67 protein-coding genes and 1 tRNA gene are annotated in these 86,147 nt (G+C 66.7%); 37 read left to right on the top strand and 31 right to left on the bottom strand.

All coding sequences use genetic code 11. The features are described 5' to 3' along the window. Window positions 1–167: 167 nt before the first annotated feature. A complete protein-coding gene (locus RV045_RS10400) occupies window positions 168–392 on the top strand; it encodes an addiction module protein (RefSeq protein WP_423235717.1) in 225 nt (74 codons plus the stop codon). Between the two features lie 36 nt (window positions 393–428). On the opposite strand, the gene RV045_RS10395 is transcribed toward RV045_RS10400, so the two are convergent. Continuing rightward, window positions 429–824, bottom strand: coding sequence for a Cd(II)/Pb(II)-responsive transcriptional regulator (locus RV045_RS10395; RefSeq protein WP_423235716.1), 396 nt, complete (start codon window positions 822–824; stop codon window positions 429–431). 102 nt (window positions 825–926) lie between these two features. Between RV045_RS10395 and RV045_RS10390 the strand changes: the two genes are divergently transcribed. Beyond that, entirely contained in the window at window positions 927–1,619 is a 693-nt protein-coding gene (locus tag RV045_RS10390; RefSeq protein ID WP_423235715.1) for a cation efflux transmembrane domain-containing protein, read from the top strand. 33 nt (window positions 1,620–1,652) lie between these two features. After that, on the top strand, window positions 1,653–2,087 hold the full coding sequence (locus tag RV045_RS10385; protein ID WP_423235714.1) for a DUF29 domain-containing protein: 435 nt from the start codon (window positions 1,653–1,655) through the stop codon (window positions 2,085–2,087). Between the two features lie 16 nt (window positions 2,088–2,103). Here RV045_RS10385 and RV045_RS10380 read toward each other — a convergent pair whose 3' ends face one another. Further along, window positions 2,104–3,474: a TrkH family potassium uptake protein gene (locus tag RV045_RS10380; RefSeq protein WP_423235713.1), complete on the bottom strand. Its 1,371-nt coding sequence runs from the start codon at window positions 3,472–3,474 to the stop codon at window positions 2,104–2,106. A 3-nt stretch (window positions 3,475–3,477) separates the two neighbouring features. Next, complete coding sequence (locus RV045_RS10375) at window positions 3,478–4,128, bottom strand: potassium channel family protein (RefSeq protein WP_423235712.1); 651 nt, start codon at window positions 4,126–4,128, stop codon at window positions 3,478–3,480. 163 nt (window positions 4,129–4,291) lie between these two features. On the opposite strand from RV045_RS10375, the gene dusB reads away from it, so the two are divergent. From dusB to ruvC, 6 genes are all read left to right on the top strand, one after another. After that, window positions 4,292–5,356, top strand: coding sequence for a tRNA dihydrouridine synthase DusB (gene dusB, locus RV045_RS10370; protein WP_423235711.1), 1,065 nt, complete (start codon window positions 4,292–4,294; stop codon window positions 5,354–5,356). 122 nt (window positions 5,357–5,478) lie between these two features. Beyond that, window positions 5,479–5,751 (top strand): helix-turn-helix domain-containing protein, encoded by a 273-nt coding sequence (locus RV045_RS10365; protein ID WP_423235720.1) that lies wholly within the window; start codon window positions 5,479–5,481, stop codon window positions 5,749–5,751. Window positions 5,752–5,809: 58 nt separating this feature from the next. Then, complete coding sequence (purH, locus tag RV045_RS10360) at window positions 5,810–7,402, top strand: bifunctional phosphoribosylaminoimidazolecarboxamide formyltransferase/IMP cyclohydrolase (protein ID WP_423235710.1); 1,593 nt, start codon at window positions 5,810–5,812, stop codon at window positions 7,400–7,402. A gap of 52 nt (window positions 7,403–7,454) precedes the next feature. Then, entirely contained in the window at window positions 7,455–8,099 is a 645-nt protein-coding gene (locus RV045_RS10355) for a lysophospholipid acyltransferase family protein (protein ID WP_423235719.1), read from the top strand. Next, window positions 8,096–9,088 (top strand): phosphatidate cytidylyltransferase, encoded by a 993-nt coding sequence (locus tag RV045_RS10350; RefSeq protein WP_423235709.1) that lies wholly within the window; start codon window positions 8,096–8,098, stop codon window positions 9,086–9,088. Before RV045_RS10355 ends, RV045_RS10350 begins: the two co-directional genes overlap by 4 nt. Then, the gene (gene ruvC / locus RV045_RS10345) at window positions 9,069–9,644 is read left to right on the top strand and encodes a crossover junction endodeoxyribonuclease RuvC (RefSeq protein WP_423235708.1); all 576 of its coding nucleotides are present in this window, start codon (window positions 9,069–9,071) and stop codon (window positions 9,642–9,644) included. The genes RV045_RS10350 and ruvC overlap by 20 nt, the downstream gene beginning before the upstream one ends. 70 nt (window positions 9,645–9,714) lie before the next feature. Here ruvC and RV045_RS10340 read toward each other — a convergent pair whose 3' ends face one another. From RV045_RS10340 to RV045_RS10330, 3 genes are all read right to left on the bottom strand, one after another. Then, on the bottom strand, window positions 9,715–10,101 hold the full coding sequence (locus RV045_RS10340) for a hypothetical protein (protein ID WP_423235707.1): 387 nt from the start codon (window positions 10,099–10,101) through the stop codon (window positions 9,715–9,717). Window positions 10,102–10,172: 71 nt separating this feature from the next. Further along, a complete protein-coding gene (locus RV045_RS10335; protein WP_423235706.1) occupies window positions 10,173–10,586 on the bottom strand; it encodes a VOC family protein in 414 nt (137 codons plus the stop codon). A gap of 43 nt (window positions 10,587–10,629) precedes the next feature. Then, on the bottom strand, window positions 10,630–11,523 hold the full coding sequence (locus RV045_RS10330; protein WP_423235705.1) for a LysR substrate-binding domain-containing protein: 894 nt from the start codon (window positions 11,521–11,523) through the stop codon (window positions 10,630–10,632). Window positions 11,524–11,641: 118 nt separating this feature from the next. Between RV045_RS10330 and RV045_RS10325 the strand changes: the two genes are divergently transcribed. The 4 genes from RV045_RS10325 to RV045_RS10310 are packed head-to-tail and all read left to right on the top strand — an operon-like array spanning window position 11,642 to window position 17,283. Next, the gene (locus RV045_RS10325) at window positions 11,642–12,784 is read left to right on the top strand and encodes a branched-chain amino acid ABC transporter substrate-binding protein (protein ID WP_423235704.1); all 1,143 of its coding nucleotides are present in this window, start codon (window positions 11,642–11,644) and stop codon (window positions 12,782–12,784) included. Window positions 12,785–12,820: 36 nt separating this feature from the next. After that, window positions 12,821–14,353, top strand: coding sequence for an L-piperidine-6-carboxylate dehydrogenase (gene amaB / locus RV045_RS10320; protein WP_423235703.1), 1,533 nt, complete (start codon window positions 12,821–12,823; stop codon window positions 14,351–14,353). Beyond that, window positions 14,346–15,530: an NAD(P)/FAD-dependent oxidoreductase gene (locus RV045_RS10315; protein ID WP_423235702.1), complete on the top strand. Its 1,185-nt coding sequence runs from the start codon at window positions 14,346–14,348 to the stop codon at window positions 15,528–15,530. The genes amaB and RV045_RS10315 overlap by 8 nt, the downstream gene beginning before the upstream one ends. A gap of 25 nt (window positions 15,531–15,555) precedes the next feature. Continuing rightward, the gene (locus tag RV045_RS10310; RefSeq protein ID WP_423235701.1) at window positions 15,556–17,283 is read left to right on the top strand and encodes a thiamine pyrophosphate-binding protein; all 1,728 of its coding nucleotides are present in this window, start codon (window positions 15,556–15,558) and stop codon (window positions 17,281–17,283) included. Here the strand turns inward: RV045_RS10310 and RV045_RS10305 are convergent. Beyond that, window positions 17,280–17,492: a DUF3565 domain-containing protein gene (locus RV045_RS10305; RefSeq protein ID WP_423235700.1), complete on the bottom strand. Its 213-nt coding sequence runs from the start codon at window positions 17,490–17,492 to the stop codon at window positions 17,280–17,282. The two genes, RV045_RS10310 and RV045_RS10305, sit on opposite strands and share 4 nt — an antisense overlap. A 36-nt stretch (window positions 17,493–17,528) precedes the next feature. Continuing rightward, window positions 17,529–23,441 (bottom strand): excinuclease ABC subunit UvrA, encoded by a 5,913-nt coding sequence (gene uvrA, locus RV045_RS10300; RefSeq protein WP_423235699.1) that lies wholly within the window; start codon window positions 23,439–23,441, stop codon window positions 17,529–17,531. A gap of 89 nt (window positions 23,442–23,530) precedes the next feature. On the opposite strand from uvrA, the gene RV045_RS10295 reads away from it, so the two are divergent. The 3 genes from RV045_RS10295 (at window position 23,531) to RV045_RS10285 (ending at window position 24,430) form a co-directional block, all read left to right on the top strand. Further along, the gene (locus RV045_RS10295) at window positions 23,531–23,764 is read left to right on the top strand and encodes a hypothetical protein (protein WP_423235698.1); all 234 of its coding nucleotides are present in this window, start codon (window positions 23,531–23,533) and stop codon (window positions 23,762–23,764) included. A gap of 86 nt (window positions 23,765–23,850) precedes the next feature. Beyond that, entirely contained in the window at window positions 23,851–24,156 is a 306-nt protein-coding gene (locus RV045_RS10290; RefSeq protein ID WP_423235697.1) for a type II toxin-antitoxin system Phd/YefM family antitoxin, read from the top strand. Then, complete coding sequence (locus RV045_RS10285; protein ID WP_423235696.1) at window positions 24,149–24,430, top strand: Txe/YoeB family addiction module toxin; 282 nt, start codon at window positions 24,149–24,151, stop codon at window positions 24,428–24,430. Before RV045_RS10290 ends, RV045_RS10285 begins: the two co-directional genes overlap by 8 nt. Before the next feature lie 43 nt (window positions 24,431–24,473). Here RV045_RS10285 and RV045_RS10280 read toward each other — a convergent pair whose 3' ends face one another. The 12 genes from RV045_RS10280 to RV045_RS10225 form a co-directional block, all read right to left on the bottom strand. Beyond that, a complete protein-coding gene (locus RV045_RS10280) occupies window positions 24,474–25,124 on the bottom strand; it encodes a PDZ domain-containing protein (protein WP_423235695.1) in 651 nt (216 codons plus the stop codon). A gap of 23 nt (window positions 25,125–25,147) precedes the next feature. Next, complete coding sequence (locus RV045_RS10275) at window positions 25,148–26,974, bottom strand: aminopeptidase P family protein (RefSeq protein ID WP_423235694.1); 1,827 nt, start codon at window positions 26,972–26,974, stop codon at window positions 25,148–25,150. Further along, window positions 26,971–28,938 carry a 1-deoxy-D-xylulose-5-phosphate synthase gene (gene dxs, locus RV045_RS10270; RefSeq protein ID WP_423235693.1) on the bottom strand — a complete coding sequence of 656 codons (1,968 nt, stop codon included), beginning with the start codon at window positions 28,936–28,938 and terminating at the stop codon, window positions 26,971–26,973. The genes RV045_RS10275 and dxs overlap by 4 nt, the downstream gene beginning before the upstream one ends. Before the next feature lie 27 nt (window positions 28,939–28,965). Then, window positions 28,966–29,919 carry a polyprenyl synthetase family protein gene (locus tag RV045_RS10265; protein WP_423235692.1) on the bottom strand — a complete coding sequence of 318 codons (954 nt, stop codon included), beginning with the start codon at window positions 29,917–29,919 and terminating at the stop codon, window positions 28,966–28,968. Between the two features lie 154 nt (window positions 29,920–30,073). Beyond that, window positions 30,074–30,364 carry a NadS family protein gene (nadS, locus tag RV045_RS10260; protein WP_423235691.1) on the bottom strand — a complete coding sequence of 97 codons (291 nt, stop codon included), beginning with the start codon at window positions 30,362–30,364 and terminating at the stop codon, window positions 30,074–30,076. Between the two features lie 3 nt (window positions 30,365–30,367). Continuing rightward, window positions 30,368–30,679, bottom strand: a complete 312-nt coding sequence (locus RV045_RS10255; RefSeq protein ID WP_423235690.1) for a type II toxin-antitoxin system RelE/ParE family toxin — start codon at window positions 30,677–30,679, stop codon at window positions 30,368–30,370. A 66-nt stretch (window positions 30,680–30,745) separates the two neighbouring features. Next, window positions 30,746–31,951 (bottom strand): DUF1501 domain-containing protein, encoded by a 1,206-nt coding sequence (locus tag RV045_RS10250; RefSeq protein WP_423235689.1) that lies wholly within the window; start codon window positions 31,949–31,951, stop codon window positions 30,746–30,748. 36 nt (window positions 31,952–31,987) lie between these two features. Continuing rightward, entirely contained in the window at window positions 31,988–33,553 is a 1,566-nt protein-coding gene (locus tag RV045_RS10245; RefSeq protein ID WP_423235688.1) for a DUF1800 domain-containing protein, read from the bottom strand. 37 nt (window positions 33,554–33,590) lie between these two features. Beyond that, the gene (locus RV045_RS10240; RefSeq protein ID WP_423235687.1) at window positions 33,591–34,115 is read right to left on the bottom strand and encodes a hypothetical protein; all 525 of its coding nucleotides are present in this window, start codon (window positions 34,113–34,115) and stop codon (window positions 33,591–33,593) included. A gap of 87 nt (window positions 34,116–34,202) precedes the next feature. After that, window positions 34,203–35,456, bottom strand: coding sequence for an aspartate aminotransferase family protein (locus RV045_RS10235; protein ID WP_423235686.1), 1,254 nt, complete (start codon window positions 35,454–35,456; stop codon window positions 34,203–34,205). A gap of 69 nt (window positions 35,457–35,525) precedes the next feature. Further along, window positions 35,526–36,287, bottom strand: a complete 762-nt coding sequence (locus tag RV045_RS10230) for an HpcH/HpaI aldolase family protein (RefSeq protein ID WP_423235685.1) — start codon at window positions 36,285–36,287, stop codon at window positions 35,526–35,528. 104 nt (window positions 36,288–36,391) lie between these two features. Then, window positions 36,392–37,294, bottom strand: a complete 903-nt coding sequence (locus RV045_RS10225; protein ID WP_423235684.1) for a LysR substrate-binding domain-containing protein — start codon at window positions 37,292–37,294, stop codon at window positions 36,392–36,394. 130 nt (window positions 37,295–37,424) lie between these two features. On the opposite strand from RV045_RS10225, the gene RV045_RS10220 reads away from it, so the two are divergent. The 10 genes from RV045_RS10220 (at window position 37,425) to RV045_RS10175 (ending at window position 45,746) form a co-directional block, all read left to right on the top strand. Continuing rightward, entirely contained in the window at window positions 37,425–38,753 is a 1,329-nt protein-coding gene (locus tag RV045_RS10220) for an ABC transporter substrate-binding protein (RefSeq protein ID WP_423235683.1), read from the top strand. A 113-nt stretch (window positions 38,754–38,866) separates the two neighbouring features. Further along, window positions 38,867–39,775, top strand: coding sequence for a carbohydrate ABC transporter permease (locus tag RV045_RS10215; RefSeq protein ID WP_423235682.1), 909 nt, complete (start codon window positions 38,867–38,869; stop codon window positions 39,773–39,775). Continuing rightward, complete coding sequence (locus tag RV045_RS10210; protein WP_423235681.1) at window positions 39,772–40,584, top strand: carbohydrate ABC transporter permease; 813 nt, start codon at window positions 39,772–39,774, stop codon at window positions 40,582–40,584. The genes RV045_RS10215 and RV045_RS10210 overlap by 4 nt, the downstream gene beginning before the upstream one ends. A gap of 40 nt (window positions 40,585–40,624) precedes the next feature. After that, a complete protein-coding gene (locus RV045_RS10205) occupies window positions 40,625–41,686 on the top strand; it encodes an ABC transporter ATP-binding protein (protein ID WP_423235680.1) in 1,062 nt (353 codons plus the stop codon). A gap of 90 nt (window positions 41,687–41,776) precedes the next feature. Next, entirely contained in the window at window positions 41,777–42,916 is a 1,140-nt protein-coding gene (locus tag RV045_RS10200) for a cupin domain-containing protein (protein WP_423235679.1), read from the top strand. Window positions 42,917–42,921: 5 nt separating this feature from the next. Next, entirely contained in the window at window positions 42,922–43,635 is a 714-nt protein-coding gene (locus RV045_RS10195) for an alpha/beta fold hydrolase (protein ID WP_423235678.1), read from the top strand. A 54-nt stretch (window positions 43,636–43,689) separates the two neighbouring features. Further along, window positions 43,690–43,944, top strand: coding sequence for a type II toxin-antitoxin system HicA family toxin (locus RV045_RS10190; RefSeq protein ID WP_423235677.1), 255 nt, complete (start codon window positions 43,690–43,692; stop codon window positions 43,942–43,944). Further along, complete coding sequence (locus tag RV045_RS10185) at window positions 43,941–44,273, top strand: type II toxin-antitoxin system HicB family antitoxin (RefSeq protein ID WP_423235676.1); 333 nt, start codon at window positions 43,941–43,943, stop codon at window positions 44,271–44,273. The genes RV045_RS10190 and RV045_RS10185 overlap by 4 nt, the downstream gene beginning before the upstream one ends. Window positions 44,274–44,642: 369 nt before the next feature. After that, window positions 44,643–45,065, top strand: coding sequence for a VOC family protein (locus tag RV045_RS10180; protein ID WP_423235675.1), 423 nt, complete (start codon window positions 44,643–44,645; stop codon window positions 45,063–45,065). A 216-nt stretch (window positions 45,066–45,281) separates the two neighbouring features. Next, window positions 45,282–45,746, top strand: a complete 465-nt coding sequence (locus RV045_RS10175) for a hypothetical protein (protein ID WP_423235674.1) — start codon at window positions 45,282–45,284, stop codon at window positions 45,744–45,746. A 152-nt stretch (window positions 45,747–45,898) separates the two neighbouring features. On the opposite strand, the gene RV045_RS10170 is transcribed toward RV045_RS10175, so the two are convergent. After that, a complete protein-coding gene (locus RV045_RS10170; RefSeq protein WP_423235673.1) occupies window positions 45,899–46,717 on the bottom strand; it encodes a tRNA(His) guanylyltransferase Thg1 family protein in 819 nt (272 codons plus the stop codon). 190 nt (window positions 46,718–46,907) lie between these two features. Here RV045_RS10170 and RV045_RS10165 point away from each other — a divergent pair, with 190 nt between their 5' ends. The 7 genes from RV045_RS10165 (at window position 46,908) to RV045_RS10135 (ending at window position 54,207) form a co-directional block, all read left to right on the top strand. Continuing rightward, window positions 46,908–48,851 carry a PhoX family protein gene (locus tag RV045_RS10165; protein WP_423235672.1) on the top strand — a complete coding sequence of 648 codons (1,944 nt, stop codon included), beginning with the start codon at window positions 46,908–46,910 and terminating at the stop codon, window positions 48,849–48,851. Between the two features lie 193 nt (window positions 48,852–49,044). Further along, window positions 49,045–49,248 (top strand): 50S ribosomal protein L35, encoded by a 204-nt coding sequence (rpmI, locus tag RV045_RS10160; protein WP_423235671.1) that lies wholly within the window; start codon window positions 49,045–49,047, stop codon window positions 49,246–49,248. Window positions 49,249–49,274: 26 nt separating this feature from the next. Then, on the top strand, window positions 49,275–49,631 hold the full coding sequence (rplT, locus tag RV045_RS10155) for a 50S ribosomal protein L20 (protein ID WP_423235670.1): 357 nt from the start codon (window positions 49,275–49,277) through the stop codon (window positions 49,629–49,631). Window positions 49,632–49,719: 88 nt separating this feature from the next. Next, window positions 49,720–50,796, top strand: coding sequence for a phenylalanine--tRNA ligase subunit alpha (pheS, locus tag RV045_RS10150; RefSeq protein WP_423235669.1), 1,077 nt, complete (start codon window positions 49,720–49,722; stop codon window positions 50,794–50,796). Between the two features lie 33 nt (window positions 50,797–50,829). Continuing rightward, complete coding sequence (locus tag RV045_RS10145) at window positions 50,830–51,213, top strand: polyhydroxyalkanoate granule-associated phasin (protein ID WP_423235668.1); 384 nt, start codon at window positions 50,830–50,832, stop codon at window positions 51,211–51,213. A 45-nt stretch (window positions 51,214–51,258) separates the two neighbouring features. Beyond that, entirely contained in the window at window positions 51,259–53,808 is a 2,550-nt protein-coding gene (gene pheT, locus RV045_RS10140; protein WP_423235667.1) for a phenylalanine--tRNA ligase subunit beta, read from the top strand. A 57-nt stretch (window positions 53,809–53,865) separates the two neighbouring features. Beyond that, a complete protein-coding gene (locus RV045_RS10135) occupies window positions 53,866–54,207 on the top strand; it encodes an integration host factor subunit alpha (protein WP_423235666.1) in 342 nt (113 codons plus the stop codon). A 66-nt stretch (window positions 54,208–54,273) separates the two neighbouring features. Here RV045_RS10135 and RV045_RS10130 read toward each other — a convergent pair whose 3' ends face one another. The 4 genes from RV045_RS10130 to RV045_RS10115 form a co-directional block, all read right to left on the bottom strand. Then, window positions 54,274–54,942 (bottom strand): rhomboid family intramembrane serine protease, encoded by a 669-nt coding sequence (locus tag RV045_RS10130; protein WP_423235665.1) that lies wholly within the window; start codon window positions 54,940–54,942, stop codon window positions 54,274–54,276. A 39-nt stretch (window positions 54,943–54,981) separates the two neighbouring features. Continuing rightward, window positions 54,982–55,371, bottom strand: coding sequence for a type II toxin-antitoxin system VapC family toxin (locus RV045_RS10125; protein ID WP_423235664.1), 390 nt, complete (start codon window positions 55,369–55,371; stop codon window positions 54,982–54,984). Continuing rightward, window positions 55,371–55,583 (bottom strand): AbrB/MazE/SpoVT family DNA-binding domain-containing protein, encoded by a 213-nt coding sequence (locus tag RV045_RS10120; protein ID WP_423235663.1) that lies wholly within the window; start codon window positions 55,581–55,583, stop codon window positions 55,371–55,373. The genes RV045_RS10125 and RV045_RS10120 overlap by 1 nt, the downstream gene beginning before the upstream one ends. 97 nt (window positions 55,584–55,680) lie before the next feature. After that, window positions 55,681–55,995: a DUF2917 domain-containing protein gene (locus RV045_RS10115; protein ID WP_423235662.1), complete on the bottom strand. Its 315-nt coding sequence runs from the start codon at window positions 55,993–55,995 to the stop codon at window positions 55,681–55,683. A gap of 225 nt (window positions 55,996–56,220) precedes the next feature. Between RV045_RS10115 and RV045_RS10110 the strand changes: the two genes are divergently transcribed. After that, window positions 56,221–57,741, top strand: coding sequence for an aminotransferase-like domain-containing protein (locus RV045_RS10110; RefSeq protein WP_423235661.1), 1,521 nt, complete (start codon window positions 56,221–56,223; stop codon window positions 57,739–57,741). On the opposite strand, the gene RV045_RS10105 is transcribed toward RV045_RS10110, so the two are convergent. From RV045_RS10105 to RV045_RS10095, 3 genes are all read right to left on the bottom strand, one after another. Next, the gene (locus RV045_RS10105; RefSeq protein WP_423235660.1) at window positions 57,729–58,250 is read right to left on the bottom strand and encodes a DUF1993 domain-containing protein; all 522 of its coding nucleotides are present in this window, start codon (window positions 58,248–58,250) and stop codon (window positions 57,729–57,731) included. The genes RV045_RS10110 and RV045_RS10105 overlap by 13 nt on opposite strands. Before the next feature lie 37 nt (window positions 58,251–58,287). Further along, the gene (gene alaS / locus RV045_RS10100) at window positions 58,288–60,936 is read right to left on the bottom strand and encodes an alanine--tRNA ligase (RefSeq protein WP_423235659.1); all 2,649 of its coding nucleotides are present in this window, start codon (window positions 60,934–60,936) and stop codon (window positions 58,288–58,290) included. Between the two features lie 67 nt (window positions 60,937–61,003). Next, on the bottom strand, window positions 61,004–61,558 hold the full coding sequence (locus RV045_RS10095) for an adenine phosphoribosyltransferase (RefSeq protein ID WP_423235718.1): 555 nt from the start codon (window positions 61,556–61,558) through the stop codon (window positions 61,004–61,006). 93 nt (window positions 61,559–61,651) lie between these two features. Here RV045_RS10095 and RV045_RS10090 point away from each other — a divergent pair, with 93 nt between their 5' ends. The 3 genes from RV045_RS10090 (at window position 61,652) to RV045_RS10080 (ending at window position 65,557) form a co-directional block, all read left to right on the top strand. After that, window positions 61,652–63,835 (top strand): FUSC family protein, encoded by a 2,184-nt coding sequence (locus RV045_RS10090; protein WP_423235658.1) that lies wholly within the window; start codon window positions 61,652–61,654, stop codon window positions 63,833–63,835. Window positions 63,836–63,956: 121 nt separating this feature from the next. Then, window positions 63,957–64,032, top strand: a tRNA-Lys gene (locus RV045_RS10085). Window positions 64,033–64,165: 133 nt separating this feature from the next. Continuing rightward, window positions 64,166–65,557, top strand: a complete 1,392-nt coding sequence (locus tag RV045_RS10080) for an L-serine ammonia-lyase (protein ID WP_423235657.1) — start codon at window positions 64,166–64,168, stop codon at window positions 65,555–65,557. Window positions 65,558–65,567: 10 nt separating this feature from the next. On the opposite strand, the gene RV045_RS10075 is transcribed toward RV045_RS10080, so the two are convergent. From RV045_RS10075 to RV045_RS10065, 3 genes are all read right to left on the bottom strand, one after another. Continuing rightward, window positions 65,568–73,559, bottom strand: a complete 7,992-nt coding sequence (locus RV045_RS10075) for a Calx-beta domain-containing protein (protein WP_423235656.1) — start codon at window positions 73,557–73,559, stop codon at window positions 65,568–65,570. A 447-nt stretch (window positions 73,560–74,006) separates the two neighbouring features. Beyond that, window positions 74,007–78,332, bottom strand: coding sequence for a VCBS domain-containing protein (locus RV045_RS10070; RefSeq protein ID WP_423235655.1), 4,326 nt, complete (start codon window positions 78,330–78,332; stop codon window positions 74,007–74,009). Window positions 78,333–78,716: 384 nt separating this feature from the next. Next, window positions 78,717–86,147 (bottom strand): VCBS domain-containing protein (locus RV045_RS10065; protein WP_423235654.1); only part of this gene is annotated, 7,431 nt, incomplete at its 5' end.

Raw genomic sequence — 86,147 nt, 5'->3', positions numbered from 1 at the left:
GGAAGGGCCCCGAGCAGCTTAAAATGGTCCAGCATGCAGTGATTTTTTGCAATTCGACAAAAAAAATAAATTCGCGCTCGGAAGTCAGCTCAGCTGGTTCGTGCGCAAGTTTTGGGGTGTTTCCCTAATAATTTTTCAAGTTATGCCCATTCCCCCGGAGACGCCCTATGCCTGCTCCCCTTGAAGTCCTTGCGCAACAGGTTCTCCAGCTCCCGCAGCCCGACCGCGCCCGTCTGCTTGAGCAGATTATCGGAAGCCTTGACGCTGACCGTGAGCGGGATGCGCGCTGGAACGCCCTCGCCGCCCTGCGCGACGCTGAAGCGGATTCGGACCCATCTGTTCTTGTCTCAGGGCGAGAAGCACTTGCACGCATCCGCACCGCACTCGGGTGAGCACAAGGTTCCGCACGTCGTGATGCGAAGCCTCCCCTACTCCCCCACCCCCTGAACCAGCTCCTCCAGAATCCCGCATGTCTTGGATTCGCCGCTGCAGTGGCTGCGCAGCGCTTCGAGCTGGCCCAGCAGCTGGCCGAGTTCGGCCAGGCGTGTCTGGACGCGCACGATCTGCTCATCGACCAGGGAATTGACCTCGGCGCAGGGCGCGCGGGTGGCGTCGGCCAGGTCCAGCAGGCGGGCGATGTCCTTGAGCGACATGTCCAGGTCGCGGCAGCGGCGCACAAAGACCAGGCGCTGCAGGTGCTCGGATCGGTAGTCGCGGTAGCCGTTGTCGCGGCGCGCAGGCGGGGGCAGCAGGCCTTCGCGCTCGTAGTGGCGCAGGCTCTCGACCGTGCAGCCCGCGCGGCGGGCCAGTTCTCCGATGTTCATGCTTCTCCCTTTCAGCCGTGTGTGAACGCTTGCTGGGCGCTTGACCCTGGTCCTGCTTCAGGGTGTGGAATGCGTCCTGAACCATTTCTGAAGGAGTGAAGTATGAGCAGAAACTGCGCACACGGCTGCAGCCACGGGATCGCCCCGGCCACCGGCCCGGCTTACCGGCACGCACTGTGGATCGCACTGGCCGTCAACGCGGTCATGGCGATGGTGGAAATCGTCTTCGGACACCGGGGCGATTCGGTCGCGCTGCTGGCCGACGCCATCGATTTTCTGGGCGACGCCGTCAATTACGGCCTGGCGCTCTGGGTGCTGGGCGGCGCGCTGGCCTGGCGCTCGCGTCTGGCGTTGGGCAAAGGCGCGGTCATGGCGGCTTACGGCGTTTTCATCATTGGCAAGGCGCTGTGGGGCGCGTGGCTGGGCACGGCGCCGCAGCCGCTGACCATGGGCGCGATCGGCCTGCTGGCGCTGGCGGCCAACCTGGGCGTGGCGGTGCTGCTCTACGCCTGGCGCGAGGGCGATGCCAATATGCGCGCCGTCTGGCTGTGCACGCGCAACGACGCGCTGGGCAACGCCGCCATCGTCCTGGCCGCGCTGGGCGTGCTGGGCAGCGGCACGATGTGGCCCGACCTCATCGTTGCCGCCATCATGGGCGCGCTGGCCCTGAGCGCCGGGCTGCAGGTGATGCGCCAGGCGCGCTCAGAAATGGCGGGCGGTGCGCAGGCAGAAGAGGCCCAAGGGCACACGCATGGGCACAGCCACAGCCCTGCAGCGCAGGGGCATAATCATTAAAACGGCCTCCCCAAGGCGGTTCAAGGAGTTCTGATGCCTAGCACCTATGACGCGGATGTGGTCGCCTGGTCGACCGAACAGGCCGCCTTCCTGAAATCGGGTCAGTTCGACAAGCTGGACCTGGACAACCTCGCCGAGGAGATTCTGGACGTGGGCAAAAGCGAAAAGCGCGAACTGGCCAGCCGCATGGCCGTCCTGCTGGGCCACCTGCTGAAATGGCAGGTGCAACCGCAGCGCCGTTCCAGCAGCTGGGAGGTGACCATCCGCATCCAGCGCCGCGCTATCCGCAGCCATGTCGCGTCAGTACCCAGCCTGCGCCCGGTGCTGGCTGATGCGAGCTGGATCGACCGCTTCTGGCTGGACGCTCTCGACCTGGTCGTCCGCGAAACCGGCATCGGCGATCTGCCCGAGCATTGCCCCTGGGCGATGGCCGATGTGCTCACCGAGGGCTGGCTGCCGGCCGACTGAAAGCCGCCCCACGGCATCACCCCACCTGAATCTCGCACTCCGGATGGCGCACGCGGCGGGTCTGCGGGGTGGCCAGAATGTAGCCCAGCGTCAGCGGGCCCAGGCGGCCGATGATCATCAGCACGATCAGCACCGATTGGCCCACGGTGCTCAGCTGCCCGGTCAGGCCCCGCGACAGGCCGACGGTGCACAGGGCGGACACCACCTCGAACATCACATCGACCAGCGGCAGGCCGGGCTCGAGGGCGGCCAGCACAAAAACGCCGCAGAAAATCAGGAAAAGCGTGATCAGCGCCAGCGACAGCGCCTTCATCACCAGGCGCTGCGGCACCGAACGGCCGAACAGCGTCACCTCGTCGCGGCGGCGCAAATAGGCGTAGGTGGCCACGACCAGGATGACGAAAGTCCCCAGCTTGATCCCGCCCGACGTGCCCATGGAGCCGCCGCCAATGAACATCAGCGCCGTCATCAGCACCGTGCTGGCGTCGGTCATGCTGGCGATATCCAGACTGTTGAAACCCGCCGAGCGCGGCGTCACCGCCTGAAACCAGGCCAGCACCGCCTGCTGCGGCCAGGCCAGCGGGGCGAGGGTTTTGGGGTTGCGCGCCTCCAGCAGCCAGATCAGCACGAAGGCGCCCAGCGAGAGCACCGCCGTGGCCGTCAGCACCACCCGCGTATTGGTCGACAGCCGCGACCAGCGGCGCTGGTGCCGGATGTCCAGCAGCACGACAAAGCCCAGGCCCCCGGCCAGGAAAAGCAGCGAGATCACCGTCTGCACCGCCGCATCGCCGCCAAAGGGCATCAGGCTGGTGGCGTGCAGCGAAAACCCGGCGTTGTTGAAGGCGGACACCGAGAAAAACAGGCCGTGGTACATCGCCTGGCGCACCCCCAGCTCGTCGCGCCACAGCAGAGTCAGCAGCACAAACCCGACCGCCTCGAAAAACAGGCTGTACAGCAGCACCGCACGCGCCGTGGTGGCGGCCTGCGCCAGGTGGGTCTGGTTGTAGGCCTCCTGCGCCAGCATCTGCTGACCGATACCAATGCGCGCACCCAGGGACATGGCGGCCAGCACGGCGAAGGTGACAAAGCCCAGACCCCCGAGCTGCACCAGCAGAATCAGCGTCATCTGCCCGGCCACCGTCAGCTGGCTGCCGGGGTCGATGACGGCCAGGCCCGTGATGGTCACCGCCGAGGTCGCCATGAAGGCGGCCTGCACCCACTCCAGCGGCTGGTGCGCCGCCCAGGGCATTTTCAGCGCCAGGGTGCCCAGAAACGCCAGCAGCACCGTGCCCAGCGCCAGCACCAGCGGCGGGCTGAGCTGCAGCGTGCCGCGACGCTGGTCGGGCACGTCGTAATAGATGCGGCTGTGCGGGTCCCAGAGGCGCACGGTTCAGACCAGTCGCGGAGCGATGCGCTGCAGCAGCTTCAGCGGCCCGGCCAGCACCAGAGTATCGCTGGCCTGCAGGACGAAATCGGGCGGCACGGGCGAGTGGATGGCCTCGCGCCGCTTGACCAGAAATCCCTTGATCTGCTCGCAACCGGTCAGCAGATCGGCCAGGCGCGTGCCGTCCAGGCGGTCGATCAGCTCGATCTCGACCAGATACTGCCCGTGGCCCAGCGCCATGTACTGGTTGACCATGGGGTAGTTCAGCGCCTGCGCCACGCGGATGCCCATCTCCTCTTCCGGGTGGATGATGCGCGACACGCCCAGCCGCGACAGGATGGCGTGGTGCGGCCGGGACGCGGCCTTGACCCAGATTTCGGCAACACCGAGGTTTTTCAGGTGCAGCACCGACAGGATGCTGGCCTCCAGGTTCTCGCCGATGGCGACCAGCACCGCATCGCAGCTGGTGACGTTGATCTCGCGCAGCGCCTGCTCGTCGGTGGCGTCGGCGATGACGGCATAGCTCAGCTTGCTGGCCAGCGGGTTGACGCGCTTGGCCGCGCCATCCAGACCGATGACGTCATGCCCCAGCCGCAGCAGCTCCAGGGCGGCGGCCGTACCAAAACGGCCCAGACCAATGACGGCAAACTGCGACATACGCTCTCCAGCGCGGGACATGACTGGGCGGGATTCTAGCAAGCGCCCGCGCGCCGCTTTCGCCACTTCAGACCGGCTTTGGCCCCCTTTATAATCAATCTTTTGCCGGTTCCGCCCCGGCCCTTCCCCCAGCCCCGCGCCCTTTGTGCGCCCTGAAGCCGCCATGCAGCTTGGTCCCCACCTGCTTCCCAACCGCCTGTTTGTCGCCCCCATGGCCGGGGTGACGGACCGGCCGTTCCGCCAGCTCTGCCGCCGTCTGGGCGCGGGCTACGCGGTCAGCGAAATGGTGACCAGCCGCCGCGATCTGTGGGACAGCCTGAAAACCTCCCGCCGCGCTGATCACCAGGGCGAGCCCGCGCCCATCGCCGTGCAGATCGCCGGGGTCGATCCCGTCGAGATGGCCGACGCCGCACGCCACAACATCCAGCACGGCGCGCAGATCATCGACATCAATATGGGCTGCCCCGCCAAGAAAGTGTGCAAGGTCTGGGCCGGATCGGCGCTGATGCAGAACGAGGCGCTGGCGCTGTCCATCATCGACGCCGTGGTCGCCGCCTGCCAGCCGCACGGCGTGCCCGTCACCCTGAAAATGCGCACCGGCTGGGCCGCGCAGCAGCGCAACGCGCCGCGCCTGGCCCATCTGGCGCAGGAAGCTGGCGTGGCCATGCTGACCGTGCACGGCCGCACGCGCGAACAGAAGTACACCGGCCACGCCGAACATGACACCGTGCGCCGCATCAAGGCCGCAGTGCGCATCCCGGTGGTGGCCAATGGCGACATCAATTCGCCCCGCCGCGCCCTGCGCGTGCTGAGCGAAACAGGCTGCGACGCCGTGATGATCGGCCGCGCCGCCCAGCGCCAGCCCTGGATTTTTGCCGACACCGCCCACCTGGGGGCGCACGGCCACGACGCCCCCGCGCCCGCCACCGCGCAGGTCGCCACCTGGCTGCTGGATCACCTGCAGGACCATTACGGCCTCTATGGCGAACTGGCCGGGGTGCGCACGGCGCGCAAGCACATCGCCTGGGTGGTGCAGGACGCGCCCGGCGGCGAGGCTTTCCGCCGCCACATGAACACCCTGCAGGACACGGCCAGCCAGTGGCAGGCGCTGCGCGACTGGCTGGACGAGCTCGCGCAAAATCACCCGCTGTGGCCGGTGGCTTATCCGGACGATGTTCTGGCGGGCACGATGGCCGACGACGATGTCACCGTGAGGGCCGCCGCATGAGCGCACTGCCCAGAGACGCGGACGCCGACATGACGGCCAACATGAGCCCCGACGTGGACACGAACCCGCCGCACGAGCCGCATGAACCAGACGTTACGGACGATACGGACCAGCGCCCCACCCTGGCGCAGAGCGTGGCGCAGGCGGTCGAGCAGTATTTCGAGGATCTGGACGGCGAACCGCCCAAAGACCTCTACGCCCTGTTTGTCGACATTCTGGAAAAGCCGCTGCTGGAGACCGTGCTGGTCAAGGCGCGTGGCAACCAGTGCCGCGCCGCCGACTGGCTGGGCCTGAACCGCAACACCCTGGCGCGCAAGCTGCAGCAGCACGGCATGGACGCCCGAGCGCTGTGGTTTGAGGCCAGGCTGGCGCAGCGCCGTCAGGGCAAAAGCTGATCCCTTTTGGCCCGTCTGACCCTTTTTTAATCGACTTCTGACCACAACGATGCCCACCATGACCCGTCAACGCACCGCCCTGATTTCCGTATCCGACAAGACCGGCGTGGTCGAACTGGCGCAGGGGCTGCACGCCGCTGGTTTCGCCCTGCTGTCCACGGGTGGCACGGCGAAACTGCTGCAGGACGCCGGGCTGGCCGTCACTGAAGTGGCCGACCACACCGGCTTTCCCGAAATGCTGGACGGACGCGTCAAGACGCTGCACCCGAAAATCCACGGCGGCCTGCTGGCCCGGCGCGATCTGGCCACGCACCGCGAGGCGCTGGCCACGCACGGCATCGCCACCATCGATGTGCTGGTGGTCAATCTCTACCCCTTCGAGGCCACGGTGGCCCAGGCCGGATGCACGCTGGAAGACGCCATCGAGAACATCGACATCGGCGGCCCGGCCATGGTGCGCAGCGCCGCCAAGAACTGGCAGGACGTGGCCGTGCTGACCGACGCCAGCCAGTACGCCGCCGTGCTGGACGAGCTGAAAAGCACCGGCGACACCACCCGCGCCACGCGCTTTGCGCTGGCTGTGTCCGCCTTCAACCGCATCAGCAACTACGACGGCGCGATCAGCGATTACCTCTCCAGCCTGCAGGCCGATAGCACGCGCTGCGCCTTCCCGGGCCAGGCCAACGGGCGCTTCGTCAAGCTGCAGGACCTGCGCTATGGCGAAAACCCGCACCAGTCGGCCGCCTTCTACCGCGACCTCTACCCGGCGCCGGGCTCGCTGGTCACGGCACGCCAGCTGCAGGGCAAAGAGCTGTCCTTCAACAACATCGCCGATGCCGACGCCGCCTGGGAATGCGTGAAAAGCTTCGCAGCGCCCGCCTGCGTCATCGTCAAACACGCCAACCCCTGCGGCGTGGCCGTGGCCGAAGACGCGCTGCAGGCCTACCGCAAGGCCTTCCAGACTGATCCCACCAGCGCATTTGGCGGCATCATCGCCTTCAACCGCACGGTCGATCTGGCCGCCGCGCAGGCCGTCAGCGGCCAGTTTGTCGAGGTGCTGATGGCGCCGGGCTACAGCCCCGAGGCGCTGGAGCTGTTCAAGGCCAAGGCCAATGTGCGGGTGCTGGAAATCGCCCTGCCCGAGGGCGGCCTGACCGGCGACACCGACTGGCAGCGCGGGCGCAACGCCGTGGACATCAAGCGCGTGGGCTCAGGCTTGCTGATGCAGACGGCCGACAACCATGTGCTCTCAAAATCCGACCTGAAAGTGGTGACCCGGCTGCAGCCCACCGCGCAGCAGCTGGACGACCTGATGTTCGCCTGGACGGTGGCGCAGTACGTCAAATCCAACGCCATCGTGTTCTGCAAGGACGGCATGACGATGGGCGTGGGCGCGGGCCAGATGAGCCGCCTGGATTCGGCGCGCATCGCCTCGATCAAGGCCGGGCACGCCAGCCTGAGCCTGGCCGGAACGGCGGTGGCGTCCGATGCCTTCTTCCCCTTCCGCGACGGGCTGGACGTGGTCGTCGATGCGGGCGCCAGCTGCATCATCCAGCCCGGGGGCTCGATGCGTGACGCCGAAGTGATCGCCGCCGCCGACGAGCGCGGCGTGGCCATGGTGTTCAGCGGGGTGCGTCATTTCCGCCACTGAGCCCACCGGCAGCGAGCCCGCCAGCAGGGCGGCGCCGGGTCTGCTCAACCGCCTGCTGGTGAGCGCGGCGTCCACGCTGCTGGGCGCCATCCTGCGCCTGGTGACCAGCGCGCAGGGCCACTGGCAGGGCTGCCCGCCCTCGGCTGAGCAGCGCATCTACTTCGCCAACCACCAGAGCCACGTGGACTGGGTGCTGATCTGGGCGACGCTGCCGGCCGACCTGCGCCAGCGCACGCGGCCCATCGCGGCCCGCGATTACTGGCAGGCCAGCCGCCTGCGCCACTGGCTGACGCGCGAGGTGTTCAACGCCGTCTACGTCAACCGCCAGCGCACCGACGACCAGGACCCGCTGGAGCCGCTGGTCGAAGCCCTGCACGGCGGCGATTCCATCGTCATCTTCCCCGAGGGAACACGCGGCCACGCCGTGGTGCCGCAGGCCTTCAAGAGCGGCCTTTTCCATCTGGCGCAGGCCTTTCCGCAGGTGCCGCTGGTGCCGGTGTGGATGTCCAATGTGCAGAAAGTGCTGCCCAAAAACGAGGTCGTGCCCGTGCCCATGCTGTGCGTGGCCACCTACGGCACGCCGCTGCAGCTGGAACCGGACGAAGAAAAAGCGGCGTTTCTGGCCCGGACCCGCCAGGCGCTGCTCGATCTGGGCCAGGCGCGTGGCGATCTGGACGCCAGCGGAGGCCCGGCATGAGGCTGATCGGATCCTTAAGCCCGGGGGAAACCATCGGCGTGCTTTTTGTCGCCCTGTTTGGCGGGCTGGCGGTGCTGACGCTGATCGTCTCGCTGCTGGGGGCACGCGCCCAGCGCCGCCTGACGCCCGCGCACCGGCGTCGCCAGGACGCCACGCAGCGCGATCTGGTGGCGCTGTGGACCAGCGCCATCGTCTTCTGGCTGGGCTGGGTCGCGGGCCCGGTGGGCACCACCCTGCTCTTCCTGGCGCTGTCTTTCCTGACGCTGCGCCAGCTCATCACCCTGATCGGCACGCAGCGCAGCGACCACCGCAGCCTGGTGATGGTGTTCTACGGGCTGCTGCCCGTTCAGTACCTGCTGGTGGCTTTCGGGCAGGAGACGCTGCTGACCGTCTTCATCCCCGTCTATGGCGCGCTGGCGCTGCCCGTGCTCAGCGCACTCGCGGGCGACCCGAGCAACTACCTGGCGCGCAACGCCAAAATCCAGTGGGGCGTGATGACGACGGTCTACGGCCTGAGCCACGTCCCCGCGCTGATGAACCTGGAAACGCCCAGCGCGCCGCAGCTGGGACCGGGCCTGGTCTTCTTCATGGTGGTGGTGCTGGCCGTGGCGCAGTGGGTGCAGACGCAGGCCGAGCGGCGCCTGATGCTGCCCCCGCTATCGCGGCGCATCAGCCGCTATTTCACGCTGCGCGGCTGGCTGCTGGGCGCGCTGGCCGGGGCGCTGACTGGCGCCTCGCTGGCCTGGATCACGCCCTTTGGCGTGCTGGCCGCCGCCGTGCTGGCGCTGGGCGTGGCCGCCGCCGGGCTGCTGGGCAGCTTTGTGCTGCAGGCCATTGCCCGCGACACCGGCCCGCGCCGCTGGAACACGCACCGCACCGTCACCGGTGCGGTCGGCCTGCTGGATCGCCTGGCGCCGCTGTGTTTTGCCGCGCCGGTGTTCTTCCACAGCCTGAGCTGGTATTTCCAGCATGTCCCGCTCCAGCCCTGAACCCGGCGCCGTGCAGCGCATCCTCGGCATAGACCCCGGCCTGCGCCGCACCGGCTTTGGCGTGATCGACGCCAGCGGCCCGCGCCTGAGCTACGTCGCCAGCGGCTGCATCAGCACGCTGGAAGCGCCCACGGGCGATCTTCCCGCCCGCCTGGGCCTGATTTTTGAAGGCGTCAGCGAGGTCGTTCAGCGCTTTGCGCCCACGCAGGCCTGTGTGGAAATCGTCTTCGTCAACGTCAACCCGCAAAGCACCCTGCTGCTGGGCCAGGCGCGCGGCGCCGCGCTGGCCGCCCTGTGCGCGGCGCGGCTGGCCATCAGCGAAGTCACCGCCCTGCAGATGAAAAAAGCCGTGGTCGGCCACGGCCACGCCACCAAGGAACAGATTCAGGCCATGGTCATGCGCCTGCTGAATCTGCCCAAAGCGCCCGGGCCCGACGCGGCCGACGCGCTGGGCCTGGCCATCGCGCACAGCCACAGCCAGACCACGCTGGCGACTTTGGGCCAGCACAGCCAGCGCCGCACGCACGCGCAGACGCGGGGCGGCCGGGTTTATTGAACGGCGGGCGGTCAACTGCCCGAAGGGGTCATTTCGGAGGGTCACGGAAGGCATCGGACTGAGTGATCAGCTACTGCGCCGGTACCGGCATCGCCTTTTCATGGCTCAAATTGATCATTCCGCGAATTCCGCGATACACATACCAGAGTGAGAAAAAGACAAACAGAATAACACCCACCCCAATACCGATCAGCGTGACCAGGCCACTTGGCCCTGACTCGGCTCCCATGCCATACAGGATCAGACCTGTCGCCACGATCATTGCCGCAACAAATATCAAATTTGATCGCATGATCCATCTGCAGTGGGAAACGCTGGTTGTAACGGTTGCATTGCGCCCAAGGGACCAGGCGATAACAACAGAGACGATCCAGGTCAGACCCAGAATAAAAGTTAAGGCCATACAGCCATAGGCGAGCCACAAAAGTGTTCGATGAGGCGATTGGGCATTCATCATAGGAATTTCACAGTTTATTTATAAACAGCAGCTTGATCAATAAAATCCTGATTCCAAGCGAACATCAAGCCTCATTCCGGCAAATGACACACCGCCTCAATATTATTACCTTCAGGATCGATGACAAAAGCGCCATAATAATTCGCATGGTATTCAGGACGCAGACCGGGGGCGCCGTTGTCTTTTCCTCCGGCCGCGATAGCCGCTTTGTAAAAAGCATCAACCTGAGCCCGATTCGCTGCACGCCACGCAAGATGGCAGCCCGAAGTGGCTGTGGGCCCGCCATAAGGCGAAGGACCATCAATAAACCAGACATCGGCTTTTTTGCCATCAGGCTCGGTGGTGTCCGGGTAGGCAAAGCCCAGAATATTTGATCCGAAATTGCCTTCAAAGCACATGCTGTAACCCAGCGGAGCCAGAGCGGCGCTGTAAAACGCTTTGGTGCGGGCCATATCGGTTACACGAAATGTCATGTGATCCAGCATGAGGGGTCTCCTTGGGTTTCTGGTGCATCCATAATACCAGGCCTCAGCCTCCACTTTCCCCGACCACCCAGTCCTCGAACGCCAGCAGCGCCTCGCTGGGGATGCGCTGGGCGCTGCGGGCCAGCCAGTAGCTCTGGGTGCCGGGCAGCGTGCGGTCGCTGGCGCGCACAAGCTGGCCTTGATCCAGGGCGTTCTGCGCCAGAGTCTGCGGCAGCAGGCCCACGCCCAGGCCCGCCGTGACGGCGGCGATGACCATGGAGAACAGCTCGTAGCGCGGCCCGCGCTGCACAGGCAGCGGGCAGTTCCAGCCCTGCAGTGCGTACCAGTCGGCCCAGGCGCTGGGGCGGCTGTGCAGGTGAATGTGGGTCAGGCCGTGCCAGGCGGCTTCGGTCGACAGATCATGCTGGCGGGCCAGATCGGGGGCGCACAGGGCCAGGCAGTCGCCGTCGCTGGCGATGCGTTGGCCGGTGGTGCCGGGCCACAGCGCGGTTCCGGCGCAGATGACGGCGTCGAAATCGCTGCCATCCAGGTCAAAAGGGTCGGAGCGCACCGACAGATGCACCTGGATGTCCGGCCGCCGCGCTGCCAGCGCAGGCAGGCGCGGGATCAGCCACTGCGTGGCAAAGCTGGGCACCACGGCCAGGCTCAGCGCATAGCCGCCCTGGCGGTCGTTGGCGATGGCGCGGGTGTCGTGCGCCAGGCCGCTCAGGTGCAGGCGCACGCGCTGGGCGTAGTGGTGGCCGGTATCGGTCAGCGTCACGCGGCGGCGGTGACGCACGAAGAGCGCCGTGCCCAGGCGGTCTTCCAGCGCGGCCACGTGGCGGCTGATGGCGCTGGCCGTCAGCGCCAGTTCGTCGCCCGCGCGCGAGAAATTCCCCAGCCGCGCCGCCGCCTCAAAAGCCTGCAGCAGGCCCAGGGCTGGAATGCCGTTGCGCATATTGGGCTCCCGTTTTTATTGTTCAGAAAACTCAACAACTCTTCAAAGATTGGCATTTTGCCGCAAAGCGCATCGGCCCTAGCATGGCTGAACAACACATCCAACAGGAGACTCCACCATGACCCCTTCCCGCACCGCGCGCCTGGCGCTTCTTCCCGGCCTGATCGCCCTGCTTGTGCCCGTCGCCGCGCAGGCGCAAGACGTGCAGGTGGTGAAAATCGGTCACGCTGCGCCCCTGTCGGGCGGCATGGCGCACTGGGGGCGCGACAACGAAAACGGCGTGCGTCTGGCCATTGAAGAGCTCAACGCCGAAAAACCCGTCATCGGCGGCAAAGCCGTGCGCTTCGAGCTGCTCTCCGAGGACGACCAGGGCGATCCGCGCCAGGCCGTCACCGTGGCGCACCAGCTGGTGGACGCGGGCATCAAGGCCATGCTGGGGCACTTCAACTCGGGCGCGGCCATTCCGGCCTCGCTGATTTACGCCAAAGCCGGCATCCCTGACCTGTCCAGCGCCACCAACCCCGGCTTCACCGACCAGGGGCTGAACAATGTGTTCCGCATCGTCGCCAGCGACGCCGATGTCGGCGCCGTGCTGGCGCGCATGACGGTGCAGCAGCTCAAGGCCAAACGCATCGCCATCATCGACGACCGCACCGCCTACGGCAAAGGCTCGGCCGATGGCTTCGCGGCGCGGGTCAAGGCGCTGGGCGCCGAAGTGGTCGCGCACGAGTACGGCAGCGACAAGAGCGTCGATTACTCCGCCATCCTGACCAGCATCCGCGCCAAAAAACCCGACGTGATCTTCTACGGCGGCGTGGACGCGCAAGGCGGCCTGCTGGCCAACCAGATGAAGCGCCTGGGGGTGGATGCGAAGCTGGTGGGCTCCGACGGCCTGTGCACCGCCGAAATCGTGCGCATCAGCCAGAACGCGGTCAACGACATGCTGTACTGCAGCCGGGGTGGCGAAGACCTGCTCAAGCGGCCCAAAGGCGCCGATTTCGCACAGCGCTACAAAGCGCGCTTCAAATCTGACGTGCTGACCTACGGCCCCTTCCTCTATGACGGCATGAAAGTCATCGCCGCCGCCATGAAAGCCGCCGACTCGACCGACCCGGCCAAGGTGCTGCCCGCCCTGCGCGGCCTGACTTACGATGGCGTCACCAACACCTTCAGCTTTGACGACAAAGGCAACCTGAAGAACCCGGTCGTCACCACCTACCGCTACCAGGGCGGCCAGCCGGTGCAGATTCAGGTGCCCTGATCCTCCTTCCAGAAATACACGCGACCCAGGAGCCCCATGATTGCCTCCCCCCAACGACTGCAGCAGGTTCTGAAGAGCCTTGATCTTGATCTGACCCCCTGGAGCGGCAGCGGCTGCACCAGCCGTGCGCCGCGCGATGGTGCAAACCTGGCCGAGCTGCGCACCCACAGCCTGCAGGAAGCCGACGCGATGCTGGATGCCGCGCACGCCGCCTGGCTGCGCTGGCGCAGCACACCCGCGCCGGTGCGCGGCGAACTGGTGCGCCGCCTGGGCCAGACCCTGCGCCAGCACAAGGCCGCGCTGGGCGAGCTGGTTTCGCTGGAGGCGGGCAAGATCACCTCTGAGGGCCTGGGCGAAGTCCAGGAAATGATAGACATCTGCGACTTCGCCGTCGGCCTGTCGCGCCAGCTGCACGGCCTGACCATCGCCAGCGAGCGCCCCGGCCACCGCATGATGGAAACCTGGCACCCGGTGGGCGTGGTGGGCATTATTTCGGCCTTCAACTTCCCCGTGGCGGTCTGGTCGTGGAACAGCGCGCTGGCGCTGGTCTGCGGCAATGCCGTGCTGTGGAAACCGTCCGAGAAAACGCCGCTGACCGCCATCGCCTGCCAGCACCTGCTGCAGCGCACCCTCGCCGATTTCGAGGCCGAACAACCCGGCACCGTGCCGCCGGGCCTGAGCCAGCTGCTGATCGGCGGGCGCGAACTGGGCGAGTGGCTGGCCGCGCAGCCGCGCGTGCCGGTGGTGAGCGCCACGGGCTCGACGCGCATGGGCCGCGACGTGGCCGTGCGCGTGGCGCAGCGCCTGGGACGATCCATTCTAGAACTGGGCGGCAACAACGCCATGATCGTCACACCAAGCGCCGACCTGGAGCTGGCGGCGCGCGCCATCACCTTCTCGGCGGTGGGTACGGCGGGGCAGCGCTGCACCTCGCTGCGCCGCCTGATCGTCCACGAATCGGTGATCGAGCCTCTGACGCGCCGCCTGGAAGCCATCTACAGCAGCATCGCCGTGGGTGACCCGCTGGCCGATGGCACGCTGGTCGGCCCGCTGATCGACCGCGCCGCCTTTGACGCCATGCAGGCCAGCCTGGACCAGGCCCGTGCCGAGGGCGGCACCGTCACGGGCGGCGAGCGCGCCTGCAGGGGCCTGGGCGACGACGCCTGGTATGTGCGCCCGGCGCTGGTGCGCATGAGCGCCCAGTCCGGGGTCATGCGCCACGAAACCTTCGCGCCCATCCTCTACGTGCTGCCGTATTCGGGCGACGTGGACGCAGCGATTGCGCTGCAGAACGACGTGCCCCAGGGCCTGTCGTCGGCGATTTTCACCGGCGGCCTGCGCGAGGCGGAGGTCTTCCTGTCGCCTTCGGGCAGCGATTGCGGCATCGCCAACGTCAACATCGGCACCTCGGGCGCCGAAATCGGCGGCGCTTTTGGCGGCGAAAAAGACACCGGCGGCGGCCGCGAATCGGGCTCGGACGCGTGGAAGGGCTATATGCGCCGCGCCACCAACACCATCAACTACAGCGGCGCGCTGCCGCTGGCCCAGGGCGTGAGATTCGATGTCTGATCTGCCGCTGGTCATCGTCGGCGGGGGCGTGATCGGCAGCGCCATCGCCTACTTCCTGAAGCGCCAGGCGCCGCAGCAGGACGTGGTGGTGGTCGAGCGCGATCCGGTCTACACGCGGGCCTCGTCGGCGCTGTCGGCCAGCTCGATCCGCCAGCAGTTCTCCACGCCCATCAACATCGCCATTTCGCAGTTCGGGGTGGGTTTTCTGCGCCAGATGGGCGATCTGCTGGCGGTGCCGGGGCAGCCCGCGCCCGACGCCGGTCTGGTCGAAGGCGGCTATCTGTATCTGGCCACCCCGGCGGGCGAGCCCGTGCTGCGCGCCAACCACGCTGTGCAGCGTTCGCAGGGGGTGGATGTGGCGCTGCTGTCGCGCGATCAGCTCGCGCAGCGTTTTCCATGGCTGGACACCAACGGCCTGGTGCTGGGCTCGCTGGGCCTGAGCGCCGAGGGCTGGTTTGACGGCTATCTGCTGCTGCAGGCGCTGCGCGCCAAAGCCATCGCGCTGGGCGCCCGCTTTGTGCGCGCCGAAGCCACGGGCGCGCAGCTGGAAACGGCGGACGGCGTACACCATGTACGCGCCCTGCGCCTGGCGGATGGCAGCACCCTGGCCTGCAGCGGCCTGGTCAACGCGGCAGGGCCGTGGGCACGCCAGGTCGCGGCCTGGCTGGACATCGATCTGCCCGTGTCGGCACGCCGCCGCACGGTCTTTCACCTGAGCAGCCCGGCGCACCTGCAAGGCTGTCCGCTGCTGATCGACCCCAGCGGCATCTGGCTGCGCCCCGAGGGCAAAGGCTATCTGTGCGGCTTCTGCCCGGTGGGCGACGACCCGGACGACCTTCCGCTGGAGCCCGATCACGCGGCGTTTGAAGATCACGTCTGGCCGACGCTGGCGGCGCGCATCCCCGGCTTCGAGGCGCTGCGCGTGCAAAGCGCCTGGGCCGGTTACTACGAGATGAACACTTTCGACCAGAACGCCCTGGTCGGGCCGCACCCCGCCTGCGACAACGCCTGGCTGGCCAACGGCTTTTCGGGCCACGGCCTGCAGCAGGCGCCCGCTGTCGGGCGCGGCCTGGCCGAGCTGATCCTGACCGGCCGCTACCAGAGCCTGGACCTGAGCGATCTGGGTTTCGAGCGCGTGCAGCGCGGCCAGCCCCTGCGCGAGCACTGCATCATCTGAACGGATCTGTGAACGGACTTTGCCCATGACTTCCGCCCTCCCCGCCACGCGTCCCGCCCCACGGGCGGGCGGCCAGATCGTCGTGGACCAGCTCGTGCTGCACGGCGCCCGCCAGGTCTTCACCGTGCCGGGCGAGAGCTTCCTGGCCGTGCTCGACGCCCTGCACGACGCGCCCATAGACCTCACCGTCTGCCGTCAGGAAGGCGGCGCCTGCATGATGGCCGAAGCCCAGGGCAAGCTGACCGGCCGCCCCGGCATCTGCATGGTCACGCGCGGCCCCGGCGCCACCAACGCGGCTGCGGGACTGCACATCGCCATGCAGGATTCAACGCCGCTCATCCTGTTCGTCGGCCAGATCGAGCGCAGCGCACGCGGCCGCGAGGCCTTCCAGGAGCTGGATTACCGCGCCGTCTTCGGCCCCATGGTCAAGTGGGCGGACGAGATCGACGACATCCGCCGCATCCCCGAGCTGATCGCCCGCGCCTGGGCCGTGGCCTGCAGCGGCCGCCCCGGCCCCGTCGTGCTGGCCCTGCCCGAGGATATGCTGGTCGAGACCGCCCCCGTCGCCGACGCCCGGCCCTGGACGGCCCCACCCGAGCAGGCGCCCGGCGCCGCCGAACTGGCCGGGCTCATGGATCGCGTCAGCGCCGCACAACGCCCCATGCTTGTCGTGGGCGGATCGCGCTGGAGCGCGCAGACCAGCGCTCATCTGGCGCGCATCGCCGCGCACCACGCGCTGCCGGTGGTGTGCTCCTTCCGGCGCCAGACGGTTTTCCCGGCCGATCACCCCTGCCACGCAGGCGACCTGGGTTTTGGCCCCGACCCCGCGCTGCTGCAGCGCCTGCGCGACGCCGATCTCGTCGTCCTGCTGGGCGGGCGGCTGTCGGAAGTGCCCTCGCAGGGCTACACCCTGCTCGATATTCCGGCACCGCAGCAGGCGCTCGTCCACATCCACCCCGATCCGGACGAACTGGGCCGCGTCTACCAGGCCGATCTGGCCATCGCCGCCGCGCCGGACGCACTGTGCGCCGCCTGGGCACAGGCCATCAGCCGGGATTTTTCACAGCCCCCACCCGCCTCGCCCGGGCTTCTCGCCCGCGTGCAGGCCGCACACGCGCAAGCGCTGGCCTGGAGCGACGCCCGCGCCATCCGCATCCCCGGCCGTCTGCAGATGGGCCAGGTCATGCAGCACCTGCGCAGCACCCTGCCCGGCGACACCATCGTGTGTAACGGCGCGGGCAATTTTGCGCTGTGGGTGCACCGCTTCTGGCGCTTCACCACGCCGGGCAGCCAGCTCGCGCCCACCAGCGGCAGCATGGGCTACGGCCTGCCCGCCGCCGTGGGCGCGCAGCGCCTGTGGCCCGAACGCACCGTGCTGTGCGTGGCCGGCGACGGCGATCTGCTGATGCACGGCCAGGAGCTGGCCACCGCCGTGCAGTACAGCCTGCCGATCATCGTCATCGTCATCGACAACGGCATGCTGGGCACCATACGCATGCACCAGGAGCGCGAATACCCCGGCCGCGTCACCGCCACCGCGCTGCACAACCCGGATTTCGCCACCTGGGCACAGTCCTTTGGCGCGCAGGCCGAACGGGTCGAAGACACAGCCAGCTTCGCCCCCGCCCTGGCCCGCCTGCGCCACTGGGCCGCCCAGCACCGTCGCCCCGTGCTACTGCACTGCCTGATCGACCCGCAGGCCATTTCGCCGACCCGAACGCTGGATGAGGTGCGGGGCACGCGGGCGACTTAAACCGGCAGCCCGTCGCGCGGCGCCCCAGCGTCGCATTTGCGGCAATCGAGCCGCGCGCCGATCTGCGCAGCACGGCCCTCGGGCGTCACCACCCAGGGCCGGTTGATCCAGGGCGGATCGTGGCGCACGTGCTGATTGTGGCCGCAGGCCAGCCGGGCGACCCAGTGCTGCTCGTCATCCTGGTGGTAGGCGATGATGGGCTGTTTCATGGCCGGAGGGCTGCAGATGACGCAGAAAGCGGCATCTTACAGCTCCCCCGCCAGCGCCCGCCCTGTGTGCGTGGGCATCCGGGCCAGATCGGCCGGAGCGGCCTGCGCGATGATCTGGCCGCCACCGCTGCCGCCCTCAGGGCCCAGGTCGATGACCCAGTCGGCGGCAGCGACCAGCTCCAGATCGTGCTCGATCACCACCACGCTGTGCCCGGCAGCGACCAGGCGGTGCAGCACGCCGATCAGGCGGCGCACGTCGGCCATGTGCAGGCCCACCGTGGGTTCGTCCAGCACATAGAGCGTCGGGATGGCTTTCTGGCGAGCCGTGGGATCGTCGCGCACCTTGACCAGCTCGCTGACCAGCTTGATGCGCTGCGCCTCGCCGCCCGACAGCGTCGGGCTGGGCTGGCCCAGCGTCAGATAGCCCAGACCCACGTCCTGCAGCAGCTTGAGCGGGTGGCGGATGGCGGGCATGGCCTCAAAGAAATCCAGCGCGTCGTCCACCGTCATCTCCAGCACTTCGCCGATGGATTTGCCGCGCCAGGTCACCGCCAGCGTCTGGGCGTTAAACCGCTGGCCGCGACAGACGTCGCACAGCACTTTCACGTCGGGCAGAAAGCTCATCGCCAGCGTCTGCCAGCCCTGGCCTTCGCAGGCCGGACAGCGGCCCGGGCCGGTGTTGAAGGAGAAGCGCGCCGCCGTGTAACCGCGCGCGCGCGCGTCCAGCGTCTGCGCGAACTGGGCGCGGATCGGCGACCAGAAATCCACGTACGTCGCCGGGCAGGACCGGGGCGTCTTGCCGATCGGCGTCTGATCGACCTCCAGCACCCGCGCCACGGCGTGCAGGCCCTGCAGGCGCAAGCCGGGCACATCGGCCAGGACCGGATCGAACCAGACCTTACTCTTGGCGGCCAGCGCCTGCACCTCGGCGCGGGTCGGCGTGGGGTGCAGGCGCAGCGCTTCCTGCACGCCGCGCAGCAGCACGTCGCGCGCCAGGCTGGATTTGCCGCTGCCGCTCACCCCGGTGATGGCCACCAGGCGCTGCAGCGGCAGGCTCACAGCCACATCGTTCAGGTTGTGCAGCGTGGCGCCCTTCAGGTTCAGCACCGGGTGGCTGCCGTCGCCGACCGGTCGTCGCGGCGCATCCAGCGCCTCACCGCTGTCGCGCAGGCACTGGCCGGTCAGTGATCCGGGCGTGGCCATGATGTCGGCCAGCGTGCCTTGCGCGACGACCTGGCCGCCGCGCTGTCCGGCGCCGGGCCCGATGTCGATGATGTGATCGGCCTGGCGTATGGTGGCGGCGTCGTGCTCGACCACCACCAGGGTGTTGCCCTGATCCTTCAGGCGGCGCAGCGCGCCCAGCAGCAGGCCGTTGTCGCGCGGGTGCAGGCCGATGGTGGGCTCGTCCAGCACGTAGCACACGCCCTGCAGGCGGCTGCCCAGCTGCGCGGCCAGACGGATGCGCTGCGCCTCGCCGCCCGACAGCGTAGGCGCGCCCCGGTCCAGCGTCAGGTAGGACAGCCCGACCTGCTGCAGGAAGCGCAGGCGGTGACCGATTTCGGGCAGCACGTCGCGGGCGATGCCGCGCTCGCGCAGCGACAGCGCTGCGCCGTCGTCTTTTTCCAGCCCTTCCAGCCAGACCAGCGCCTGATCCACCGTCAGCCGCGCCAGCTCGGGCAGCGACAGGCCGGCAAAGCGCACCGCGCGCGCCTGTGCGTTCAGGCGGCTGCCCTGGCAGTCGGGACAGGCGCTGCCGCGATCCAGATCAACATCGGCTTCGGCCAGCTGCTGCTCGCGGCCTTTTTCGCGGTCGGGCTGGCTGTCGTCCAGCGCCTCGCGCTGGTCGCGCGACAGGCGCAGGCCCGTGCCCACGCAGGTCGGGCACCAGCCCTGGCGGCTGTTGAACGAAAACTGGCGCGGATCCAGCGGTGCGTAGCCCGTGCCGCACTGCGGGCAGGCGTGCACGCTGGACAGCACATGGATGCGGCCCACGCCCGCGCCGCCATCCAGCGCCATGGCCGATTCCAGGCCATCCAGCGGCGCCAGCACATGCGCCACGCCCCGGCCCTTGTCCAGCGTCCGCTGCAGCAGATCGCGCAGCAGGGCTTCGGTGTCCGGCCCGACGCGCAGATCGCCCATGGGCAGCTCCAGCGTGTGCAGGGCGTAGCGGTCCAGTTTGGGCCAGGGCGCGACCGGAACAAAAGCGCCATCGACACGCAGGTGCGTGGCCCCACCGGCCTTGGCCTGGCGGGCCAGATCGGTGTAGAGGCCCTTGCGCTGCACCACCAGCGGCGCCAGCAGGCCGATGTGCTGCCCCGCGTGATCGCGCTGGATCTGCGCCAGCATGGCCTCCTGGCTCTGCGCGCGCACCGCCGTGCCGTCGTGAACGCAGTGCTGAACGCCCAGCCGCACCCACAGCAGGCGCAGGAAGTGCCACAGCTCGGTCACCGTCGCCACCGTGCTTTTGTGGCCGCCCCGGCTCAGGCGCTGCTCGATGGCCACCGAAGGCGCCACGCCCAGAACGGCGTCCACCTCGGGACGCGGCGGCGGCTGCACCAGGCTGCGCGCGTAGGCACTCTGCGAATCCAGGTAGCGGCGCTGGCCTTCGCCGAAGATGATGTCAAAGGCCAGCGTCGATTTGCCGCTGCCGCTGACCCCGGTGATGACATTGAGCTGCCCATGCGGCAGGCTGACGCTGAGATCTTTCAGATTGTGTTCGCGCGCGTGCAGCACGCGGATGGCGTCCTGCAGCCGTCCGCCCCAGGGCGCAGCGGGCTCGGTCACCTGCAGCGCTGCGCCTGAATCGCCCCCGGGGTTGGCCCCAATCTCGGCCTGATGGCGGCGCACGTCGGCAGCAAAACCTGCGCCGTGCTGGCGCAGGGCCGCGCCGGTGTGCGAGCGCTCGTCGGCCATCACCGTGGCGATATCGCCCGCGACAACGACCTGGCCGCCCGCATCGCCGCCGTCAGGTCCGAGATCAATCAGCCAGTCGGCGTTGCGCATCACGTCCAGGTTGTGCTCGATGACCAGGACGCTGTGCCCGGCGGCGACCAGCTGGCGCATGGCCTTGAGCAGACGGGCGATGTCGTCAAAGTGCAGGCCGGTGGTCGGCTCGTCGAAAAGGTAGAGCACGCCTTTGCGCGCCAGCTTCTGCGCGCTGTTGGACGTGCGCGCCGCCGTTTCGGCCAGGAATCCGGCCAGCTTGAGCCGCTGCGCCTCGCCGCCCGACAGCATGGGCACGGGCTGGCCCAGGCGCACATAGCCCAGGCCCACATCGGCCAGCGGCCGCAGCTTGCGCAGCAGATCGCGCTCGGTGGCGAACAGCTCCAGCGCTTCGTCCACCGTCAGCGCCAGGATATCGGCGACGTTCAGCCCGCGCCCCGCCCGCTCCACCGTCACCTGCAGGATCTCCGGCCGGAAACGCGCCCCGTCGCAGTCCGGACAGCGCAGGTAGACGTCGGACATGAACTGCATCTCGACGTGCTCGAAGCCCGATCCACCGCAGGCCGGGCAGCGCCCGGTGCCGCTGTTGAAGCTGAAATGGCTGGCCGTGTAGCCGCGCTCGCGGGCCAGCGGTGCGGCGGCCAGCAGCTTGCGCAGCTCGTCAAACGCGCCGACAAAGCTGGCTGGGTTGGATCGCGCCGTCTTGCCGATCGGGCTCTGATCCACAAAAGCCACGCCGGAGAGCTGCTCCGCGCCCAGCAGTGCGCCGTGCGCGCCGGGCGTGTCGCTGGTCTGGCCGAAGTGACGCATCAGCGCGGGCGCCAGAATGTCCTGCACCAGCGTCGATTTGCCGCTTCCGCTGACGCCGGTCAGTACCACCAGACGATTCAGCGGCAGGCTGATGTCGATGTGCTTCAGATTGTGCTGGTGCGCGTCCTGCAGGATCAGGCGCGGCGTGTTGTCGGGCACCGGCTTGCGCGGCCCGGCCTCGACACGCAGGCGCTCGCCCAGGTAGGCGCCGGTCAGCGTGTCGGCCTTCGCGGCCTCCAGCGGCGTGCCGTCGAAGACGATCTGCCCACCGCGCTCGCCCGGGCCGGGTCCGATGTCGATCAGGCGGTCGGCGGCGGCCATGACGGCCGGGTCGTGCTCGACCACCACCAGGGTGTTGCCCGCATCGCGCAGGCGCTGCATGGCGCGCACCACGCGGTCCATGTCGCGCGGGTGCAGGCCGATGCTGGGCTCGTCCAGCACAAAGAGCGTGTTGACCAGCGACGACCCCAGCGCCGCCGTCAGGTGGATGCGCTGCACCTCGCCGCCCGACAGCGTGCGGCTCTGACGATCCAGCGTCAGGTAGCCCAGGCCGATGTCGCACAGATAGCCCACCCGCGTGCGCGTTTCTTCCAGCACAAAGCGCTGCGCCCGGCGCTGCGCGGCACCCGCGCTATCAGGGTCTTCGCGGCGTTCGCGGTCGGCGGCGGCGGCGTGCATGGCGTCCAGCAGACGGCGCAGGCGATCCTGCGGCAGCGTCATCACATCGGCGATGTTCAGGCCCGGCAGGGTCTGCAGCTGCTGCGCCGTCCAGTCCACCCCGGGCGGACGCTGGCGCTGCGCGGGCGGGCACAGCTCTTCCAGCACAGGCGCAGGCACTTCGGTGGCAATGCGCCACAGCAGCGCCTCGGGCTTGAGCCGCGCGCCCAGGCACTGCGGACAGGTCGTGTAGCTGCGGTATTTGGACAGCAGCACGCGGATGTGCATCTTGTAGCTTTTGCTCTCCAGATAGGTGAAGAAACGGCGCACGCCGTACCACTGTCGGTTCCAGTTGCCTTTCCAGCCCGGATCGCCCTCGATGACCCAATCGCGGTCGGCGGGCGGCAGGTCGCGCCAGGCGATGTCGGTGGCCACACCGCGCAGGGCGGCGTAGCGCATGAGATCATCCTGACATTCCTTCCAGGCGGGCGTGGACAGCGTCTTGACCGCGCCGTCCTGCAGGCTTTTGCGCCCGTCGGGTACGACCAGATCCCAGTCCACGCCGATGACGCGGCCAAATCCCCGGCAGTGGCTGCAGGCGCCGTAGGGCGAGTTGAAGGAGAACATCGCGGGCACCGCCGCCGCGTAGGAGCGCCCACTGTCGGCGCAGTGCAGGCCCTGGCTGAAGCGCCAGACGCGCCCCTCCCCTGCAGCCAGATCACCGGCATCGCCATCCGCCTGTCCGTACACCGTGCAGCGTCCGCCGATGGCAGCGTCGGCGCCCTCGGCCTCCCCGCCCTGCTGCGCCAGCGCCGAGACGTGGCCGTATTTCAGCGCCACTTCCAGCGCTTCGACCAGACGCTGCTGCGGCACGCTGCCGATGCGGAAACGGTCGGCAACAACTTCCAGCAGCACGCCCCCGTCTTTCCCGTCCACTTTGCCAGCCTGTTCGTGGCGGGCGTGGATGCGCGTGAAACCGCTGGTGGACAGCCACTGCTGCGCCTGTTCCTCGCTGGTGCCCGCCGGCATCAGCACGGCGAAGGTGACAATCAGGCGCTGCTGCGGGCTGTCCGCGCAGTCGCGGCGCAGCGTCGCGGCCATGCGCGCGGCATCGTCGCTGCGCACGCGCTGCGCGGTCTGGGCGTCGAACAGGTCGGCGCTGCGGGCGAAGAGCAGCTTGAAGTAATCGTTCAGCTCGGTCATCGTCCCGACCGTGGACCGCGACGTACGCACCGGATTGTTCTGCGCAATGGCAATCGCCGGGGGAATGCCTTGCACGCTGTCCACCTGCGGCTTGTCCATGCGGTCCAGAAACTGGCGCGCATAAGCCGAAAAAGTCTCGACATAACGCCGCTGGCCTTCGGCATACAGCGTATCGAACACCAGGCTGGATTTGCCGGAACCGCTGACGCCCGTCACCACCGTCCAGGTGCCGGGCACGATGTCCAGATCGAGATTCTTGAGATTGTTCTGGCGCACCCCGCGCAGGCGCAGGAGCGCAGGCGCACCGGACGATTTGGGGGGCTGGGGAGCATTCATGGGGATTTCCGGCAGGCAGCAAAAGGCAGGTTTATCATTCTAGGCTGCCCTCAAAACCGGCGCCTTGAGCCGGACTCGCCCTGATCCCCATGAATCAAGCCCCGCCCCCCGACAGAATCCGCTGGCTCAAACCCAGCGGTGCGCCCGTGTCCTGCACCGAAAAAGTGAAGGTTCTGGACGAAAACTACGCCGACCTGCGCCAGCAGCTTCAGGACATGCTGGACGACGCCCTGCTCATGGGCTGCGACGAAGCGCAGGTGCGCCAAGCCTTCGCCCACCTGGCGCTGGGCCTGCCCGCCACGGTGGCGCCGTCGGGGGAGTGAGGCCGTTGCTTGCCATCCACAGCATTTGCAGCCAAACTGCCTGACAGAATTTCTGTGCGGTATCCAGACATGACAAGGACGGCATCATGCCCATCGAAACGACCTACAGTCAGGCCCAAAGCCAGCTAAAAAGGCTGATGGACCGGACCGTGGAGGACCGCGAAATCGTGGTGGTGCGCCGACCTTCTGGTGGCGATGTGGCCTTGATCGCTGCCGACGAGCTCCAGAGCCTCATCGAAACCGCCCACCTGCTGCGTTCGCCAGCCAATGCCAGACGCCTGCTGACCGCCCTGGCCCGTTCCGGGAACGAGACGCTGCCCGCGCTGTCGCTGGATGAACTGTCTCACCGGCTGGATGTTCCCCCCGCCGGGCAGCTTCGTGGGAATGCCTGAAACATCCGCCCGAAGTGAACGGCTGGCGGTCTGCCACCCAGAGTTTCTGGAAGATCTCCAGCACTGGGTGGAAACTGACCGCCGCACCGCCAAACGGCTGCTCGATCTGGTTCGGGCTATTTTGTGCGATCCGTTGGACGGTATCGGCAAACCAGAGCCGCTGAAGTATCTAGGCGCAGACGTCTGGTCTCGCCGGATCACGCAAGAGCATCGCGTTGTTTACCTGATCAGAAACAACCGCGTCGAGTTTTTGCAGGGGCGCTACCACTACTGACCACGGGCCTGTGATCCGCAGCAACCCCGCGATAAGAACCCGCTTACTGCGCTGCCCCTTCCGTCGCCACCCGCGTCACGATGCGGCACAGGTTGGCGGCCAGGGCGGGGGTGATGGGCTGGTTGATCGGGGCCAGATCGGCCTCGTTGGGCACCCAGGGCGGTGGCAGGAAGGACACGCTGGTGCTGGCCCCGGCGCGCACGAAAGAGAGCTGCACGGGCGAGAGCGGACGCACGGCCGCAATCAGATTGGTCAGCGAAGCGCTGTTGGTGATGTCCACGCCCTGCAGGCGGGTGATGCGGTCGCCGATTTCGACCGACCCGGCCAGCGGCGAGCCCGGCAGCAGCTTGTAGACATAGACGCCCCGGCTGCCATCGGGCAGCGGGCAATCGACGGTGCGCAGGCCAAAGCGTGCGCGCGGCACGCCCGACTGGGCGGCGGGCGGCAGCGCAGGCACCGCGGCCGGCGATGCCGGAACGGGCACAGGCGTCGCCGGGGTGGCGTGTGACATCAACCCCTCGGGCCAGGAACTGGAACCCGGGTAAACGCGGCCGTCGGCCGGAGCCGATCCGGCTGACACGCCGGGCAGCTGGGGCAGCGGAACGGGCGGCAGCACAAAGGGGGTGGAAGCACAGCCGCCCAGCAGCAGGGCGGTCAGAGCTGAAAGGGTCAGCGTGGCGTAACGCAGGCGCATGGGGAATCTCCGAACAGAAAAAATCAGCTCATCCAGGGTCGGGTGCGGGCCTGCAGCCAGTCGCGGGCAGCGCCCTGGACGTGCGGCGAGACGCGGCGCCAGACTTCGGCGTGGTAGGCGTTCAGCCAGTCGATCTCGTCGGGGCGCATCAGTGCGGCCTCCAGGCAGCGGGTGTCGATGGGGCACAGGGTCAGGGTTTCGAAGGCCAGCATCTCGCCGAAAGTCCCGCGCTCGTGCGTGGCAAAAGGCACGCTGGCGACCAGATTCTCGAAGCGCACGCCCCAATGGCCCTCGCGGTAAACGCCGGGCTCGATGGACGTGATCATGCCCTCGCGCAATGCCGTTTCCGGGCGCGGCAGGGCTTTGGAAATGCGCTGCGGCGGTTCGTGCACGTTCAGGCAGTAGCCCACGCCGTGGCCGGTGCCGTGGCCGAAATCCAGGCCCTCGGCCCAGAGCGGCGCCCGCGCGATCGCGTCCAGCATGGGGCCGGGCGTGCCGACGGGGTAGACCGTGCGCGACAGCGCGATCATGCCCTGCAGCACGCGGGTGCAGTCGCGCTTGTGTTCGCTGCTGGGCATGCCAATGGCCCAGACGCGGGTGATGTCGGTGGTGCCGCCCAGGTACTGGCCGCCCGAATCGATGAGCAGCAGGCCGTTGCCGCTGATCGTGGCGTGCGCCTCGGGCAGCGCGCGGTAATGCGGCAGCGCGCCGTTGGCGTTCCAGCCGGCGATGGTCGAAAAGCTCAGGCTGACAAAGCCCGGCTGCCTGGCGCGCTCGGCGCTCAGCCACTCGTCCACCGTCAGTTCGGTCACGGTCTGCCCAGCGGCCAGCGCGGCCTCGAAGCGGGCGTAAAAGGCCGCCATGGCAGCGCCGTCGTGCTCCATCGCCTGGCGCACGTGCGCCAGCTCCTGCGGCGTCTTGCAGGCCTTGGCCATCATCACCGGACAGAGCTGCTCGCGCACCTTGACGTGCGCGGGCACCTGCTGGCGCAGGCCGTGAGTGACACGCGCCGGATCGAGCATCAGCACCGCATCGTGCGGCAGGCCGGCCAGCGCGGGCGCGATCTGCGGGTAATCGTGCAGCCAGATGGCGCTTTCGGCCAGCGCCGCCGCCAGGGCGGGTTCCACCTTGCCGGGTTCGATGAAGAGCCGCACCTCGCGCGCATCAACCAGCGCGTGCGCGACAAAAACCGGGTTGTAATCGACGTCGCTGCCGCGCAGGTTGAGCAGCCAGGCGATATCGTCCAGCGTCGCCAACCACAGGTGCGTCGCCCCCTCCGCCGCCATCTGGGCGCGAAGGGTGGCCAGGCGATCTTCGACACTCACGGTGGCGTACGGCGGGCTGTGGCGCCACACCGGGGCCTGCGGCAGGCCAGGCCGGTCGGCCCACAGGCTGTCAAAAGCATCGATGTCGCCGCGCAGGGCGATGCCGTGGGTTGTGAGCTCGAACTGCAGCGTCTGCCAGGCGCTCAGCGACAGCACCTGGCCATCGACGATCACCGTGGCGCCCTGCGCCAGATGGCTGTTGAGCCAGCGTGCCACGTCCAGCGTGCTGCCCTGCTCGGCACGCACCAGCTCGAAACCGCTGCCCGCGAGCTGCGCGGCGGCCTGCGTCCAGTAGCGGCTGTCGGTCAGCACCCCGGCGGCGTCCGCCGTGATGACGGCGACCCCGGCCGATCCGGTGAAACCGCTGATCCAGGCGCGGGTGTTCCAGCGCTCGGGCAGGTATTCGGACAGGTGCGGATCGCTGCTGGGCACGACAAGCGCCTGCGCGCCCAGCGCCTGAAGCAGCTTGCGGGCATGCGCCAGGCGCTGCGCGGGAGAGCTGGCGTGGTCCAGGGCAAGGCTCATGCGGAGGTCTCCCGGGAGGTTTTGGACGCCGCAGCCAGCGTGGCGCGGCGGATGAAATCGGAGATGGCCGACTGGATGCCTGCCGCGTCCAGGCCGCAGGCCGAGAGCAGCGCGCCGCGCTCGCCATGTTCGATGAACTGGTCGGGCAGGCCCAGATGCAGCAGCGGGCGCGTCAGGCCCAGCTGGCTGAGCGCCTCGGCCACCGCGCTGCCCGCGCCGCCCGCGACGGCGCCCTCTTCGACCGTGACGATGAGATCGTGCTCCAGCGCGGCCTGGCGCACGGCTTCGACGTCCAGCGGCTTGGCGAAGCGCATGTTCCAGACCGAAGCGTCCACGCCCTCGGCGGCCTCCAGCGCGGCGTAGAGCAGCGGGCCAAAAGCGAGCACCGCGACCGACAGGCCCAAGGCTTCGTCAGCCCGGCTACTGTGTGTGCTGGTGCTGGTGCTGGTGCTGGTGCTGGTGCGTTTGCGGCGGCGCTCGGCGCGTCCCCAGGGCAGGGTCGCCAGCCCAGGCAGCACCGCCACGCCCGCGCCACTGCCGCGCGGGTAGCGCACCGCCGCCGGGCCGTTGTGGGCGAAGGCGGTGGACAGCAGCTGGCGGCATTCGTTCTCGTCGGCGGGCACCAGCACCGCCAGGTTGGGCACGCAGCGCAGGTAAGCGATGTCGTAGTTGCCCGCGTGCGTGGCGCCGTCGGCGCCAACCAGGCCCGCGCGGTCCAGGGCAAACATCACCGGCAGATTCTGGATGGCCACATCGTGGATCACCTGGTCGTAGCCGCGCTGCAAAAACGTGCTGTAAATGGCCAGGACGGGTTTGAGCCCCTCGCAGGCCAGACCGGCGGCGTAGGTGACGGCGTGCTGCTCGGCGATGCCGACGTCGGCGTAGCGCTGCGGGAAGCGGCGCTCGAACTCGACCATGCCCGAACCTTCGCGCATCGCCGGGGTGATGCCGACCAGGCGCTCGTCCGCCGCTGCCATGTCGCACAGCCACTGCCCGAAGACCTGCGTGAAGGTCTGCGCGCCCGCCTTAGCGGGTTGCAGGCCAACAGCCGGGTCGAACTTGCCCGGGCCGTGGTAGGCGATGGGGTCGGCCTCGGCCAGGTCGTAGCCCTTGCCCTTGCGCGTGATGATGTGCAGGAACTGCGGCCCGCTGCGCTCGCGCAGGTTCTGCAGCGTGGGAATCAGGGCATCCAGGTCGTGGCCGTCGATGGGACCGACGTAGTTGAACCCGAACTCTTCAAAAATCGTGCCGGGCACGACCATGCCCTTGGCGTGTTCCTCGAAGCGGCGCGCCAGCTCGTACAGCGGCGTGTGCTTGAGCACCGATTTGGCGCCTTCGCGGGCGGCGCTGTAAAAGCCGCCGCTCATCAGGCGGGCCAGGTATTTGTTCAGCGCGCCCACCGGCGGGCTGATCGACATGTCGTTGTCGTTGAGGATGACCAGCAGGTTGGCGTGCGTGTCGCCCGCGTGGTTCAGGGCCTCGAAAGCCATGCCGCCGGTCAGCGCCCCGTCGCCGATGATGGCCACGGCGCGGCGCGATTCGCCCTTGATGCGCGCGGCCATGGCCATGCCCAGCGCGGCCGAAATCGAGGTGGACGAGTGCGCGGTGCCAAAGGCGTCGAACTCGCTCTCGTCGCGGCGCGGAAAGCCCGACAGGCCGCCCAGCTGGCGCAGCGTGGGCATGCGGCTGCGTCGCCCGGTGAGCATCTTGTGGGGATAAGTCTGGTGGCCCACGTCCCACACCAGGCGGTCCTGCGGGGTGTTGTAGACGTAGTGCAGCGCGATGCTCAGTTCGACCGTGCCCAGGTTGGACGACAGATGTCCGCCGGTGCGGCTGACCTGGCCCAGCAGATCCTGGCGCAGTTCGCGGGCGACCTGCTCAAGCTGGTCGGGCCGCAGCTGGCGCAGGTCGGCTGGGCTGGAAATCGTGTCCAGCAGCGGGGTGGATGTCACGGTCAGGGTCATGGCGTTCCTTGCGGTCCTTCGGGGCCGTCAGTGGCTGCGCGACACGACCTGGTGGGCCAGATCGCGCAGCGGGCGGGCGCCCGGGAGCGGCAGATGGCAGGCGTCCAGCGCCGCCAGCGCGCGTGCGTGGATGTCCAGCGCGTAGGCCTGCGCCGCCGCCAGCCCCATCAGCGAGACAAACGTCGGCTTGTTGCTGGCCTCGTCCTTGCCCGCGGTTTTACCCAGGGTGGAGCTGTCCTGGGTCACGTCCAGAATGTCGTCGACCACCTGGAAGGCCAGGCCCAGCCAGCGGCCGTAGTCCATCAGGTGCGGCCAGACAGGCTGATCGACACAGGACGCGAGCTGGTGCTGGCCGCTGCTGTCGGCATCCCCGGCCATGGCGCCCATCGCCACGCTGGCCTGCAGCAGGCAGCCGGTTTTCAGGGCGTGCATGTGCTCCAGCCCCGCCAGATCCAGGCTTTTGCCGACGTGCATGAGATCAATCGCCTGCCCGCCCGCCATGCCCGCGTGTCCCGCCGCGCGGGCCAGGCAAGCCACCCAGCGCGCCTGCAGTGCAGGGGCAATGCCGGTTTCGGGCGTGAGCACCTCGAAAGCCAGCGCCTGCATGGCGTCGCCCGCCAGCATGGCCATGGCTTCGCCGTGAACCACATGCGTGGTGGGCTGGCCCCGGCGCAGGACATCGTCGTCCATGCAGGGCAGATCGTCGTGGACCAGCGAATAAGCGTGGATCAGCTCCACCGCCACAGCCGCCCGCAGCGCGGCCGGACGGCTGCCGCCCAGCGCCTCGCAGGCGGCCAAAACCAAGAGCGGTCGCAGGCGTTTGCCGCCCTGCAAGCTGGCGTAGGCCATAACTTCGGTCAGGCCCCCAGCGCCCCGGGGCGGAATCGCCGCCGCCAGCGCCTCATCCACGCGCGCCACCGCCTCGTCCACCCAACGGGTGTGGGCGGGATCAGGCAGCGGTGCAGCAGAAATAGCGCTCATCGGTGGCGTGGGCCGGGTGGCCGTGGGTCGTGCTGAAGAAATGAAACAGCCGCACGGCAGGCCTCTCAGTGGCCCAACCCTGCAGTCGGGCATTGTAAACCGGTGCTACCGGATGCTCATCAAAGCGGGCCGGGCCGCACACCTGAACACCCCATCACGCGTGCAGGGTTCTGAGTGCCACTTCCGGTGCCATCGACACGATTCTGAGCAGTGCTGCCGCTGGCCCGGTTGGCTGGCGACGCCGCTGCTCCCAGTTCTGCAGCGTTTTGACGCTGACTTGCATCAGACGGGCGAACTCGCTCTGCGAGAGCCCCATCTGATCGCGAACCGCTTTGACGTCCGGCGCAGCCACCGTAAAGCGCCGCGACGCAGGAGCTTCGCCGCGAGCAATTTCCCTGGCTTCTTTCAGGCTTTGCATCAGGTCATTAAACAGCGCTTGTTCCATGGCTCAAAGGTCTTTCACAAAATCACGCAGCAGGACGGTTTCGCGGTCAGTCAGGGTATCTTTCTTCGATTTCGGGTAAATCAGCAGCATATAAATCTGACCATCAGCCCGAACCCAGTAGTAAATCACCCTCAAACCGCCACTCTTACCTTGCCCAGGAAGCGCGTGACGCAGCTTGCGGATGCCTCCACCGCCAGAGAGAAGATCTCCGCGTTCCGGGTTATTAACCAGAACAGTCTGAAGGGCAGCGTATTCATCATCCGTCATCAACCCGGCAAGCAGGCGGGTGAAGGTCGGGGTTTCGATGAATTCCATGGGCTTGCACTATATCCGCCATTGGCGGATAGCACAATGTGAGAATGTCATGAGCAACCGTCGCCATCAGCTCCAGTCCACCCCCAGACGCTCGCGGGCGATCTGGCGCAGCAGGACGCGGTAGTCGGTCCTGATGGGCAGATCGCGGTGGTCGTTGAGGGTGTCAGCGGTCAGCACGGTTCCGGACGCGCCCTCGCCAAAAACCGCCGGGCGGTTCAGCCCGCCACCCATGACCCAGTAGGCGGTGCCGTAGCCGTGGTCGGTGCCCCGGCTGCCGTTTTCGCGGAAGGTGCGCCCGAACTCGGACACCACCACCACCGTGGTGCGCGCCCAGGCGTCGCCCATGGCGCTGGCGTAGGTGGCCAGGCCCTCGCCCAGCTCGGCCAGGCGGTTGGCGAGCTGGCCGGTCTCGCCGCCCTGCCCCACGTGCGTGTCCCAGCCGCCGATATCGACAAAGCCGACGTTGAAATGCCGCCGCATCTGACGCGCCACGGTTGAAGCGTCCTGCGCAAAACCGCGCGCCGTGACCGCCTTGCGGTCGGCCGGCTGGGCGTGCGCCATGGCCTGGTCCTGCTGGCGGTCCAGCCTGTCCTGCTCCTGCAGATCCAGCCCGGATTCCAGCGCCTGACCCAGCGCGGCCACGGACCGGTCGGCATACAGTTCGCGCAGCGCGCCGCGCAGCTGGGGGTCCAGCGGCTGGCGCGCGCCGCCCTGCAGCGGAAAATTGGGCAGCACGCCCGGCCCGCGCAGCGCCAGCGGGCGTATCTGCGTGAAAGCCAGCGGGCTGACCGGCGCGGGCAGCGACTGCGCCAGACGGTAGAGCAGGCCCTGCGCGGGTGGGCGCAGCGGCTCGCGGCCATCGAGGCCGTATTCCAGCCTGTCCTGGCTGTCAAAGTGGCTGCGCGTCGTGCCCGGAATGCCGACAAAAGGCACAAAACCCAGCTCGCGATTGTCCAGATAAGCACCCAGCGGCCCGGCCAGCGCCGGGTGCAGTCCCCAGCCGTCGTTCAGCGATCGCAGCGCACCACGCGGCACCGCGATGGTCGGCCTGGCCTCGAAGTAAAAATCGCTGAAAGCGGGCACGAGCACGTTGCAGGCGTCGTAGGCGCCGCGCAGGAAAACCATCAGAAAGCGCGGGCTGTCCGGCCCGGGCTCGCCGCCCAGTGCGGTCGTGGGCAGCGCCAGCAGGCGGCTGCTGGCCGTGGCGGCCACCAGACCCGCACTGGCCTGCAGCCAGCGGCGGCGCGAAAGGCGATGGGAGGCAGAGGACACGGCAGACTCCTTCAGGATGGCGCCCGGATCATCCGATCACTGGCGCATGAATTCGGGCGATGACAGCAGCAGCGCAGTCGCCGTCACAGGCTTGTCCTGGGCCGCCAGGGTGGCGCGGGTGGCCGGGCTCAGGAGAGGCGACACAGCCAGCTGCGCCAGCGGCGTTGGCACCGCCCCCGCCGCTTTGGCGATGGCGGCCGCGCGAGCGGCCAGGCGCTGGGCGATGCGCACGCGCATCGCCATCTGCACGGGGGTCAGCCACTCGCGGCTGTCCAGCGGATAGCCTTCGGGCGTGCGGTGGCCAAAAAGCTCTTCATTCAGTTCGGCCGGGACGCGCCAGGCCTCGTCGACCCAGGCGCTGCGTCGGTCGACGGGCAAGGTCTGCGCCAGCGTACGCACCAGCGCCACGCTGTACTGCCAGGGGCTGCGCAGACGCTGGCCCAGCGCGGCGTCCAGCTCGGGCGCAGTCAGCAGCACGCGCAGCACGCTCGCGATATCGCCCTGGCTCTCCAGATAAGTGCGAGAGAGACGCTCGATGAGCGCTTTGGGCGCGCGTGCGGCGTCGTCGGCGACAAAGTAGCTGTAAAGCTGGCGGCTGAGGTGGGTGGCCGTGGCCGGGCTGCTGGCCAGGCGGGTGATGATGGTCTCGAACTCCGGCCAGCCTTCGCCCGGCAGTGTGATGCCCAGCAGCGTCTTGCTGCCGTAGTCGTGCCGCGCCGGGTTGTAGGCCAGCGCGTTGGTCACAAAAACCTCGGCGCCCCGCTGGGTGGCCAGCTTGCCCTTGAGCTGCGGCCCCTGCCCGCCCGGCGCCAGCTCCAGCCCGGTCAGCACGCGGGCCATTTCCTGCACGTCCTGCTGGGTGTAGCCCTGGTTGAGGCCCAGGGTGTGCAGCTCCATGAGCTCGCGGGCGTAGTTCTCGTTGATCTTGCCCGCGCGGTTGCTGGTGTTGTCCAGATAGGCCTGCATGGCCGGGTGCAGCACGGTGGCGCGCAGCAGATCGCGGAACGACCCCAGTGCCAGCGGCCGCAGCGTGCGCGCGTAATCGCCCGCCATGGCGCCGATGTCATCCTTGCCCGCGAACACCGAGAAATGATTCAGCCAGAACCACAGCATCTGCTCGCGCAGCACCTGCGGCGAGAGCACGGCCTCGCGGAATATCGTGGTGCGCGCCTGCACGAGACGGTCGCGCACCTCGTCGCGGTCGGCCTTCTGCAGGGCGGCGGCGCGGGCCGTGGCCTCGGCATCGCCCGGCTGGGCGGCGCGGGTGGCGGCGCGCGCCTCCTGACGGCGCTGCATCCAGTCGGCGATGGAGGCTTCGTCAGAGACCGTGTCCGCATCATCTTTGGGCGGGGCCAGCTGGGCCGCCAGCCAGGCGCTGCGACCAAGGCGGGCCAGATCGGCCACGCTGTCTTCGGTGACGCCGCCGCTGACGCGGTTGAGCCAGCGCAGGTCGGCCAAAGACAGTGGCGCAGACTCAGAAGCGCTCTGGGCCCGGGCCAGCACCGGCAGGCCCTGCAGGCCCACAAAGCCCAAGGCGCCCACCCCGCCCAGCAGGCTCAGGGTGCGGCGTTTCAGCGTCAGACTGGAATCGGGCGCAGTCATCATCATCCCCAAGATGGACGTTCAGAACGCGCGGCCCTCAATGGTCGCGGCCATTTCCGTGACCATGCCCGCGGCCGTGTTCCCAGCCTCGGCCCTTGTCATCATCATGGCCGTGCTCGCGTTTTCTGTCGTAGCCGCGCGAACCCGGCGAGACCTCGTGGCGACTGCCCAGGCCCACATAACGCAGCTCACCGCGCTTGAGCGCCTGAAACTGCGCCGAGCCGGGCTTGATGCCCAGGTTCTGCGCCAGACGACCCCAGCCGCGCTCGCGGCGGTAGTGGTCGTAAACCTCCAGCGGCGGACGGCCCGACCACTGCGACAGCTGGTAAATCATGAAGACATCGCCGGGCTGACGCACCTGCCGTGTGATGACGCTGACCTGGGTCACCGGCACCCCGAACTGCGCCGAAATGGCCGCCGGAAAGCCGCCCAGGTTGGCCTGCGCCTGCACGTTGACGCTGCGCAGGAAAGTATCCAGACCATCAGCGCGGGCGGGCACCGCGGCCACGCTCAGGGCCAGAACGGCGGCGGTGGCCAGCAGGGGTTTTTTCCAGGGGGTCATGCGTGTCTCCATCTGTGCTTGCGCGATGCCGGTTGGATCGCCCGAAGGCGCAGCAAGTTCCGGTAAAGCTGTGCAAAGACAGAAGGCTCAGGCGCGGGCGCGGGCCTGCGCCACCTGACGCAGCAGCGCCAGCGCCTCGTCGACCTGCGCCGCCGTGCAGACCAGCGCCGGGGCCAGGCGGACCACATCCGGCCCCGCCGCCAGCACCAGCAGCCCGGCGTCCTGCGCCTGCTTGACCCAGGCCGCCGACTTTCCAGCCTGCGCACCGCCCAGCACCAGACCGCGCAGCAGGCCCATGCCGCGTGTGGAGGCCAGCAGCGCCGGGTGATCGGCCACCAGCGCCTCAAGCCCCTGGGCGAGCTGGTCGGCGCGCTCGCGCACCTGCTCCAGGAAGCCCGGGTGCGTGACTTCGCGCAGCACCTGCAGCGCCACCGCCCCGGCCAGCGGGTTGCCGCCGTAGGTGGTGCCGTGCGTGCCCACCGTCAGGCCCGCCGCAGCGGCCTCGGTGGCCAGCACTGCGCCCATGGGGAAGCCATTGCCCAGCGCCTTGGCCGTGGTCATCACGTCCGGGCTGACGCCGTAGGCCTGGTGGGCATAGAGATGGCCGGTGCGGCCCACGCCGGTCTGGACCTCGTCAAAAATCAGCAGCGCGCCGTGCTGGTCGCACAGGGCGCGCAGGCCTTCCAAGTAGGATTTGTGGGCGGGCGTGACGCCGCCCTCGCCCTGCACCGGCTCGACGATGAAGGCCGCGACGTGCGGGCCCATGGCCGCTGCGGCCGCGTCCAGATCGTTGAAGGGCACGTGCACGATGGCCTGCGGCGTGGGGCCGAAGCCTTCCATGTATTTGGGCTGGCCGCCCACCGACACCGTGAACACGGTGCGGCCGTGGAAAGACTGCGTGCATGAGACGATGGTCTGGCGCTGCGTATCGCCCCGGTTGTAGGCCAGACGGCGGGCCAGCTTGAGCGCGCCCTCGTTGGCTTCGGCGCCGGAGTTGCAGAAGAAAACGCGATCCGCGAAGGTCAGCCCGGTCAGCACCCGCGCCAGGCGCAGCACCGGCTCGTTGGTGTAGACGTTGGACAGATGCCCGATCTGCCCCGCCTGCTGCGCCAGCGCCTGCGTGACGGCCGGATGGCAGTGGCCCAGCGAGGTGACCGCGATGCCCGCCGAGAAATCCAGGTAGCGGCGCCCATCCTGATCCCAGACGTCGAGCCCGCTGGCGCGCACCGGCACAAAGGCGGCGGGCGCGTAAGTGGCCATCAGGTGACGGTCAAAATCGGCGCGCGACACGGGCGCATCGAACAGCCCGGCCAGGGTCTCAAGGGGGGCGGCAGCGGTCATGGCAGTCTCCTGATCAGCGGGCTGCCATTGTAGCGGGGGCGCTTTGGCGTCTCCCGCTGGGGGCAGGTTTCACCGCGCCCCACGCACCTCTTTCAGGCGCTGCGCCGCGCCCAGGCGCAGCTGCGCGGCGTCGTTGCCGGGCGTGACCAGGTGGTAGCCCATGCGCGTCACCTCGGCGGTCATTTCGGGGCCGCCCGCGAAGATGCCCGCGTACTTGCCCGCGCGCTGCGTGGCTTCCAGCGCGTGGCGCACGGCCTGCTGCATGGCGGGCTGGTTCCAGGCGTTGGGGCCCAGGCCCATGGCCAGTCCCAGGTCGCTGGGGCCGAAGTAGATGCCGTCCAGCTCTTCGACGGCCAGGATGCGCTCGATGTCGTCCAGCGCGGGCACGGTTTCGATCATGGCCAGCGACATCACGGTGTCGTCGGCGTGATCGACGTAATCGGCGCCGCCATAAGTCAGCCCGCGCGAAGGCCCGAAACTGCGCAGGCCGCGCGGCGGGTAACGGCAGGCGCGGGCCAGGGTGGCGGCCTGATCGACGGTTTCGATCAGCGGCGAGATGATGCCGTAAGCGCCCGCGTCCAGCAGCTTGTTGATCTGCGCCAGATCGTTGCTGGCCGGGCGCGCCAGCGGAATCGCCGGGGTGGACGAAATCGCCTGCAGCAGCTGCACCGCCGCATCGAAGCCGAACATGCCGTGCTGCAGATCGACCGTGACGGCGTCGTAGCCGCTGTGGCCCAGGATCTCGGCGGCATAAGGGCTGCCCAGCGAAATCCAGGCGTTGGCGGCCGTCTGGCCCTGGTTTTTGAGGGTTTTGAGGGTGTTCTGGCGCATGGCAGTGGGTGGGCAGCGTGGAAGTGGGGTCAGACTATCAGCCTGCTTTGCGGCGGTCCAATATATTTATGGCGCCAGATTGATATCATGCGGCTATCAAACTTTCACAGCGCCAGACGCAGCGCGGCTTCCCGGGCCGCCTCCAGAAAGTGGCCCAGCAGCGGCGACGTGCTGCTGCGCCGCCAGCACAGCAGCAGCTCGGGACGGGGCAAGCCCTCGCCTTGCAGCGGGCGGAAGACCACGCGATCCATCTGCACCCGCGCCGAGGCGTCGGGCACCAGCGCTAGCCCCAGGCCCGCGCTGACCAGGGCGACCACGGCGTGCAGCTGCGTCGCGCGCTGCACCAGGCGCGGCTGCACGGCAGATTCAGCCAGCAGGGTTTCGATCATGTCGTGAAAGTAGCGCGCGGTCTGCGGCGAAAAGCCGATGAAGGGCACGTCGTGCAGATCGCCCACCGTCAGCCCCGGACGCGCCGCCAGCGGGTGGTCGGCCGGAACGGCGACGACCAGGCGCTCGCGCATCAGCAGCTCGCTGGCCAGGCCCGGCGCCTCGACGCGGGGCCGTACCAGGCCCACGTCCAGGCGCGCATCGGCCAGCTCCTGCAGCTGCACGCTGGTGACGCGCTCGTGCAGCGCCACCTCGACCTGCGGGTAGCGCAGCTTGTAGGCGTGGATCAGCGCCGGAATCGCCGCGTAAGCGCTGGCGGCGGTGTAGCCCACGCGCAGCAGACCGGCCTGGCCGCGCGCAGCGGCGCGGGCGCTGTCCACGGCCTCGTCCAGACGCGCCAGGCCCTCGCGCACCTGCGCCAGAAAGACCTCGCCCGCGTAGGTCAGCGAGACGGTGCGCTGCGTGCGGTGCAGCAGGCGCACGCCCAGCGATTCCTCCAGCTGGCGGATCTGGATGGAGAGCGGCGGCTGCGACATGTGCAGGCGCTGGGCGGCGCGGCCAAAGTGCAGCTCTTCGGCCACGGCCACAAAATAGCGCAGGGCGCGGGTATCAGGGGTCATTGATAGCTTTTCAAAATCAATGAGAGATTATAAATATATTGGACGAGGCGCATCCTGGCCCTTTACAGTCGGGACAAGGACAGCATCACCGCCTTCAAGAGCATCCCACCATCGTCCACAGGAGACCGACATGACCTTCCGATTCAAAGCCCTGATCGTGGCCACCGCCGCCCTCACCGCCAGCGTGGGCGCCTGGGCGCAGGCCCTGCCCTACAACCTCAAGCCCGGCAAGCCCTACAACGGCCAGACCGTGACGGTGCTGGCGGTGGAAACCCCGCAGTTCCAGGGCCTGCAGCTGCGCGACGCCGAGTTCACCAAAATGACCGGCATCAAGGTGCAGTGGAATTTCACGCCTTTCAAGGCGCTGCAGGAAAAAATCACCTCGGTCGGCGCCGCCAAGAGCGACGAGTTCGACGTGATCAACTTCATGGACGTCTGGGCGCCCGCCAACAGTTACTGGTTCACGCCGCTGGAGGCCATGGCCAAGCGCGACGGCATTGATCTCAAGCGCTACCCGCAGGGCTTCATCGACGGCTCCAGCTACAAGGGCCACCTGCTGGGCCTGCCCATGCGCGGCCACGCGCAGCTGTTCTTCTACCGCAAGGACATCTTCGAGAAACTGGGCATCAAGCCGCCCACCACCTGGGACGACGTGGCCGCTGCCGGTCGCAAGATCGCCGACGCCAAACTGGGCGTGGCCCCGCTGGCCTGCTACTACGGCGCCGACGGCAACCGCCAGAACCTGTTCATCTGGGCCAACTTCCTGTGGGGCGCGGGCGGCGAGATCCTCGATCCGGCGTCTGGCAAACCGGCCTGGAACTCGCCCCAGGGCATCAAGGCCACCGAAGACTACGTCGGCCTGATGACGAAACAGAAGCTGTGCGGCGACGGCGCGGTCTCCAACACCGAACAGGATGCGCGCGTGTCCTTCGCGCAGGGCAAGACGGCGATGATTCCGGTGTGGTGGTGGTTCTACTCGGCGGCCATCAACCCCAAGGATTCGGTGCTCAAGCCCGACCAGGTTGGTTTCGTGCCCATGCCGGCCTACAACAACCGCCCGGCCGTGACGCTGGTCAATGTGCACTCGTGGGCGCTGTCGTCCTACTCGCAGCACAAGGACGCGGCGTGGGAATTCCTGAAGTGGGCCTCCAACCCCGATCTGGAAAAGAAGAACGCCATCGAGCGTGAAGTCGGTGGCAAGACCATTGTCAACAACGTGGTCGTCCAGTTCCCCAACATGGAAGACGCCGAGGTCAACAAGGCCAACGCCAACGTGCCCGCCATGGGCGCCAAGAGCCTGCGCATCTCGCGCGAACTGCCCATGAACACGGCCTGGCCGGAAGTGGGTGATGCGCTGTCCAAAGCCGTCAACAACGCGGCGGGTGGCGGCGATGTCAAGCAGCTGCTGGACCGTGCGGCCAAGGATTCGGAGCGCGCCCTGCGCCGTGCCGCCCGCTGAAGCGGCGGTTTTCCTGGCCCTGACCTGATCGTGGCGGCCGCCCTGGCCGCCCCCTCGAGCACCCTCTCCGCCCTGTCTGGCCCCGCGCCTGACAGCGCGGCGAAAGGATGACCATGCGCGACCGTGCAATGAAATACTGGCTGGTGCTGCCCGCCGTGGTGGCGGTGCTGCTCAGCGCCGTCTGGCCGCTGCTGCAGGCCTTTTACCTGTCCTTCCGCGACTGGCGGCTCAACCAGTCGGCCGATTCGGCGCCCCTGTGGACGCCGGCTGACGGCTGGGGCGACATCGCCTACCTCTTCGACAACTACACCCGCGCCTTCGAGGACAGCAACTTCTGGCACTCGGTCTGGGTGACGGCGGTGTTCAGCGTGTCCACCGTGGTCATCACGCTGGGCCTGTCGCTGGCCTGCGCGCTGCTGCTCTTCCCGCAGGGCCGGGTGCGCAGCGTGCTGCGCTCGCTGCTGATTCTGCCCTTCGCGATGAGCCCGGCGCTGATCGGCATCAACTGGCGCTTCATGTTCAATGCCGAATACGGCTTTGTCGCCAGCCTGTCCAAGGCGCTGGGCATGACCGGCCCGGTGCCCAACTGGCTGGGCACGCCCGGCGGCGCCATGGCCATCGTGGCCAGTTCGGACATCTGGCACTGGACGCCCTACATCACCATGATGTTCATCGGCGCACTGGCCGCTGTCCCCAAGGACGCGCAGGAGGCCGCGCGCATCGACGGCGCCAGCAGCTGGCAGGTGTTCCGCGACGTGACGCTGCCGCTGATCATGCCGGTCATCGGGCTGGCGGCCATCCTGAAGACGATTTTCGCGCTCAAGGTGTTTGACCAGATCTACCTGATCACCAACGGCGGCCCGGGCAACAGCACGTCCACGCTGGCCTATTACATCTACACGCAGGGCATGAAGTACTCCGACATGGGCTACGCCAGCGCCCTGTCCTACCTGCTGGTGATTCCGCTGGCAGTGCTCGTCATCATCCACACCCGCACGGTGTTTGCGAAAGGCCAGCGATGAACAAGCGACTCGCACAGTTCGGCCAGGGTCTGGCCATGGTGGCTCTGGCCCTGATCATCCTCGTGCCCATCTACTGGGTGCTGTCGGCGGCGTTCAAGAACTACGTCGATGTCTACGGCGGGCGCTGGCTGTTCACGCCCACGCTGGACAACTTCCGCAAGATCATGGAGCCGCCCTACCTGATCCACCTGAAGTTCCTCAACTCGCTGGCGGTGGCGGTGGGCACGGTGGTCATCACCATGCCGCTGGCGGTGCTGGCGGCGTACAGCTTCTCGCGCTTCCAGCTGCGTGGCGAGAAAACCATGATGGTCATCATCCTGGCGACGCAGTTCCTGCCCGGCATCGTCATCGTGCTGCCCTACTTCCTGCTGTTCCGCGACATCGGCCTGTACGACAACCTGTTTGGCCTGATCCTGGTCAACATCTCGGTGGTGATGCCGTTTGCGGTCTGGATGATGAAGGGCTTCATCGACAACATTCCGCTGGACATCGAGGAATCGGCGCTGGTCGATGGCGCCACGCGCTGGCAGGTGATCTGGCACCACGTGCTGCCCATCGCCCGTCCGGGCCTGATCACGGCGGCGGTGTTTGGCTTCATCCTGACCTGGAACGACTTCAACTTCTCGGTGATCCTGACCTCGAAAGATGCGGTGACCCTGCCCGTGGGCATGGCGCTGTTCTCGGCCGAGGAAGGCGATCTGTGGCACCTCATCTCCGCCACGGGCGTGCTGGTGATGATTCCCATGTTCCTGTTCGCCAGCATCATCCAGAAACACCTCTCGACCGGTACAGCCGGCGCCGTGCGCTGACCCGCACCGGCAGAACCCCCAAGAATCAAGGAGCATCCGCATGGCCGGTATCGAACTCAAGAACATCACCAAGCGCTGGGGCGACGTGGTGGTTATCCCCAAGCTGGACCTGACGGTCCACGATGGCGAATTCCTCGTGCTGCTGGGCTCGTCGGGCTGCGGCAAGACGACCACCATGCGCATGATCGCGGGCCTGGACGAGCCGACCAGCGGCGACATCCTCTTTGACGGCCAGCGCATGAACGATCTGCCACCCAAGGACCGCAACGTGGCCATGGTGTTCCAGAACTACGGCCTCTACCCCCACCTGTCGGTGCGCGAGAACATCCGCTACCCGCTCAAGGTGCGCAAGGTGCCGACCGCGCAGCAGAACGCGCTGATCCAGCAGGCCGCACGCCGCGTCGAGATCGAAAGCTACCTGGACCGCAAGCCCAAGGAGCTGTCGGGCGGGCAGCGCCAGCGCGTCGCCCTGGCCCGCGCCATCGTGCGCCAGCCGCGTGTCTTCCTGATGGACGAACCGCTGTCCAACCTGGACGCCAAGCTGCGCGTGACCATGCGCTCCGAGCTCAAGCACCTGCACGGTGAACTGGGCACCACCGTGGTCTACGTCACCCACGACCAGATCGAGGCCATGACCCTGGCCACGCGCGTCGCCATCATGAGCCACGGCGTGATCCAGCAGCTGGACACGCCGCGCGTGATCTACAACGACCCGGCCAACCTCTTCGTCGCCGGATTCATCGGCTCGCCCGCCATGAACTTCATCGAAGGCCAGCTGGAAGGCGGCGCCTTTGTCGCACCCGACGTGCGTCTGGAGGGCGTGCCGCTGAGCTGCCCCAACCCGGTCAAGATGGGTTTCCGCTGGGAAGACGCCGACCTGGTCGCCCCGGGCGAAGGCCAGGCGCGCGGCACCATTTTTGCCGTCGAACTGATCGGCGAGGCCACCCAGGTCACCGTGCAGCTGGCCGGACAGCGCGTGGCGCTGCGCGGCCACAAGGATTTCGCCGCCGCCGAGGGCTCGCCCATCGGTCTGAAGATCCACACCCACCAGTGCTTCTTCTTCGACAGCAAGACCGAGCAGCGCCTGCGCCCGGCCGCCTGATGACTTTATGGCCTTGTGACCTTATCACCTGATTCCAGCCGGGTTTGGCCCGGTATTCCCGATTTTTTCCGCGACCCAGAAAGACTTCCCATGCAAGACGTGATCGTTTCCGCCGCCGAATTCCAGCAGCGCACCATCCTGTTCAAGGACGTCAAGTCCGATTCCGAGGCTTTTGTGGACACCCGCCTGCCCGGCTCGACGCCCAAGTACAACTACACCATGATCGGTTCGGGCGTGTCAGCCAACCCGCACACGCCGATCAACCTGCGCCTGCCGCACGGCTTCAACATCGGCGGCGCCTCGATGCCCAACGGCATCACCAACAACCTGCACATCCACTTCACCGCCGAAGTCTTCATCACCTTCGCGGGCCACTGGCGCTTCCGCTGGGGCCCCAAGGGCGAGCAGGGCGAATACGTCAGCGAGGAAGGCGACATCCTCACCGTGCCGACCTGGATTTTCCGCGGCTTTACCAACGCCGGGCCCGATGATGGCTTCCTGTTCACCACCCTGGGCCAGGACGTCACAGGCGGCGTGATCTGGAACCCGCACGTCATGCGCGCCGCGCGCGAAACGGGGCTGGCGATGGATCTCAACTCCAAGCTGGTCGATCTGAAGGTCAACCCGCTGCCCGACGACCAGCTGCTGCCGCTGATGAGCGAGGAAGAAATCACCCGCCTGCGCCCCTACACGCTGGAGCAGATGCGCCGCCGCGTGGTCAAGCAGAGCGATCTGGTCTGGTCGGATTTCCCCTTCCTGGACTGCGCCCTGCCCGGCGGCACCAAACAGCTGGCGCCGGTGATCGGCTACGGCCTGTCGGAAGACCGCAACACCGAGCCGCCGGTGACCAACCCGCACGGCTTCAAGCACGAATGGCTGCGCGCCGCCCCCGGCAACGGCCTGCACGCGCACCGTCACGATGATTCGCAGGTTTTCATCGTCCAGCACGGCGTGTGGGAGGTGTCGGTCAACCAGGGTTCGGCGCGCATGAGCACGCGCCTGGGCCCGCGCGACATTTTCTCGGTGCCCAAAGGCGCCTGGCGCAGCCTGAGCTGCGTCGAAGCCGGCCCGCAAGGCCAGGGCCAGGTGTTGATGGTGACGGGCGGCGACAACCGCACGCGCATCGAATGGGCCCCTGAAGTGGTCGAGGCCGCCGCCCGCGCAGGCTGGCGCTGCGACGCCAACGGCTTTGCCGCCCCCAGCGCCGTCGTGGCCCTGGCCGCCTGCTGACGCCTATGGCCGCAGCCCTGCCGCTGGTCCTGCTGCCCGGGACCCTGTGCAACGCCAGCCTGTGGCAGCGCCTGAGCCTGCCCCCCGGCGTCGAAGCGCTGACGCCCGACTGCCGCTACGCCACCAGCGCCGCCGACGCGGCCCGCCTGGTGCTGGCGCGGGCGCCGCAGCGCTTTGCTCTGGCGGGCATGTCCATGGGCGGCGCCACCGCGCTGGAAATCGTGGCCCAGGCGCCCCAGCGCGTGCTGGGCCTGGCGCTGATCAGCAGCCACGCCGGGGCTGACCTGCCCGGCCGCGCCGCGGGCCGCACCGAACTGCTGGAGCAGGCCCGCGAGCACGGCCTGGTCTGGCTGATCCGCGACAAACTGTGGTCCAGCTACGTCCACCCCAGCCGCCTGCGCGACCGCGCCCTGCAGGATCTGGTCGTCGCCATGGCGCTGGAACAGGGCCTGGACGCCTACGCCGCCCAGCTCCAGCTGCTGGGCCGCCGCACCGACCACCACGCCACGCTCTCCGCCTACAAAGGCCCGGTGCTGATCGCCGCCGGGCGCGACGACGCCCTCTGCCCTCCCCCGCTGCAAACCGCCATGCTGGCCGCCTGCCCCCAGGCCGAACATCTGGTGCTGGCCCAATGCGGCCACCTCTCGCCCCTGGAAGCGCCTATCGCGCTGGGCCAGGCGTTGGGGGAGGGGCTGGGAGGGTTGGTGGGGCGGGGGTAGTGACAGGACACCTGGGCGGTTGCGCGCGGTACCGTGAACCGGTACCATCCGCAGATGAAACGGACCTCCCGGAAAACGCTGGAACTCCTTTACGGACGGCCAACAAGCGGCAACGTCAAATGGCACGCCATTGAAGCGCTCTTTGTTGAGCTCGGCGCCGAAGTCACCGAACGCGAAGGCAGCCGCGTGGCCGTCGTCCTGTTTGGTGAGGTTCGAGTCTTTCACCGCCCTCACCCATCGCCAAACACAGACAAGGGCGCTGTTGCCAGCGTCCGAAAGTGGCTGGAGCAGCACGGAGTTAAACCATGAGCGTTATGAACATCGACGGGTACAGTGCCAAAATTGAATACGACCCGGAGCTTGACCTGTTTCGTGGCGAGATTCTTGGCTTGAACGGCGGGGCCGACTTCTACGGCAAGAACCCGAAGGAACTCCGGTCAGAATTCAAAAAATCGCTCGAAGTCTTCCTTGCGGTGTGCAAGGAGAAAGGCATTGAGCCGCGCCGTCAATTCTCCGGGAAATTCAATCTGCGCATCCCACCCGAGCTGCACGAGCGGCTGGCCATTACGGCACAAGCCGAAGGCAAAAGCATCAACACGCTAGCCCAAGAGGCGCTGCGCGAACGAGTTGCGGGATAAGAGTGTCGGCTATCAAAAAACACTGCAGTGACGGACTGATTTTCATTCTATTCGAGAGTGAAAATTTCAGAGGAAACGAACTGCATGTACACGACTTTGGCTGCCAGTCATGTGAACAAAACCATCTTGCCCGCCTTATCAACACTATGAACAGTAAAAAGCATTCTTGGCAAGATCAACGCCAACTGCAACAATAGCCATGGACTTCCCCTTCTGAACAGAGACACAGATGGAAAACACGGACTTCCCATCATGGCGCTTTGACGCCGGTTGTCGCACCTCGGTGCGGTCAGTTCGAGACGGGGAAGTCCCTTGTATTCGTTAGGCCCCTCAACTCTTACGTCGCCGATAACGCGTACCTCATTCATCATGGAGCACAAAATTTCTGGTCCCGCCCGCGCTGGTCTTTCCATTTACGCACTAGATCTCCAGCGCATCGCCCGTTTCTACGAAACTGTTCTTGGCATGTCACGAGTTCACGAGTCCCCGGAAGTTGTCGTTCTTCAATCTTCCGACATTCAGCTTGTGCTTCATCGCATTCCTGCCGATAGAGCCGCAACTATCTCTCTCAGTTCTCCCCCCCAGCGTCGTAGCTCGGCGATCAAGTTTTTCTTTACCGTTCCAGACATCGCAATAGCGAGATCGGCTGCACAAGAGGCAGGCGGTGATGTTCTCTTGGAGCAATGGCAGGGTCCAGGCTTTGTCGTTTGTGATTCTTGCGACCCTGAAGGGAATGTCTTTCATGTGCGTGAAAGCGTGGCCTCTCTCAAGAAAAACTCTCCAACTAACTGATTTTCATAGTTTTTCAAGCAATGCTTTCCGAGGGCACGAGTTGCATGTCCATCGCTTTAGCCTTCTGCGCAAGGTTGTGCAGAAAACGCTGGCGGTTGCGCTAACCATTGATTTGCTCAAGTGGAAAATGGGGTACGCTGCCGCTTGGAGCTGCTGTTCAATCTGTCTTATGCGTCGGCATGCCCACTGCTCCTGTTAACTCGGACGATGGGCGGTATGGATAACCTGATGGATTTTGAATCGCTGGTCATGGACTATTTGTCCGCCCAAGGCCTGTTTCTGGCGCCACAGTTCTCCCTGCGTGATGGTGGAAGAGAGTGGAGTTGCCCTGACTTCGTCGCTTTAGATTTTCGCGCGTGTGAAATACAGGTCGTCGAGGTCACCACGGCATACAATGTGAGAGGACTTATCGAGAAAATACAGAAGCGTGAAGACCAGTGGTTCCTCCGGCTCCGCCCACAGCTCCTCAGTCTCGGTATCCCGGTTCACAACTGGAAATCGGTTGTCCGTGCTTTTGTTCGCCGCGAGCGTGCCGAGTACGTGAAGTCCAAGATACTTAACGCCGACGACGTTAAGATCGAGATAATCGAGGACATTGCCATCCCCTGGTCTTGGCCTTGGGATCAATGGAAGGCACAATCGGGCGCTGAAGCTGGTGCGCCGCAAGCGCCGCGCAGATGAGTTCCAATTCAGGCCCTGACCCAAAATCAATCAAAGCCCTAAACTGGAGGCATACGGCGTGGCGTGGCCAAATAAATCGCTGCCGGTGACATGTGACCTGTCATGCGCTTTTGCTGCAGCAAAGACAGGTGTCTCCTCAAATGCACCTGAGCTCAAACGTCCAGCCGTTCATCCACCACCGGCTTCGCCCCATCAAAAATGACCGCTTCTCGGTTCGTCACTGTTCCTAGCGGCGGCATGGCCAGCACGCGGTATACGGAGCGCTGCACCACCAGCGCAGGATTCGTGCGGGCCTCGTGCTGCGGTGGCAGGCGATCCAGCTCTTCGGTGCTGAACGGCACAGCCTCGATGCGCCGCTGAACATAAGCGCCACGCCTGAACAGGGGCGGATAGTCGTTCCAGTTCACGCCCCGGGTGCGCAGCATGTCGTGCTTTTGCGCGCCATTCTTGCCCAGTAGCGCCTTGTGGCTGTAGTGAGCCGATGCGGCCATGCTCAGGCTGTTCTTCGTCGCGTCCTGTTCGCGCCACAGGAACACGTTCACCCCTTCGGCGCGGTTCGGCACATTCCACACCCTGGCATCAAAGGTCGGAAGCCGGTGAGCGTACTGCGGCAGGCGCTCCAGCACGAGGCGGTAGAACATCAGCGTCGCCTGGGCGGCAAGCTGGCTTGTCATCTTGGCCACACGGCCATCAAACCAGATTTGGCTGTGTGGCGTGCGGCTGTGCCAGGCCAGCGTGATTTCGTCGCTCTGCGTGTAGCCCATGCAGGCCCCGGTGTGCCGCACCAGCGCGGCCGTCGTGTCCACCATGCAGGCCGAGAAACCGGGGTCAAAGGGCCGCGCCATGCCACGTGTGAAGCGCTGGAAGGCTCGCCCGTCTATGCGTGCCAGCACCGGCAGCAGCGGCATCAGACGCCGGTCCGCTTCTGCGCTTTCATAGCGCTTCATGCGCTCTCCAAAATCGTGTTTCATCGTCATCCTTTCACGCCGGGGTCCGAATCAGTAACGGCTGCGGCTGCACCCAATACTCCCACTGAGTCCGCCAGGATATGTCGCGAGCGCGAGGTCAGAAGATCGCCACCCTCTGAGTCAGCCTGGCCGTCACAGGGGTGTCACAGGCGATGCACACAATCCAGCCACCTTCAACCCTGAGAGACACCTCATGACCCCCAGCCACGATGCCTCCCGACGTCTTCTGCTCAAAGGCCTGTTCTCGGCCCCGCTGCTGCCGCTGACCACGTCTGCCGCAGCTTCCGCCCTGCTGGCGGCCTGCGGTGGCGGCGATGGCCGCAGCCCGGTCCAGAGCGTGCGCTTCATCGGCATGGCCGCGCCCAGCCTGGCCAATCCGGCCGCCATGGCCACCACCAGCGTGGGCTCGAGCCTGGAGCTGCGCTACGCCGACGGCAGCACGCGCACGCAAAAGCTGGCCTACCACGCCTTCTTCACCACGGGCGATTCCGTCAGCGACGGCCAGGGCGGCCAGGTCGTCGCCGGGGGCTATTTCAACATCAGCAACCAGCCCATTCTGGACACCTCGGTGCCGGGCCAGACGCGGCAGTTTTTCTCGGATTGCCCGGATGGCACCTCGCTGCTGACCGTGCCGGGCGCGCAGGTCGCCGGGGTCAGCGGCAACCCGGTCTTTGCCGTGGTGCAGTTTGAATACACCACGCGCAACCTGGCCGGAGAGAGCGAGTACGGCATGCTGCCCTCGCCCATCGCCGTGCTGACGCTGGACCAGAACCCTGCCACCGGCGAGCTGCGTCTGGTGAAGTACAGCAACGTGGACACTTCCAGCGTCAACGGCCTGTGGATCACCTGCGGCGCCAGCCTGTCGCCCTGGGGCACGCACCTGTCCAGCGAAGAATACGAGCCCGACGCCACCCAGGCCAGCAACGCCCAGCTGCGCGGTTTCAGCCAGAACCTGTACGGCGATCCGGCCAAAGCCAACCCCTACCACTACGGCCACATGCCGGAAGTCACCGTCCAGCCCGACGGCACGGGCCGCATCAGCAAGCACTACTGCATGGGCCGGATTTCGCACGAGCTGGTCCAGGTGATGCCCGACGAGCGCACCGTACTGATGGGCGACGACGCCACCAGCGGCGGCTATTTCATGTTCATCGCCGACACCGCCCGCGATCTGTCGGCGGGCACGCTGTATGTCGCGCAGCTCACCGCGCCGCTGGTCAGCGTCGACCCGGCCGCCGCGCCCACCGCCCTGAAGTGGATCCGTCTGGGCCACGCCACCAGCGCCGAGATTCGCGCCCTGGTCGATGGCGGCATCACCGCCGCCGACATCATGGACGTGCGCACCAGCGATCCGGGCGATGCCCGCTTCACCCGCATCACTGTGAGCGGTCGCAGGAACTGGGTCCAGCTCAAAACGGGGATGGAAAAAGCCGCCGCCTTCCTGGAAACCCACCGCTACGCCGCGCTGGTGGGCGGCTCGCTGGGCTTCAGCAAAATGGAAGGCACCACGGTCAACATCGCCGACAAGGTGATGTATTCAGCGCTGTCCTACTGCAAGGACTCCATGGTTGCCACCAGCAGCCGCCACGACGACGCCAGCCGCGTCAGCCTGTCCGCCGCGCTCAATGCGGGCGCCGTCATGGCCCTGCCCCTGGACAGTGGTCAGGCCGACACCAGCGGCCTGGCGATCGAGAGCAGCTGGGTGCCCGTACGCCTGCAGGCCCTGATCACCGGCGTGGATCTGGCCAGCGCCGACGATCTGGGCAACCTGGCCGACGCCAGCCGCATCGCCAATCCGGACAACCTGAAGTTCTCCGGGAAAATGCGCACGCTCTTCATCGGCGAGGACAGCGGCCTGCACGTCAACAACTTCCTGTGGGCCTACAACGTCGATACGAAGGAGCTGGCGCGCCTGCTCTCCGTGCCCGCAGGCGCCGAATCCACCGGCCTGCAGGCGGTGGACGAAATCAACGGCTGGACCTACATCATGAGCAACTTCCAGCACCCCGGCGACTGGGAATCACCGTTGCACGACAAGGTCAAACCCGTGCTCGACCCGCTGGTGCGCGCCAGCTACCGCGACCGCTTTGGCGCGGCGGTGGGCTATCTGACCAGCGACGGTGGCCTGCAGCTCTGACTTTCCCTAAAGCCGCAAAAAGCCCTTATAATCTTGGGCTTGGTCAGCAAGGCCATCGGTGGGTCTGAGGCGCTTTCGGGAGCTTTGGGTCCACCGCAAAACTTGCATAAATCGCTGGGTCAGGCCATGCAAGCAGTGCGGTGAATTCATCCTTCCGTGCTCGCCTGGATCCGGTTTGAACGAGAGCACATCCATGCCCAAGATGAAAACCAAGAAAAGCGCCGCAAAGCGCTTTCGCGTCCGCCCGGGCGGCACGGTCAAACGCGGTCAGGCGTTCAAGCGCCACATTCTGACCAAAAAAACCACCAAGAACAAACGCCACCTGCGCGGCCCGGCCAATGTGCATGAGACCAATATGGGTCACATCGCACAGATGCTGCCGTTTGCCGGTCTGTAACCCACCACTGCTGAAGGAGTAATCACATGCCTCGCGTCAAACGTGGTGTAACGGCCCGCGCCCGTCACAAAAAAGTTCTCGCCCTGGCCAAGGGTTTCCGCGGTCGCCGCAAAAATGTCTTCCGCATCGCCAAACAGGCGGTGATGAAGGCCGGGCAATATGCCTACCGCGACCGCCGCGCCAAAAAGCGCGTCTTCCGCCAGCTCTGGATCGCCCGTATCAACGCCGCTTCGCGTGAACTGGGCCTGACGTACAGCAAGTTCATGGCCGGTCTGAAGAAAGCCTCCATCGACATCGACCGCAAGGTGCTGGCCGACATGGCTGTTCATGATCCGGCCGCTTTTGGCAGCATCGTGGAGAAGGTCAAGGCCCAGCTCGGCTGATTCCCGCGCCCGTTCTTGCCATCACAGCAGCCGAATCGCCTTGCGCTTCGGCTGTTTGTTTTTCTGCCCCACACGAAACAGGTGAGCCGTGTCCCCGACCGATTCCGCAACTGACCTCGCCCGGCTGCTCGACGCGGCCCGGGCCGATTTCGCCGCCGCCACAACGCCGCCCCAGCTGGAAGACGCCAAAGCGCGCTACCTGGGCAAAGCGGGCGCCATCACCGCGCAGCTCAAGGCGCTGGGCGGTCTGGACCCCGAAGCGCGCAAGGCCGCCGGGGCCGGGATCAACGTCGTCAAGCAGGCCATCGAATCGGCGCTGAACGAGCGCCGCGACGCCCTGGCCCGCGCCGCGCTGGACGCCCGCCTGAGCGCTGAAGCGCTGGATGTCACCCTGCCCGGCCGTCGCCGTCCGCGCGGCGGGCTGCACCCGGTGTCGATGTCGATCGCGCGCATCGAATCGATTTTTGGCTCCATGGGTTTTGACGTGGCCGACGGCCCCGAAATCGAAACCGACTGGATGAGCTTCACCGCGCTCAACAACCCGGAGAACCACCCCGCGCGCTCGATGCAGGACACCTTCTACGTCGACATGAACGACTCGGAAGGCCGCCCCTACAACCTGCGCCCGCACACCAGCCCCATGCAGGTGCGCTACGCACGCGCCCACGCGCAGAAACACGCCGCCGCGCTGCAGGCCGGACAGCCCTTCCCCGACGTGCGCGTCATCGCCCCGGGGCGCACCTACCGCGTGGACAGCGACGCCACGCACTCGCCCATGTTCCACCAGGTCGAAGGCCTGTGGATGGGGCAGGACGTCAGCTTCCAGGATCTGAAATCGGTCTTCCTGCAGTTCTTCCAGGCCTTTTTCGAGACCGAAGACCTGCAGCTGCGCTTTCGGCCTTCTTTCTTCCCCTTCACCGAACCGTCGGCCGAGGTGGACATCGCCTTCAGCTCCGGCCCGCTCAAAGGGCGCTGGCTGGAAGTGGCCGGATCAGGCCAGGTCCACCCCAATGTGGTGCGCCACTTTGGCTTCGAGCCCGAAAACACCATCGGCTTCGCCTTTGGCATGGGCCCCGACCGCCTGACCATGCTGCGCTACGGCGTGAACGATCTGCGCCAGTTCTACGAGAGCGATCTGCGCTTCCTGGCCTCGTTTGCCGCCTGATTTTCTGCCCCGCTATCCCTCAAGGACACCGCCATGACACGTCGCCGCTCCCCCGCCCAGAGGCTGGCCGAACAGACCACGGCCCTGGCCCTGGCCGCCCCGCAGGTGGTCGCCCACCGCGTGGGCCGCATGATGACCGCCGGGCCGATGCCGTCGGCGCGCGATCAGGCCGAGTTTCAGCGCATGACCAGCGAAAAAGTGCTGGCCTTCAACCAGTCCTGGGCCGCCATGATGCTGCAGGGCAGCGCCGCGATGACGCAGGCCTGGATGAAGATGTGCCTGCAGCCCGGCCAGGCCATGAAGTGGCCCAGTGCCGCCACGGTCAACCCCTGGCTGAACGTGCTCAACGCGGGGATGAACCCGGTGCGCAGCAAGGCCGTGGCCAACGCCAAACGCCTGGGCCGCACTGGCCGCTGATTTTTTCCTGACGCCCCGTTTTTCACGCCTCACGCGGACCCTGCCATGCAATTTCCCGTTTCCTGGTTGCGCGAGTTCTGCAACCCCGATCTGACCGACGCGCAGCTCGCCCACGCCCTGACCATGGCCGGGCTGGAAGTCGAAGACGCCCGCCCCGCTGCGCCGCCCTTCAGCGGCATCGTGGTCGGCCACCTGGTCCAGGTGCGCCAGCACCCGGACGCCGACCGCCTGCGCGTCTGCCTGGTCGATGCGGGGCCCGATCACCGTCTGCCGCCCTCGGACGAGAACCCTGAAGGACTGCTGCAGATCGTCTGCGGCGCGCCCAACGCCCGCGAAGGCCTGTGGGCGCCGCTGGCCGTGGTCGGCGCCGAACTGCCGCCATCGGGCGACGATGGCAAGCCCTTAAAAATCAGCAAAGGCAAGCTGCGCGGCGTGGTCAGCCACGGCATGCTGTGCTCCGCCCGCGAGCTGGGCATCAGCGAGGAATCGTCTGGCCTGCTCGAGCTGGATCCGGCCGGACTCACCCCCGGCCAGAGCGTGCGCCAGGCGCTGAACCTGGACGACACGCTGCTGGAACTCAAGCTCACGCCCAACCTGGGTCACGCTTTCAGCGTTTACGGCGTGGCGCGCGAGCTGTCGGCCATCACCGGCGCGCCGCTGCACAGCTGGGCGGTCGAGCCCGTGCCCGCGCAGATCGCCGACACCCTGCCCGTGGACATTCAGGCGACCGACCTGTGCGGACGCTTTTCCAGCCGCCTCATGCGCGGCATCCGCCCCGGCGTCGCCACGCCGCAGTGGATGAAAGACCGCCTGGTGCGCTGCGGCCAGCGCCCGGTCAGCCTGCTGGTCGATATCTCGAACTACGTCATGTTCGAAACCGGCCAGCCCACACACATTTTTGACGCGGCCAAAGTGCCGCAGGCCACCACGCGCGGCCTGACCGTGCGCTGGGCGCACGAGGGCGAAACGCTGGAACTGCTCAACGGCCAGACGCTGACCCTCACGCCCCGCCTGGGCATCATCGCCGCACAGGACGGCCCCGAATCGCTGGCGGGCATCATGGGCGGCGAGGCGACTTCGGTCAGCGACGGCACTTGCGACATCGTCATCGAAGCCGCCTTCTGGTGGCCAGACGCCGTAGCGGGCAAGGCGCGTGCGCTGGGCTTCTCGACCGAAGCCGCGCACCGCTACGAGCGCGGCGTCAGCCCCGCGCAGACCGTCGCCGCCATCGAGCGCATCACTTCGCTGGTGCAGCAGCTGTGCGGCGGCCAGGCCGGGCCGGTGTCCGATGTCTACCCCGAGCCCATCGCCGCCAGGCCCGTGCGCCTGCGCGTGGCGCGCGCGCGCCGCATCATCGGCCTGCCGGTCACTGCCGCGCAGTGTCAGGACGTGCTGCAGCGCCTGGGCTTCGAGCACAGCCGAGAGGGCACTGGCGACGACACCGTCTTCAGCGTGACGCCGCCGCCGCACCGCTTTGACATCCGCATCGAGGAAGACCTGATCGAAGAGGTCATCCGTCTGATCGGCTACGACACGCTCACGCCGCAGCCCGTGCGCGGCACGCTGCAGGCCCGCATCGCGCCCGAAAACCGCCGCCCGGCGCAGGCCGTGCGACAGCGCATGGCGCAGCTGGGCTACCAGGAAACCATCAGTTTCAGCTTTGTCGAAGCGCGCCTGGAGCACGGCCCGCACGGCAACGCCGACCCCATCCAGGTGCTCAACCCCATCGCCGCGCCGCTGGCGGTGATGCGCTCCAGCCTGATCGGCTCGCTCGTCCAGGTGCTGCAGCGCAACCAGGCGCGCCGCGCCAGCCAGGTCCGCGTCTTCGAGTGGGGCCGCGTGTTCCGCCGCGACGCGTCCGTGCAGGACAGCCTGACCAGCGTGTCGGGCGTGAACCAGCCCCTGCGCCTGGGCGGCCTGGCCTGGGGCTCGGCGCTGCCGCTGCAGTGGCACGCCAAAGACCGCGCGGCGGATTTCTACGACGCCAAAGCCGACATCGAAGCGCTGATGGCGCCGCTGGCCCTGCGCTGGACGCCACCCGAAGCGGGCGCCGCCCACCCCGCGCTGCACCCGGGCCGCAGTGCCTGGATCGACGTGCTGCTGCCCGGCCCGGACGGCGGCGCGGCAGACAGCGATGCGGCAGACAGCGGAGCGGCCATCTGGCAGCGCCTGGGCGCTCTGGGCGAGCTGCACCCGCAGTGGACGCAGGAGCTGGACGTGTCCGGCCACCCCATCGTGTTCGAGCTGGACGCCGCGCTGGTCCAGCACAGCCAGGTGGCGCAGTCGCACGGCGTGGCACGCCAGCAGGGCGCCGTGCGCGATCTGGCGCTGCAGGTGCCTGCCGGTGTGTCGCACGCTGCCCTGCGCGATGCGCTGGTCGGTGGCGCGGACAGCCTGGTCGTTGACGCGGTGCTGTTTGACATCTACCGCCCGGCCAGCGCCGACGGCGCTCCAGCGGCCCAGACGCTATCGCTGGCCTGGCGCCTGCACCTGCTCGACCCCGAGGCAACTCTGACCGACGAGCGTATGGACGCGGCCATTGCGGCCTGCCTGCAACGCGCCGCCAGCCTGGGCGTGCATCTGCGCGGCCAATAAGGCGCCCCGCCATTTTCCCCTTTAGAATGAAGAGTCTGCCGCGCCCCTGACATGGATATGAACCCTCCCCTCCCCTCCCTCAGCATGGATCTGGAAACAGCCACGCTGACCAAAGCCGAACTCGCCGACCTGCTCTACACGCAGATCGGCCTGAACAAGCGCGAATCGAAAGATATGGTGGAGGCGTTCTTTGACGTGCTGGGCACCAGCCTGGAGCAGCATCGCGAGGTGAAAATCTCCGGCTTCGGCCACTTTCAGGTGCGCCAGAAATCGGCCCGCCCCGGGCGCAACCCGCGCACCGGCGAACTCGTGCCCATCGAGGCCCGCCAGGTCGTCACCTTCCACCCCAGCGCCAAACTCAAGGCGCTGGTGCAGGGCCAGGTCGAACAGGACGACTGAGCGCCGCCAGCGCAGCGCAGGTCAGGACAACAGGCTCAGCCCGGCTTTTGCGTCTGCGCTACGGCCTCAGCGCCTGCGCCACAGCACCACCGCCAGCACCGCCACGGGCACCAGCATCAGGCCGATATAAGGCAGGTTCTCGCCCGCCTGCTGCGGCTGCAGCGCCGCAGCCATGGCCACTCCCGTCAACGCACCGCCCAGATGAGCGGCGTGGCCGATGTTGCCGCCGTACTCGGGGCGCAGGATGGCAAATATCGTGTAGGCCATGTAGAGCACGGCAAAAACCCAGCCAGCCACCGGAATCGGCACAAAAAACAGATAGATCCCGATGTGCGGGAACAGCGCCAGCGTGGCAAACAGCACCCCCGACACTGCCCCGCTGGCCCCCAGCGCGGCGTAGCTGGTGCGCTTCCAGTACAGCGCCAGCGTCAGCACATTGGCCAGCAGCAGCGACCCCAGGTACATGGCCGCAAAGCCCTGCACGCCAAACACCTTCACAGTGAGCCCGCCGAAAAAATACAGCGTGATCATGTTGAAGAGCAGGTGCGCCAGATCGGCATGCAGAAAGCCCGACACCAGCAGCCGCGCCCACTGCCCGCCATGGCGGATCGCGCCCACGTGAAAGCAGTAGCGGTTGATGAAATCCCGGTCGCGCCAGCCCCACCAGGTGATCAGCACAGTCACCGCAATGACGACATAAACGGGCAGCAGGTTGGGATCGATGGAGGTATTCATGGGCGGATTGTGCCTGAGGGGGACGATGGGCTCAGGGGATCAGACCTGTTTGGCAAAGAGCATCACCCCGGGCAGTCCCTCAAAATGCGCATCGCAAGTCAGGAGCTCTGCTTTTGCCGAGCGGGCTGTGGCGTAGACGACGGCATCCGCCGTGGCCAGGCGATGCGCGCGGTGCAGTTCAGCGGCCAGCAGGGCAATCGGCGTATCCAGTGCGCGCACTTGGCATTTCAGGGTGTAAGCCATGACCTGATCTGCAGGGCCTTCGCCGAGCTCGCGCACCAGCCACTTGGACAGTTCCAGCTGCACGATGGTGGGAACAATGCTCTGCGATCTATCCGGGAAATACGGCCCGAGCCGCTGTCCGAGCTCGGTTCCAGTGAGCCATTCAATCCAGGCCGAAGTGTCCACCACGCACAGCGCAGCGCCCATCAGTAGCGGTCCTTGCGCTCGCGGTAATCGTCCCTGCAGGCGCCCTGCGCCAGACCGGCCAGCTGGCTCAGTTCGGGCACAGGCATCAGCAGCACACCTTCCCCTTTGGGAATAAAAACAAACTCCTGCCCGACGTGCCACTGCTGCTCTTCGCGCACGGCTTTAGGGATGGAGATCTGAAACTTGCTGGACAGTGTTGCGGTAGCCGTCATGATCCGGCCCTTTCAGGATCGATACAGGAGAAGCAAGAATACATTATTCACCACTGCGAAAGTACGGACGAAAATGCCAAGGATTATCGTCCGGGAATCATCCCAGAGCCCTGCGCAGGCGTACCACTGGCGAAGAATGCCGGGCTGCCTCAGCCTGCTGCTGCATCTCCAACCACCCCCAGCGCGCAGGCCCGGCATCGGCCTCGATCACCACCCGGCCGAGGCCAAGGCACAGCTGCTTTCCCGCATGGAGGAAATGGTCGCGTCCGTCCTGGCTAACCGTCACCCACAGCCGGCCCTGCGTGGCCGTCAGGATGCGGGGTTGGTGCAGCGTCAGGCTCAGGACCTGGCCAGCGGCCAGACTGACTTCGGGGTGGAGCTGGGCGTGGGCGGGGGTGCGGAAGAACTTCATCAGGGACTCCTTTCAGGGTGATCCCACTGTAGGAACACGCCGCCCCGCGCGCCAGCCACAGCGGCGCGGCTTGTGCGCCCGTACAGGGCGGCGCAAACCCGCTCTGTACTGGTACGACTTGCGGCCATCTGTACCGGCTGGGCGCTGCACTGCAATAACCACAGGCGACGTCCTCACGGCACAATCGGCAATTCAGCCTCAGACCGAATCGCCGCAACCACCGCCATGAGCCCCCTGCCCGCCACGCCGTCGAAAACACCGCCCCGCTACATCGGCATCGGCCAGGGCGTGGCCCGGATGATCGATGACCAGGCCTTCCGGCCCGGACAGCGCCTGCCTTCGGTGCGCGAACTGGCGGCGCAGCACGGGGTGTCAGTGTCCACGGCGGTGCAGGCGCTGCGCTGGCTGGAAGAGCGGCACCGCATCATCGCCCGGCCGCGCGCGGGCTATTTCGTCGCCCCGAAAAGCCGCACGCTGCCCAGCGTCAGCCGCCCGCCCCGGCACAGCGTGCCGGTGGTGCGCCCGCACCGCACAGCGACAATTTCGGGCAATCCGGATCTTGCGTCGGGGCCAGGCGTGAATTTCGGCGGCTATTCGCCCAAAGACGCCCGGCTCTACGACGGCGAGCGCGTGCGCATCGCGCTGGCACGGGCCACGCGGCTGCAGCGTCGCAGCCTGATCACCTACGACGACAGCCCCGGCACGCCGCTGCTGCGCGAAGCGATGGCGCGGCGCGCACTGGCCCTGGGTTGCACGCTGGACCCGGCGCGCATCCTGGTCACCCAGTGCTGCACGCAGGCCGTCAGCCTGTGCCTGCAGGCGGTGACGCGGCCAGGTGATACGGTCGCGCTGGAATCGCCCACCCACTTTGGCTTTCTGGATCTGCTCGAAGCGCTGCACCTGCGCGCGCTGGAGATTCCCACCCATCCGCGCCACGGCATTTCACTGCCTGCGCTGCAGCTCGCGCTGGACACGCAGCCCGTCAAAGCGGTGCTGCTGGTTCCGGCGCTGTCCAACCCGCTGGGCGCGTCGATGCGGCTGGCCGACAAGCGGCGGCTGGTGCAGATGCTGTCCGCGCACCAGACGCCGCTGATCGAGGACGTGATCTTTAACGACCTGCTCGTGGGGGACGAGCGACGACGCGCCGCCAAATCCTTCGATACCGAGGGTCTGGTGATGGTCTGCGGCAGTTTCTCGAAAACGCTGGCGCCCGGGCTGCGTCTGGGCTGGGTCGAGCCCGGACGCTGGCACGCGCCTGTGGCCTCGCTCAAGCGCGTGCTGGGCGGGCCCACCAACGTGATTCTTGAGCACACGCTGGCCGATGTGCTCAGCCAGGGCGGATACGAGGCGCGTGTGCGCCAGATGTCCGAGCGCATGCGTGCTCGGCTGGCGCACGCCCGGGCCTGTGTAGTGAACAGTTTTCCGGCGGGCACCCGGGTGAGCGATCCGCCCGCAGGCTACGCCTTGTGGGCCGAACTGCCGTCCGGCGTGGACACCCTGGCGCTGCACACGCGCTGCCAGGGCGAAGGGATCGGCTTCGGGCCGGGCGCCCTGTTCAGCGCCAGCGACCGCTTCGGGCACTGCCTGCGCCTGTCATTCGCGGGTGAAATGGGCGGAGCTGAATTCGCCGCGCTGGAGCGCATCGGCGAGCTGGCACAGGAGATGCTAGCCGGGCGCCATGCCCGCAGCGAACCACTGCGGCCCGCGTGCTCAGACGCCCCCGCGCCCCAGAATCACCCCGCCTGAGCTCCCAGCAGAAAATCGATCTTGCCCAGATCAACGCCGTTGTGGCGCAGCAGCGCGTAGGTGGTGGTGACGTGGAAGAACACATTGGGCAGCACCCAGTGGCGCAGGTAGTCGGCGCCCTGCATGGTGCGGGTCTTGTCGCGCCCCACGGGGAAGGTGATGTCTTTGGCTTCCTGGGCATCCAGGGCGCCGGCGGGCACGGTGGCCAGCCAGGCCAGGGTTTTGGCGATGCGCTCGCGCAGCTGGGCCAGCGTGGTCTCGGTGTCGTCAAACTTGGGGGCCTCCAGGCCCGCCACACGGGCCACGCCCAGCTTGGCGACGTCACAGGCGATGCGCACCTGCGCGGTCAGCGGCAGCATGTCGGGCGCCAGGCGCACGCCCGCCAGCACGTCGGGGTCAAAGCCGCGCGCGGCGGCATTGGCCTGGGCTTTGGCCAGGCAGTGATCCAGGTTGTTCAGCGCCGTGGTCAGCACGGGCAGGAAGGCGGAAGTCAGGGTGATGGTCGTCATGAGCGTCTTTCAGTGAGGAAGAAAAAACAGAAAAGAATCAGCCGCAGCGCTGCCCCAGCCAGGCCGGCAGGCCCGCCAGAACCTGCGGCAGCGCCGCGACATCGTTGCCCGCCGCCATGGCCAGGTCCGGCTTGCCGCCGCCTTTGCCGCCCAGCAGCCCTGCCGTGTGGCTGGCCAGTTCGCCCGCCTTGATCTGGCCCTGCAGGGCGCTGCTGACCCCGGCGGCCAGCTGCACTTTGCCCGCGTCCGTGCTGGCCAGCAGCACGGCGGCGCCTGTGTCAGCGCCCGCCAGACGGTCGCGCAGCTGTGCGGCCATGGATTTCAGCGTGGCAGCATCGACGCCATCGACCTGCGCCACCAGCACGCGGGCGGCGCCCACGGCCCTGGCCTGCGCCAGCAGGCTGTCCATCTGTGACAGCGCCAGGCGGCTCTTGAGCTGCGCCAGCTCTTTTTCCAGCGCGCGGAACTGCTCCTGGCTGGCGCGCAGGCGCTCGCCCAGCTCGGACGGCGTGCTGCGCATCAGCTGCGCAGCCTCGTCCAGATGCTGCTGAGTGGCCTGGACCTGCGCCAGCGCCAGATCGCCCGTCACCGCCTCGACGCGGCGCACCCCGGCCGCCACACCGCTCTCGGCGACGATGGTAAAAAAGCCGATGTCGCCCGTGCGCGCCACATGCGTGCCGCCGCACAGCTCGCGGCTGTCGCCGATGTCCAGCACGCGCACGCTGTCGCCGTATTTTTCGCCGAAGAGCATCATGGCGCCGGATTTCTGCGCGTCCTCGATTGCCATCTCACGCACCTGCGTGGCCGCATTGGCGATGATCTGGGCGTTCACCAGGGTCTCGATCTGGCGGATCTGCTGCGCCGTCACCGGCGCGTTGTGCACGAAATCGAAGCGCGTGCGCTCGGGGCTGACCAGCGAGCCCTTCTGCTGCACGTGATCGCCCAGCACGTCGCGCAGCGCCTTGTGCATCAGGTGCGTGGCGCTGTGGTGGCGCATGGTGCGCGCGCGCTGTGCGGCGTCCACGCGGGCGATGAGCACATCACCCACGCGCAGGGGGCCTTCAACCAGCTGGCCGTGGTGGCCCCAGACGTCGCTCTTGATTTTGAGCGTGTCGTCCACCGTGACACGCACGCTGGCGCTGCGCAGCTCGCCGCTGTCGCCGACCTGGCCGCCGCTCTCGGCGTAAAAGGGCGTGTGATCCAGCACGACGACGACATCATCGCCGGGCTGGGCTTCGGTCACCGCCGCGCCATCGACGAAGAGACCCAGCACGCGACAGCCTTCGCGCTCCAGCGCGGTGTAGCCGTGGAAGGTGGTGGGCGCGCCGTCAAAGCTCAGGCCCTGGGCCATCTTGAACTTGCCCGCCGCGCGCGCCTGCTCGCGCTGGCGCGCCATCGCGGCGTCAAAGGCGGCTTCGTCCACCGTCAGGCCACGCTCGCGGCAGACGTCGGCGGTGAGGTCCAGCGGGAAGCCGTAGGTGTCGTGCAGGCGGAAAGCCAGCTCGCCGTCCAGCGCCTGACCGGGCTGGACCTGCGCCAGCGCGCCGTCCAGCAGCTCGATGCCTTTGTCCAGCGTCTGGAAGAAGCGCTCTTCCTCCTGGCCCAGAATGTCGCGGATGCGCTGGCGCTGCTGCACCAGCTCCGGGTAGGCTTGGCCCATTTCCTGCGCCAGAGCATCGACCAGAGTGTGGAAAAAGGGCTGGCGCGCACCCAGCTTGTAGCCGTGGCGGATGGCCCGGCGCACGATGCGGCGCAGCACGTAGCCGCGCCCGGCGTTGCCCGGAATTACACCGTCGGCAACGATGAAGCTGCAGGCGCGGATGTGGTCGGCGATCACCTTCAGCGAAGGCTGATCCATGTCCGGCAGCGCCCCGCCCGCCTGCTGCACGGCGGTCTGCGCGGCGCGCAGCAGGTTCTGGAAGAGGTCGATCTCGTAGTTGGAATGCACATGCTGCAGCACGGCCGCGATGCGCTCCAGGCCCATGCCGGTATCGACCGAGGGCTTGGGCAGCGGGTGCAGCGTGCCGCTGGCGTCGCGGTTGTACTGCATGAACACGTTGTTCCAGATTTCGATGTAACGGTCGCCGTCCTCGTCGGGGCTGCCCGGGGGCCCCCCCGCCACGTCCGGGCCGTGGTCGTAGAAAATCTCGGAACAGGGGCCGCAGGGGCCGGTGTCGCCCATCATCCAGAAGTTGTCCGACAGGTAGCGCCCGCCCTTGTTGTCGCCGATGCGCACGATGCGCTCGGGCGGCACGCCGATGACGTCCTTCCAGATGCCGTAGGCTTCGTCGTCCTCGGCGTAGACCGTGGCCCAGAGCTTCTCTTTGGGCAGGCCGAAGTGGACGGTGAGCAGCTCCCAGGCGAAGGTGATCGCGTCGCGCTTGAAGTAATCACCGAAGCTGAAATTGCCCAGCATCTCGAAGAAGGTGTGGTGGCGCGCGGTGTAGCCGACGTTTTCCAGATCATTGTGCTTGCCGCCCGCGCGGATGCACTTCTGGCTGGTCGTGGCGCGGCTGTAAGGGCGCTTGTCAAAGCCCAGGAAAACATCCTTGAACTGGTTCATGCCCGCGTTGGTGAACAGCAGCGTCGGGTCGTCGCCGGGTATCACCGGGCTGGACGCCACGATCTGGTGGCCGCGCTGGGCAAAGAAGTTCAGGAAGGTGCTGCGGATGTCGGCGGCTTTCATGTCGGCCTTCTTGGGATGCTGGATGCTGAAAAATGGGAAGGAATGCGCTAAAGCAAAATCACCGGGATCAGTGCCCGGAGAAATCCACCAGCGTATAAAGCGGCAGACCGGCGGCGCGCAATTTGTTCGAGCCGCCGAGTTCGGGCAGATCGACAATGGCAGCGCCTTCGATGATGACGCCGCCCAGGCGCTCGACCAGACGCTTGCCGGCCATCATGGTGCCACCGGTGGCAATGAGATCGTCGATCAGCACCACGCGGTGACCGGGTTTGACGGCGTCGGTGTGGACTTCGACCGTGGCCGAGCCGTATTCCAGCTCGTAGGATTCTTCCACCGTCGCGTAGGGCAGTTTGCCTTTTTTGCGGATGGGCACGAAGCCGATGTTGAGCTCGTAAGCCAGCACCGAGCCGATGATGAAGCCGCGCGCGTCCAGGCCCGCGATCAGGTCGGGACGCTCGTCGAAGTAGCGGTGCACGAATTCGTCGATCAGCACGCGGAAAACGCGCGGGTTGGACAGCAGCGGCGTGATGTCGCGGAACTGCACGCCCTGGCTGGGCCAGTCGGCGACGGTGCGGATGTTGTGCCGGATGTAATCGACCTGGGCGCAGGTGTGCGGGGCCAGGGGGGCTCCGGCGCTGGAGGTGTTCAAGGGCGGGCCTTAGCAGGTGTGGATCGGAAGGCTGAGTTTACCGGTTTCGCAGGGCGATGCCTTATCATGCCGCCGATGAAGACTGGCGCCCTGCCCCGATCCTACGCGCTGGACTGGCGCTCTTTCTGGTTCAGCCACTATTTCGCCTTTGGCCTGCGACGCAGCACCGGCGTGCTGCTGTGTGGCTGGCTGGGCTGGCTGGTCCTGCCGCTGGAGGCGGTGGTCACGATCACCTTTGGCGCCATGTGCGCCTCGTTCGCCGACACGCCCGGCACCTGGCGCAACAAGGCGCAGGACATGCTGGTGTCGGTGCTGCTGTGCTCGGCGGTGTCGCTGTCGGTGGGCGTCAGCGGCGCCATCGAGGCCGGGCGCTGGCTGCAGCCACTGGTCATCCTGGCGGTGGTGTTCAGCTCGGGCCTGCTGCTGGTCTTCGGGCGGCGCACGCTGGGCCTGCAGTTCACCATGCTGCTGAGCATGACGCTGACGCTGGAACACCATCTGGACATGGGCCAGGCGCTGTCGCACGCGGCGCTCTTTGTGGCGGGCAGCGCGGCCTACGCGCTCTACAGTCTGGCCACGGCCTGGCTGCACCGCCACCGCCTGCAGGAGCAGGTGCTGGCCGAAGCACTTTACGAGCTGGCGCAGGAGCTGCGCATCAAGGCCGGTTTTTACCGCGAGGGCAACGACGCCGAGGCCCAATTCGGGCGCCTGCTGCGCCAGCAGATGGTGATGACCGAGCGCCTGCAGACCGCCCGCGACCTCATCCTGAGCCAGCCGTCCAGCGGCCGCCAGGCCCAGGCGGTGCGCCTGCACCTGCGCCTGATCGATTTTTACGAGGCCATGCTGGCCACGCACACCGACACGCCGCGCCTGGCCGACCGCATGGGGCAGCTGCCTGCCCCGGCACGCCTGGCGCTGCCGCTGGTTTACCGCCATCTGGAGAACCAGCTGCTCTTTTTGGGACAGGAGCTGGCGCGCCACCACCCGCTGCAGTCGCTGTGGCGGCGCCTGGGCTGGACACACGACGCCCAGCCCGAGCCCTTCCCGCAGGACGCCTGGGACACGCTGGAGCAGGTGCTGGGCCCCGTTCCGCCCGAGGGCAGTGTGGACGACCGCCTGTTGTGGCACATGCACTGGCTGCGCGTGCAGCAGATGGTGCGGCGGCTGCGGCCGCTGGCCCAGCAGGTGCAGCGTCAGGCCAGCCCGGCGCCGGGGGCGTCCAGCCCGGCCGATGCCACGCTGGCCAACGCGCAGGCCTTTGTGCGCCACGAGCCCTGGCAGCCCGCGCTGCTGCTGAGCCAGTTCCACGCCGGATCGCCCTGGCTGCGCTACGCCGTGCGCCTCACGGCCGCCACCGGCACGGCCATGGCGCTGGCGGCCCTGCTGCCCGAGTCAGGCCACGGCGCCTGGATGATTCTGACGGTGCTGGTGATTCTCAAGCCCTCGTTCAGCGTCACGCACGAGCGCCGCCGCCACCGCCTGCGTGGCACGCTGATCGGCTGCCTGCTGGCCGCGCTGACGCTGCACCTGATCCACTCCCCGCCGGTGCTGATGGTGCTGGTTTTCCTGGGCGCGACGGTGGCGCTGTCCTTTGTGCAGATCCGCTATCAGGTGACGGCGGCGGCGGCGTCCTTCCAGGTGCTGATCCTGCTGCACCTGATGGGCGGCGCGGGCAGCGACACCGCCATCTGGGCGCGCGTGTTCGACACCCTGGCGGGCGCAGCCATCGCCACCGTGTTCGCGCGGCTGCTGCCCAGCTGGGAGTACCAGAGCCTGCCGCTGCAGGCGCGGCGCCTGCGCAGCGCGTCCCTGAGCCTGGTCAGCCACGCGCAGGCGCTGCTGCTGGATGAGGGCACCGAGGACGGCGCTTTCCGCCTGGCGCGCAAGCAGGTGCTGGACGGCATCGCCGCGCTCAACGGCAGCCTGCAGCGCATGAGCACCGAGCCCGAACACGCGGGCGTGCCCGTCAGCGATCTGCAGAATATGGCCAAGCTCAGCTATCTGATGCTGTCGCACGTGGCCGCGCTGCGCCTGTCGCTGGTGCGGCGCCAGCGCACGCACTTCAGCGGCCCCGAAGCCGAGCTGGTGCGCGCCACGCTGGCCCGGATCAGCGCCTGGCTGGGCGGCGCCAGCCTGCCCGCCGAGGCCCCGCAGCCGCCCACTCTGGCGGCCACGGGCTCGCATGTGCTGGCCCGCCGTCTGGCCGAGTGGCAGGAAGACGCCTGGCAGCTGGCGCAGATCCGGCCCTGAACCGCGCCGGACAACCCATCACCCCCTTGCTCCGTGGCTTGACAGTGCAAGGCCCGAGCACCACAATGCGCGCCTCGCCCAAAGCGCACACTGAAGGTCGCGTGCGGGCCGCACAAGATCCGGGAACTTAGCTCAGCTGGTAGAGCAGCGGACTCTTAATCCGTAGGTCGAGAGTTCGAATCTCTCAGTTCCCACCAGAACACCCCGGCATCCACCGGCACCACCAAGCCCCTGCGCGAGATCGCTGGGGCTTTTTGCTGGGCGATGGCCGGCGGGAGGTGATGCGGCCGGTTATGCTGGCCGCACTGCAACCGCCCCGGGAGTGCCGCCATGTTCATCAGCGTGTTTGACCTGTTCAAGATCGGCATCGGGCCCTCCAGCTCGCACACGGTCGGGCCGATGATTGCGGCGCAGCGTTTTGCATCGCGGCTGCACGAGACCGGCCGCCTGGCCGGTGTTCGGGCGGTGAAGGTCGAGCTGTTCGGTTCGCTGTCCGCCACGGGCCGGGGCCACGGCACCGACACGGCCGTGCTGCTGGGCCTGCAGGGCCACCTGCCCGACCAGATTGATCCGGAAACAATCCCCACCGAACTGGCCACCCTGCGCCAGGAACAGACACTGCGCCTTTTGGGCCAGCACCGCGTGCCGTTTCAGGAAAAAACCGGGCTGATTTTCCACCGGCGCGAGCTGCTGCCGCTGCACAGCAACGGCCTGCGCTTTTCGGCGCTGGACGATGCGGGCGCGCTGATCCAGAAGAAAGAGTATTACTCGATTGGCGGCGGTTTCGTCATCAACTGCCGGGGCCAGCGCGTGGTCGGGGGCGGGCCGGAAGTGCCCTTCATCGACCAGGTGCCCCTGCCCTTTCACAGCGGCGCCGAGCTGCTGGCGCGCTGTCGTGAGGCCGGGACCGGCATCGCCGGAGTCATGCTGCGCAACGAGTGCAGCCAGCGACCGCAGGCCGAGGTGCGCGCCGGGCTGCTGCGGCTGTGGCAGGCCATGTCCGCAGCGGTCGAGCGCGGCTGCGTGCAGACGGGCGAGCTGCCCGGTCCCATGCGTGTGCGCCGCCGCGCGCCCGCGCTGCACCGCACGCTGTCGCAGCAGCTGGCCAGCGGCGCGGCGCCCGATCCGCTGGCGCTGCTGGACTGGGTCAACCTGTTCGCCATGGCGGTCAACGAGGAAAACGCCGCAGGCGGGCGCATCGTGACCGCGCCGACCAATGGCGCGGCCGGTGTGATCCCGGCGGTGCTGCACTATTACGTGCGCTTTGTTGCGGGCGCCAGCGACGCGGGGATTGTCGATTTCCTGCTGACCGCAGGCGCCATTGGCGCGCTTTACAAAGAGAACGCCAGCATCAGCGGCGCCGAAGTCGGCTGCCAGGGCGAGGTCGGCGTGGCCTGCTCGATGGCCGCAGGTGCACTGTGCGCCGTGCTGGGCGGCACGCCCGACCAGGTCGAGAACGCCGCCGAGATCGGCATGGAGCACAACCTGGGCATGACCTGCGACCCGGTCGGGGGCCAGGTGCAGATTCCCTGCATCGAGCGCAACGCCATGGGTGCGATCAAGGCCATCAACGCCGCGCGCATGGCGCTGCAGGGCGATGGCCAGCACGTGGTATCGCTCGATCAGGTCATCAAAACGATGATGCAGACCGGGCGCGACATGAAGGTCAAGTACAAGGAAACGTCGCGCGGCGGTCTGGCGGTGAACATCATCGAGTGCTGAACCCTCCTGATCAGTCGTGGATGTGCAGCTTGCCCTGCTGCAGCAGCGTCTGGATCAGCTCGGTGCTGGCATCGCTGCTCACACCGAAGTGCTGGTACAGGTTGACATCCTTGAGCACGATGTTCTGGTTGGACAGCGCGTTGGCCTCGTCGCCCGTCACCCCGGCGTGGCTGCCCGTGAAGGCGCCATCCTTGCTGACGTGGATCACCGTGTCGCCACCGACCTGCTCGAAGTTCAGGTAGGCGTCCAGCGTGGTTGCGCTGGCGCCGGTGGGCAGCAGATCGGCCAGGTCCAGCACATCGCCCTTCTCGTCCGCCGGGCGCAGGTCGAAATGCTGGACCTGATCCTGATACGGCATGCCGGTGGCGCCCACGTCGGCGAGCTGCCACTGGAAGACATCCTGGATGCCTTCGGTGCCGAACAGGTTCTGGTCGCCGTATTCGACCGGCACGGTCAGCGCGAAGCCGTCCGGGCTGGTCTGCGCCGGATCGCCCAGATGGATGACCAGCTGCTCGGTGGTGCTGCCGCCCTGCCCGTCTGACACGGTGTAGCTGAAGGTGTCGGTCAGCGCACCGGCATTGGGCGGGGTTTTCAGCGTGTAGCTGAACTGCCCATCGGCCCCGATGACCAGATCCCCGTAAGCGCCATGCAGCGGGGCGCCCAGTTCGCCCGCCATGGACTGCGTCTGGGCGATGCCCGTGACGCTGAGATGGCCGCCATCGGCATCGTAATCGTTGGCCAGCACGCTGCCCTGGACCGTCGCCCCGGGCTGCGGCACACCGCCGTCGGCGTCGGCCAGGATGATGTGATCGGCCGTGGTGAAAGGCACGTCGTTGGTGCCGCGCACATCGACCAGCACCTGGCGGGCCTGCCCGTTGGCGTCGGTGACGGTGAACGATTCCCGGGCCATCTGGTCCTGCGCCAGCGCCTGCGTGCTCATGCGGGCGTTGTCCAGCTGATAGTTCCAGTGGCCCTGGGCATCCAGCGTGAAGACGCCATACTGGCCGTTCAGCGTGGCCGCGACAAAGCCGCTGGCGACGCCTGCGCCCTGGACGCTGCTGTCCGGTGCCAGTGTGCCGCTGAGGTGGTCCACGCCCATGGCCGAGCTGATCGTGTCGAAGTTGATGCTGATCTGCGTGGTGCCTGAGAGGCCGGTCGTGGTGGTCGAGCCGCTGTCCGCCGCCACGTTGGCGGCCTCGACGGCTTCACCCAGCAGCTGCGGCGCCAGCGCCTGGCCATCGCTGGCCTGGATGGTGCCGGTGGCCGACAGCGGCTGATCCATCGCGCTGGTCTGCGCGTGCAGGCGGAAGGTTTCACTGCCCTCTTTGGCCAGGTCGTCCACGCTGACGTAGCGCACCACAAAACTGCCCACACCCGCCGGGACGCTGACCGCACCGTTGCTGACCGGCACAAAGGTCTTGCCGCCATCGAAACTGACGCTGGCCGCGCCCAGGTCGTCCCCGCTGGCGCTGCCAGCCGTCACGCCCAGGCTGACCTGCGTCGGCGTGGTGCTGGTGGCGCTCAGGCGCACGGTGAAGTCCAGGTTCTGGCCTTCGGGCGCCTGCGCGTCGCTGATCGCCAGCACCGTGGGCGACTGGTTGACCGGCGTCACGCCTTCGGGAACCCAGCCCGTGCCATCGTCATGAACCGTGGTGCTGACCGTCGCCACCGCCAGCGCGGCTCCGGTAGCGCCTGACAGCTTCAGACTGTAGGTCTCGGCACCTTCAAAAACCTGATCGGGCAGGATTTTCACGGTAACCGTCTTGCTGGTCTCGCCCGGCTGGAAGGTCAGCGTGCCGCTGCTGGCGGTGAAATCGCTGCCCGCTTTGGCGGTGCCATCCTGCGTGGTGTAGCTCACGCTGACTGGGCCGGTCGCGGGTTTGGTCAGCTGCACGGTGTAGCTCACGGTGCCAGCGGCTTCGTTGACCGACGCCGGGCCGCTGATGCTCAGCTGCGGCGCCAGGCTGGCGAAGGCCGGATCGCGCGCCTGCGCCATATGGTCGAAGCTGATGATGATCTGCTCTTCGGTGTCCTTCTGGCCGTCCGAGACGATGTAGGTGAAGGTTTCCGGCGAGGTCGGGCGGCCGTTCTCGTCCAGATTGGGCGTGCGCTGCAGCTCGTAGGTGTAGCTGCCGTCGGCCTGGATGGTCAGCTTGCCGAAAGCGCCTTCCAGCGCCGTGCCAACCTGGCCCTCCTTGAGCTGCGTGTTGCGCAGGCCGACCACGGTGAGCTTGTCGCCTTCGACATCGCTGTCGTTGGCCAGGGCATTGCCTGCCGTCGTGGTTCCGATGGTGGGCACCCAGGTGCCGTCGGTGGGCAGCAGGTAGCTGTAATCGGTGGTGGTGTTGGGTGCATCGTCGCGGCCTTCCACGGTGACGGTGACGGTGCGTTCGTTGCCGTAGCCGTCCATGACCTTGAAGGTTTCCAGCGGCGCGTCACCGTTTTTCAGGGCCTGCGTGGCGGGCAGCGCGTTGTTCAGCTCGTACTTCCAGGCGCCACTGGCCTGCAGCGTGAAGGTGCCGTAGGTGCCCTGCGCGGTCTGCGCCACAAAGGCGCTGGCCGGGGCGGAGGCCGCATTGATGCTGCTGTCGGCCGACAGTCTGCCCTCGACCACAGGCACGCCCGGATCGGCGTTGAAGAGCTGGCCGAAATCAATCTGCAGCGAACCCGAATTGCCCGCGGTGGTGCTCTGGCCCGTGATGATGCCGTTGCTGGCCTCCTCGATGACCGTGCCCAGATTCTGCAGCGGCACGGCAGCACCGTCGTTGTCCGTGATGGTGCCCGTGCCGGTCACGGCCGCACCCAGCGCGGTTTTGGCGCTGAGGGTGAAGCTTTCCGTGGGCTCTTTCAGGCCATCGTTGATGCTGGCGTAGCGCACAACGAAGCTGTCCGCACCCGCAGGCACGCTGACCGTGCTGCCGCTGACGGCCGTGAACGTCTTGCCACCGTCGAAGCTGACCTGCGCTGGGCCCACGTCCTTCGTGATGTCGGCCGTGCCAGACGCCGGAGTCAGCGTGACCACGGTCGGCGTCGTGCTGGAGTGGCTCAGCTGGACGGTGAAGTCCAGGTTCTGGCCTTCCGCGACGGTCGCGTTGTTGATGGCCGCGATGACAGGCCGGTCGTCGGACGGAGTTCCGCCGTTGGGCATCTCGCCCGTGCCGTCGTCCTTGATGGTCGTGGTGACGCTGCCGGTCGTGATCGTCGCTCCGACGGGCTCGGAGAGCTTGACGGAATAATCTTCCGCACCCTCAAACACGGCATCGTTGGTGATCTTCACCGTGACGGTTTTCTCGGTCTCGCCGGGCGTGAAGCTGACGGTGCCGCTAGCGGCTTCGAAATCGGAACCCGCTTTGGCCGTGCCGTCGGCGGTCGCGTACTTCACCGACACATCGGTGCTGGCGGGGTTGCTCAGCTTGACGGTGTAGGTGATCGTACCTGCCGCCTCGTTGACCACGGCCGGGCCAGAGATGGCGACGGTCGGGACGCCCGTGGCGTCGGTGATGGTGGCTGTGCCGACGACCGCTTCACCCTGCGGCGCTTTGGCGGTGATCGTGAAGGTCTCGGACTGCTCGGAGATGTTGTCCTTCAGCGCCGCGTAGCGCACGACGAAGCTGTCCGCACCTGCCGGGACGGACACCGTCGTGCCCGTCACTGCCGTGAACGTCTTGCCGCCGTCGAAGCTGACCTGCGCCGGGCCCACGTCCTTAGTGATGTCGGCGCTACCCGATTGCGGTGTCAGCGTCACGGTCGTGGCCGTCGTACTGGTCTGGCTGAGCTTGACGGTGAAGTCGATATTGGCGCCTTCAGCCACCGTCGCGTTGTTGATCGCCGCAATGACGGGCCGGTCGTCGGACGGAGTTCCGCCGTTGGGCATCTCGCCCGTGCCGTCGTCCTTGATGGTCGTGGTGACGCTGCCGGTCGTGATCGTCGCTCCGACGGGCTCGGAGAGCTTGACGGAATAATCTTCCGCACCCTCAAACACGGCATCGTTGGTGATCTTCACCGTGACGGTTTTCTCGGTCTCGCCCGGCTTGAAGCTGACGGTGCCGCTGGCGGCTTCGAAGTCGGAGCCCGCTTTGGCCGTGCCGTCTGCCGTGGCGTACTTCACCGACACGTCTGTGCTCGCCGGGTTGCTCAGCTTGACGGTGTAGGTGATGGTGCCCGCAGCTTCGTTGACCACGGCCGGGCCGGAGATGGCGACGGTCGGGACGCCTGTGGCGTCAGTGATGGTGCCTGTGCCGACGACCGCGTCGCCCTGCGGCGCTTTGGCGGTGAGCGTGAAGGTCTCGGACTGCTCGGAGATGTTGTCCTTCAGCGCCGCGTAGCGCACGACAAAGCTGTCGCTGCCCGCAGGCACGCTGACCGTGCTGCCGCTGACGGCCGTAAACGTCTTGCCGCCGTCGAAACTGACCTGCGCCGGGCCGACATCTTTGGTGATGTCCGCGCTGCCCGATTGCGGCGTCAGCGTCACGGTCGTTGCCGTGGTGCTGGTCTGGCTGAGCTTGACGGTGAAGTCGATATTGCCGCCTTCGGCCGCCGTCGCGTTGTTGATCGCCGCGATGACGGGCCGGTCGTCGGACGGAGTTCCGCCGTTGGGCATGTCGCCCGTGCCGTCGTCGCGGATCGTGGTCGTGACCGAACCCGTCGTGATCGTCGCACCCACCGGTTCGGAGAGCTTGACGGAATAATCCTCCGCGCCCTCGAACACCGCATCGTTGGTGATCTTGACGGTGACCGTCTTCTCGGTCTCGCCCGGTTTGAAGCTGACCGTGCCGCTGGTGGCTTCGAAGTCGCTGCCTGCTTTGGCCGTGCCGTCAGCGGTGGCGTACTTGACGGTCACGTCAGTGCTCGCCGGGTTGCTCAGCTTGACGGTGTAGGTGATCGTGCCTGCGGCCTCGTTGACCACGGCCGGGCCGGAGATGGCGACGGTCGGGACGCCCGTAGCGTCGGTGATCGTGCCTGTGCCGACGACCGCCTCGCCCTGCGGCGCTTTGGCGGTGAGCGTGAAGGTCTCGGACTGCTCGGAGATGTTGTCCTTCAGCGCCGCGTAGCGCACGACGAAGCTCTCAGCCCCTGCCGGGACGGATACGGTCGTGCCCGTCACCGCCGTGAACGTCTTGCCGCCGTCAAAACTGACCTGCGCCGGACCCACGTCCTTCGTGATGTCGGCCGTGCCAGACGCCGGAGTCAGCGTGACCACGGTCGGCGTCGTGCTGGAGTGGCTCAGCTGGACGGTGAAGTCCAGGTTCTGCCCTTCGGCCACCGTCGCGTTGTTGATCGCCGCGATGACGGGGCGATCATCGGACGGAGTTCCGCCGTTGGGCATCTCGCCCGTGCCGTCGTCCTTGATGGTCGTGGTGACGCTGCCCGTCGTGATCGTCGCGCCGACCGGTTCGGAGAGCTTGACCGAGTAATCTTCCGCGCCCTCGAACACCGCATCGTTGGTGATCTTGACGGTGACCGTCTTCTCGGTCTCGCCCGGTTTGAAGCTGACGGTGCCGCTGGCGGCTTCGAAGTCGGAGCCCGCTTTGGCCGTGTCATCGGCGGTCGCGTACTTGACGGAGACGTCGGTGCTGGCAGGGTTGCTCAGCTTGACGGTGTAGGTGATCGTCCCCGCAGCTTCGTTGACCACGGCCGGGCCCGAGATGGCGACGGTCGGGACGCCCGTGGCGTCGGTGATCGTGCCGGTGCCGACAAGCGCATCGCCCTGCGGCGCCTTGGCGGTGAGCGTGAAGGTCTCGGACTGCTCGGAGATGTTGTCCTTGAGCGCCGCGTAGCGGACGACGAAGCTCTCAGCCCCTGCCGGGACGGACACAGTCGTGCCCGTCAATGCCGTAAACGTCTTGCCGCCGTCGAAACTGACCTGCGCCGGGCCCACGTCCTTGGTGATGTCGGCCGTGCCGGATTGCGGCGTCAGCGTCACGGTCGTGGCCGTGGTGCTGGTCTGGCTGAGCTGGACGGTGAAGTCCAGGTTCTGGCCTTCCGCGACGGTCGCGTTGTTGATCGCCGCGATGACGGGGCGATCATCAGACGGAGTTCCGCCATTGGGCATCTCGCCCGTGCCGTCGTCCTTGATGGTCGTGGTGACGCTGCCCGTCGTGATCGTCGCGCCGACGGGCTCGGAGAGCTTGACGGAATAATCCTCCGCGCCCTCGAACACAGCGTCATTGGTGATCTTGACGGTGACGGTTTTTTCCGTCTCGCCCGGTTTGAAGCTGACGGTGCCGCTGGCGGCTTCGAAGTCGGAACCGGCTTTGGCCGTGCCATCGGCGGTCGCGTACTTCACCGACACGTCGGTGCTCGCCGGGTTGCTCAGCTTGATCGTATAGGTGATCGTGCCAGCGGCCTCGTTCACATCGACCGGGCCGGAAATGGCGACGGTGGGCGCGCCTGTGGTGTCGGTGATGGTGCCGGTCACCGACTGGTTGCCGACCACCAGGGTCAAAGTCTCGCTGTTTTCGCTGACGTTGTCGGCCAGCGTCGGCACCGTGACGGTGAAGGACGTGACGCCCGGCGGCACGGTGATGCTGCCGTCCGGGTTGCGCGTGACGCCGTTGCTGAAGCTGATGTTGCCGCTGTAATCCAGGCCATCGGCGGTGTCGCCGGGCTGGCCCACGGCGAAATCCAGCACCGTCGGCCGGGGCGAGGGGTTGCTCAGATTGATGGTGTAGACCAGCGGATCGCCCTCGGCTTGCGTCTGGCCCTGGCTGCCGCTGACGCCTTCGGGCTCGACCACGGGCGCGCGCTCGATGGTCAGCACCTGCGTCGTCGCCTCGTTGCCCGCCGCGTCCTGGACGCTGGCGGTTTCGGGCGTCAGCTGGTAATCGCCAGGGGCCAGATCGGGGCGATCGCCGCCCACGGGCGCCTGCGTGGACAGATCCAGCACGCCTTTGCCGTCAGCGCCGACGGTGACCTGGTAGGTCCACGTCCGGCCCGCTGCGTCGGTGAGCTGCACATCCACGGTTTCACCCGGCAGGGCACGGCCACTGTCGGTGACGCTGACCAGTATCGTGGGCTGATCCGGGTTACTGCCCGGGTCCAGGGTCAGGCTGATCACAGGCGCCACGGTATCCACGGTGAAGCCGTTATAAGCTTCCAGCGGATTGCCGTTTTCGTCCACGGCCGGCTGGCCGCTGGCATCGAAGGAGACCACTTTCAGGTCCACCGCGCCATCGGGCAGGCCGCCCGCGGGCAGCGTGCCGGATTCGGCCCCCTGGCTGTCCATGGGGATGGACCAGCGGCCCTCGGCATCCACGGCAGCCTTGTAAACCACGTTCTGCGGCACGCCGTTGACGTCGAAAGTGACGGTGACCAGCACCGTGCCGCCGGGTGAGCCTTCGCCCTCCAGCACGGGACGGGTGTTGCGCGTCAGATTGTCGGTCTCGCTCACACCCGTGTCGCTGGTGGCGGTGTCGGCCAGGTCAACGAAAGCGGTGCCCTGAACGGGTGCAGCCGGCGGCGGCACAACAGCCTCGCCGGCGCCTGTCGGGACCGTGACGGGTCCCTGCCCCACGGGCAGATCGACCACGGGCACGGCCGTGCTCAGCGGCGTCTGGCCGGGCAGCGGCGTCTGGGCGCTTTCAACCACCCGCGCGACGCGCAGGCCTTCGTCCAGACCGCCGTCGGCGCTGCCGCCCGGATCGCCCCGCAGACCTGCAGCGGTGGCGGCATCGGCGTCGCCTTTGTTCAGCGCGGTCAGCACATCGTCCAGCGAGCCATCGCCTTTCGCGGGCGCGACAGCCAGGTGCTCGACCGGTAGCGGCGGCAGTTTGGCCGCAACGTCCGGATGAACGGCAGCCGCCGCCATGGGCAGTGGCGGCACCTCGCAGACGTCATCTACCACCACGGGCTGGGTTTTCTTGCGCCCGCCGTGCGACACCCGTTTGGCCTTGGCCAGTTTCGCGCCCTTGGGACTGAAGCCATGATGATGCACCACCGGGGCACTGGCCGCCGCCTGGACTGCTTTCAGGCTGATGGTGGGGACTTTGCAGATTTCGCTCATGATCTTCTCTCTTGATGGCGCGAAGGGACAGACAGACGCTCCGCCGGACACGGCAGGGCCAAGATGGGTCATCGGCCGACGGGGCACTTTCGCACGTCGCGCGAGCGCGAGGAAGGCAGAAAAAGCCCTGAAGACCTGACAGATTCAGACTGTTATCGGCCCATGAGTGGAAAACCGTAGGTCAAAGTGCAATTTTTTTCGGATCACCCCGGGTGTGCACGCTGACCAGCGAGGCTGTACAGGGCCCGAAGCGCACGGCCCTATCGTCAGCAGACCGGTCAGACATAAAAAAAGCCCCGTGATAAACACGAGGCTTTTCAATTACTTGACGACAGTTTCTCAGGCTGTCTCAGATTGTGCACCGCTGGGTTCGCCGCCTGCGGTACCAGGCGCAGGCCCATGCGGACACAGCCGCAGGGACAACCTGTAACTGCACGCCTTTCAGAATCAGATCTTCAGCGAACCGTCCTTGAGCATGTCATCGATCAGCGCCTGTTCCGCACCAGTGGTTCCGGGCGTCAGACCATGCAGGGCGAACAGGTTCACGCCTTCCAGAACAACGTTCTGATTGGTGTGCACCGCGTCCATACCCTGCGTGGTGAAGGCCCCATCCTTGCTGATGTGCACGGTGGTGCTGCCTTCGCCATCGACCGAGAAGTTCAGGTACTTGTCCAGCTGGGTCTTGTCACTGGGCAGCAGATCGGCCATGTCGAGCACATCGGCGGCCTTGCCGTTCACGGCCTGGGCCTGGAAACCCACCACGGTGTCGGTGTAGATGTGGACCGGATCGCCGGGCACTGCAGCAATGGCCAGATCGCTCAGGCTGAACTGGAACTCATTGTGGACCGCAGCGCTGGCAAACAGGGTCTGATCGCCCGCAGGCACGTCCTGAACCACGGTGAAGTTACTGGTGTCATTGAAGTGGATGATCAGCTGCACTTCTGTCTGCACGGGCTTGCCGTCAGCGTCCAGATGGCCATCCGTCACCGTGTAAGTGAACGTTTCCGGGGTGCTGGCAACGCCGCTGGAATTGACGCTGGGCTGGCGGTCCAGGGTGTAGGTGTAATGACCGTCAGCGTCGATCACCAGGTGACCAAAAGCCCCGTCCAGGCGCTGACCGACATCCGCAGTGGCCAGCTGGGTGTTCTTGATGCCGCTGACGGCCAGGGTGTCACCCTTGTCGTAATCGTAATCGTTGGTCAGCACATTGCCCGAGATACTGGTTCCGATTGCGGGAAGCCCGCCATTCGCACCCACCAGCTCAGCGTGGTCAACATTGCCCACAGGCGAATCGTTGGCGCCGAGCACCGAAATCTCCACGGTGCGATCGTTGCCGTTACCGTCGCGGACCACAAAGCTGTCGTTCACGGTCTGCCCGGCGACCAGCGCCTGCGTCGTGGCCAGGTTCTGGTCGAGGACGTAAGCCCATTTGCCGTCGGCATCCACGGTCAGCGTGCCGTAGGTGCCCAAGGCCGACCATTCACCCAGAACGTTCTGCACGAATCCGGCAGAAGCCTGCGGCGCAAACGTGTCAGAGGGGCTGACACCCTTGACCGTGGTGTCCAGGGGCAACTGGCCAGCGGCCTGGCCCGGATCATCAAACAGACCGGTCAGATCACCAAAGGGATTTGAGATGGTGCCAGACTCGCCTGTGGTGGTGGTCTCTCCCGTGGTGATTCCCGAGCTGCTGCTTTCCTGCACCGTACCGATGATGGCGGGAGGAATGGCTGCGCCGTCGTTGTCCAGAATGGTGCCCGTGGCGTTGACACCCCCCAGGGTCAGCGTCAGGGTCTCGGTCGGCTCTTTGAGCGTGTCATCCAGGGTCGGCACCAGAATGGTGAAGCTGCTCACGCCCGCAGGCACCGTCACCTGACCGGTGGTGGCGTTGTAGGTCACACCGTTGGTGAAGGTGACGTCGGTTGTGAAATCCAGACCCTTGGTGGCCGTCACGCCGGTCAGATCCAGCGCGAAGGTGCTGTCCGTGGCCGACACCTTGGCCAGCGTGGCCGTGAAGGCCAGCGGGTTGCCTTCCACCACCTCAGCGGGAATCAGGTTGCCGCTGGCGTCCGTGCCGCCCGGCGTCAGCGTGCCGATGGCCGCCGGGCCGTCGTTGTCCAGAATGGTGCCGGTGACATCCACACCACCCAGCGTCAGCTTCACCGTTTCGGTCGGCTCGACGATGCTGTCGTCAAGGGTCGGCACCAGGATGGTGAAGCTGCTCACACCGGCGGGCACGGTCACTTGGCCGGTGGCCGCGTCGTAGGTCACGCCGTTGGTGAAGGTGAAGGACTTGGTGTAGTCCGCGCCCTCGGTGGCAGTCACGCCCGTCAGGTCCAGTGCAAAGGTGCTGGCGGTCGTCGAGATTTTCGCCAGCGTGGCCGTGAAGGCCAGCGGGTTGCCTTCCACCACCTCAGCGGGAATCAGGTTGCCGCTGGCGTCCGTGCCGCCCGGCGTCAGCGTGCCAATGGCCGCCGGGCCGTCGTTGTCCAGAATGGTGCCGGTGACATCCACACCACCCAGCGTCAGCTTCACCGTTTCGGTCGGCTCGACGATGCTGTCGTCAAGGGTCGGCACCAGGATGGTGAAGCTGCTCACACCGGCGGGCACGGTCACTTGGCCGGTGGCCGCGTCGTAGGTCACGCCGTTGGTGAAGGTGAAGGACTTGGTGTAGTCCGCGCCCTCGGTGGCAGTCACGCCCGTCAGGTCCAGTGCAAAGGTGCTGGCGGTCGTCGAGATTTTCGCCAGCGTGGCCGTGAAGGCCAGCGGGTTGCCTTCCACCACCTCAGCGGGAATCAGGTTGCCGCTGGCGTCCGTGCCGCCCGGCGTCAGCGTGCCAATGGCCGCCGGGCCGTCGTTGTCCAGAATGGTGCCGGTGACATCCACACCACCCAGCGTCAGCTTCACCGTTTCGGTCGGCTCGACGATGCTGTCGTCAAGGGTCGGCACCAGGATGGTGAAGCTGCTCACACCGGCGGGCACGGTCACCTGGCCGGTGGCCGCATCGTAGGTCACGCCATTGGTGAAGGTGAAGGATTTGGTGTAATCCGCGCCCTCGGTGGCCGTCACGCCCGTCAGGTCCAGCGCGAAGGTACTGGCTGTCGCCGACACTTTGGCCAGCGTGGCCGTGAAAGCCAGCGGATTGCCTTCCACCACTTCAGCAGGAATCAGGTTGCCGCTGGCGTCCGTGCCGCCCGGGGTCAGCGTACCGATGACCACGGGGCCGTCGTTGTCCAGAATGGTGCCCACCACGTTGGCGTTACCCACCACCAGCGTCAGCGTTTCGCTGGGCTCGACGATGTTGTTGTCGACGGTCGGAACATTGATCGCAAAGCTGGTCACTCCGGCGGGGACACGCAGCAGGCCCGTCGTCGCGTCGAAAGTGACACCGTTGGTGAAGCTCAGATCGGTCGTGTAGTTCTGGCCGACGGTGGCAGTGTCCCCGGCGGCACCGATGGCCAGCGTCAGGTACTGCGGCGCGGACGAGGCGGCAGACAGCATCACGCTGTAGGTCAGCGGCGTCCCTTCGGTCACTGTGCTGCCCACGGTCCCATTGGTGATGCTGGGATCCACCACCAGCGGATCAACCACCAGGTTGCCGTTACCGGCATTGCCCGCAATATCGGTCTGCGCGGCGCTGTAGGTGATTTCGTCGTGCGGCAGGCCATTGCCGATGCTGCCGGAGACCGGCGTGGCGCTCGACAGATCCAGCGTGGCCTTGCCGTTGGCATCGGTCGAGACTTTGTAGACCACATCGAGGCCCGCCGCGTCCTTGATGGTCACGGTGGTTTCGCGGCTGGGTTCGCCAGTAATGACCAGAACGGGCTTGTCCGGGTTGGCCGAATCGGGATCAATGACCAGCACGGGCGCGGGCGGGGTCACGTCAATGATGAAGGTGTTGTCGCCCTCGGCCGACAGACCTGCCGCATTGGTGGTGACGATGTGCAGGCTGACAGTGCCTTCGGCCAGGCCACCGGCCGGCATGCTGGTGTTGTTGATGGCCGTTGCAGTGGCCGTATCCAGCACCCAGTTGCCGTTGGCATCCACCGGCGCGCTGTATTCGATGGTGTGCCCGGCAGAATCCTTGACCGTGATCAGGACGTTGGTGCCGGGCTCGCCCGTGCCTTCCAGCACAGGTTTTTGCACATTGGTGAACTTGTCAGAGTTGGAGTCACCCGAATTAGAAACGGGAGCCAGCTCGATCCCCGTGGTCGGAGCGGGAGCGGGTGCAGGCGCGGGGGCTGGCGCGGGTGCAGGAGCCGGGGTCAGATCAGTGACCGGAGGCGTCACCGTGGGCAGCACCGACAAGGGAGGCAACGAAACGCCCCCTCCCGGCACGCTGACACCCGGGTTGCCGGTGGGGGCCGTTTCGGTGGCGCGCTCGACGCGCACAGCGGGGCTGAAGCCACCGTCGGCGGAGCTGCCGGGATCGCCACCGCGTGGGCCTGCCGCTGTGGCGGCATCGCCATCGCCACGGTTCACGGCGGCCAGGATGTCCTTCAGGTCGTCGTTGACGGCAGCGGCGTGCTTGGCCTGGTCATGGGCTTCGGGCGGCAGCGGCAGGATTTTGGCGACATCAGCCACAACAGGCGGGTCGCAGTTGTCGGCGACGACCACGGCCTCGGTGGTCTTGCGCAGCAGACGCGTCGGTTTTTTGGCCTTGGCGAGTTTGCGGCCGCGCGGGCTGTAGCCCGGTGCATGGTGAACTGCAGGAGCAGCTGCGGCGGCCTTGACCGCACGGACAGAAATAGTGGGGGCTTTACAGATTTCGCTCATGGCAGTCTTTCCGGGCTTTGAGGCCGCTCAGGTTCCGGTTCCAGTACCGAATAGCTTCAGTACACAACGCAAGCTATTGATAAACAAGGAAAATTTAGAAAAATGACTCTTAAAATCAATCAATGATGCTGATAAACCGCATTTTGCCTGATTTCCTCGGGCCGTGTGGTGCTTTTTGGGGTTCACGACAGGGATCGTGGCGCAGGGGAAACACCCCCCATGAAACCGAACAGCATATCGCTTCACTGTACACCACGTCACCGCCGCTGTCACAGCCCACAAGCCACAGTCGGGGGACATTTTTAACGCAAAAACCCCCACGAACCGAGGCTCATGGGGGTTTTGCACCAGACATCCGGCACCCCGGACATCAGGGGATCACGCTCAGATCTTCAGCGAACCGTCTTTCAGCATCTCCTGGATCAGTGCCTGCTCCGCGCCGGTGGTGCCGGCCGTCAGACCGTGCATCGTGAACAGGTTCACGCCTTCCAGAACGATGTTCTGATTGGTGTGCGCCGCGTCCAGACCCTGCGTGGTGTAGGCCCCGTCCTTGCTGATGTGCACGGTGGTGTTGCCCGCCGCATCCACGCTGAAGTTCAGGTACTTGTCCAGCTGGGCCTGATCGCTGGGCAGCAGATCGGCCAGATCCAGCACATCCGCAGCCTTGCCATTGGCCGCCTGCGCCTGGAAACCCACCACCTTGTCGGTATAAGCGAACAGCGGATCACCCTGCACCGCCGCCGTATCCAGATCCGACAGGCTCCACTGGAAGACGTTGTGGATCTGCTGGCTGGCGTACAGCGTCTGGTCGCCCAGCTGGGCGTCCTGGACCACCGTGAAGTTCTTCGTGTCGTCGAAGTGGATGATCAGCTGCACGTCGGTCTGCACCGGCTTGCCGTCGGCCCCCACATGGCCGTCCGTCACCGTGTAGGTGAAGGTTTCAGGCGTGCTGGCCACCCCCTTGGCATCGATGCTGGGCTGACGGTCCAGCGTGTAGGTGTAGCTGCCATCGGCGGCGATCACCAGGTGACCGAACGCCCCCTGCAGTTCCTGCCCGACCTGACCCTGAACCAGCTGGGTGTTCTTGATGCCATTGACATGCAGGGTATCGCCCTTGTCGTAGTCGAAGTCGTTGGTCAGCACGTTGCCAGAAACCGACATGCCCGCCTTCGGCACTGTGCCGCCCGCGCCCTGCAGCAGGGCGAAGTCGTTGTTGCCCATGGGTACGTCGTTGGTGCCATGCACCTCGACCTGCACCGTGCGGTCATTGCCATTGCCATCGCGCACCACGAAGGAATCGGTCACCACCTGGCCCGTGGTCAGGGCCTGCGTTGCCGTCAGGTTCTGATCCAGGGTGTAAGTCCAGTGGCCGTCAGCGGCCACCGTCAGCTTGCCGTAGGTGCCCAGATCCGTCCAGTTGCCTTCGCTGTTCTTGACGAAGCCATTCGAGGCCTGCGGATCAAACGTGGTCGACGGGCTGACGCCCTTGACCGTCGTGTCCACCGGCAGCTGGCCCGAAGCCTGGCCCGGGTTATTGAACAGGTTGCCCAGATCACCAAACGGATTGTCGATGGTGCCCTCGCTGCCCGTGGTGGTCGTCTGGCCGCTGGTGATGCCTGAGAAGCTGGCTTCATCCACCGAACCGATGATGGCCGTCGGGATCGCCGCACCGTCGTTGTCCAGAATGGTGCCCGTGGCGTTCTTGCCGCCCAGGGTCAGCGTCAGGGTTTCGGTCGACTCTTTCAGCGTGTCGTCGATGGTCGGGACCAGCACGTTAAAGCTGGTCACGCCCGCCGGGACCGTCACCTTGCCCGTGGCGGCATCGTAAGTGACACCGCCGGTGAAGGTGACCGCCGTAGAGAAGTCCACACCCTTGGTCGCCGTCACACCGGCCAGGCTCAGGTCGTAGGTGGTGGCGCTGCTGGATGCCGCGTTCAGCGTCACGGCGAAGGACAGGTTCTGACCTTCGGTGACCTGCGAAGGAGTGATGGCGCTGATGGCCTGCACCCCGTCGTTGTCCAGGATGGAACCAACGGCTTCCTTGCCCCCCACGGTCAGCTTGACGGTCTCGGTCGGCTCGATGATCTTGTCATCGATGGTCGGCACCAGCACAGTGAACTTGGTCACGCCCGCCGGCACGGAAATCTTGCCGGAGGTGGCGTCATAAGTCACACCGTTGGTGAAGGCGTAGGACTTGGTGTAGTCCAGACCTTCCGTGGCCGTCACGCCCTGCAGCGAAATGCTGTGGGTCGTGACCGTGCTCGAGGCCTTGTTCAGCTCGACCGTGAAGGCCAGCGGGTTGCCTTCCACGACCTGCGCCGGGATGATCGCGCCATTGCCATCGGTGCCGCCCGGGGTCACGCCCGTCACGCCCTGCGTGCCGTCGTTGTCCAGAATGGTGCCGGTGGCCTTCAGGCTGCCCAGCGTCACTTCCAGCGTTTCCGTCGGCTCGATGATCTGGTCATCCACCGTCGGCACGGTCACCGTAAAGCCCGTTACACCGGCCGGAATGGTGATCTTGCCTGCTGTCGCGTCGTAAGTCACACCATTGGTGAACGCGTAGTTCGTGCTGAAATCGGCGCCCGACGTGGCCGTCACACCCTTGACGTTGAAGTCAAAGCTGGCCGCCGCAGGCAGGCTGCTCAGGCTGACGTTGAACACCAGGCTCTGGCCTTCGGTCACCTGTGCGTTGCTGATCGACGCCAGCGCGCCCTTGAAGCCGCCGTCCAGATCTGTCAGCGACTGGCCCGCACCCAGAGTGAAGTTGTCGGTCCAGCCCCCCGCATTGATGATGTTGGAATCGATGGCGGGATTACTGCCCACCTTGGCTGCGGTGGCCACCAGACCGGACAGACTGGCACTGTCTTCAGCGAAGTCGACAAAGTATCGGCCCGGACGAACATCGTTGAACACGTAGTCGCCGTTGGCGTCTGTGGTCACCTGACCCACGGAGGTGGAGCTGCCCGCGATGCGCAGATCCACGGTCACGCCAGCAATGCCCTTCTCTCCAGTGTCCAGGAGGCCGTTGCCGTTGGCATCGTTCCAGACGTGGCCCTTGACACTGGCCGCATCGGCCTGGACACCCACGTTCTGGGTGGCCGTCTGGCCGCCCACCACCGCGAAGGCCGGGCCCACGCCCGCCGCCGTCACCTGGGTGGTGAAGTGGTAGTTGTTCAGCACGGCGCTGCCTTCGGCGCCCGTTTTCACGTCCACCGTGTAGCCGCTACCGACCGGCACGTTCTGGAAGGTGTAGCTGCCATCAGCGGCCGTGGTGGTGGTCGCCACCACAGCACCCGCAGCGTTGTGCAGGGCGATCTCGACACCGCCCACACCAGCCTCGCTGCTGCCGCGGCTCTTGTCGGCGTTCTCGTCGTTCCACACCACACCCGCCACGCTTCCGGCCGCCGGGTCAGCGCCCTTGATGGTGATGGTCAGCGGCACTTCCGTGCCGTCGGCCGTCGTCACCTTGACGATGTCGGTCTTGGCCGGGCTGTTCGCCACCAGGGCGATGATCTCGGGCGTCTGGGTCAGCGTATACGTCCAGTGGCCGGCCGCATCAATGGTGACCTGACCGTAGGTGCCGTTGTAGGTCCCGGCGTGCACACTGCTCTGGTCGTGATCCACATCGGTCACCACCAGCGTGCCTTCGACCGACTTGACCACGCCCGTGCCGTTGTTTTCGGTCACGGTGGCGGTCTGGGTGCCGCTGATGACGGGCACGTCATTGGTGCCATTGATCACGATGGTGACCGTGGTCTTGTCGCCTGCGGTGGTGGTGATATCGAACTTCTCGGTCACCACATCGCCTGCTGCCAGCTGCTGCACCTTGGCCGAACCGTTGTCCAGCACATAATTCCAGGTGCCGTCGGCAGCCAGTGTGAAGTGGCCGTAGGCGCTGGTCTTATCTGCTGGTGTAAAGACCTCGGCCTGCGCGTTGGCGTCCGTGCCGACCAGCTTGCCGTTCTGGGTGTAGGGCGCCACGTCTTCCTTGAAGGACGCACTGCCGCTGTTCAGCACCACCGCCTGGCTCGTGCCATTGATGGTGATGGTGACCGGCACATTCGTGCCGTCAGCCGTTTTGACCGTGACCGTATCGGTCGCTTTCTGGCCGTTGAGCAGGGCAATGACTTCAGGCGTCTGGTTCAGCGTGTACGTCCAGTGACCGGCCGCATCCAGCGTGATCTTGCCGTATTTGCCGGAGTAATCGCCCGCCAGCGTACCGCTCTGACCCGCATCCGGATCAGACACCACCAGCGTGCCCGAGGTGGTCACCGTGGACTTGCCGTTGGTTTCGGTCACAACACCCGCAGTACTGCCCGTCACTGTCGGCGCGTCGTTGGTGCCCACGATGTTGATGGTCATCGTGGTTTTCTCACCCGTGGCCGTGGTGATGTCGTAGGTCTGGGTGATTTTTTCACCTTCGGTCAGCTTCTGCACATCGCTGGACGCATTGTTCAGCGTGTAAGTCCACTTGCCGTCACTGCTCAGGGTGAAGGTGCCGTAAGCATCCGACTTGTTGATGGCCGGGAAGACTTCAGGCTGGCCATTGGCGTCCTTGCCGGTCAGCTCGCCCGACTGGGTGTAGGGCGCCACATCTTCCTTGAAGCTGGCCACACCCGACGTCACTGTGGCGGTGCCACTGGTGCCGTTGATGGTGACCACGATATCCTTGGGCGTGCCATCGGCCGTACGGACGGTGATGGTATCGGTCTTGGACTGACCGTTGAGCAGCGCGATGATTTCGGGCGACTGGGTCAGCGTGTACTTCCAGGTGCCATCGGCCTGGAGCACCACCTGGCCATACTTGCCGTTGTAGCTGCCCGCAGCCACGCTGCTCTGGTCGTGGTCCACGTCCACCACCGTCAGCTTGCCTGCTGCGGTGACCAGACCCGTGCCATTGTTCTCGGTCACGGTGGCTTTGTCGTCGCCCGTGATCTGCGGGACATCGTTGGTGCCCTGGATGGTGATGCTGACCGTGGTCTTGTCGCCCGTGGCGGTCGTGATGTCGAACTTCTCGGTCACCACATCGCCCGCCGCCAGCTGCTGCACTTTGGCCGAAGCGTTGTTCAGCTCATATTTCCAGGTGCCGTCGGCGGCCAGCGTGAAGTGGCCGTACTCGCTGGTTTTGTCCGTGGCAGGGAAGACCTGCGCCTGGGCGTTGGCGTCCGTGCCCACCAGCTTGCCGCTCTGGGTGTAGGGCGCCACGTCTTCCTTGAAGTCTGCACTGCCGCTGTTCAGCTCCACCCCCTGGCTCTTGCCATTGATGGTGATGGTGATGGGCACTTCTGTGCCGTCCGCCGTCTTGACCTTGACCGTGTCGGTCGTTTTCTGGCCGTTCAGCAGGGCGATGATATCGGGCGTCTGGTTCAGCGTATACGTCCAGTGGCCGGAGGCATCCAGCGCGATCTTGCCGTATTTGCCGGTGTAATCGCCCGCCAGCGTACCGCTCTGACCCGCGTCCTTGTCGTTCACCAGCAGTGTGCCCGTGGTGGTCACGGTGCCCGTGCCGTTGTTCTCGGTCACGGCCCCCTGGGTGGCGCCGGTCACGACCGGAGCGTCATTCAGGCCCTTGACCGCGATGTCCACGGTGGTGGTGCGCCCGCCGGCTGCCGTCACGGTGAACTTGTCAGGCACGGTATCGCCGGTTTTCAGCGCCTGCACATTGGTGGCGCTGTTGTTCAGCGCGTAGTTCCAGGTGCCGTTGCTGTTGACGGTCAGCGAGCCGTAGGTGCCCGCATAGACCTTGGCATCGAAGCTGATGGCTTTGCCGGCTTCGTCCGTGCCCGCCAGCTGGCCCGTGGCCGCCGTGGTGGCTGCGTAGGACAGCTTGGTGTCTTCCTGCACGTCGCCCGCGACGGTGTTGATCGTCACGGGCTGGTTCAGGCCATTGATGGTGATGGTGATGACCTGCGTCGTGCCATCCACCGTCTGCACCGTGACCTTGTCGGTTTTGGTCTGGCCGGTGGTCAGGGAGATGATATCCGGCGTCTGGTTCAGCGTGTAAGTCCACTTGCCATCAGCGCCCAGCACCACTTTGCCGTAGGTGCCGGTGTAGGTGCCCGCCTTGGGAGCGGATTGGCCCGCGTCAGGGTCGCTCACCACCAGCGTGCCCGTGGTCGTCACAGTGCCAGTGCCATTGTTCTCGGTCACGGCACTGCTGGTGTCGCCCGTCACGATGGCCGGGTTGTTGGCCGGCAGCGGCGTCCAGGTCAGGCTGATGTTGAAATCGGCCGACTTGACGACGTCGCCCACGTCCTGGCTGGTGGCGTGCAGTACCGGGGTGATGGTGCCGACGTAGCCGGTGGTCGGGGTGACCGCCAGCTTGTCCAGCGCCCAGTTGGCCGTGGCCGCAGCCTTGGCATCAAACACGGTGATGTCGCCGCCCGTGCTGGTCAGGGTGTGAGTGCCGTCGCTGACCGCGAAACCGGCCGGGACGCCCTTCAGCACCACCAGGTGGGTTTCGCTGCCGTCGTTGTCGGTGAAGTTCACAGCGCCAACAGGCGGCTTGAGTGTCTGGTTCACCACGGTGGTCAGGGCAACCGGGTTGGCTGTACTGCCATCAGACACGATGGTCACATCGGTACTGGCCACGGTGCTGGCACCGCCGCCAACCAGTTTCAGATTGTCGATCAGGCCACCCAGGCGGTTGGCATCCGCAGAGTGGAATTCAATCTTGTCGCTGCCCGTGCCCACAAACGTGAACTGCTGGTGGCTCCAGCTGGTGGACTGGGTGTTGACCACCTTGACCACCACGCCATTGACCAGCACGCTGATCTGGCTGTTGGTGCCGCCGGTATAACCTGCGCGCGCCATGTAGTCGAAGTCAAAGGTGTAGCCCACGCCTTTCTGGGTGGTGAAGGTGCGCCCCAGCGTATCGATGCCGGTATCGGCTTCCACTTCCAGCGCCAGGTTGGTGCTGGTTGCTCCGCCGTAGACATTTTCCGGGCCGATTTCAACAGCGCCAGTCGCACCGGTCTTGCTGTTGCTGGCCGTCCAGCCCTGGGCCAGACCGTCCTGGAAATCTTCGCTGTAGTTCAGTGCAGGGCCCGTCTGGACCGTCTGCAGGGTAACTTTCTGGTTGACCCCGCCCCAGGTCGGGGCATCGGTCACCGGCTTGATGTCCACGGTGAGCGTGCGCTCGGCCGAGGTGCTGGTGCCGTCCGTGCCCTGGAACTTGAACTGCGCGTAATCGTTCTTCTCGTTGCCCACGCCCGGAGCGTTGAAGGCTTCGATGCCGGATTCGTTGGCATCGGGCTTGAAGGTCAGTTTGCCTGCATCAATGTCGGCCTTGGTGATGGTGTCACCGGCCTTGACGGCAGAGCCATTCAGCTGCAGCACGCCGTCGGCCGGCAGGCTGGTCACCTTGATGCCCAGAGTGCCCACGCCGTTGATGCCGGTGACGCCGAAACGGTCCCAGCTCAGGGTGAGGCTCGTGTCTTCAACACCCGTGACAGCGCCCTTGGCGTTGATGACGCTCTGGTCCACCACCGTCACGTTGTCGATGCCGTTGATGGTGATGACGATGTCCTTGGACGTGCCGTCGGCTGTCAGCACGGTCACGGTGTCGGTCAGCTTGCCGCCCTGGGGCAGTGCGACCACGGTGGCGTTCTGGTAATCCAGCTTGTAGACCCAGTTGCCTTGCGCGTCGAGCGTCAGGTGACCGTACTTGCCGGCCTTGTCGTTCACTGCCTGCCAGCTCGACTGGTTGGCATCCGGATCGTTCACGATCAGCTTGCCGGTGGTCTGAACGGCGGTCAGACCGTTGGTCTCGGTCACAGCACCGACGCTGGTGCCGGTGATGACCGGCGCGTCATT

Source organism: Amphibiibacter pelophylacis (genome assembly GCF_037688875.1).
Classification (GTDB): Bacteria; Pseudomonadota; Gammaproteobacteria; order Burkholderiales; family Burkholderiaceae_C; genus Amphibiibacter; species Amphibiibacter pelophylacis.
Note: the sequence above shows the minus strand (reverse complement) of the source record. Positions and strands in the feature narration are given on the sequence as shown.

What these genes read in the sequence shown, in the direction of transcription:
- RV045_RS10400 (WP_423235717.1), top strand. Translation starts at nt 168, where the DNA reads ATGCCTGCTCCCCTTGAAGTCCTTGCGCAACAGGTTCTCCAGCTCCCG.
- RV045_RS10395 (WP_423235716.1), bottom strand. Translation starts at nt 824, where the DNA reads ATGAACATCGGAGAACTGGCCCGCCGCGCGGGCTGCACGGTCGAGAGC.
- RV045_RS10390 (WP_423235715.1), top strand. Translation starts at nt 927, where the DNA reads ATGAGCAGAAACTGCGCACACGGCTGCAGCCACGGGATCGCCCCGGCC.
- RV045_RS10385 (WP_423235714.1), top strand. Translation starts at nt 1,653, where the DNA reads ATGCCTAGCACCTATGACGCGGATGTGGTCGCCTGGTCGACCGAACAG.
- RV045_RS10375 (WP_423235712.1), bottom strand. Translation starts at nt 4,128, where the DNA reads ATGTCGCAGTTTGCCGTCATTGGTCTGGGCCGTTTTGGTACGGCCGCC.
- dusB (WP_423235711.1), top strand. Translation starts at nt 4,292, where the DNA reads ATGCAGCTTGGTCCCCACCTGCTTCCCAACCGCCTGTTTGTCGCCCCC.
- purH (WP_423235710.1), top strand. Translation starts at nt 5,810, where the DNA reads ATGACCCGTCAACGCACCGCCCTGATTTCCGTATCCGACAAGACCGGC.
- RV045_RS10350 (WP_423235709.1), top strand. Translation starts at nt 8,096, where the DNA reads ATGAGGCTGATCGGATCCTTAAGCCCGGGGGAAACCATCGGCGTGCTT.
- ruvC (WP_423235708.1), top strand. Translation starts at nt 9,069, where the DNA reads ATGTCCCGCTCCAGCCCTGAACCCGGCGCCGTGCAGCGCATCCTCGGC.
- RV045_RS10340 (WP_423235707.1), bottom strand. Translation starts at nt 10,101, where the DNA reads ATGATGAATGCCCAATCGCCTCATCGAACACTTTTGTGGCTCGCCTAT.
- RV045_RS10335 (WP_423235706.1), bottom strand. Translation starts at nt 10,586, where the DNA reads ATGCTGGATCACATGACATTTCGTGTAACCGATATGGCCCGCACCAAA.
- RV045_RS10330 (WP_423235705.1), bottom strand. Translation starts at nt 11,523, where the DNA reads ATGCGCAACGGCATTCCAGCCCTGGGCCTGCTGCAGGCTTTTGAGGCG.
- RV045_RS10325 (WP_423235704.1), top strand. Translation starts at nt 11,642, where the DNA reads ATGACCCCTTCCCGCACCGCGCGCCTGGCGCTTCTTCCCGGCCTGATC.
- amaB (WP_423235703.1), top strand. Translation starts at nt 12,821, where the DNA reads ATGATTGCCTCCCCCCAACGACTGCAGCAGGTTCTGAAGAGCCTTGAT.
- RV045_RS10315 (WP_423235702.1), top strand. Translation starts at nt 14,346, where the DNA reads ATGTCTGATCTGCCGCTGGTCATCGTCGGCGGGGGCGTGATCGGCAGC.
- RV045_RS10310 (WP_423235701.1), top strand. Translation starts at nt 15,556, where the DNA reads ATGACTTCCGCCCTCCCCGCCACGCGTCCCGCCCCACGGGCGGGCGGC.
- RV045_RS10305 (WP_423235700.1), bottom strand. Translation starts at nt 17,492, where the DNA reads ATGAAACAGCCCATCATCGCCTACCACCAGGATGACGAGCAGCACTGG.
- uvrA (WP_423235699.1), bottom strand. Translation starts at nt 23,441, where the DNA reads ATGAATGCTCCCCAGCCCCCCAAATCGTCCGGTGCGCCTGCGCTCCTG.
- RV045_RS10295 (WP_423235698.1), top strand. Translation starts at nt 23,531, where the DNA reads ATGAATCAAGCCCCGCCCCCCGACAGAATCCGCTGGCTCAAACCCAGC.
- RV045_RS10290 (WP_423235697.1), top strand. Translation starts at nt 23,851, where the DNA reads ATGCCCATCGAAACGACCTACAGTCAGGCCCAAAGCCAGCTAAAAAGG.
- RV045_RS10285 (WP_423235696.1), top strand. Translation starts at nt 24,149, where the DNA reads ATGCCTGAAACATCCGCCCGAAGTGAACGGCTGGCGGTCTGCCACCCA.
- RV045_RS10280 (WP_423235695.1), bottom strand. Translation starts at nt 25,124, where the DNA reads ATGCGCCTGCGTTACGCCACGCTGACCCTTTCAGCTCTGACCGCCCTG.
- RV045_RS10275 (WP_423235694.1), bottom strand. Translation starts at nt 26,974, where the DNA reads ATGAGCCTTGCCCTGGACCACGCCAGCTCTCCCGCGCAGCGCCTGGCG.
- dxs (WP_423235693.1), bottom strand. Translation starts at nt 28,938, where the DNA reads ATGACCCTGACCGTGACATCCACCCCGCTGCTGGACACGATTTCCAGC.
- RV045_RS10265 (WP_423235692.1), bottom strand. Translation starts at nt 29,919, where the DNA reads ATGAGCGCTATTTCTGCTGCACCGCTGCCTGATCCCGCCCACACCCGT.
- nadS (WP_423235691.1), bottom strand. Translation starts at nt 30,364, where the DNA reads ATGGAACAAGCGCTGTTTAATGACCTGATGCAAAGCCTGAAAGAAGCC.
- RV045_RS10255 (WP_423235690.1), bottom strand. Translation starts at nt 30,679, where the DNA reads ATGGAATTCATCGAAACCCCGACCTTCACCCGCCTGCTTGCCGGGTTG.
- RV045_RS10245 (WP_423235688.1), bottom strand. Translation starts at nt 33,553, where the DNA reads ATGACTGCGCCCGATTCCAGTCTGACGCTGAAACGCCGCACCCTGAGC.
- RV045_RS10240 (WP_423235687.1), bottom strand. Translation starts at nt 34,115, where the DNA reads ATGACCCCCTGGAAAAAACCCCTGCTGGCCACCGCCGCCGTTCTGGCC.
- RV045_RS10235 (WP_423235686.1), bottom strand. Translation starts at nt 35,456, where the DNA reads ATGACCGCTGCCGCCCCCCTTGAGACCCTGGCCGGGCTGTTCGATGCG.
- RV045_RS10230 (WP_423235685.1), bottom strand. Translation starts at nt 36,287, where the DNA reads ATGCGCCAGAACACCCTCAAAACCCTCAAAAACCAGGGCCAGACGGCC.
- RV045_RS10225 (WP_423235684.1), bottom strand. Translation starts at nt 37,294, where the DNA reads ATGACCCCTGATACCCGCGCCCTGCGCTATTTTGTGGCCGTGGCCGAA.
- RV045_RS10220 (WP_423235683.1), top strand. Translation starts at nt 37,425, where the DNA reads ATGACCTTCCGATTCAAAGCCCTGATCGTGGCCACCGCCGCCCTCACC.
- RV045_RS10215 (WP_423235682.1), top strand. Translation starts at nt 38,867, where the DNA reads ATGCGCGACCGTGCAATGAAATACTGGCTGGTGCTGCCCGCCGTGGTG.
- RV045_RS10210 (WP_423235681.1), top strand. Translation starts at nt 39,772, where the DNA reads ATGAACAAGCGACTCGCACAGTTCGGCCAGGGTCTGGCCATGGTGGCT.
- RV045_RS10205 (WP_423235680.1), top strand. Translation starts at nt 40,625, where the DNA reads ATGGCCGGTATCGAACTCAAGAACATCACCAAGCGCTGGGGCGACGTG.
- RV045_RS10200 (WP_423235679.1), top strand. Translation starts at nt 41,777, where the DNA reads ATGCAAGACGTGATCGTTTCCGCCGCCGAATTCCAGCAGCGCACCATC.
- RV045_RS10195 (WP_423235678.1), top strand. Translation starts at nt 42,922, where the DNA reads ATGGCCGCAGCCCTGCCGCTGGTCCTGCTGCCCGGGACCCTGTGCAAC.
- RV045_RS10190 (WP_423235677.1), top strand. Translation starts at nt 43,690, where the DNA reads ATGAAACGGACCTCCCGGAAAACGCTGGAACTCCTTTACGGACGGCCA.
- RV045_RS10185 (WP_423235676.1), top strand. Translation starts at nt 43,941, where the DNA reads ATGAGCGTTATGAACATCGACGGGTACAGTGCCAAAATTGAATACGAC.
- RV045_RS10180 (WP_423235675.1), top strand. Translation starts at nt 44,643, where the DNA reads ATGGAGCACAAAATTTCTGGTCCCGCCCGCGCTGGTCTTTCCATTTAC.
- RV045_RS10175 (WP_423235674.1), top strand. Translation starts at nt 45,282, where the DNA reads ATGGATAACCTGATGGATTTTGAATCGCTGGTCATGGACTATTTGTCC.
- RV045_RS10170 (WP_423235673.1), bottom strand. Translation starts at nt 46,717, where the DNA reads ATGAAACACGATTTTGGAGAGCGCATGAAGCGCTATGAAAGCGCAGAA.
- RV045_RS10165 (WP_423235672.1), top strand. Translation starts at nt 46,908, where the DNA reads ATGACCCCCAGCCACGATGCCTCCCGACGTCTTCTGCTCAAAGGCCTG.
- rpmI (WP_423235671.1), top strand. Translation starts at nt 49,045, where the DNA reads ATGCCCAAGATGAAAACCAAGAAAAGCGCCGCAAAGCGCTTTCGCGTC.
- rplT (WP_423235670.1), top strand. Translation starts at nt 49,275, where the DNA reads ATGCCTCGCGTCAAACGTGGTGTAACGGCCCGCGCCCGTCACAAAAAA.
- RV045_RS10145 (WP_423235668.1), top strand. Translation starts at nt 50,830, where the DNA reads ATGACACGTCGCCGCTCCCCCGCCCAGAGGCTGGCCGAACAGACCACG.
- pheT (WP_423235667.1), top strand. Translation starts at nt 51,259, where the DNA reads ATGCAATTTCCCGTTTCCTGGTTGCGCGAGTTCTGCAACCCCGATCTG.
- RV045_RS10135 (WP_423235666.1), top strand. Translation starts at nt 53,866, where the DNA reads ATGAACCCTCCCCTCCCCTCCCTCAGCATGGATCTGGAAACAGCCACG.
- RV045_RS10130 (WP_423235665.1), bottom strand. Translation starts at nt 54,942, where the DNA reads ATGAATACCTCCATCGATCCCAACCTGCTGCCCGTTTATGTCGTCATT.
- RV045_RS10125 (WP_423235664.1), bottom strand. Translation starts at nt 55,371, where the DNA reads ATGGGCGCTGCGCTGTGCGTGGTGGACACTTCGGCCTGGATTGAATGG.
- RV045_RS10120 (WP_423235663.1), bottom strand. Translation starts at nt 55,583, where the DNA reads ATGACGGCTACCGCAACACTGTCCAGCAAGTTTCAGATCTCCATCCCT.
- RV045_RS10115 (WP_423235662.1), bottom strand. Translation starts at nt 55,995, where the DNA reads ATGAAGTTCTTCCGCACCCCCGCCCACGCCCAGCTCCACCCCGAAGTC.
- RV045_RS10110 (WP_423235661.1), top strand. Translation starts at nt 56,221, where the DNA reads ATGAGCCCCCTGCCCGCCACGCCGTCGAAAACACCGCCCCGCTACATC.
- RV045_RS10105 (WP_423235660.1), bottom strand. Translation starts at nt 58,250, where the DNA reads ATGACGACCATCACCCTGACTTCCGCCTTCCTGCCCGTGCTGACCACG.
- alaS (WP_423235659.1), bottom strand. Translation starts at nt 60,936, where the DNA reads ATGAAAGCCGCCGACATCCGCAGCACCTTCCTGAACTTCTTTGCCCAG.
- RV045_RS10090 (WP_423235658.1), top strand. Translation starts at nt 61,652, where the DNA reads ATGCCGCCGATGAAGACTGGCGCCCTGCCCCGATCCTACGCGCTGGAC.
- RV045_RS10080 (WP_423235657.1), top strand. Translation starts at nt 64,166, where the DNA reads ATGTTCATCAGCGTGTTTGACCTGTTCAAGATCGGCATCGGGCCCTCC.
- RV045_RS10075 (WP_423235656.1), bottom strand. Translation starts at nt 73,559, where the DNA reads ATGAGCGAAATCTGCAAAGTCCCCACCATCAGCCTGAAAGCAGTCCAG.
- RV045_RS10070 (WP_423235655.1), bottom strand. Translation starts at nt 78,332, where the DNA reads ATGAGCGAAATCTGTAAAGCCCCCACTATTTCTGTCCGTGCGGTCAAG.